Origin of the sequence: Aeromonas sp. MR7 (genome assembly GCF_963899385.1) — a bacterium.
In the GTDB taxonomy this organism is placed as follows: Bacteria; Pseudomonadota; Gammaproteobacteria; order Enterobacterales; family Aeromonadaceae; genus Aeromonas; species Aeromonas bestiarum.
Window position 1 is genome coordinate 1 of the sequence record NZ_CAWQXH010000004.1, and the last position, 114,656, is coordinate 114,656.

The following is a 114,656-nucleotide window of genomic DNA, read 5'->3' on the forward strand; positions in this document are numbered from 1 at the left end:
CTTGTTATTGCTAACAAGTCGTTTTGGTCACTTCACCAGACATTGAAAATCAACAAAATTGTTTGATGTTCGATGCTGTGAGTGCCCACACAGATTGCTTGATTCAAATTGTTAAAGAGCGTCACGCTTGTCGCGTTGAGGAGGCGCATATTACGCTCCTCACTTCGAAAGTCAAGCGATTGTTTTCGCTTTTCTTTCGGCGCCCACTTCGCTAGGAAGCTGGCTCATCAGGTTGGCGTGTTCCGCCGTGCTGGTAGGGGCGCATTATAGGGAGCCGCGCCGCGATGACAAGGCTTTTTTTGAAGAAAGTCACGGAAACTTCAAAATATCCAATTAGAAACAGCTTACTCAGTGTATATATACAGTGTTATCCACAAGCCGATGATTTCAGTCCTGTTTTATCATCATTTAAGTGGGTCTTCCCCCATTAAGGGATGCCATACTGGAACGGATAATGTGTCCCAAGTGGTCCATGGTAGCGCCCGGCTGGAAAGCTGGTTACCATGGAGGTGAATAGAGTGTTGCACCTTTTTTGCTTTCATTTACAAAAGGTCTTTAAAGATGAATTTATCCAAGTTTCCCGTTTATGTGCAGGCGGCCATCCTTGCCCTGGTATTGGCGCTGGTTGGTTATCTGGTTGCCCAGGCTCTGCAGTTTTCTTTGAAAGCCGAAGTGATTTTTGCTGTGGGTCTGGCCATTGGTGGTTTCATCGTGCCGCTGCTCCTTAAGCGGACACCTGCCGCCACGGCCGAGCTGGTCTCCGGCCAAGAGACTTGTACCTTATATGTAGGCAACCTGCCCTATCGCGCCAACGAGATTGCCGTACGCGAGCTGTTTGCAGAACAAGGCCAGGTGATCTCGGTCCGTTTGATGAAGGACAAGGCTACCGGCAAGCGCAGAGGATTTGGTTTTGTGGAGATGCCCGCCGCCGATGCAGCCAAGGCAATCACGGCGCTCAATGACAAGGAGTATCAGCAGCGCACCCTCAAGGTACGCGAAGCTAACGACAAGCGGGATAAAGATGAGAGGGAAGGAAGCGAGGTCGACGCCTGATCCCTTGGCGGTAACGAACTAGTACCGAACCTCTTCGAGTGATGACAGCCCCCAAGCTTGCAAGGGGGCTGTCAGTTTTTGGGCTTCTGCATCCAGTCGGGTGCAATAGGCCCTGGCCTGCACCATGGCCTGAGAAACCGGCTCAGCGATAGTCGTCAATAGATGTGCCACCCGTCTTGCCACCGCGTCCCCTGAATCCACCAGCTGACATCCTGGCATCAGTTGCCGGATCTCGTCATTGAACAACGGGAAATGGGTGCAGCCCAGCACCAGGGTATCCGGCCTTTCCTCTCCTTCCATCCAGTCCGCCAGTACCTCCTGCAGCAGCGCCATGTTTACCGGTCGTCCCGCCAGTTTGTGCTCGGCCTCGATGACCAGCTCGGTCGCGCCCTTGAGCAACACCCGCTTGCCCGGCGCAAACTGGGCAATGAGTTCGTGAGTATATTCACGACTGACGGTACCCGGGGTTGCCAGCAAGCCGATGCAACCATTGCGGGTCAGGGCGGCCGCGGGCTTGATGGCGGGAACCACGCCGACTACGGGTATGGTCAGGGCGTCACGCAAGGATGGCAGGGCTATGGTGCTGGCCGTGTTGCAGGCAATCACCACCAGATCGATGGCATGCTCGGCCACCATGTGGCTGACCAGTCGGGTACAGGCCGCGATGAGGGCCGCCTCACTCAGTTCACCATAGGGGAAATTGGCATTGTCGAAACAATAGAAGTAGTTGTGTGCCGGCAGCGCACGGCGGATCTCGCGATAGATGGTCAAGCCACCCATACCGGAGTCGAACACTAGAATATTGGCCACCTGACCTCCCCCTTTGGTGCAAGACGGCGATCATACTCCCGCCGACCGCCAATAGAAAAGGCCCTGCACATGGCAGGGCCTCGCTTTTTCTCTTCTATATAGTAGCGCTGGCGATCAGAGGCGGTAGTCCGCCGTCAGCTTGAACTCGGTACCCGCCGATGCGTAGCCATAGGCCGGGGCATAGTCGCGATCAAACAGATTGTCGATGCGGCCACCCAGCGTGAACTGAGGCGTCACCCCGTAGCTGGCCCCCAGATTGATCAGGGTGTAGGAACCCAGCTCTACCCGCTCAGCCGGGAAGCTGCTGAAGTTCTTGTCATCCCGCTTGCCCACATAGAGCAGTTCGGTTGAGAGATCGACCGGGCCCAGCTGTACCTGAGTCAGCCAGCTGGCCTTCTGCTTGGCACGACGCAGCAGTTGCTGGTCATCATCGTTCTTGTCTTCGGTCTTGGTGTAATCGAAGCTCAGATCATGATGGAGCGGTCCGGTTTCCAGACCCAACGCCACTTCCACGCCGCGGATCTCGGCATCCGTGTTGTCCGGCTTGCAGGTGGAGAAGGCACTCTGGCAGGCGATCAGGTTCTGGATCTGGTTGCGATACAGATTCAGCGACCAGTCCCAACCGGTATAACGGCCGGTGAAGCCCAGCTCCAGGTTCTTGCTCTCTTCCGGTTTCAGATCCGGATTCTCATAACCGGGATAGTAAAGGTCGAGGAAGGTCGGCGCCTTGAAGCCGGTGCCATAACTCAACCGCACATTGTGGTTGTCATCTATGTCCAGCCCGCTGGCGGCGGCCCAGGTGTTGTGACGGCCATACTGCTCGTTGTCATCGGTGCGACCCGAAAGCTCCCACAGCAGGGCCTGCCAGCGGTAGCTGCCCACCGCAAACAGACCCGTGTTGTCGCGATCGGGGGCATTGAACACCAAGCCAGAACTGCGCGAGTCGGATTTCAACTGCTCCTGCTGCCAGTCGGCGCCACCGGTCAGGTTGAGCCCCTCGACGCCACTCCAGCTGTTGATCCAGGAGAAACGGGTCAAGCCGGTGTGGATCGGCTGGGCGCTGGATTCTCCCTTGCTCTCCCACCAGCTCTTCAGCTTGTTCTCGCCATAACTGGCCTCCAGCCGGCTGGTCAGCGTCTCGCTCTGGAACTTGAGACCGCCATCATACTGGAAGGCCTGTACCCGACTCTGATCGGCCGACTGATAGGCATCATCCATCTCGGTCTGATTGTCATAACCCTGGGCGTTGAAGTCCGCACTCCAGGCATCATTGAAGGCATGGTTCAGCCCGATCTGGCCGTTCAGACTGTCGAAGCCATCCCGATCCGGCTGCTGGGCATTGGCCACCACATCGAAACCATCGGTGCGCTCGTAGCCGATCATCATATTCATGTCGGTCTGCTGACCCAGGGCCTGCACGGTACGCACCTGACCCTGGCCGTAACCATTGCTGCCCACGCCCCCCTTCAGGTGGGTCTCGCTGCCATTCTTGGCGGAGGTCTTGGTGATGAGGTTGATGACACCGCCGATGGCATCCGCGCCATAGACGGCCGCGCGTGGTCCCCGGATGTACTCGATGCGCTCGATATTGCCCAGCGGGATCTGGCTGAGGTCTGGCGTGCCGGCCACCATGGCGGCGATGGGGCGCCCGTTCATCAGCACCAGCGAATGGTTGGAGTTGGTACCGCGGATGAACAGGCTGCTCATGTGCCCTCGCCCACCCAGCGTGGTGATCTGCACACCCGGCAGCGTCTTCAACAGCGCTGGCAGGCTCTGTACCTGACGGGATTCGATCTCGGCGCGATCGATCACCACAACGGGAGCCAGAACTGTGCTGATGGGTTGTTCCACCCGGTTGGCGGTGATCACCAGGGTAGGATTGACGGGGATGGTCGTCTGGGCGAAGGCCGCCGTTGGCAACAGGGCAGCCACCAATAATTTCTTGGACATGAGAGATCCTTAAGTTCGCGTAAGCATCTACTTCGTGGCCGGTTTCTCTCGGCCCGAAATACGAACTTTGGCAGGTCTTCGGGCTGGGGGGCTGATGGCCTACGGCGACGGCTTCCCACCTGACGGCAGTGCCCTGATGTCGCTTCGTTCCCCCTTACCGCTGCGCGCCAGCTCCGGATTTTCACCGGATTCCCTATTAAGCATGATGCGCCAAAGCGGGGGGATTATAGGAAAGGGCGGCACAAGAGTATAGATATTTAGCCATCTATACGTCTTTTGATGAAAGAAAAACCTGAGCCCATCGGGCTCAGGTTTCATGTCGTCATCGAGCGAGGCGAACCCTCAATCGGTGCAGAGCGGCTTGGGAGCCGGCAGACGTATGGTGAGAGAGAGCACCAGGGCCACCACCATCAGCACCAGAATGAGGTTGAAGGTCGCCATGAAGCCGCCGAACAGGGAGGCCACTATGGAGCCTATGATGCTGCCCAGACCAAAGCCCAGATAGATGACGCCGTAGTTCTTGGTCAGGTTGTTGAGACCGAAGAAGTCGCTCACCAGCGAGGGATAGACTGTGATGGTGCCACCGAAGCTGAAGGCCACGCAGGCCACCGCCACGAAGAAGAGGTTGGCATTGAGCGGCACGAACAGCAGCAGTGCCATGCCACACAGGGTGATCAGCTGGGCTATGGTGATGACCCGGATGCGGGACATCTTGTCAGACAGTATGCCCAGCACCAGTCGACCACCCAGGTTGGCCATGGCGATGATGGCGACCGCATTGGCGGCAACCGCAGTCGACAGACCCACCATGTTCTCGCCTATGTCCTTGGCCACGCCGATGACGTAGAGGCCGCTCATGCAGGCGGTGAGGAACATCAGCGCCAGCATCCAGTACTGCGGCTTGCGCATCGCCTCGGCCAGGGTGAAGTCGCGGCTTTCGGTCTGCTGCACTGAGGCGGCCTGCTTGGGCGCATCCTTCATCAGCATGCCGCCCACCAGCACCATGGACATGGCGATCAGCCCCCACAGCTGGAAGGTCGCTTCCAGACCGTTGTTGGAGAGCAGCAGCAGGTTGATGTACTTGAAACCGAGACTGCCGAGGCCATAGGCACCGATGGAGCAGGCGGAGATGAGCCCCTTGCGCTCCGGGAACCACTTCACGCAGTTGGAGAGGGTCATCAGGTAACCGGTCCCGTCGGCGAAGCCCACCAGTATCCCCGCGCAGAGGTAGAGCATGGCCAGGTTGCTGGCGTGGGCGGTGAGGAAGAAGCCGATGCCGAGCAGCACGCCGGCCCCCAGAGTGACATTGCGCACCCCGAACCGCTCCTGCAGCTTGCCCGCCATGGAAGAGGCCACCGCCAGCGACAGGCTGAGCAGACCGAAGGCAAACGCCACCTGGCTGACCGGCTCGTCCAGCTTGTCGGAGAGCTGGGCGTTGAACAGGCTCCAGGTGTAGACGGAACCCAGCGCGAACTGGGTGATGATGGTACCTATCAGGGTCAGATAGCGGGTGCGATTCATCTCTTTGGTCATGATGCGTCTCGGTCGATGGCCTTAAGGAAATTGAGGCCACTATAGGCAAGACGCAGCTCGCGCCGACCGATTAAGGCATGAAATGCAGATCGGCGGGAATGAATGACAATCAGAGCCGCATCAGCTGACGGAACGCCTTGATGTTGCTGCGGCTGACCGGTACCTCGAACGGCAGGTCATGGAGCCGGATGAGATAGGTGCTGTTGAACCAAGGGACTATCTCGCGGATCTTGTTGATGTTGACGCAGTAGGAGCGATGGCAGCGGAAGAAGCCCTCCGCCGGCAGCCGGCTGACAAACTCGCTGATGGTCATGGTCATCACATAGCGATCGGTGCGGGTATAGACATAGGTCAGCTTCTCGTCCGCTTCCGCGTAGTAGATCTGCTCGCAGGGGGTGACTATGATGCGCTCCCCCTTCACCAGATTGACGGTGCGGTTCTGCGGGCTGATCACGTCGCCGCTCGCCTCCCCCGTGCCAGCTGGCTGCGACTTGCCCGCATGCTCGAGCTTTTGCAGCAGATTGATGATGCGCGGTTCGTTGTAGGGCTTCAGGATATAGTCGAACGCCTCCAGCTCGAACGCCTCCACCGCAAACTCCTTGTAGGCGGTGACGAAGACGATGTGAGGCGGATGGCTCGACTTGTGCAGGTTCTTGGCCAGCAGCAGGCCATCGATGGAGGGGATCTGGATATCCAGAAACACCACATCCACCTCGTGATCCTGCAGGTATTTGAAGGCCTCCAGCCCGTCCTCGAAGCTCGCCACTATCTCGATCTGGCTGTGCTGGCTCACCAGATAGATGAGTTCCTCACGGGCCAGGTATTCATCTTCGACAATAATGGCTTTCAGCATTGCGTTGCCCCTAGCTGGGAAGAAGAGCAGGCCAGCACCTCTCGCGTCAGAGGCTCGTCCTCAACAGTGATGTCTCTCAGCATGGCATGGCCTCCTGATCCGGCAGATAGAAACAGACTTCGGTACCCGGTTCCAGCCGCTTGAGCTGCAGGCCGTCACCGTACAACAGCTTGACCCGCTGATGAACGTTCATCAGGCCTATGCTGCGACTCTCCACCCGACCGGCGGCCACGCCATCGATCACCGCCTGACTGATGCCATAGCCGGTGTCGCGCACCGCCACCCGGATGCCACCTGCCAACTGCTTCACCTCGATGGTAACTCGGCCCGGCGCACTGCGGGGCTGGATGCCGTGCAGGATGGCGTTTTCCACCAGCGGCTGCAACAGCAGGCTCGGCACCTGGATGTGGACGTCGTCCACTTCGAACACCACCTCCAGCTTGTCACCGAAGCGGGCCTGCTCGATGGCCACGTAGTCGCGCACCTGCTGCAGCTCCTCCTGAATGTCGATCAACTCATCCCCCTTGTTGAGGTTGTAGCGCAGGTAGTCCGCCAGATTGGCAATGAGCTGGCGCGCCTGCTGGGGACGGATGCGGATCAGGGATGAGATGGCGTTGAGGGCATTGAACAGGAAGTGCGGGTTGATCTTGCTCTGCAGCGCGGTGAACTCCGCCTTGCGGGTCATCTCTTTCAACTGCTCGATGCGCGACACCTCCATCTGGGTGGAGATGAGCTGGGAGAGACCCACCGCCATCTCCCGCAGCGAGCTGGTAATGCTGTGGGTGCGGCGGTAATAAATCTTGAGAGTGCCGCTGACGGCGCCGTTTTCCCGCAGCGGAATGATGATGACAGAGTGAAAATCTGACAGGTGATACTGGCGCAGATCGTTGTTGATGATGATCTGGTCCAGCAGCACGGCCTGCTGGGTCATGCCACTGATGGCGTGGTGTTCGTCCAGCTCGTAGTAATCCTTGCCTACCCCCACATAGGCCAGCACGTCACGGGTATCTGTGATGGCCACCGCATCGGCATGGATCTCGTTGCAGATGACGCCGCACACCTGGCCGAGGGAGTGGCGATCGACCTTCTGGAAGAAGGGCAGCGTCTTGTTGGCGATATCCAGCGCCAGCTTGGCCTGCTTGGCGGCAATCAGCTCCTTCTCGTCATCCAGATCCTGCACCAGCTTGATGATGAGCCCGATGCAGAGCGCCCCGGCGATCATCGGATAGGCGATGTGGCTGACGATCTCCACCCCCACCTCATGAGGTTCGGTCAGCAGCCAGATCAGCAACATGGTCAGCCCCTCGCACAACATGCCCGCCAGTATGCCGTAGAGCCAGAGCCGCGACTTGCGACAACGCAGGTGCAACCAGGTGGCGAGCAGGCCGGCGATGATGCTGGCGATGAGACAGGGGATCGAGGTGTGGCCATCCATGTCGATGATATAGCGGTGCAGGCCCGAGATGACCCCGGCCGGGATGCCAACCCAGGGGCCGAACAGTATGCCGCCCGAGATGATGGCGATGATCCGCACGTTGATCAGCGCCCCTTCCACCGGAATGCCGGTGTAGGTACTGAAGACGGCGAACAGGCCGAAGATGGAGGCGACCAGCACCAGCTCGGCCGGGGTGTGATCCCGCTTCTGGAACAGCCGCTGGAACGGCCGGGTGCGGGTCAGGAAGAACAGGGTCATCAGCATCAACGCCGCCCGTTCGAATACCGCCAACAACATCATCTGATTTTCGAGCAAGACAGGGATCCCGTATCAATGAAGAAGATATGTACCAAGGCGCGGGATCATACCCCGTATTCCGTGTCAGCTCATTCCGAATCACGAGCGTCAAACTAAGCTTTCTGGCAGGTGAGTCGATAAACGGATGACCCCGACAACGGGGTAACCTCTAGATCCAGGAGATGACCATATGTCTCAGAAAGGAATGCTGGTGGCGTTACTGCTTGGGTGCTGTGGTGCAACCGCCCAGGCCGACACCCTGACCCGTCAACTCAATTGGCCAGCCACCGCCAGTAAAGATACCAGGATGGAAATAGCGCTCACCCATCCCGGCCTCCAACCCGTCAATTCAAACCAGACGCAGTATCCCATTCACACCCTGGCGGCCAATATCAGCAGCCCGGACTTCAATACCACCTATCAACTGCAAGCCCGCAAACTGTATGGCACCCTGACGCAACAGGCCGGCACCCCCATCAGTCTCACGCTCAATGGTCAACGGATCCCCTCCACACATCCTCTGACCTTGGCACAAGCCACCCGCTATTACCTCAGCTATCAAGCCCCTTCGAGCCGACCCCACCAGACAGGTGAGGCTGCCTATGAGTTGATGGTGTATTGGCACGGTTGAGCAGTCATGAAGGCATGTCACCATGCCTTCATTCTCATCCAGGTTCTGCGCTCTGCAACCGCACTATGGCCAGCCTGGCAATGTGATAGACACGTTGCAGGCGCTGCAACGCCATGGGCAGGGTTTGTGCGTTCAGTTCCCCGGACTCTATCTCGCTGCAGGTGGCAACCAGCTGCATGGCCCCCATGATCCTGGCTCCGCCTTTCAGACGATGAACATAATCCAGAAAGCGGGCCAGCTCCCCGGCAGTCGCCGCCTGTTGCAACGCCTGCAGGTCGTCGTCACTGGCACGAACAAATTCGGCCAGCAGGGGCAACATCAGGGCTGGCTGGTGGCCGGTCAGCGGCCCGAGACACTGCCTGATCTCCTGCATGCAAGCGGCGACATCGGCTTGCTCCTCACGCTGCATATGCCGACGCAGGCAATGATCGAGCGCCTCCAGCCCTACCGGCTTGAACAGACAATCATCCATGCCAGCCGCATGACCCTCGTTCACCTGCTCCTGACGCGCATCGGCCGTCAGGCCCAGGATCACACAACGGTGCCTGCCATTGAGGTGTTCCCGCGCACGGCACTGCCGGGTCAGCTCGAACCCGTTCATGCCGGGCATGTTGAAGTCGGTGATGACGACATCGAAGGAGTATTCGGCGAAGAGCGCCAGCGCCTGCTCACCCGACTCGGCCGCCATGGCCTCATGCCCCAGATAGGCCAGTTGCTGACTGATAAGCAGCCGATTGGTGGGGTGATCATCCACTATCATCACTCGCAGCCTATCCCCGCGCGCCATCACTGAGTCGAGTTCGCCTGACAGGGGTTTCTCCACGGCCGTGGCAAGGGGCAGTTTCATCTCGACACACACCCGGGTGCCACGACCCAACTCGCTCTCCAGCACCAGGGATCCCCCCATTGACTCGCAGAGGGAGCGAGAGATCATCAGCCCCAGGCCGGTACCAGATCGCTGAATATGCTTGGGTTGACTGGCCTGACTGAAGGGCTGGAACAACTTTTCCTGCTCCATCGGGTCTATTCCTATCCCGGTATCTCTGACCGCCAGCTGCAAGGTGCACCAGCCATCGCTAACCCGTGACAATAACTCCACCCGTACCGATCCCTTATCCGTGTACTTGATGGCATTGCTGATCAGGTTGGACAAGATCTGCTTGTAGCAGAGTCCATCTATTTGCACCCAATGGGTCGCTCCGATGACCAGATCCAGTTGCAGACCCTTCTGTCTGGCCAGGGCGTTGAACACGGTAACGACAGACTCGGTCAAGGCCGCTATGTCATGGGGTTCGGGTACCAGCTCGAGCCGCCCCGACTCTATCTTGGAGATATCCAGGATATCGCCGATCAGGGTCAGCAGATCCGTCGCCGAGCCATGGGCGATGGAGAGCGAGGCTTTATCCTCCTCATGCAGACGATCTCGCCGCAGAGTCAGCTCCAGCAGGCCAATGATGGCATTCATGGGGGTACGAATTTCGTGGCTCATGGTGGCCAGAAACGTCGATTTGGCGCGATTGGCCTCTTGTGCCTCCTGGCTGACCACCGCCAGATCATCCAGCAGGCGCAGGCGCTCGCTCACATCGATCCAGCCGCCAATGCCCCCCTGCACCTTGCCATCCAGATCGTAATAGGGCTGGACCCAGTGATAGACATCCACAGCCCCGTTCACCATGACCAAACGATGATCCCCCTCCTGCGCCTGTCGCTCCTCGCGGGCAGCGGCAAGATCGGCAAACAGGGGAGCGAGAAAGGGCCAACGCTCACCATCAGCGGCCAGGCCTGCGCCCAGCAAGCCGGCTTTCGGTTCACCAAAGAAGGCCGCATAGCTGCTGTTGCAGAGGATAAGCCGCCCATCCTGGTCTCTGGCATAGATGGGATGGGGCGTGCCGTCCACCAGATCTTCAATGAACTTGAGCTGGGCACTCAGCGCCACTTCGGCAACCCGACGTTCGCGCATCTGTTTGCGCAGAGATAGGCCCCATAGGCTGACCCAGATGATCAACAGCAGGATCAGTGAAATAAAGATGCCAAACTCGTCCATGAATTCACGCCAAGAAATAGCCTCTTGCCGAGCATTAACTCTCCAGCGGTTGGACAGCCCTTCCAGCTCATCTGGCGGTATGGTTGCGATCACCTTGTCCAGTATATTAAGCAGATCAGTTTGGCCCCGAGGCACTGCCAGTGCTGCAGAAATGGGTATTGAATTAAATAATTCACCTCTAATAGTCAAACGGTCAGGAAACTTGCTGTTGATTAGATATTTGGCAACTCTTAATGGAAGAACTGCAACACTGCAAGTCTCAATAGCAACGCATCTCAGAACATCCTCTGATTTATCAAATAACTTTATATTCAGCTTTCCATATACATTCGAGATCGCTTGCAGCAAGGCTGCATCCCTAACCACACCCACAGAGTCAGCCTTAAGTAAATCGCTCGGCGTTGCATCTTTCTGCTTCAAATGGACCACATACACTAGAGGGTCCATTATAAAGGCGCGGCTAAATCGGTAACGTTGGCGACCTTCCTCTGAGATGGCCATGATGGCAGCATCAACCCTTCCTTTTTCCAGCAACTGTGTCAAACGTTGAGGTGTTTCGACGGGAATAACCTCAATATCAACCCCCAGCTTCACCCTTACAACTTGTAAAAGGTCTGCTGTCACCCCATGCAAAGTACCATTTACATCAAGGAAACTAAGGGGAGGCAAACCACTGCTAACAGCTATCTTTAACTTTCGTCGCTCACTCAAAAAAGACCATTCACTACTGGTTAACCTGATTTTATCTGCACTAATTGAAAGCCCACCACCACTCCAACGCTTGGCTATCTCATCCCGTTTTTTCTCTAAAATCTCATGCAAAGCTATATCAATTATCTTTTTCAGCTGGCGATTGCTTTTATTTAATGAAAATGCAAACCCCTGAGTGTCTGAATACATTAATTTCGACAAGCGAATTGTATCTTGATAATAGTTATTTATTAAAAAGTTACCGGATACCAAGTCCATCATGACAGCATCAGCGTCACCATAAGAAACCGCTGATACAGCACTATATTTTGATGGGTACACTTTGATTTTCACATCAGGTAGATAGCGCATTATGTCAACGGCAGGTAGATAATACTCAGGAACCGCCACTACCTGTATGTTTTTATCTTTAATATTTATGTTTTTATATATTGCAGGTTCATCATCAATATACTTATCTGTCAGTAATAATCCCTGCTCCTTCTCATAAATATTTGATGTACTCAATAAGTCTATCTCTCCTCTTTTAAGTGCGTCGACTGCAGCAGATCGAGAAGGTAACTTCTTCACTAAAAAATCGACACCTAATATCCTGCTTAGAATACCAATAATATCAGCAGTTACCCCTTCATAATTACCAGACCTGATGGTTATATCCATAGGTGGATTATCTGGCTCTGGTACACCTAAAATCAATTGCTTCTTATTGTATAACCATACCAAGTCATCGTTATGTAATGGAAGTATTTGCTTACCAAAATACTCATTTTCATCCCGTGCATAGACATGCAGCAGGCTATCCTCCAGCTCATTGGCAGAAGCAAGAAACGAACTGAGGCCGACGAGCAAGATCAGAAGTAATCTCATCTTGCTCATATCAATTTTTGCCGCTTGGCCAGGTTAATCAAGTCAACCATGTTGGTTACATTGAGTTTTTGCATCAGGCGAGTCTTGTAGGTGCTGACCGTCTTCTCACTGAGCAGCATGCTTTCCGCTATCTGCTTATTTATTTGACCCTGACATATCTGAAGCAGCACACTCATTTCACGATCAGAGAGTGCGGACAATAGATCTTCCCTGTCTACCGAATGAGCATTTTTGGCACCTGCGATAATATCTCTTGGAAAATAGAGCTGATCTTTCTCTATTTTTACGATCGCACGTCTCAATAGCGACAGCTCGTCCAGCTTGGACATGAATCCATCAGCCCCGGCCTGCAGGCAGCGCACCATGACATGATGGGTTGATTGTGCTGATAAAATAACCACCTTGATGCTGGCATCCAGATCCTTCAGTCTTTTGATAACTTCAATACCATCCAGTCTGGGAATGCCAATATCGAGAATTACAATATCAGGCTGATGTATTCTAGCCGACGCGATAGCATCAACACCATTATCAACCTCTGCCAGGATATGATGCCCATCCTGTTTAAGCAGCATATTCACTGCCATTCTTATTGCAGGATGATCATCGACTATCAATACCCTTGCCATATGCCTACCTACCGTTGATTCATTTTATTAAGCGTATACTAACTGCAAAAGCAGTATCTGTACCATACGGCACCTCGACATTAATAATATGTTACATAATTAAAGTGTATCGCTGATAAAACAACCTAAACACCATTTGACATGGTTTGTTTTATATCTATTTATCAATCAGTTATATGTTCATATATTCTTTTGAATCTTATGGTTCATTTGTAGCGCATCGCCTACTCAAACATCATTCATGACAGCTCACCCGACGCCCGATTCATCTTGATGAAAAAGCACTAAAGTTCATAAAAATCAAAACTATAACTTTAAATCATTAATGATCTATCCGCCGGGATATACATGCATCTGAAGTTGCACATAACAACTGCCTTTTAGGACATTTCCTACACATCATTAGATCGATCCAAGCAGGTCTGGCGGTTATCTTGGTCGGCGAAAAGATGAGCAGGGTAACGGAACATTATGTTGCGGGGCCTGGCAATACCCCAGGTCGAATATGCCCCGGGGATGAAGAACGAATGCACCTCGGGTGCAGTGAATCAAACGGGTGACTCAATACCACCCATTAGGGAATTCGGTAGGAAACATCAATGAAATCAATTAAAAAATCGCTGATTGCGCTGACAGTTGTAGGTTTTGGCTTTACTGCTGCGGCTAATGCTGCCATGGACGCCTCCGCAACCGCCAAGTGGAAGGCGACCGCCAAGAAAGACACCACCTCTGATCTGGTTGTCACCCCGCTCTCCAGCCTCTCCTTCCAGTACGCCGAAGGGATCAAAGCTTTCAACACCGTCGACGGCCTGTTCGATGTCGCCATCAAGGGGGATGCAAGCGCGACTTCCTTCACCCTGAAAGCCAAGAAGCTGAACGGTACCCTGAACCATCTGGGTGGTAAATCCACCGTCGAGGTGGGCGTGTACTGGGGCGGCGCACCGGTCGGCACCTCGGCCTACACCACCCTGATCGATACGGCAGCCGGCATTAACGGCGGCAGTCTCTCCCCCGTAGCAAAGGGTTTCATGGTCGACACCCAACGCGCCACGGCACAGGGCTCCTTCAACTTTCACATCGAAAGCGCCACTGCCGACGGCAAAGCGGTCACTTTTGATGCCCTGCCAGACGGTCAGTGGAATGGCGAAGTCAACGTCGAGTTCGTGGCCAGCTGGGCCTGATTGCCTCAACGCATAGTATTCGGGGCCCTGCGGGGCCCTTTGTATTCACAGGAGATCACATGAACCTGAAAATACTGGGGATATGGATGCTGTTTATTCCCGGAATAAGCCAGGCGATCAACGTCGGCTCGGTGACCACCTTTATTGATGCGGGCAGCCAGGAAGTCGCCAAAGAGATCGAGAACGCCAGCGATCAGGCCAGACTGGTCACTGTCACAGTGACACGCATCTCCTCCCCGGAGGAGGGCGGACAGGAGATGCCGATGGAGGTAGACGGTGAACTCATGCTGTCGCCGAGCCGGCTGATGCTCCCTGCCAACGCCAAGAACAACGTGCGCTTCTTTTACAAGGGCCCGCAGGATGGCAAGGAGCGTTACTACCGCATCCGCTGGCTGGATACCGCCCTGTCGATGGACGACCAGCGCAACGAACGCCGTCAGGCGGTCGCCACCACCTCTGCCCAGATAGGCACCATCTTGGTGGTCACACCGCGCCAGCAGCAATTCGATTACCTTCTGCAAGGCGACACCCTGACCAATAAAGGGAACGCCTCATACAGAACCATTGCTTATGGTACTTGCCTGAAACAGAGCAAAGAGCAGTGCAAGGAAACCTATTACGACCTGCCGGGCAAGCAACGCCAATTCCGCCAGGTTGATCTCCGGGATCCGAAGAGCCATGTCGGCCTCTGGCTGGGTCAAGAATTCGTCGTCGTCAAATAATGCTGATGTTCTCTTACTGCCTCTACCACCCGGTCGAATGGCTGTGTTTTTTTGCCGAGATTTGGAACCATGGTGCGTGATATGTTGAAAAAAGCCTGCCTGTTGCCAGTCTCATTGCTGATCATGATGTCAGCCTCGGCCAGCGCCTCAGCGCCACTCAAAATCGCCAATATCATCATTCCTGCCAGCTTTGCCAGTGCACTGGCAGAGGGCATTGCCGTACCGGTCAGGCTGCAGTATCAAGATCAGGCGCTGGCACTCGACACCACCACCGAAGAGTCCGTTGGCAACGCCACGCTGATCCTGCGGGATGGCGCGCTGCACCTGCTCAACCTGGACTTCAACCAGGGCCAGAGCGATGTGGCCCTGCGCCAGGAGCTGGTGGACCTGCTGCAACAGGATCAGCTGCGCACCTTCTCCAGCGACGGACGGCTGGTCATCAACGGCAGCGCCACCCTGCAGCTGGATCTGATCGCCATGCTGCTGACCATACAGGTCACCAAGGCCGCCTTTGGCGAAAAGCGTGCCAGTGTGGCCAAGACCAGCCTGACGTCTTCCGTTGAGGCGTTGACCAGCGTCAATCGCTACAACCTGGGCTACTCCTTTGCCAACAGTCGTCAGGCGGGCAGCACCAGCACCAACTTCGCCCAGCTGAACAGTCTGGTGGGGTACAGTGAACACCATCTGGACCTTGATGGTTCTCTCTACAACCTGGGGGAAACGAACCAGAACGGCTCCCTCTATCGCGCCATGTATGAGCGGGATATCGAAGATCGCCGTTTTGCGACCGGCATGGTGTCGACCTGGGATCTCCAGACCCTGGGGGGCGTATCCGCCTTGAACGCAGGCCGGATCTACGGGCTCTCTTACGGCAATCAGGCACTCTCACGTACCGTCAACGAGAGTGAATCCACCACCCCGATCCAGGTCTTCATGCCCTCGGCGGGTGAGGTTCAGGTCTATCGGGATGGCAAGCTGATCGGCCTGCAGAATTTCTCGATCGGCAACCACCGCATCGATACCAGCCGCTTCCCCCACGGCTCCTACAGCGTCACGGTCGAGATCCATATCGATGGCCGCCTGACGGAATCCAGCAATCAGCGCGTCACCAAACTCAACAACAGCCTGGGCTTCGATCAGGAGTGGGGCTGGCAATCCTGGGGCGGCCTGATGGAGGCCAGTCAGGATGGTGCCCACTCCCCCCTGCTGGGATTGTCGCTGGCACGTACCTTCGAGACCACCAACCTGACCCTGACCGGCTATGGCTTCAAGGATGCCCTGGTCAGCGAGAGCCAGGCCAGCTGGCAGCTGACCGACAGAGTCAGTACCCAGCTGCAGGGCATGCTGGCCTCGGATGCCTCCTGGCGGATCTCGTCCGGCGTGACGGCACAGGTCCATGACAACGTCTCGCTCTGGCTCAGTCAGGAGAAACTCGACACGGGCAACAAGCTGACCACGGCCGCCCTGGATCTGTATACCGCCGGCATCAGCATCAACCTGGGCGGCTGGCATGACAAGCTTGGGGGTCTCTCGTTCAACACCACGCACGACCGTGAGCAGGGGAGCGATCGCAGCTATATCGACTATTACCAGAGCCTCTATTCCGGTCGCTATGGCCAGTTGTCGCTGCGTACCAGCCTGCAGAGCAGCAGCGCGACCCTGAGCGGGTTCAACAACAAGAGTCTGACCCTGGACTACTCGATCCCGTTCGACAACCTGTTCAGCCTGGGTATGAGCAGCAACGAAGAGGGCCAGACCACGGCCAACCTCAGCTATCAGAAACGCATGGAGGGTTTCATCAACACGGCGACACTCAACGGTTCTAAAGTCGTCAACGATGCCAAGAACAGAAACCCGACCCTCTCCGGCAGCCTGGGTTTTGAAAACAGCATGACGGGCGGCACCCTGACCCTGGGTCGCAGTCAGGGTGGCGATGTGAACGGCAACCTGATTGCACGCGGTGCTGTCATCACCACAGGAGATGAGATCCTGGCCTCCAGCCAGAACCGCTCCGGTTCCGGCTTGCTGATCGATACCGGCATCGGCAAGGAGGGCAAGATGCTCGCCAGGATCAATGGCCAGGAGTACTCGCTCGAAGGCAGCAAGACCTTTGTCGCCCTCTCCCCCTTTCAGGAGTACGAAGTGGAACTGCTCAACAGCAAGACGACCAAGGACAGCTATGACATCAACACCGGCAAGCAGCGCTACACCCTGTTCCCTGGCAACGTGGCCAAACTGGATGCCACCCGCTCGGTCAAGGAGATGGTCACCGTCTTTGGCATCATACGTGCCGAAGATGGCAGCGTGATCGCCAACGCCAGGATCGACAACCACATCGGCACCACTGTGACCAATGAGACAGGCGAATTTTCACTGGATGTGGACAAGGCCAATCCGGTATTGAGCTTTAAACACGGCAACGCATTCTGTGAGGCTGAGCTGGATCTCACCCCCCATAGCGGCGCGGTCTGGCTTGGCGACATCACATGTATCGGTTTAAAAACCTATTTAACTACGAGAATATGATGAATATGAAGATGTACCTGCCATTTTTAATGGTATCACTCCTGATAATACAGCATAAAAGCTGGGGGCTGGCTCCCCCTGCTATAGGAGCATTACCCAGCCTAGACTACATGTACATAGAGAATAATAAAAATGATCACGTGTACATACTTAACCTCACGTCTCGTCCAGAGAACCAACTCGGTGGCGCCAACGCTTGGACTGAACAAAAAGGCATCACTCAGTTTACACTGGCAAAGACAAGTGCCGATATGAGAATCCAAAACCCGACAGGGTTCAATCTTGATATGTGGGAGACAGGCCCTATCTCACACCCCTATATTACTCAGGCTTGCTCTATAAAAACCCCCAACTGCACCAATGACGGTAAATCACCTGAGCATCCACAAGTAGTCGATGAGCAAGGATTTTATGGCCTGATGAACTTGAGTGTTCAAGAAACGGCAGCAAGAGTCAGCCCCTCCTTTTTAAATTATCTGAAAACCATGCCGATTGGAGCACCACTCATCCGTGAGATGAACCTGTGTGTCACTTCAGAACCCTATGATGCGCGCCGGGGGCAACGCTGCAAAGACATGTCAACTGGCACTTGGATCATCCATCGTGCAAACAATATAAAATATGCACATTTAAAGATGATACCGGTCACTGGCTCAGATATTATTCTGGTTGATAGTGCAGGAAACCCTACCGTCATGCCAGGCTCAACGAATTGCAAGCCTTATTCACATGTCACACCGGGGCGTGATTCCAATGGGGTCTTATGCCACATGTTTGACTATCGACTGGAATACTTCGGTGATGCTTACCAGTTACAAAACAAAGGCGTAATAGGGGTCAGAAGCAAGTATCCCAACCCTGAACTTAAATCCTATGACTCTGCTTTATATATCAATGGCAGTAAATTTGTTGGCACTAACAATCCAGTAGGGCTTAACTTGGTTGCTCTAAAAGGAAACAGCAGCGTATCTGTTTTTTTCACCAAAAAATATTTCTCGGAATATATAAAGACAAATCTTGGCAGACCAGTCACAGAGACAATGGAGTTTTTCATTAAAAACTTAATACAGCCAGATTTAGGTGATTACATCATAGATAGCTCTTTACAAATTGATATAAAACCCAGGAGATATAGTGTATCCATATTATCATCTGACGGGGTTGCCACTCCTTATCGCAAGGGGGTGATAGGAAAGGATATTTTGTCATTCCCTTATAAAGTTGTAGAGAGCGGGCCAGAATCTGCAGATAGGTTGGAAATAACGCTGACTCAGGATAGGGGAACACCATCTCAAGGACGTTGTACTTTCTATCCAACCAATATAATTGGTAACAGGGGCGCAGTCCCTATCGAAGCTTATTTGAATTTTAATAATACATCACCAGCCAGAAACGCCAAAATTCCGATTGGATGTGACCAAACACCAGTGAATCTCAGGGAGCTCAACATCCGCGATAGCGAGCCGAAGATACACTGGACAGACCCAGACGGCAGCTCAGGGATCACTCGCTCCTACCTATTAAATTTGGAGTTTGATTTAACTGGTCGACAAGCACAGAAAACGGTGAGCGGGGAATCATGGGAGGGTGAGGTACACCAGAGCGGCACCCTGACCATCAAGGGCAGCTGGCGTTAGCAATCAACATGGATCTCAGGACAATGATGAAAAACCTGGCGCGCAGTTTGACTCTGCTGACGGCTCTGCTGCTTGCCGCCCCCCAGGCATGGGCCATCGACATAGGCCCCATGACCGCCATCATGGAGCACGATGAAGAGTTCATCTCCCGCACCGTCACCAACAACGCCAGCACACCCAAGCTCTACGAGCTGGCGGCGTATCGCATCACCAGTCCGACAGCGGACGAGGCCATTCTGCCCATGGCCCCTGGCGAACTGCTGTTTGCCCCCAAGCGGTTTGTGCTGCATCCGGACCAGCGGCAGCACGTCAAACTCTATTACAAGGGGCCCGGCGATCGGCAGGAGCGCTACTACAGGGTCGTTTTCACCGAGGTTCCGGTGGCGCAAGCCGACATACCCGATAACGCAGGCAAGCGCAGTTCGGTCGAGATGACCATAGCGCTACAATCCATTCTGGTGGTGAGACCCCGCCAGGAGCGGTTCGAATATCGTCTCGATCAGGCGGCAGGCAGCATCACCAATACCGGCAACAGCTTCTTTGAGTTCATGGTGAAACAGGGGTGTGACCAGCCGGACAGCATGGCAGACAGCAAATATCTGCTGCCCGGCGAGACCTATCGCAATCCCAAGATCAGCCAGTCTGGCAATCAGAAGCTGATCGTGCATCAATCCCGTTTTGTACGGGTTGGCAAGGATTGCTGGCCGGACTAGACGCCCGGCACCGGGCGTCCATAGCTTGGCAGGCCCGCAGGCCGGTCAGGATGACAGGGTCGCCAGACGGGCGGCGAAGCCCATAAAGAAGAGGCCGATGAGGCCGTTGCCGAGTTTGGCGAGGCGCACCTTGCGCGCGAAGAAGCGGGCCATCAGGGTGCCGCCGAAGATCAGCAGGGTGAGATAGACGAAGCTCATGGCCTCCAGCATGCTCGCCAGCACCAGGTAAGAGACCCAGGTGTGGGCATAGTTGAAGTCGACGAACTGCACGAAGAAGGAGACGTAGAACAGGATCGCCTTGGGATTGGTGAGGCTCAGGGTCAGCGCCTTGGAGAAGTAACGCTCGCCGTGCTCGACCACGGGCGCCTGTCCTTCCCGCCTGGCGATGAAGTTGGCGTGGAGGATCTTCACCCCCAGATAGAGCAAGTAGAGGGCACCCAGGTAGCGCACCAGGGTAAACAGCAGGGGGGTGGTGCGAATGAGGGAGGCGATGCCCAGATAGGCGCAGAAGATCAGGATGGCGTCGCCGACGAAGACCCCGAGGGCCGCCTGATAGCCGGGGCCGACGCCGCGGCTCGCCCCGGTGCGCAGCACATAAATCGAGTTGGGCCCCGGCGCTATGATGATGAAGAAGAGCCCGACCAGATAGGTCCAGACATTGATGACTCCCAGGCTCTCAAACATGGCGCGCCCCCCTGGACTTGGAAAAGAGCCCGCTCAGGCAGGTCCAGACGTTGATGACTCCCAGGCTCTCAAACATGGCGCGCCCCCCAGAACTTGGAAAAGAGCCCGCTCAGGCAGGTCCAGACATTGATAACTCCCAGGCTCTCAAACATGATCCCTCCATGGCGGGTAGCGACCCGCATAATGCGACGACGAGGTTTCTATACTAATCCGCCGCCCGCCGAGCACAAGTGCCGATCCGTGATCCGTTCGCCCCACCCTCTCACCGCCGTAACCGGCAACCCCGATCCCCCCACTTTGTGGTGTCCAGACGCGCCGGGATCAGGCATGTTAAGCCATACCCAGGATCACAGAACCCGCCCTAATGGAAAAGAGCCTCATTACCGATCAGCCACTCGCCGCCTCTGCCGCGCATGACGCCTTGAATCGCACCACCTATCCGGTGATCGCCGCCATCAGCTTCTCGCACCTGTTGAACGACATGATGCAGTCTGTGCTGCTGGCCATCTATCCGCTGCTCAAGCTCGGCCTCAACCTGTCGTTCGCCCAGATTGGCCTCATCACCCTCACCTACCAGTTCACGGGTTCCTTGTTGCAGCCGCTGATCGGCCTCTACACCGACCGCAGGCCCATGCCCTATTCATTGCCGTTCGGCATGGGCTTTACGATGATCGGGTTGCTGTCGTTGTCGCAGGCGGCCAGCTTCGGCGCCGTGCTGCTGTCGGCCATGCTGATCGGCATAGGCTCGTCTGTGTTCCACCCGGAATCTTCCCGGGTCGCCCGCATGGCGGCCGGCAACCAGCCTGGCTTGGCGCAGTCGCTGTTCCAGATCGGCGGCAACCTGGGGTCGGCCATAGGTCCGCTGCTCGCCGCGCTGATCATAGTGCCGCAGGGTCAGGGCAGCGCTGCCTGGTTCTCGCTGTTCGCACTGGTCGGCGTCATAGTGCTCAGCCTGGTCGGGCGCTGGTCCAGCCACCACGCCGCCAACTTCCATAAACGGATGAAGGCTCACCTCGGCCACGGTCTGAGTCGCCGCCAGATCGGCTGGTCGCTGGCCATCCTCGGCCTGCTGATGTTCTCCAAGTTCTTCTACATGGCCAGCCTGAGCAGCTATTACACCTTCTACCTGATGGACAAGTTCAGCCTGTCGCTGGACAGCGCCCAGCTCTATCTGTTCGCCTTCCTGTTTGCCGTCGCGGCGGGTACCGTGCTCGGCGGGCCGATCGGCGACCGCATCGGCCGCAAGCGGGTGATCTGGATCTCCATCCTCGGCGTCGCCCCCTTCACCCTGCTGCTGCCCCACGTCGACCTGTTCTGGACCTCGGTGCTCTCGGTCATCATAGGCCTGATCCTGGCCTCGGCCTTCTCCGCCATCCTGGTCTACGCCCAAGAACTGGTCCCCGGCAAGGTCGGCACCATCTCCGGCCTGTTCTTCGGCTTCGCCTTCGGCATGGGGGGCATAGGGGCCGCCCTGCTGGGGCAGCTGGCGGATGCCACCAGCATAGAGACCGTATACCAGGTCTGTGCCTACCTGCCGCTCATCGGCTTGCTGACCGCGTTCTTGCCGACCCTTAGAAAGGGATAGCGGGCCACCCCGCGAGGGATACAACCCATAAAAAACGCGGCCAGAGAGGCCGCGTCGGAAGTGGGTCAGCACAAGGGTTGGTCAGCAGTACTGACCGGCTACCCAGCCGGAAGACCAGGCCCACTGGAAGTTGTAGCCACCGAGCCAGCCGGTCACGTCCACCACCTCGCCGATGAAGTAGAGACCGGCCACCTTGCGCGCCTCCATGGTCTTGGAGGAGAGCTCGTTGGTATCCACCCCTCCCAGGGTCACCTCGGCGGTGCGATAGCCTTCGGTGCCGTTCGGCAGGATCTGCCAATCTCCCAGCAGGGTGGCGATGGCCTCCAGCTCGCGCTCGTTGTACTGACGCATGGGCTTGTTGACGAGCTGACCCAGCTCCACCAGCTTGTCGACGAAGCGCTTGGGCAGCTCGCGTCCCAACACAGTTTTCAGCTCCTGGGCGGGATGGGCCTGCGCCCATGCCTTGAGGGCCGCCGGAATATCCAGCTCGGGCAGCAGGTTGAGGTGGATCTTCTCCCCCGCCAGCCAAAACGAAGAGATCTGCAGTATGGCGGGGCCCGAGAGGCCACGGTGGGTGAACAGCATGGCCTCCTTGAAGCGGGTGCCATCCTCGGCGGTCACGGCCACCGGCAGGCTGACCCCCGCCAGATCGGCGAAGGCCTCCTTGTCGGCCTGATGCAGGGTGAAGGGCACCAGACCGGCGCGGGTGGGCAGCACAGCAAGGCCGAACTGTTCCGCCAGCTTGAAGCCGTAGGGGGTGGCGCCAAGCTTGGGCATAGAGAGACCACCGGTGGCCACCACCAGCGAGTGGCAGCTGATCTCCCCCTGGCTGGTCGCGAGCACGAAGCCGTCATCAGACTTGCTGACGGTGAGGATCTCGGTCTGGAACTGCAGTGTGACGCCGGCCCAGTCACACTCGGTCAGCAGCACGTCGACTATGTCTTTCGCACTCTCGTCACAGAACAGCTGGCCCAGGGTCTTCTCGTGGTAGTTGACCCCGTGCCTGTCCACCAGATCGATGAAGTCCTGCTGGGTGTAGCGCGCCAGCGCCGACTTGCAGAAGTGGGGATTGCCAGAGAGAAAGGCATGGGGCCCGGTCTGATGGTTGGTGAAGTTGCAACGACCGCCACCGCTGATGAGGATCTTGCGGCCCGGCTTCTTGGCGTTGTCGAGCAACAACACGGATCGGCCCCGATAGCCCGCCTGCTGGGCACACATCAAACCGGCCGCACCGGCCCCGATCACCACCACATCCACTTGCATCATCACTGTCTTACTCATCAAACGGCCAACGAAAACGGCCCATGGAACAGAGCCGCCATTATGTCCGGCCAAACCACTGCAATGATTTGGCTGCCAGACCCTATAAAAATGCGGCCCATAAAAAAGAGCCATTATTGTACCCAGCAGAAACCACCACAGCGATTTCATCGCAGCATCAATAGAAAACGGCCCCTATACGAGGGGCCGTTATTGTACTGGCTGAACACTAAGTGTCCACGACTATCAGGCGTTGCCATCCATGACGCTGGCAGGGGCGCCCTTGGCCAGCTCGGCCAGCTCCTTGTCGATGAAGTAGAGGCCCTTGCCATCCTCGCCCACCAGCGACAGACGGTCGACTATGCTCTTGAACAGCTTCTCCTCTTCATGCTGCTCGGCCACGTACCACTGCAGGAAGTTGAAGGTGGAGTAGTCCTGGGTGGTGAACGCCACATGGGCCAGACCGTTGATGCACTTGGTGATGTGGTACTCGTGCTCCAGGGTGGTGCGGAAGATGTCGCCCAGGGAGTTGAACTCGTGGGGAGGCGCATCTATGGCGCCCAGCATCGGCATGGCACCGGTCTCGCTCACATAGGTGAACAGGCGCTCCATGTGCTGGCGCTCCTCGACCGCGTGCTGGCGCAGGAAATTGGCCGCCCCTTCGAAGCCCTTGTCCTCGCACCAGGCGCTCATCTGCAGGTAGAGATTGGAGGAATAGAATTCAAGATTAATCTGCTCGTTCAACTTCTCGATCATGGCTTTGGCCAACATGCTGATTCTCCACTGTGATTTGGTCACGATTGTCGCCACTGTTTCATCACGAATCAACCAGATACGGTGGCCCGATCTCTCAGTTGTGACAGCTTTTCACCTCATCCTATCCCCCATACGGTTATAGAGAAGCAAAGAAACATGGTGTAGGTGGATTCAGCCATTATGATGGCGCCAGTGGTCGGGGAAAGGATTCAATGAGATTCATTATGGCACTGGCACTGCTCTGGATAACCCAGTTGCAGGCTGCTCCCTCCTTGCTGGAAGAGGCTGAATTGCAGGCGGCGCGCGATCCCGTCGGCTATCTGCGGCGCCTCGATGCCCACCCGCAGCAGGATATGGAGCTGTTTCATGCCAGAGCCCTGGCCCAGGCCGCGCTGGGGCGCTATCCACAAGCCCTGCTCGACAACGCCCGGGCGCGCGGGCTGGCCAGCGCCCAGCAGGAGACCCAGCGCCTGCTCGACTTCAGGTTACAGCAGATAGCCCTCACCCTGGATACGGAGGCGCCGGATCAGGCCCTCGCCCTGCTGGCCCAGCTCAGGCCAGCCGTCGCCAACCACCCTATGCAGGAATCCGAGTGGCACGCCCTGAACGGGCTCGCCCTCTATCGCACCCAGCAGTTGAAAGAGGCGATCGCCGAACTCAAGACCGCCTTCCAGCTCAAGCGATCCGCCCCGGACAACCCCATCTCCAGCCTGCAGTGCGCCCGCCTGCTGATGACACTCGGCAACCTCTATGCCGACCTGAGCCTGGCCAAGGAGGCTGAAACCTATTACCAGGAAGCCTTGCAGCTGATGGTGAAACTGGACGAGCCCAACAGCCAGACCATCATCCGGGCCAACATGGCGCGGCTCTACATAGATACGGATCGCCCCGTCCAGGCCCGGCAACTGCTCGACGGCCTGCTGGCCACCCCCGAACTGGCGCCGGATTACCGCGCCATCATGCTCGGCTATCAGGCCATGGCGTTCAATGCAGAGGGCAACTGGGCGGGCGCCCTGCGCAGTCTGGACGAGGCGCAGGCACTCTATCAGCAACTGGGTTACCCGGAGGCGGGGGTGCGTCTGCTCGAGACCCGGGCCCGGGCGCTGCAAGGCCGCGGCGAGAAGCAGCTGGCGTTGCAGCTGCTGACTTCCCAGGGGCAAGTCAGTGTCAGCAGCAAGGCGCTGCAAGCCAGCCTGCTGGCCGATCAGGGCCGCTATCCCGAGGCCTATCAGGCGCTGACCGACTACATGAGCGACTACAAGCAGCACTTCAACCAGACCCTGAGCCAGCATGCTACCGCCTTCCAGGCCGAGATGGATCTGGCCCGCAGCGAGGCCAGCAACCGGGCGCTGCAACAGGAGAACGAGCGCAAGCGTCAGCAGTTGCTGCATCAACAGAGTGCCCGCAACTACCAGCTGGTGCTGGTCGGCCTGCTGGCCGGTGCCCTGCTGCTGCTGGGGATCACCACCCACAGGCTGCACCGCAGTTCCCGCCACCTCTACAAGCTCGCCACCTTCGATCAGCTGACCGAGCTGCCAAACCGCCGCGCCCTGCTGGAACGGCTGGCCACCCAGTGGCAGCAGGAGGGCCCGCTCACCCTGCTCATCATCGACATAGATCACTTCAAGCAGATCAACGACCGCCATGGTCATCAGGCGGGGGACAGGGCGATCCAGCGGCTGGCGCGGGAGCTGAGATCCTGGGCGCCCGACCTGCAACGGGTCGGACGCTGGGGAGGCGAGGAGTTTCTGGTGGCGGTGCCGCTGCCGGCGGAGGATTGCTGGCATCTGGCCGAACGGCTGCGCCAGCGGATTGCCCAGCTGGACAACCCCCGCATGACCATCAGCATAGGGGTTGCCGGGCGCTCACCGGCCGACGAGGGGCTGGGCCAGCTCATTCACCGGGCCGACATGGCCATGTATCAAGCCAAGCGCCAGGGCCGCAACCAGACCATATTGGCGACGACCCCTGCGGCGCAGGATGAACTGGCCAGCAGCGTGGCCTGATGATCAGCCCAGCCACCGGCTCTGATTAAATGGGAGGGATGGATCAACAGCCCAATCTGGCTCAGGGCAGCAGCTCGGTCAGCGAGGCCAGATCCACAGGCGCCCCGTAATCCACGCCAGGCAGCTCGAAACCGTTGAGCTGCATGAAATCCTGCCGCAGCCCGGCGAAATCCCCCAGGGCATGGAAGTTGTCCGGCGTCACCTTGGACCAGAGGGTTGAGACGGCGGCCTGAACGGCCGGATCCAGCTCGTGGTCATCCATCCGGATCAGCCGGTTGCCGTCGGCCACCACCCCATGGGGCCCGTACATCTTGGCGGCAAACAACCGCTGCATCTGCTCGATGCACCCCTCATGCACGCCGCGCTCCTTCATCACCCCCATCAGCAAACCCAGATAGACCGGCAGCACGGGGATATAGGCGCTCGCCTTGGTCACCAGCGCCTTGCAGACCGACACCCAGGCGTGGCCGCCGATGTCGGCCAGCTGCAGGTTGATGGTCTCGGCGGTGGCGTGCAGATGCTCCTTGGCGTAGCCGATGGTGCCGTCCCGGTAGAGGGGATAGGTGGATTCTGGGCCTATGTAGGAGTAGGCCACGGTCCGGGCGCCGGGAGCCAGGCAATCCGCCTGCTGCAACGCCTGCAGCCAGAGCTGCCAATCCTCGCCGCCCATTACTGTGACGGTATCGCGGATCTCCTCCGGGGTGGCGGGCGCCAGCGATTGCTGCACCAGGGCGTCGTGCTCCAGATCCAGCCCCCAGCCACTGAACGGCTGGCCTGTGGTCTTGAGCACCGAGCGCACCTGAGTACCATCAGGCAGCACCCGAATGCCGCTCGCCAGCGAGTAGATAACCAGATCCACCTGACCCAGCTGCTGGCGTATGGTGTCGATGGCCTGCTGGCGCATGAGATCCGAGAAGGCATCGCCGATCAGGTTGACGGCGATGCGCCCCTCCTGCTCTGCCGCCTGCCGAAACCAGATGTTGTTGTACCAGCCTGCGCTGCCGAGCCCCTTGTCGGAGGGGCCTCGCTCGAACGAGACACCGACGGTATCGGCACCAGCCCCGAAGGTGAGCGCGATGCGCGATGCCAGCCCGAATCCGGAGGAGGCACCCAGTACCAGCACCCGCTTGGGCCCGTTGAAGGGGCCCGCAGCTTTGACGCTGGATATCTGCTGCAACACGGCGGCCCGGCAGCCGATGGGGTGACAGTTGCGGGCGACACAACCCTGGATCTGCGGGTGAATGATCATGAAGGGATCTCCAAAGGAACTGGCTACAGCATAACCAAGAAGTCGCGGATTACCTTGATGTCGGGCGGGATATCGGCAGTAAGGAGGTAGAAAAACAAGAGGGAGCGCGAGGCTCCCCAAAGCGGTATTCAGATGCTTTTTGTTGTTTTGTGTTCATTGCGAAGCACGGGCACATCCTATGCCCGTCACCCCTTGCGGGCAAGCCAGCGGGTGTGACCTGCTTCAAACTCCTGTTCGATTTATAGCCGATTTTTCACCTGCGGCCGAAAGAGAGCCCCATAAGAAACTCGTTTAAATCCCAAAACTGTGCCGGATACACCATTTTAGTTTCATCAGACATTGGTATAGTGGACTCAGGATCAGTGAGGAGAACTCCCATGAATGGAACTTATTACAAACACATACTGGCCGCGATCGACCTGTCGGAGGACAACCGCAAGGTGATCGAGAAGGCGGTCGACCGGGCCCGCTCCAACGGCGCCAAGCTGTCGGTGATCCATGTGGACGTGGACCTCAAGGATCTCTACACCGAGATGATCGATATCGACATCGACAACGTGCAGGATCAGGTGATCGCCGAAGCGAAAGAGAAGCTGGAGACCTTCCTGGCCTCGGTGGACTACCCCATCGAGAAGAAGCTGGTGATCTGCGGCGATCTGAGCGAACGGGTCAACCAGGCGGTCAAGGATTACCAGATCGATCTGCTGGTGTGCGGTCATCGCCAGAGCTTCTGGAGCCTGCTTACCTCCAGCGCCCGCCAGCTGATGAATACCGTACCCTGCGATCTGCTGGTGGTGCCCTTGCAGAAGTGATCAAACAGGCGTAGCTTGATTTGCCATGAATATGACCATCTTCAATCACAACTACTGGTGGTGCTGCTTATAAACAGGCGGCACTGCTTTTCTATGTAAAATTTTCCAAAGAAAACACCGTGACCGCCGAGAGGCGGTCATTGTTTTTATCCCTTTGTCGCCTCCCGGCCCACCCCAACTGGAGAGAGTGACATGCACAACCCCATCATACTGACCGGCGACCGTCCCACCGGCAAACTGCACATAGGCCACTACGTCGGTTCACTGCGCCAGCGCGTCGAGGCCCAGCACCATTACCGCCAATTCGTGATGATCGCCGATCTGCAGGCGCTGACCGATAACGGCCACAACCCGGCCAAGGTGACTGACAACGTGCTGGAGGTAATGGCCGACTATCTGGCGGTCGGTCTCGACCCGGCCAAGACCACCTTCTGCCTGCAGAGCGCCCTACCCGCCCTCGCCGAGCTCACCACCTATTACCTCAATCTGGTCAGCGTCGCCCGACTGGAGCGCAACCCTACCGTCAAGGCGGAGATCCAGCAGAAGGGGTTCGAGCGCAGCCTGCCGGCAGGTTTTTTGGTCTACCCGGTCAGCCAGGCCGCCGACATCACCGCCTTTCGCGCCACCCATGTGCCGGTAGGCGAGGATCAGCTGCCCATGCTGGAGCAGACCAACGAGATAGTGCGCCGCTTCAACGCCCTGGTGGGCAAGGAAGTGCTGACCGAGTGCCAGCCGATCCTGAGCGACACCGGCCGCCTGCCCGGCATAGACGGCAAGGCCAAGATGTCCAAGTCCCTCGGCAACACCATAGAACTCGGTATGTCAGCGGAAGAGGTAAAACAGGCGGTGTTCGCCATGTACACCGACCCCAATCACCTCAAGGTGAGCGATCCGGGTCAGGTGGAGGGCAATACTGTGTTCGCCTATCTGGATGCCTTCCACCCGGACAAGGCGCTGGTGGCCGAGATGAAGGCCCATTACCAACGCGGCGGGCTGGGCGACATGCGTTGCAAGCAGGTATTGAATGACTGTCTGCAGACCCTGCTCGCCCCCATGCGGGAGCGGCGCCAGGCGGCGATTGCCGACAAGCGTCAGCTGCTGCAGCTGTTGCAGCAAGGCACGCTGCAGGCCCGTGCGCTCACCGACGAGGTGCTGGCGGAGGTAAAAAGCGCCATGGGACTGGATTACTTCGCCGCACTGACCTGATCCGCCCCACGCTGCGCCGGGCTGCCGAGCGCATCCGCGCCGTAGCGCTCGAACGCCAGCCGGTGCAAGAGCCCCTTGAACCAGCCAATGGCCTCGTCATGGGCGGTGAGCGGGTGGCCCGCCATCAGGTAGACGATGGGGATGTCAGGATCCAGCTGATGCAGCCGCAGCGGGTAGTAGCGGCAGAAGTGGCGGCCGATCATCTCGGGCACCACCACCAGATAGCGGCCGGTCGCCATCAGGGGCGGCACCGCCATAAAGCTCGGCAACCGCACCCCCAGCTCACGCTCGACCCCGAAACGGGCCAGCCAGAGATCCACCATGGCCTGGCTGTGGCCCCAGCTGGAGGTATGGATATGGGGGCGGCTGACCAGCTCGGCCGGCCCCAGCACGTCCGGCAGCTCGCTGCCGAGGGGGGACAGGCAGACCAGCGGGTTGTTGAACCAGGGCTCGCGCCACAACCGGGGCGAGAGGTGGTTGGCATCGGCGAACCCGATCACCAGATCCAGCTCCCCCTTCTCCAGCTCCCGCTCATAGTCGCTGTCCGCCAGCTCGCACACCTCCAATCGGCAGTGAGGCGCCTGCCGGTGAAGCCGCTCCACCAGCACCGGCACCAGGCCATGTTCCACCGAGCCCGGGGTGGCGATGCGGAAGATCCGTCGTGCACTGGCGGGATCGAACCCCTTCGCCTGCCGCAGCCCCTGCTCCAGCATGGCCAGCGCCTGACGCACCGGCCCGGCCAGCGCCTTGGCCCGCTCGGTCGGCATCATCTCGCGCCGGCTCATGACGAACAAGGGATCATCCAGCGCCTGCCGCAACCGCCCCAGCGCATGACTGACGGTGGACTGGGAGAGGTGCAGACGCTCGGCGGCGCGGGTGACGTTACGCTCCTGCATCAGCATGTCGAACACGGTCAGCAGGTTGAGGTCGAGGCGGGAAAGAGGGAGTTCCATCGATAATGGCCATAGTTGAATGACGACAATTCATTTTTGGCATAGTAGCAGATTGCATAGAATGCGCTGGCGAATTACATCGGAGATTAAAATGCGTAGCTATCTGTTGTTGCTGGCGATTGGCCTGTTGTGGGGATCCCAGTTCATTTTCATGCATCAGGCAGTGACTGAATTGCCCCCCATCATGGTGGCAGCCGGTCGTGCCTTGTGTGGCAGCCTGACCCTGGGTCTGCTCTGCCTGTTCATGCGTCTCAAGAGCGAGCACACCCCCTGGCGTACCTACATGCTGATCGCCCTGCTCGATGCCACCCTGCCCTTCATCATGGTGGCCTGGGGTCAACAGTATGTGGATAGCGCCATCGCCGCCGTGGTAATGGGTTGTATCCCCTTTGTGACCATTCTGGCTGCGCCCCTGTTTATTTCTGGTGAAAGAATCACCAAGGGCGGGCTGATCTCGGTGATCATAGGCTTCGTCGGCGTGCTGGTGCTGTTCTGGCCGAAACTGGCCAGCGGCATGAACGCCGGTCTGCTCGGTGCCATGGCGATCCTGTTCGGCGCCAGCTGCTTTGCCATCGGTCTGCTGATGATCAAGCGCTTTGCCAAGGACCACCCTGTGGTGGTGGCGCGCAACATACTGATCTCGTCCGCCATCCAGCTGATGCTGGCCGCCCCCTTCGTCACCGATCTGAGTGCCCTCACCATGCCGAGCCAGCAGGTTATAGGCGCAGTGGCCGTGCTGGGCGTCTTCTGTACCGGTCTGGTCTACTTCCTCTACATGGCGCTGATCCAGAAGGCGGGTCCGACCTTTGCCTCCTTCAGCAACTACCTGGTGCCGCTGTTTGGCGTCATGCTGGGTGCCATGTTCCTCGGCGAACAGATCCAGTCCACCACGGGTGTGGCGCTGGCCCTGATCCTGGGCTCGGTCGCCCTGAACCAGTGGGCACAGCAACGCCGCGCCCAGCGGGAGGCCACCCTATGTCAGGCATCCTGACCACCCTCTGTGGCGGCCTGGTGCTGATTGCCGGCTGGCAATACCGCCAGCGGCTGGCCGGCGTGCTCGGCCTGCTGATGGTGCTGCTGCCCTGGTTCTTCGACAGCAAGCTGCAGGCCATGTTGAGCTATGCGTTGAGTGCCTGAAGTCCATCTCTGAATGTGTGACGAGAGTGTATCTCTCCTGTTTTTGGGACCGTTTTTTAAAAAACCTCCGATTTGTCCCCTCTACCGGCGCACTGCGCCGGTTTTTTTATGCCTGCCTTTTCCTGCCAGCACAAACGCCAAGCTCCCTTGCACATCACCCCCGGTAGCGATAGCTGAGCCGCTCGTTCTTGCGCGGCCCAGTGATCTGCCAGCAGAGCAGAAAGCCGCTCGTGGTCTGCGTCAGCTCGGCACTGTAGTGATCCTGGCCACACAGGTGGGGCTCTGCCGTCAACCAGCGGCCATCTCCTTGCGGCAGCAGCTCGAACAGTTCGACAGGCTGTTCATAACGCAGATGAGAGAGACGGATCCCCCGCGCACTGCGCTGCCACCAGAATCGGTTGTGCATGGTGAGCACCCGGCCATGGGGCGTGGTGTAACGGCCTGTCTCGGCGAACAGCCAGCCCCCCTGATGATCGGTCACCTGGACATCACCCTCACCACGCCCGCACCAGTCGGTCGCGGACCCTTCCCCATTGCTCGCCTCGAAGGCAAATGCTCCGATCTGTGGCAACTGCTCCCATAAACGCTGGATCGCGCTTTCCAACTCGGCCATCATAGCGCCCTCCAAATTGACAACTGACGACAATTCAATCACATGAACTACTTGATAGGGGTAACCCTGCTCTGGTCATTCTCCTTCAGCCTGATCGGGGTCTATCTCGCTGGCCAGGTGGATGCATACTTCTCCGTGCTGACCCGCATCGTCCTCGCCAGCCTGGTGTTCCTGCCCTTTCTCCGGCGCCGCTGGCTGCGGCCCGATCTGGTGCTCAAGCTGATGAGCCTGGGCGCCATCCAGCTCGGCATCATGTATCTGTTCTACTACCAGTCTTTCCTGCTGCTGACGGTGCCGGAAGTGCTGGTGTTCACCATCTTCACCCCCATCTACGTCACCCTGATCCACGATCTGCTGGAGCGGCGCTTCAAACCCGTTTATCTGTGGGGGGCCCTGCTGGCTGTGCTGGGAGCGGCCGTCATCCGCTTCGACGGGCTGACCGAGAGCTATGTGCTGGGATTCCTGGTGGTGCAGGGTGCCAACCTCTGCTTCGCCCTGGGCCAGGTCGGTTACAAGGTGTTGCTGGCACGGGAGGCGCAGCAGCCACCGCAACTGGCGGTGTTTGGCTGCTTCTATCTCGGGGCCCTGGCTGTCGCCCTGCCCGCCTGGTGGCTGCTGGGCAAGCCGCAATACCCGACCAGCAGTTTGCAATGGGGCATTCTGCTGTGGCTGGGGATAGGCGCTTCCGGGCTGGGTTACTTCCTGTGGAACAAGGGCGCCACCAAGGTCAGCAGCGGTGTGCTGGCCATCATGAACAACGCCCTGATCCCGGCGGGGTTGCTGGTCAACCTGCTGCTATGGGGACGGGAAACCGACCTGGTTCGCCTCGCGCTCGGCGGCTTGCTGATGCTGGCCTCCCTCTGGATTTGCCAGCGCGCCAACGTGAGCAAGCATTAACCAACGACGGTATTGTGCTCCCGTCTGGCCTGACCGTGACAGGTGGCCAGACGAGCCAGCAGGTGATCGATCTGCTCGCCGGCTTGGCTCTGCACCAGCCCTATGCTGACGGTTACCGGCCGCTGCGGCAGCAGGCTGGCATCGGCGATCTCCAGGCGCAACCGCTCGGCAATCTCCAGGCTGCTCAGCCGATCGGTCTGGGAGAGCATCAGGATGAAGCCATCCTGGTCCCAGCGGGCGAAGGGATCCTCCCGCCGCAGTTCGTGGCGCACTATGCGCGCCAGCTTGGCCAGCATGGCATCACAGGCCGCCTCGCCAAACAGCTGCAATATTTTGGCACTGTGGTCCACGGTGAACTGCAGCAGGCTGAAACTGCCGCTCTCGGTCGCCAGCCGCTCGTCGAGCAGCTGCTCGAAGTGGCCGCGGCTCTCCAGTCCGGTGAGGGGATCCATGCCGTGGCGCTCCTCCACGATCACGGCCAGCGGGTCGAGCTGGCGCACCACCCCCAGCACCTGGCCATGCACATCACGCCGGGCCCGCTCTTCCAGCCGCACGTAGTGACCATCGTGATGCAGGATGCGGTATTCGAGCCGGATCTGGGCCACTCGCCCGCTCTGGCAGGCACCGAGCGCATCCTGCAATGCGGCCACATCGTCGGGATGTACCCGCTCAAGCCAGCCGAGATCGTCCAGCCCAGTCTCATCCAATCCCAGCAGGCGCAGGCAGGAGAGATCCCGCTGCACCCCCTGCTGCGGGCTCCAGCTCCAGAGTCCCGCCGCCAGCAGAGCCATGGCATCCGCCATCAGCGCCAGATCAAACCGGGTGATTGCTTCCCTGAGGGGAGCCTTGAGCATGTCCATCAAGCGCCTCGAAACCGAATCTGAATACCTGCCCAATAAGTAACATTGGCTCTCGCGGCGAGCAACAGGGTCAGCCCGCTTTTCCTTGATAACCCTGCATCAAGGCCTGCCAGTTGTCCGGCACGAAGTGAAAACTGGTATGCAATTGGGACTCTTTGGTGAAGGAGCGCAGCAACCGCTCCAGGTTGGCCTGCTGCCAGCTGCCTGGGGAACGGATTGCCCCCTTGTCGAAGTCGATCACCCACACCTTGCCCTCCTTGTCGAGCAGCAGGTTGTGGCTGTTGAGATCCGCATGATAGACACCGGCATCGTGCAGCTGGCGCACCGTCTGGCCGACCTTGTGCCACACCTCGCCGGCGATCGGCCCCTGCTTGAGCAACGCCACCAGATCCTTGGCGCCGCGAATGCGCTCGATCAGGATGTCGGCCCGATAGAAGGGGCCCTGCTTGGCCATGCGGGCCGCAAACGGACGCGGCACCGGCAGGCCCTGCTCGCTCAGCTTGGCCAGCAGGCTGTATTCGGCCATGGCCCGGCTGCTCTCCACCCCCTCGAACCAGAAGCGATCCCGCACCACCTTGCCCACCATGCCCCCGCGATAGTAATGGCGCAGCACCAGATGGCGGGATTCATCCTTCACGAACCAGGTCACCCCGCGACCTATGGAGGAACCCACCACCTGGCGATGGGTCTGCCACCAGGCCGGATCAAACAGCTCGGGGGAAGGGTCATGAAAAATCCCTTCGGCGTACCAGCAGATCTGGTTGTGTTCGGTCTGAATTCGCATCTTGGTGATTCCGGTCGGTCAGTAATCGCAATGGTTCGATTCACGATAAGGCGGCTTGTCGGCACGGACCCGTGCTCCTTGTGAGGATCAGGGCCAGTACCGGCTGCCAGTTGCGCGCAATTTTACAATCCACAGGGGAGTTTGCATAATGCCATCCATCCATTTTGCCACCATTGCGCCACATCATGCCGCTGATCCAAACGCCGCCCTCTTCCATCTGCATCCTGCGGCTCTCCGCCATCGGGGATTGCTGCCACGCGCTGGCGCTGGTGCGCGTCATCCAGCGGGAGTGGCCAGAGACTCGCATCACCTGGATCACCGGCAAGATAGAGGCGACACTTTTCGCCGATCTGCCCGGGGTCGAGGTCATCGCCTTTGACAAGAGCCAGGGCTGGCGCGGCTACCGTGACCTCTGGCAGACCCTCAAGGGGCGCAGGTTCGATGCCCTGCTCCATCTGCAGGCGGCCATGCGCGCCAGCATTGCCACCCTCGGCATCCGGGCGAACATCAAACTCGGCTTCGACAAGGCGCGCGCCAACGACGGTCAGTGGCTGTTCACCAACCACAGGGTGCCGTCCCCCTCATCTCCTCATGTGCTGGATGGCTTTCTCGCCTTCGCCAAAGAGCTGGGCATCCAGGATCTGACCCCGGACTGGCAACTGCCCATCAGCGCCGAACATAAAACATGGGCCCGGGAGAAGATTGGCGGCAAGCCGACCCTGCTCATCTGCGCCGCCGCCAGCAAGGCGTTCAAAAACTGGACCGCCGCGGGTTATGCCGCGCTGGCGGATCACGCGGCCAACAAGGGCTTTCAGGTCTATCTGTGCGGCGGCCCGGCCAAGCTGGAACGGGATCTGGCCGCCGACATACAGCGGCTAAGCCAGAGCAAACCGGTGGATCTGGTGGGGCAGACCAACCTCAAGCAGCTGCTGGCCCTGATCGGTGAAGCGAGCCTGGTGCTGGCCCCGGATACGGGCCCTACCCACATGGCAACCCTGGTCGGCACACCGGTGATCGGCCTCTACGCCCATCACAATCCGGCCCGTACCGGTCCCTATCTGTGCCGCGACTACACGGTCAGCGTCTATCAGGAACTGATCGAACAGGAAACCGGCAAGCCGCTGGCCGAGCTGAGCTGGCGCACCCGCCTCAAGGACCCGGATGCCATGAGCAAGATCACGAGTGAACGTGTCATCGCCACCTTTGACCGGCTCTGCGCCGATCGCCATCTGCCAGGCTGAGAGGCAACTCGGAAATTCCGAGCCCTGAGGCAGGGATAACCTGCTGGCCTCTACCCGCCCCCCAAGGCACAATAGCGGCCGATGTGGGTTACGCTCCCGCAGCAAGCTACGAATACTTTGATCGGCTGGAATATGATTCCGGCCGTTTTTTTATCCGCCGCCTTCTGTTAAAATTCGCCGCCTTTACATCTCCCTGATCCAAGAATTTTCCGCGTTTTGCGTTTGGCTGTCTCCCTTTCGGGCACAAGACGGCGGCCTCTGCTACAACCAAAACACGGGTTTCGATTAAAGGTAATGACATGGCGCAACAAGGCACTCTCTATATCATCTCCTCCCCGAGCGGGGCGGGTAAATCCAGCCTGCTCAATGCCTTGCTGACCAAACACAACGCAGCAGGCAAGATGCAACTGTCGGTCTCCCACACGACTCGTGCCATGCGCCCGGGCGAAGAGCACGGGGTGCATTACCACTTCGTGCCGGTGGAGACATTCAAGGCGCTGATCGCCCGTGGTGATTTTCTGGAGTGGGCCGAAGTGTTCGGCAATTACTACGGCACCTCACGCGCCGCCATCGAAGCCTGCCTGGCCAAGGGGATCGACGTCTTCCTCGACATCGACTGGCAGGGCGCCCGCCAGATCCGCGAGCAGATGCCGACCAAGTCCATCTTCATCCTGCCTCCCAGCCGTGCCGAGCTGGAACAACGCCTGATCGGGCGCGGTCAGGACAGCAGCGAGGTGATCGCCGGCCGGATGGCGAAAGCCATTGCCGAAATGGTGCACTATGACGAGTATGACTATGTCATTATCAACGAAGACTTTGAGCTGGCGCTGTTCCAGCTCAGGGCCATTATTGAGTGCCAACGGCTGGAAATGCATCAGCAACAGCAGGCACAACAAAACTTGCTGCAACAGCTACTGGCAGAATAGGCCAAAAACAAGTAAACTTTTGCGTCATTTTTAAACACCGCTTTTCTAAACACAGAAAGCCCAAACACTGGAGTCCTGCATGGCACGCGTTACTGTAGAAGATGCTGTAAAACAGGTAGGTAACCGTTTTGACCTGGTGCTGGTCGCCGCCCGCCGCGCCCGCCAAATCGCGGTTCAAGGCAAAGATCCCCTGGTTGACGAAGAGAACGACAAGCCGACCGTGATCGCCCTGCGCGAGATCGAGCTGGGTCTGGTGAACAACCAGGTGATGGACACCCAGGACCGCTACGAGCAGCAAGAACAGGAAGCCGCCGAGCTGGCTGCCGTTGCTGCCATCGCCGAAGGCCGCGGTTAAGTCAGTTATTTCTCATAGTCGGCGCCCGCCCGGGTGCCGACTGTTCTTCCCATTTACAACCGCTCGAAAACCTCGCAAACTCAGGACTATACCCTCTATTCCACGGATTGCCGTTTCACCGCTGCGGGGACTGTCTTGTATTTATTTGAAAATCTTAAAGAAATAGCCAGTTCCTACCTGCCATCAGAGCAGGTTGAGAAGCTCAGGCAAGCCTATGTGGTGGCCCGTGATGCCCACCAGGGACAGATGCGTTCCAGTGGCGAGCCCTATATCACCCACCCGGTTGCCGTTGCCCGGATTCTCGGCGACATGCGACTCGATCACGAAACCCTGATGGCCGCCGTGCTGCACGACGTCATCGAAGATACCCCGGTCACCAAGGCCGATCTGGCCGAACTGTTTGGCGATGCCGTCGCCGAGCTGGTAGCGGGCGTCTCCAAGCTCGACAAACTGAAATTCCGCGATCGCAAAGAAGCCCAGGCCGAAAACTTCCGCAAGATGGTGATGGCCATGACCCAGGATATCCGGGTCATCCTGATCAAGCTGGCCGACCGCACCCACAACATGCGCACGCTCGGCTCATTGCGGCCGGACAAGCGCCGCCGCATCGCCCGTGAAACCCTCGAGATCTTCGCCCCCATCGCCAACCGCCTCGGTATTCATACCATGAAGAACGAGCTGGAAGAGCTGGGCTTCGAGGCGCTCTACCCCATGCGCTCCCGCGTGTTGCGAGAGTCGGTGCGCCGTGCCCGTGGCAACCGCCGCGAAATCATCGACTCCATCCAGAGCGAGATCGAGGGCCGATTGCGGGATGCCGGCATCGACTCCCAGGTCAGCGGCCGCGAGAAGAACCTCTTCTCCATCTACAACAAGATGGAGAAAAAAGAGCTGCAATTTCATGAGGTAATGGATATCTACGCCTTTCGCGTCAGGGTGAAGGACATAGATACCTGTTACCGGGTGCTGGGGCAGATGCACAGCCTCTACAAGCCGCGCCCCGGCCGCTTCAAGGATTACATCGCCATCCCCAAGACCAACGGCTACCAGTCGCTGCACACCTCGCTGGTGGGACCGCACGGGGTACCGGTCGAGGTGCAGATCCGCACCGAGTTCATGGATCAGATGGCCGACAAGGGGGTTGCCGCCCACTGGGCCTACAAGCAGGATGGCGACAGCTCGGGCACCACGGCCCAGATCCGCGCCCAGCGCTGGATGCAGAGCCTGCTGGAGCTGCAACAGAGCGCCGGCAGCTCGTTTGAATTCATCGAAGGGGTCAAGACCGACCTGTTCCCGGACGAGATCTACGTGTTCACCCCGGAAGGCCGCATCATGGAGCTGCCCACGGGCGCCACGCCGGTGGACTTTGCCTACACGGTGCACACCGACATAGGCCACGCCTGCGTCGGCTCCCGGGTCGATCGCCACCCCTATCCGCTGAGCAGCCCGCTGCATTCGGGTCAGACGGTGGAGATCATCACGGCACCGGGCGCCCGTCCCAACGCGGCTTGGCTCAATTTCGTGGTGACCACCAAGGCCCGCTCCAAGATCCGCCAGTTCCTCAAGAACCTGCGCACCGAAGAGTCTGTGGTGCTGGGTCGTCGCCTGCTCAACCATGCGCTCGGCGCCAAGAACATCGAAGACATTCCTGAGCCGCGCATCAAGCAGGTGCTGGCCGACACCAAGCACGAAAACCTGCAGGGCCTGCTGGCCGACGTGGGTCTGGGCAACGCCATGAGCGTCATGGTGGCGCGCCGCATGCTGGGGGATGAACTGCCGCCTGAAGAGCAGCCCAAGTCCAGCAGCAAGAAGATGCCGATCAAAGGTGCCGACGGCATGCTGGTCACCTTCGCCAACTGCTGCCGCCCGATCCCGGGGGATGCCATCATTGCCCACATCAGCCCGGGCAAGGGGCTGGTGATCCACCAGGAAGCCTGCCGCAACATCAAGGGCTACAGCCGCGAACCGGACAAATACCTGCCGGTACAGTGGGAGGTGGACAAGGATCAGGAGCAGGAATTCCGCACCGGCATCAGCATAGAGATAGTCAACCATCAGGGTGCGCTGGCCGAGCTGGCCAACGTGATTGCCGCCACCGGCGCCAACATTCACGCCATCAGCACCGAAGAGAAGGATGGCCGTGTCTATCTGGTCACTCTGCTCATCACCACCAAGAGCCGTATCCACCTGGCCAACATCATGCGCAAGATCCGCGTGATGCCGAACGTGCTCAAGGTGAGCCGACAAAAGAACTGAATACAGGCGGCGCAAGCCGCCTGCTGCTTTTATAGAGACACGCCATGAGCCCCGAACGCCTCGAGCAAATCCGCACCATACTGACCCAGCGTCAGCTCGACCCGCTTGCCTGGCACACCCGCCTCACCCGATAGAAACTGATATGACTCCTGAACGCTTTAAACGGATTTCTGACATGTTGACCCAGCGCCAGCTCGACTTGACCGTCTGTATGGAAGAGGTTCATAAGCCTCACAATCTGGCCGCCATAGTGCGTACCGCCGATGCCATCGGCATCCACAGGGTGCATGCCGTCTGGCCCAAGAGCTGGATCCACAAGCGCAAGGGCACAGCCCGCGGCAGCCAGAACTGGGTGGACGTGAAGCTGCACCCGGACATCGGCAGCGCAGTGGCCGAATTGAAAGCCGCCGGCATGCAGATCCTGGCTACCCACCTCTCCGACAGTTCGGTGGATTTTCGCGCCATAGACTACACCAAGCCCACCGCCATCCTGGTGGGCCAGGAGAAGCACGGCATAGGCGAAGAGGCGCTGGCCCTGGCCGATCACCATATCGTCATCCCCATGGTGGGCATGGTGCAGTCCCTCAACGTCTCTGTGGCCGCCGCCGCCATCCTGTATGAGGCCCAGCGCCAGCGCGAGCTGGCCGGCTGCTATCAGCGCGGCTGCCCACTCGACCTGGAGGAGCAGAACAGCATATTGTTCGAGGGGGGTTACCCCATCTATGCCCAGCTCTGCAAAGAAAAAGAGATGCCCTATCCCCAGCTCGGTCCGGCTGGCGAAATCCTGGCGGACGAGGCCTGGTGGCAACAGATGCAACTGACCCGCAAGGGCTGGGCCGCACAGCAGTCGGACGACACCTCGGAAGAGTACATTGATGAAGCCTAACTATTTGCCCCTGTTGGCCCTGACCCTGTTTTCTGCCGGAGCCCTTGCCGTGACCAATCCCTATCCGCTGACATCCGAAGCCGAGGTTGCCACCCTCCATCAGCAGACCCTGCCCGACTTCTGGCGCGAGCACGCCGTCGAGGGGGAATTCAAGGGCAAGGACGGCGTCACCATCCGCTATGCCGCCCTGCGCCAGGCCAGGGTGGATCGCGCCATTCTCATCGTCAACGGCCGGGTCGAGAGCTATCTCAAGTATCAGGAGCTGGCCTGGGATCTGTGGCGCCAGGGCTACAGCCTCTATCTCATCGATCACCGTGGTCAGGGCCTGTCCGAGCGTCTGCTGGACGACCAGGAGAAAGGATATGTCGACCAGTTCGACGATTATGTGCTGGATCTGAAGCAGTTTCACGACCAGGTCATAGTGGCGGACCAGCCCGCCAAGCTGTTCCTGCTGGCCCACTCCATGGGCGGCGCCATCTCGGCGCTTTACTTGGAACGCTGGCCGGATGACATCAAGGCCGCCGTGCTCTCCTCCCCCATGATGGGCATCAACCTCGGCGGCCTGCCCAAGTGGCTGGCACAGGGGCTGGCGGCCAGCATAGACACGGTCGGCAGCTGGCTGGGCGAACCACCCTATGGCCCGGGTCAGGGTAGCTACCAGTCCCACGAATTTGCCGAGAATGGCCTGAGCCACAGCGAGCCACGCTATCAGGCGTTTCGCGAGCTCTACGAACAGCGTCCGCAGATCAAGCTGGGCGGGGTGACAGCCCACTGGATCCGCGAGGGGATAGCCGCCGGAGACAGCGCCATCGCCGCCGCCGATCGCATCAAAACACCGCTGCTGCTGCTGCAGGCGGGGGAAGACAGCGTGGTGGACAATGCCGCGCAGGATGCCTTCTGCGCCCGGGCTCGGTGTGAAGGGGGCAAGCCGTTGCGGGTAGAGGGAGCCTGGCACGAGCTGTTCATGGAAGCCGATCCCCAGCGTCAGGTAGCGCTCAATGCCACCCTGGCCTTCTTCGATCGCTTCTGACACTGGTTATTTTTTGGATCCCTAAATAAATGGGGTGACGCAAAACGCTGGGGTACACTGCCCCGGCGTTCAATTGATGCCGAGGTAATGATGTTCAAGGTAGTTGTATCCGATCTCGATGGCACCCTGCTCAACAAGCAGCACCAGATCTCCCCCCGCACCCGTGACACCCTGCACCGTCTGGTGGAACAGGGGATCAAGTTCGTGGTGGCCACAGGCCGGCACCATGTGGACGTGCGCAGCATTCGCGACACGCTCGGGCTGGACATCTACCTCATCACCTCCAACGGTGCCGTGGTGCACGACAAGCAGGATCAACTCATCTTCAATCAGGCGCTGCCAGCCGCAGTGGCCGCCGAGCTGATCGCGCTGGAGCGCGACCCCTCCATTCACCTCAACGTCTACTATGGCGACGAGTGGCTGGTGGAAGAGGAACTGCCCTGGTTGCTGCAATTCCATGACGAATCCGGATTTACCTACCGCCTGACCGACCTCGCCACCCATCCGATGGACAAGGTCAACAAGGTGTTTTACATCGGTGACCACGAGAAGCTGCTGCAGATCGAGGCCCAGCTCAACCAGCATTATGGTGATCGACTCAACGTCACCTTCTCCCTGCCGGACTGTCTCGAGGTGATGCACGCCGGGGTGCACAAGGGCAATGCCGTGCGCGCCGTGCTGGAGCAGCACGGGCTGGAGATGTCCCAGGCCGTTGCCTTCGGGGATGGCATGAATGACTTCGAGATGCTGAACATGGTGGGTCGCGGCGTGGTGATGGGCAATGCCCACGATCGCCTCAAGCTGGCCCTGGCAGACCACGAACAGACTCTGAGCTCGGATGAAGATGGTGTCGCCGTCTATCTGGAACAGCTGTTCGCCATCAGTACCGCCGGCGCAGCCTGATCCCTGCCGTCATGGATACCGCCCGTGCGTGGTATCCATGACGCTCCGGCCGACATCTCAAACCGAGACACGGGCGACGTTACGCATTCCAACTGCGATCGCCACCCATCCCAAAAGCCTCACCAGATGAGGCTTTTCAGGTTCAGCTGGTCCAGCACGCTCGTTTCATTCTTCCACTCGAAGCTCTGGTTGGCACCGCCGTAGCAATCCGCCAGCCGCAGCGGGGTGCCAGGTTTGTGACGGCGCCCGGCGACGTCCAGGCATAGCTCGACCTTGCGGTTGAACAGGCGATCCGCCTGCCACTGCCATTGACGACTCTCATCCTGACACTCCGTCATGGCGAGCACACTCCCTCCCTTGGCCACCAGACAGCGCTGCTGGAGCTGCAAGGCACCGGCATCCCAGCTGAACTGCTGACGGGCTGTCTGGTCGCAAGGCTGGGTGATCAGCTGATCCTGGGCATTCAATGCCACGCAGAAACCACCACTGGTCACCAGGGTGGAGGGGGTATCAGCGGCCTGCCTGGGCGCGGCGCCCATCAGGATCTCATCCGGCTTGGGTTTGAACGAGCAGCCGCTGAGGGCCACGACAACAAGCGCCAGCGTGCTGACGCGAACGATATTAGGGTGCATATGACATGTTGGCCTGAAATGTGTTCAATGATGCCCACTTGCTGTGGGTCTGTGGTCCAGCATACCCGAAGCCGCGGCGAGAAAGTGCCAACAGAAGTGTAAACAGACGTGACAAGGTGTGACGACAGGAGAGATGGCAAACGCCAGAAAGCGAAAAACCCCGCCGAAGCGAGGTTTTTCTGAATATGGTCGGTGATAAAGGATTCGAACCTTTGACCCTCTGGTCCCAAACCAGATGCGCTACCGGGCTGCGCTAATCACCGAGACAATTTTCTTTACTAAGTACTCTAAAGCACAAAGACGACCACTTGTGATCATCCTCGTCATACAGCAAGTATGGTGCGAAGAGAGGGACTCGAACCCTCACACCCGGGGGGCACTAACACCTGAAGCTAGCGCGTCTACCAATTCCGCCACCTTCGCATACCTGACAAGCTGTAAAATGGGGTGGCTGATGGGGCTCGAACCCACGACAACCGGAATCACAATCCGGGACTCTACCAACTGAGCTACAGCCACCACAGCTGTTTTCGTTCCACAACAACGCCCGTTTAACTGGCGCACGTTTGATGGTGCGCCCGACAGGATTCGAACCTGTGACCTCTGCCTCCGGAGGGCAGCGCTCTATCCAGCTGAGCTACGGGCGCTACGCTGTCGAACGGGGCGCATTATTGATGATGGGAGCATGCTTGTCTACACTTTTTTGCCTGCACTGAATCAACCGCTTGTTTTTCCATCGTTTATGGCTGTTTTATGCCATTTTCCCTTCATTCAGGCTGGATCCAGTCCTCCCCCGTTACTTTGTACCCCCACTATGGTGGTCAAGCGCGCAGCAGAACTTGACTTGCCTCAAGGCCCCCCTAAAATGAATGAACGTTCATTCAGCCGTTGTGATAATCGAGTCATGAACAAGAAAGAACGCATTTTCAATGCGGCGCATGAAGTACTCGGCGAGCAGGGTTTCCACGGGCTATCCATTGCCGTGGTGGCGAAGAGAGCCAAGGTCGCGGCGGGCACCATCTATCGCTACTTCAGCGACAAAGATGATCTGATCCGCCAGCTCTATCAGCACACCATACTCCAGTGTCATCCCCTGGTCATGGAAGGGGTGCAGATAGAAGAGGTATCGTTTCAGCAATTTCGGCGCTTGTGGCTCAATATCCACGCCATTTTTGCCGACGAGCCCAACGCGCTCAAATGCAAGTTGCAGTATGAGAGCTCTCCGCTGGGAGCCGAGCTGGAGAAAGACCCGGTCATCATGGCCGCCTGGGCACCTCTGGATCGCTTCTTCGAACGGGGACGTGAACAAGGTCTGTTTATCGATCTACCCGTCCGGGCACTGCAGGTGCTGAGCCTGGATTGCGTGGGAAGTCTGGCGTTGCAACGCCAGGTTCACCACTTTGAACTGACGCAAGAACAGCTGGAAGCCGTGATCCGGGCCAGCTGGAATGCCATTTTAAACCCCAATTTTTCCACCTCAGGAGCCTGTTCATGAAAAAGTGGATGGCCATCATGTTGCTGATAGCGCTTGCCCTGTTTGGCAGCGTCATCGGCTTCAATATGTTCAAGCAGAAGAAGATTGCAGAGTTCATGGCCAACCGGCCTGAACCCGAGTTCCCGGTGACCGCCATGGTGACCAAGGCGCAGGACTGGGTACCGACCATAGAAGCGATCGGCTTCATCGAACCGAACCAGGGGGTGACGCTGTCCACCGAACTGGCGGGCACCATCGATGCCATCACCTTCGAATCCGGCAAGCCGGTCAAGGCGGAGCAGCTGCTGCTGAGCCTGGACTCCAGCGTGGAGAAGGCCAACCTGCAAGCCTCCCTGGCCAAGCTGCCGGCGGCGCGCGCCAAGTACGAGCGCTTCCAGAACCTCTTCAAGAAGAGCTCCATCTCCAAGGATCAGCTGGATGATGCCGAAGCCAGCTACCGCTCGCTGGAGGCCGACATCGAGAGCCTGAAGGCGACCATAGCCCGCCGTGAAGTCCGCGCCCCCTTCGGCGGTGTGGTCGGCCTGCGCAACGTCTTCCTCGGCCAGTACCTGCAACCGGGTACCGACATAGTGCGGCTGGAAGACACCAGCGTGATGCGCCTGCGCTTCACCGTGCCCCAGACCGACATCTCGAAAATCACTCTGGGCCAGATCATCAAGATCAACGTGGATGCCTATCCCCAGACCCAGTTTGATGGCCACATCACCGCCATCGAGCCGGCCGTCAACTACCAGAGCGGCCTGATCCAGGTACAGGCTGACATCCCGAACAACGACGGCCAGCTCCGTTCAGGCATGTTCGCCCGCGCCAGCATCATACTGCCCACGGTCAAAGAGCAGATGGTGATCCCGCAATCGGCCATCTCCTTCACCCTGTATGGCGAAAACGTCTATGTCATCCACGAGGTGGACGGCATGAAACGGGCCAAGCAGGTCGTGGTCAAGGCGGGCGAGCGTCGCGGCAATGACGTACATGTGCTGTCCGGTATCAAGGCCGGGGACGAGATAGTGTTGTCGGGCCAGGTTCGCCTGAGCAACGACACCAAGGTGCGCGTGGTCGAAAACGATGCCCTGGCCGTTCCGGCACAAACCCCGATGCTGTAAGCGCGGAGATCTGCAATGCGATTTACTGACATATTCATAAAACGGCCTGTGCTGGCGATCTCGCTCAGCTTCCTGATCGCCCTGCTGGGCTTTCAGGCCATCTTCAAGATGCAGGTGCGGGAATACCCCGAGGTGACCAATACGGTGATCACGGTCAGCACCAGCTACTACGGTGCCAGTGCCGACCTGATCCAGGGCTTCATCACCCAGCCGCTGGAGCAGGCGGTGGCGCAAGCCGACAACATCGATTTCATGACCTCCTCCAGCCAGCTGGGCAGCTCCACCGTCACGGCCTTCATGAAGCTCAACACCGACCCGAACGCCGCGCTGTCTGACATACTGGCCAAGGTCAACTCGGTGCGCTCCCAGTTGCCGAAAGAGGCGGAAGACCCCTCGGTCACCTCCTCCACCGGCTCCACCACGGCGGTGCTCTACCTCGGCTTCACCAGTCCGGAGCTGAACTCCAGCCAGATCACCGACTATCTGGAACGGGTCATCAAGCCGCAGCTGTTTACCGTGGGCGGCGTGTCCAAGGTTGATCTCTACGGCGGTGTCGAGTTTGCCCTGCGGGTATGGCTGGATCCGGCCAAGATGGCGGCCTTCAACCTGACCTCAAGCGACGTGATGACTGTGCTCAACAGCAACAACTATCAGTCGGCCACCGGCCAGGCGACGGGTTACTTCACCCTGTTCAACGGCAATGCCAAGACCCAGGTCAGCAATACCGAGGAGCTCAAGCGACTGGTGGTGGCCACCCGTGACGGCAAGGTGATCCGCCTCTCCGACATCGCCAAGGTGACGCTGGAGAAGAGCCACGACATCTACCGGGCCAGTGCCAACGGCCGCGAAGCCGTGGTCATGGCGGTCAACGCGGCGCCGACCGCCAACCCCATCAACATTGCCCACGACGTGCTGGAGTTGCTGCCGAGCCTGAAGAGCAACATGCCTAGCACCATGCAGGCCAACGTGCTGTATGACTCCACCATCGCCATCAACGAGTCCATCCACGAGGTCATCAAGACCATACTGGAGGCGGCCGCCATCGTACTGGTGGTGATCACCCTGTTCCTCGGCTCGTTCCGCGCCGTAATCATCCCCATCATCACGATTCCGCTCAGCCTGATCGGCGTGGTGATGATGATGGATCTGTTCGGCTTCTCGATAAACCTGATGACACTGCTGGCCATGGTGCTGGCGATCGGTCTGGTGGTGGATGACGCCATAGTGGTGCTGGAGAACGTCGACCGACACATCAAGCAGGGGGAGGAGCCCTTCCGGGCCGCCATCATAGGGACCCGGGAGATAGCCGTGCCGGTTATCGCCATGACGGTCACCCTGGCCGCCGTGTATGCGCCGATCGCTTTGATGGGAGGCATCACCGGCTCCCTGTTCAAGGAGTTCGCGCTGACCCTGGCGGGGGCGGTATTCGTCTCCGGCATCATAGCGCTGACCCTGTCACCCATGATGTGCGCCAAGATGCTCAAGGCCAACGAGCAGCCGGGCAAATTCGAGAGCACGGTACACCACCTGCTGGATCGGATGACTGAACGCTACGACAGCATGCTGCACGCCGTGATGCAGAAGCGCATCGTGGTCGTGGTGTTCGCCGTCATCGTATTCGGCAGCCTGCCGCTGCTGTTCAAGTTCATCCCGAGCGAGCTGGCGCCGTCGGAAGACAAGGGCGTCATGGCGGTGCTGGGCACGGCACCCTCCAACGCCAACCTGGACTACATCGAAAACACCATGGCGGACGTGAACAAGATCCTGGATGAGCAGCCGGAAATCGCCTACTCCCAGGTCTTCTCCGGGGTATTCAACGCCAATCAGGCGTTTGGTATCGCCTCCATGGTGCCCTGGAGCCAGCGTGAAGCGAGCCAGAAAGAGGTGCTGGACCGGGTCGCCGGACTGGTGAAGGACATCCCAGGGATGGCCATCACCACTTTCCAGTTCCCTGAACTGCCGGGTGCATCGAGCGGCTTGCCGATCCAGTTCGTCATCACCACCCCGAACAGCTTCGAGAGCCTGTTCCTGATCGCCAGCGAGATGCTGACGGCCACCCAGGCCAATGGCCAGTTCGTCTATTCGGATCTCGATCTGAACTACGACTCCGCCACCATGAAGATCAAGATCGACAAGGACAAGGCGGGTGCCTACGGCATCACCATGCAGGATATAGGCATCACCATGGGCACCATGATGGCGGACGGTTACGTCAACCGCATCGACCTGGATGGCCGCTCCTACGAGGTGATCCCCCAGGTCGAGCGCAAATACCGCATGAACCCGGAATCCATGAAGGGTTACTACGTGCGTGCGGCCGACGGCAAATCCATCCCGCTGGGCAGCCTGATCAACATCGAAGTCGTGGGCGAGCCCCGTGCCCTGCCCCACTTCAACCAGCTGAACTCCGCCACCATAGGCGCCGTACCGGCACCGGGTGTCGCCATGGGGGACGCGATCAACTGGTTCAAGACCACAGCCGAAGAGAAGCTGCCGCAAGGCTATCGCTACGACTTCATGGGTGAGGCTCGCCAGTTCGTGACCGAAGGCAACGCCCTCTATGCCACCTTCGCGCTGGCCCTGGCCATCATCTTCCTGGTGCTGGCCATCCAGTTCGAATCGGTACGTGACCCCCTGGTGATCATGGTGTCGGTCCCGCTCGCCATCAGTGGTGCCTTGATCGCGCTGGCGTGGGGCATGGCCACCATGAACATCTACTCCCAGGTGGGCCTGATCACGCTCGTCGGCTTGATTACCAAGCACGGGATCCTGATCTGCGAGGTGGCGAAGGAGGAGCAGCTGCTGCACGGTCTGAACCGGACCCAGGCGGTGATGCAGGCGGCCAAGGTGCGGCTGCGCCCCATCCTGATGACCACGGCGGCCATGATCGCGGGTCTGATCCCGCTGCTGTATGCGGCCGGCGCCGGTGCGGCCCAGCGCTTCAGCATCGGCATAGTGATAGTGGCCGGTCTGGCGATCGGTACCATCTTCACCCTGTTCGTGCTGCCGGTGATTTACACCTACCTGGCCTCCGAGCACAAACCCTTGCCCGTGTTTGATGAATCCATCCCGCCCAAGGCGAAAGGGAGTCATTGATCACCGATTTGAATGCAAAAGGCCCCGATTCGGGGCCTTTTTTTATCCCGCTAACGAAACACGACATAAGTGCATGAAGCAGTTAAACTAAATGGCAATATATCCAGACCGCAAGGACGCCATGTCAGGACTCTTCTCCAAGACCGCGAGGGCCGTCGGCCGTAACGGGCTCTCATACCGCCTGCTCTCCTACATTCTGGTGTGCAGTACCGTATTGGCGATGATCATTACGGTGTTGCAGCTTGCCTGGGATTACCGCAAGGATGTCGCCGTCATCGAGGACAGCATCGGCCAGATCGAGGCCTCCTTCCTGCAGCCCATCGCCGCCAGCCTGTGGAACCTGGATGAGGAGCAGGTCAAGGTACAGATAGAAGGCATCATGAACCTGCCCAACATGCAGTTCGTGATGGTCAAGGAGATGCTCGGCAACTCGGAAGTGCCGCTGCTGACCCAGGGGGTGGAGCGTGAAAGCTACGACATCTCCCGCGAGTTCAATCTCACCTATCAGGGTGAAGTGGTCGGCAAGCTGTTTGTCGCCGCCTCCCTCGAACAGATCTACCAGCGCCTGATTGAAAAATCCGTGCTCATCATGGTCAGCCAGACCATCAAGACCCTGGTGGTCTCGTTCTGCATCCTGATCATCATTTACTATCTGGTGGTCCGTCACCTCAACCGCATCGCCAACTATGCCCAGAAATTCAATCTGGATAGGCTGGCCATAGAGCTGACGCTGGAGGGGCGCCCCCTGCCCCGCAAGAAACCCGACGAGCTGGATACCCTGGTCGCCACCCTAAACCAGATGCGAACACGGCTGAACGACGAGTTTGCGGCACGCCATCAGGCGGCGGAACAGCTGCAACAGGAGCGGGACTTCTCCGCCACCCTGATCAACTCGGCCAACATGCTCATCTGCTGCATGGAACCCAACCTCACCATCGCCAGCATCAACCCGGCCGCCATACTGCTGACCGGCTACCACCAGCAGGAAATCTTGCAGCACAGCTGGCTGGATCTGTTCGTCAGCCAGGAACAGCGTGAAGAGCTGGCGCTGATCCTGGCCGATCACGGTTCCATCGAGGACAAAGAGGTCATCATGCACGACCAGCAGGGCCATGAGCTGGTGCTGCAGTGGACCTTTGCCCCCTTCTACGAGGGCCTCAACCTCAAGTATCTCATCGGGTTCGGCTACGACATCACCCGCCTCAAGAAGGTGGAGCGGGAGATCATCTCCCTCAACGAACAGCTGGAAGGCAAGGTGGTGGAGCGAACCCGCAGCCTGAGCGACGCCAACGATCAGCTGGGCAAGGCCTACGACGACCTGAAGCAGGCGCAGCAGACCCTGGTGGAATCGGAGAAGATGGCCTCCCTCGGCTCGCTGGTGGCCGGGGTGGCGCACGAGATCAACACCCCCATCGGCATCAGCGTGACCGCCTCCTCCTATCTGCAGGAACGGGTCGCCGACTTCAAGCTGCACATCGACTCCAAGCAGCTCTCCCGCTCCTATCTCAACGAGTTCACCGTCAACCTCGACGAGTCCATGCAACTGCTGCAAGGCAACCTGAGACGCGCCTCGGAGCTGATTGCCAGCTTCAAGCAGGTGGCGGTCGATCAGTCGTCCGAGGCGCGTTACAACTTCAGCCTCGCCGACAACCTGCATCAGGTGGTGGTCTCCCTCGGCCACAAGCTGAAGAAGGCCCAGTGCGAGGTGGACATACAGTGCGATCCCAAGCTGTCGATCTTCTCCTTCCCCGGCAGCTTCACCCAGATCTATTCCAACCTGATCCTCAACTCCATCAACCATGGCTTCGACAACTGGGACAAGCCGAAGAAGATCACCATCAAGGTAGAGCAGCAGGGCGAGGAGCTGATGATCGACTACAGCGACAACGGCCGCGGCATCCCGCCCGAGATACTGCCGCGCATCTTCGACCCCTTCGTCACCTCCAAGCGTGGCCAGGGCGGCAGCGGGCTCGGCACCCACATCATCTACAACCTGGTGGTGCAGCTGCTGCGTGGCCGCATCAACTGCGTCAGTGAACCGGGCAACGGCGCCCAGTTCCATATTCGCCTGCCGATCCAACATAACTGAGCGCTGGCTCTTGTGAGCCAGCCGCTTTATCCCCATCATGCTGTGATTGCATTCTTAATGAGCGGAGAACCTCGCAATGGCACAGCATTTTGACTATATCGCCATCGGTGGCGGCAGCGGCGGCATCGCCTCGGCCAACCGGGCTGCCATGTACGGCAAGAAAGTCGCCCTGATTGAAGCCAAAGAGTTGGGTGGAACCTGCGTTAACGTCGGCTGCGTGCCGAAGAAGGCCATGTGGTATGCGGGCCAGATCGCCGATGCCCTGAAATATGGCGCCGACTACGGCTTCGACACCACACTCAACCACTTCAGCTGGGCCAAGCTGGTCGAGTCCCGCCAGGCCTACATCGGCCGCATCCACAAGTCCTACGAGAACGTACTGGGCAAGAACCAGATCACTGTCGTCAAGGGCTTCGCCCGCTTCGTCAATAGCAACACGATCGAGGTCAACGGCGAGCAGTACAGCGCCGATCACATACTGATCGCCACAGGTGGCCGTCCCGAAGTACCCGCCATTCCCGGTGCAGAGCTGGGTATAGATTCCGATGGTTTCTTCGATCTGCAGAGCCAGCCCAAGCGGGTTGCCGTGGTCGGTGCCGGCTACATAGCCGTGGAGATAGCCGGCGTGATGCAGGCGCTCGGCTCAGAGACCCACCTGGTGGTGCGCAAGCACGCACCGCTGCGCAACTTCGACCCCATGATCCACGAGACGCTGGTTGAAATCATGGCGCAGGAAGGGCCCAAACTGCACACCCACGCCATTCCGAAGGCTGTGGTCAAGAACGCCGATGACAGCCTGACCCTGCAACTGGAAGATGGTCGCCACCTGACCGTCGATTGCCTGATCTGGGCCATAGGCCGCACTCCGGCCACCGACAACCTCAACCTGGCCGCCACCGGTGTCACGCTTGACGAGAAGGGCTTCATCCCGACCGACAAGTTCCAGAACACGACCGTCGCCAACCTCTATGCCGTCGGTGACAACACGGGCCGCATCCAGCTCACCCCGGTAGCCGTCGCGGCGGGCCGTCGTCTCTCCGAGCGGCTGTTCAACAACAAGCCGAACGAACACCTCAACTACGATTTGGTGCCGACCGTGGTGTTCAGCCACCCGCCCATCGGTACCATAGGGCTGACCGAACCGGAAGCCATCGCCGAATATGGCGAGAGCCAGGTCAAGGTCTACCGCAGCCAGTTCACCGCCATGTATTCGGCCCTGACCCAGCATCGTCAGCCCACCCGCATGAAGCTTGTCTGCGTCGGGCCGGAAGAAAAAGTGGTCGGCCTGCACGGCATCGGCTTTGCGATGGATGAGATCCTGCAAGGCTTCGGCGTCGCCATGAAGATGGGAGCCACCAAGGCCGACTTCGACAACTGCGTGGCCATTCATCCGACCAGCGCGGAAGAGTTTGTGACTATGCGCTGATGGCCGTGTGAGGAGGGAAACTCGAGGTCTGTCTCGACAACTGCGTTCCCCCTCCTCACCCCACCAGCGCGGAAGAGTTTGTGACCATGCGCTAACCGCATATGAAACTGGCCTCATCACCATCAGGCTAGCTTCAGCAACTTGCTACCAAACCCGGCCCAGGCCGGGTTTTTTCATATCTGCCCTTCGACAACCCCGACAGACCTGCGCTTTTTACGCCGATTTTACGCCCCCTCCATGCCGCTTTATGGCGCCTTTACGCCGGTTTTACATACCCTTTCAACGTCAATGACACCAACGGAGTCGATAGGGTTTTACATCGACTCTCGCAGCTAATTATCTCAATGGAGTCGATATGAATTGGCTATATCTGCTGCTGGTCCTCGCCCTGATGGGCTATCTGTTGCGTGCGTTAACGCGCAGCCACGAGTGAGGAACTGACTATGTGGCAAGAAGTGATCTATCCGGTGGCCTTTGTGCTGCTGATCCTGCTGCCGGCCCCCCTGCTTGGCGGCTACCTGTATCGGGTATTCGAGGGGCAGAGCCGCTGGCTGTCGCCCATAGAGCGCGCCACCCTGGCCTGCTGCGGCACGGACGGGCGAGAGCAGGACTGGAAGTCCTACGCCCTCAGCCTGCTGGCATTCAACGGCGCCGGTTTCGGCCTGCTGTTCCTGATCCTGATGGCGCAAGGCCTGCTGCCCCTCAACCCGCAGCAACTGCCCGGCCTGAGCTGGCAAATGGCCTTCAACACGGCGGTCAGCTTCATGACCAACACCAACTGGCAAGCCTATTCCGGTGAGGCCAGCCTCTCCTACTTCAGTCAGATGGTGGGGCTCACCACCCAGAACTTCGTCTCCGCCGGGACGGGCGCAGCCGTCGCCATCGCCCTGTTCCGCGGCATAGCCCGCCAGCAAACTACTCACATCGGCAACTTCTGGCAGGATCTGGTGCGTTTCTGCCTCTACGTGCTGCTGCCAATGGCGCTGATCATGGCGCTGCTGCTGGTATGGCAGGGCGTGCCCCAGACGCTGTCGGCCTATCTGCCGTTCCACAGCCTGGAAGGTCAGGAACAGCTGCTGCCGCTCGGCCCTGCCGCGTCCCAGATCGCCATCAAGCAGCTCGGCTCCAACGGCGGTGGCTTCTTCGGCATCAACTCGGCCCACCCGTTCGAGAACCCGACCGCCCTCTCCAACTGGCTGGAGATGGTCGCCCTGCTCACCATAGCCGCCGCCATGGTCTGCACCCTGGGCCGCTACGTGAAGGATCTGGCCCACAGTCGCGCCATCCTCATCGCCATGACCATCATGCTGGTGCTGGGGCTCTGCCTCTCCGTCTCCCAGGAGATGAAGCCGGATCCCAACCTCGCTCACCTCACCACTCAGATGGGCAACTGGGAAGGCAAGGAGAGCCGCTTCGGCCCAGTGCTCTCCAGCATCTGGGAAGTGGCGACCACGGCCGCCTCCAACGGCTCGGTCAACGCCATGCACGACAGCTTTGCCCCCCTCGCCGGCATGGTCGCCATGATCAACATGCTGCTGGGTGAAGTGGTGTTCGGCGGCGTGGGTGCCGGCATCTACGGCATGATGCTGTTCGTGCTGCTGACCGTGTTCCTGTGTGGCCTCATGGTGGGTCGCACCCCGACCTATCTGGGCAAACGCCTCGGTATCACAGAGATGAAGTGGGTGGTCGCCAGCATGCTGGTGATGCCGGTCGGGGTATTGGTGATCGGTGGCGTGACCCTGCTGATGCCGGATGCCGCCACCGTCATAGGTCATGAAGGCCCGCACGGCCTGTCACGGCTGATCTATGCCTACGCCTCGGCTGCCGGCAACAACGGTTCCGCCTTCGCGGGCTTTGCCGCCGCCGATAGCTGGCAGTGCATCGCCATCGCACTGGCCATGCTGCTCGGCCGCTTCGGTTACATCATCCCCGTGCTGGCCATCGCCGGCCAGCTCGCCCGCGCTCCGCGCCAGGAGACGGGTGAAGGTGACTTCCCGATCCGGGGGCCACTGTTTATTACCTTGCTGATCATCACAGTACTGCTGATTGGCGGCCTCTCCTTCCTGCCACTGCTGGCACTAGGACCCGTGGCCGAACATCTGAGCCTGATACAGGGAGCTTTCTAATGAGCAAGTCCATCTCAATGACGGCCAGCACCGAGAAGGTGAAGGCCAAGAAACAGAGCTCGCAAATTGTGCAAGCCATGGTCGAAGCCCTCTATCGCTTCAACCCCAAGGCACTGTTTGGCAGCCCCATACTGTTCACCCTCTGGCTGGCCGCCGTGATGGCGACCGTGGAATCCCTGCTGGGCCAACCCCTGTCGGGCGTGGCTCCCAGCCTGGCCTGGCAGCTGACAGCCTGGCTCTGGCTGACCCTCTGGTTTGCCAACTTCGCCGAGACCCTGGCCGAAGGACGCGGCAAGGCGAGAGCCGACAGCCTGAAGGCCGGCATGAGCCAGCTCAAGGCGCGCCGGGTCACGGATGCCAAGGATGGACAGGGTGAATGGGTGCCCGCCACCAGCCTGCTGAAAGGTGATCTGGTGCTGGTGCGCAGCGGCGAGATGATCCCGGCCGATGGTGAAGTGGTGGCCGGCATCGCCTCGGTCAACGAGGCCGCCATCACGGGTGAATCCGCCCCCGTCATTCGCGAATCCGGCACCGACCGCAGCGGCGTGACAGGCAACACCACTGTGGTTTCGGACGAGATCTGGGTACGAGTGAGCAACAATCCGGGTGAGAGCACGCTGGACCGGATGATCTCGCTGGTGGAAGGGGCCAAGCGCCAGAAGACCCCGAACGAGATGGCACTCGATGCCCTGCTGGTGGGTCTGACCCTGATCTTCCTGCTGGTGGTGGCTACCCTGCCCTGGTTCCTCAACTACAACGGCACCCAGGTGCCCAGGCTCTACCTGCTCGCCCTCTTCATCACCCTGATCCCGACCACCATAGGCGGCCTGCTCTCCGCCATCGGCATCGCCGGCATGGATCGGCTGGTGAAGCTGAACGTGATTGCCAAGTCGGGCCGCGCCGTGGAGGCCGCCGGTGACGTGCGTACCCTGCTGCTGGACAAGACGGGCACCATCACCTTCGGCAACCGCATGGCCGACGAGCTGATCCCGGCCCCCGGTGTGGATCCCTCCCTGCTGGCCCAGGCAGCCATGCTGGCCTCCCTCGGCGACAATACGCCGGAAGGCAAGTCCATCCTGACTCTGGCAGGCAAAAGCATGGCCAAGCCAAGCCAGCTGGAGAGTGACAAGCTGATCCCGTTCAGCGCCGAGACCCGGTTGAGCGGACTGGATCGCAACGGTCATCAATATCGCAAGGGGGCTGTGGATGCTGTGCTCAACTACCTCTCCCTCGAGCGCAAGGCGGTGCCCGAGCTGATCCTCAAGTCGGTCGACAACATAGCCCGCCAGGGCGGCACCCCGCTGCTGGTCTGTACCCACGAGAAGTTGCTGGGGGTAGTGTTCCTCAAGGACATCATCAAGCCCGGCATCAAGGCCCGCTTCCAGATCCTGCGTCACATGGGGATACGGACAGTGATGATCACCGGCGACAACCCGCTGACCGCCGCCGCCATCGCCGCCGAGGCCGGGGTGGATGACTTTATCGCCGAAGCCACTCCAGAGAAGAAGCTGGCCTATATCCGCCAGGAGCAGGCCGATGGCCGCCTGGTCGCCATGTGCGGTGACGGTGCCAACGACGCCCCGGCGCTGGCCCAGGCCGACGTGGGTCTGGCCATGAACGAAGGCACTCAGGCCGCCAAGGAGGCGGGCAACCTGGTGGATCTGGACTCCAACCCCACCAAGCTGCTGGACGTGGTGCTGGTCGGCAAACAGCTGCTGGTGACCCGCGGCGCCCTGACCACCTTCTCCATCGCCAATGACGTGGCCAAGTACTTCGCCATACTGCCGGCCCTGTTCATCGCCGCCTATCCGCAACTGGGGGCACTGAACCTGATGCAGCTGGGCAGCCCGCAGAGCGCCATTCTGTCGGCCATCATCTTCAACGCCCTCATCATAGTGGCGCTGGTGCCGCTGGCCCTGCGCGGGGTCAGCCTGAAGGGATCTGCCGCCAGCCTGCTGCGCCGCAACCTGCTGATCTACGGCGTCGGTGGCCTGATAGTGCCCTTCATTGGAATCAAGCTGATCGACCTGGTCATCACAGGCCTGGGTCTGGTGTAACGACATAGCGGGGTGCAAGCCTGGCCTGCACCCCATCAATCTGTTTGGAGCAAGAAAATCATGATAGCAATCAGAACCCTGCTGACCCTGACCCTGCTGCTGGGTGTCGGCTACCCGCTGGCGGTGACAGGGCTGGCCCAGCTGATGTTCCCCTGGCAGGCCAACGGCAGCCAGCTGACCAACGGCAAACAGCAGCTGATTGGCAGTGCCCTGCTGGCGCAGAAATTCGAGCGAGCCGAGTACTTCCACTCCCGCCCCTCCGCCAGCGACTTCGCCACCATAGGCGGTGGTGCATCCAATCTGGGCATGAGCTCACCGCTGCGGGCCCAGTTTGCCAACACCGAAGCCCAGGCGCCGACCGGTGACGCATCACCCGCCATGCTGACCCGATCCGCCTCCGGCCTGGACCCCCATCTGCCGGTGGATGCCGTGCTGGCTCAGGTGGAAAGAGTGGCCAAACAGCGGGGGCTGGATCCCGCCTTGCTGACGGAGCAGGTCAAGTCCAGTGCACAAGCTGGTATCCTTGGCCCGCAAGTGGTCAACATACTCCAGCTGAACCTGCAGCTCGACAAGGACGCTTGATAGAGAGGACCGGTATCCCACATTTTCGAACTGAGCCAGCGGTTGCTCGGTAAGGATAGTAATGCGTGATGAGGTAATGGCTGGCGCCTTGCTGGCAAGCCTGGAGCAGGAGTACGGGAATGCATGACGAGGTAAAGGCTGGCGCCTTGTTGGCAAGCCTGGAGCAGGAGTACGGGAATGCGTGACGAGGTAAAGGCTGGCGCCTTGTTGGCAAGCCTGAAGCAGGAGTACGGGAATGCGTGATGAGGTAACGGCTGGCGCCTTGCTGGCAAGCCTGGAGCAGGAGTACGGAAATGCGTGACGAGGTGCGGGCCGATGCCTTGTTGGCGAGCCTGGAGCAGGAACACAAGGGCAAGCTGAAGGTCTTTCTCGGCGCCGCCCCCGGCGTAGGCAAGACCTACGCCATGCTGCAAGCCGTGCGGGAACAGGCACGGGAAGGGGTCGACATCCTGATCGGCGTGGTGGAAACCCATGGCCGTCAAGAGACCCTGGCCCTGCTCGACAAGCTTGCCATCCAGCCGCGCCAGATCCATCTCCACCGCCAGCAACGGCTGGAGGAGATGGATCTGGATGCGCTGCTCGAACGCAAACCCGCCATAGTGGTGGTGGATGAGCTGGCCCACAGCAACGCGCCGGGCAGCCGTCACGAGAAACGCTGGCAGGATGTGGAGGAGCTGCTCGGTGCCGGCATCGACGTCTACTCCACCCTCAACGTGCAGCACCTGGAGAGCCTCAACGATCTGGTGTGGCAACTGACCGGGGTCAGGGTCAAGGAGACACTGCCGGATCAGGTGCTGCTGGAAGCGGACAGCATCATACTGATAGACCTGCCCCCCAAGGAGCTGCTCGGCCGGCTCAAGGAGGGCAAGGTCTATGTGCCCCATCAGGCCAAGGCCGCTCTGCAATCCTTCTTCTCCCTCAACAACCTGACCGCCCTGCGCGAGCTGGCGATGCAGACCGCCGCCAGCCACGTGGAGGGTGATCTGCAACTGCAGTGGCAAGCCGCGGGCAAGGCCACGCTGCCGCTGCGGGGCAAGCTGATGGTCTGCCTCGGCGATCAGCACGGCTCGGCGCTGGTGCGCTACGGCCACCGCTTCGCCCAGCGCCGCCAGCTACCCTGGCTGGTGGTGCACATCGACAGCAAGGGGCAACGCTCCGCCGAGCTGGAGCAGGCGCTGGCGCTGGCCTCTCACCTCGGTGCCAAGGTGCTGACCCTCTCCAGCCCGGCGGTGGCCAGCACCTTGCTGGAAACCGCCGAACAGCAACAGGTCTCGCAGCTGCTGCTCGGCAAACCCCACAAGGCCCCCTGGCGCCGCTCCCTGGTGCAACACCTGCTCAAGCAGGCACAGGGGCTCGAAATCACCCTGGTGGACACGGAGAAACGCAAACCCGGCCTGGGGCTGCAACCACTCCACCCCAAGGACATTCGCCAGAGCCTTCTGGCCATCACCATAATGGCGGTGACCTCGGCGACCGCCTGGGGACTCTCCCACTGGCTGCCACCCGCCTCCCTGCCGCTGCTGTTCGTGCTGGGGGTGCTGGCCACGGCACTCACCACCAGTCTGGTGCCCGCCATACTGGCGGCCGTGCTGGGCTTCGTCGCTCACAATCTGCTGTTCACCGCCCCCTACTTCTCCCTGAACGTGGCCAGCCACAGCGACCTGCTCACCCTGTTCGTGCTGCTCATCGTCGGCATGACGGCGGGACGACTCGCCTCCCGCCAGCGGCAACAGCTGATCGGCCTGCGCGAGACCCAGCAGCTCGGCAATGCCCTGCTGTCGCTGAGCCAGGGGCTGGCCACCGCCAGCAGCCCGGAAGAGGTGCTCAGGCAAGGCACCCAGGCCATCTCGCTGGCCCTGACCCAGCCCGTCTTTGCCCTCGATCAGGATTATCAGCACAGGGCGGGATCGGCTCAGCACAGACCCGGGCAGACCGACAAGGCGGCCATCGACTGGTGCCTGGCCCAGAAGCAGAGCGCCGGGGCCCACACGGCCACCCTCAATGCCGCCGAGGCGCAATATCACCATCTCACCGATGATCTCGTGCTCGGCATTCGATTGTCCAACCCGCTCGCCTCCTCGGCCGAACATCAGCTGCAGGCCCTGCTCACCGACATACGCGCCGCCCTGGCCCGGATCGATCTCAACGAGCGACTGGCCGACAGCCAGTTGCAGGCGGAGACGGATCGGATGCGCGCCGCCCTGCTCTCGTCGGTTTCCCACGATCTGAAGACGCCGCTGGCCACCATAATGGGGGCCGGCAGCACCTTGCTGGAATACGGTGATCGGATCAGTGCAGAGGATCGCAACGAACTGCTCCATTCGGTGCAGGACGAGGCGCGCCGCCTGCACAGCTATGTGCAGAACCTGCTGGACATGACCCGCATAGGCTCGCCGGATTTCCAGTTGAAGCGGGACTGGGTCGACCTGGCGGATCTGGTGGAGAGCGCCCGCAAGCGGCTGGAGTCCTCCTGGCGCCAGCACAAGCTGCTGGTGCACTTCGATCAGCAGATCCCCCAGCTCTACGTGCACGGCGCCCTGATCGAGCAGGTGCTGGTCAATATCCTCGACAACGCCTCCCGCTACTCGCCGGCCGGCACCCCCATAGAGTTCAAGGTGATGCTGGCGGATCCGGATCTCATCATCGACATCATCGACATCGGGGTCGGCATCGCCGAGTCGGATAGGGACAAGATCTTCAATCTGTTCTACACCCAGCCGGTCGGTGATTGCGGCAGTCGCGGCACCGGGCTTGGCCTCGCCATTTCCCGCGCTATGATAGAGGCTCATGGCGGCCGCATATGGGCATTTTCCGGCCCCAACGGCAACGGCACCTGCATGCGCATCTCACTGCCGCTCACCCTCAACTCACCGGAGGTATGATGGATCCCATCCTTTGTCATGGGGGCTGCAGAGAGTGCATGTTGCCATCGCCTGTTCCCTCCCCAACATTCGCCGCTGGAGGCTAAATGGCTCATATCCTGGTCATTGATGATGAAGCGGCGATCCGCCGCTTTCTGCGGATCAGCCTGATCGCCGAGGGCCATCAGGTCAGCGAGGCGGTGGGCGTCAATGAGGGATTGGAGCAGTATCGCCACCTCAATCCCGATCTGGTGATCCTGGATCTCGGCCTGCCGGACGGAGACGGCATCCAGATTCTGCAGACGATACGTGAGCACCATCAACACCCGGTACTGGTGCTGTCGGCGCGGGATTCGGAGCAGGAGAAGGTGCGGTTGCTGGACGCGGGCGCCAACGACTACATGAGCAAGCCGTTCGGCATTGGGGAGATGATGGCCCGCATCCGCGTCTTGCTGCGCCAGCGAGCCGGGGTCAGTAGCGGCGAATGCCGCCACTTCCCGCAATGCGGCCTGACCCTGGACGCCAGCAGCCACAAGGTGACCATGAAGGATGAAGAGATCCCCCTGTCTCGCAAGGAGTTCGCCCTGCTGCAGGCGCTGGTGTGCCACCCCGGCAAGCTGGTGATGCAGACCCAGCTGCTCAACGACATCTGGGGACCGAGCCACAAGGAAGATACCCACTACCTGCGCATCGTCATCGCCAGCCTGCGCAAGAAGCTGGGAGATAACCCCCAGCAACCCAGCCTGATCGAGACCGAATCCGGCATCGGCTACCGCTTTATCGGCAGCTGATGTTGCAGCAAGAAGCTGGGCGGCAACATTCCCAGCAACCCAGTCTTATCGAAACCGAATCCAGCATCGGCTACCGTTTTATCGGCAGCTGATGTTTCACGTGGAACGCCGGCCGCTGCACAGTACGGCCAACAGGCCGCAGCCAAGGAGCAGCAGACCCAGATCCTGCAAAGCGGCCGCCAGCGCCAATCCCAGGCTGAGCAGCAGGTAGTAGGCCAGTCCGAACAGGGCACCGGCACTGCCTGCTACCTCCCGATAAGACAGCAAGGCCTGACTCAACACATTGGGAATGGCGATGCCAAAGGCCACCACGACTCCCATCATGGGCAGCAGGAACCAGAGCGAATCCTGGCTCGCCCACACGGCAACCCCAGCCCCCAGCGCCAGCACAGAGGCCAGCCGGATCAGTGCTGATGGCAACCAGCCCGCCCCCAGCAAACGCCGGTTCAGCAGGCTGCCAATCAGGGTCGCCAGCGCCAACGCCAGGCCGGAATAGCCAAACTCGCTGGCATTCAATCCCAATCCGGCAAACAGAAACGGCGCCAGGCTGTAGTAGCCAAACAGCATGGTATTGAACAGGGCGACCAGCAGGGCACTGCGCCAGAGTCCGCCATCCCGCACCATGCGGCACGCCAATGGCCAGAGGGCAACCCGAGTGGTCATCACGGGACGGGTTTCCGGCAGCCGCCAGCCGGCGATCCCCCCCAGCATCAGGGCCAGCACCAGCAAGCCGCTGAAGACACCGAGATAGCCAAACTGCTCGGCCAGCAGGCCGCCGCTCACCAGCCCCAGCACGGGGCTGAGTGATAGCGCGACCCCCATGACCGAGAAGACGCGGGCCAGATCGCTGCCCTGGTAGCTGTCGCGCAGCATGGTCTGGGTCACCACGGATCCCACGGCGGCCCCAAAGGCCGAGATGACCCGGGCCAGCAGCAACACCTCGAACTGGTTGGCCAGCAATGCCAGCAAGGTGCCGAGCCCGTAAGTGAACAGACCCGCCAGCATGGCGGGGCGTCGCCCAATCAGATCACAGAGCCGCCCCCAACAGACCACGCCCACCGCAAACGCCAGAAAATAGACCGACAGGGTCTGGGATGCCTGTCCGTCGCTTACCCTGAACTGGCTCGCGATATGCGTCAGCACAGGGCTGTAGATGGTCTCCACTATCTGGGGAAACATCATCAATCCGACCACCAGCCAGAGCGGTGGCAACTTGTTGTTCATGACAAACCTCCTTCACAAGAGGTCGTCATTCTAGAGAGATGCCGACTGTCCGATTACAATAAGCAGGACTATAAACATCAATAATCGGACACATGGCCTTTATTCTCCCCGATCACCCTTTTGACCCGGACAGCCTGGCTGGCAGCGTGATCGGCATTGCCTCCGCGCTCGGCTGGCACGACTCGGGCCTGCATCAGCATCAGCGCCATCAGCTGCTGTTCGCCCAGGCGGGCTGCATGAGCATAGAGCTGGCGAACCAGGTCTGTCTGCTGCCACCCAGCCGGGCTGCCTGGCTGCCGGCGGGCACTCCCCACAGAGTGCTGATGCGCGGTGTGGTGGCCTATCGCTCCCTCTACTTCCGGCCACAACCCGAGCTGCCAGCCAGTGTGCAGGTGATGGCGGTCAACCCGTTGCTGCGGGAGATCATAGAACGAATGGCACTCTGGCCATGGGAGAAACCGGAGGTGGAGCAGAGCCGGACACTGGCGCTGTTCATCGAGGAGCTGGCGCAAGCGCCGCGGGAATCCTGGCAACTGCCGCTACCGGCAGACCCGCGCCTGACGGCCTGGTTGCAGGAGGTAAAACGGGGCGACACCCTGCCCGATCGGCTCAACCGGCTGGCCGGACGGGTGGGTGCCAGTGACAAGACCATAGGCCGCATCTTCATGCGAGACACAGGCATGAGCTATCAGGCCTGGCGCCAGCAGTGGCGTCTGTTGCGCGCCATGGAACTGCTGGCCGAGGACGAGCCCATCAGCCGGGTAGCCGCTTCGCTGGAGTTCTCCAGCGACAGCGCCTTCATCAGCTTCTTCAGGCAGCATACGGGGCAGACCCCCCTGCGCCATCTCAACTCCCGGGGTGAGTCGCATCGGCCGAACTCACCTCCACCACCAGGGTATCCAGCGCCAGTGGCTTGAGGTTGCTGATGGCATCCAGCACCACGGCATGGGATGCCTCCTGCTGCTGAGCCAGGATCACCTGATCCAGCTTGGCGGTATCCAGCTCGGGTCTGGGGTTTTCAGTTGCCATCACATTCAGGCTCAGTGTGCTCATTATCAGGGTGGCGATCAGGGTTTTCATCTGGTGTGCTCCGGTATGGTTGAGATGACCTGATAGCTATTCCAATACTTGTGCCATATTTATAACTAGATGATTTTGCTTAAATTAATCAGTTAAAAGCCCCCATTTTTTTCTTATCTGGGTAGCAAGGTGGTCATTTTTAAACCCATAAATGGTATTTTTTACCACGGCGTATTCCCGAGTCATGTTCCACGTGGAACGTCCCGTTATTTTGATCGACACCCGCTTTTAAACTGAGCTATGGTGCTACATCCCCGTAACTGACTCTGGATCCGTCACCGAATGGAATTTTCCTTGTTCGGCGAGAAGTTCACTCGCCACGCCGGCATTACCCAACTCATGGATGACCTTAATCAGGGGCTGACCAATCCGGACGCCATCATGCTGGGTGGCGGCAATCCGGCCCCCATCCCCGCCATGCTGGAGCGCTTTCAAACCGAAGCCAAAAACCTGCTCGACAATGGCGAACTGGTCAAAGCCATGGCCAACTACGACGGCCCCCAAGGCAAGGACAGGTTCACCAAGGCGCTGGCCGCCCTGCTCAGCAAGGAGCTCGGCTGGGATATCACCTCTCGCAATATCGCCCTGACCAACGGCAGCCAGAATGCCTTCTTCTACCTGTTCAACCTGCTGGCCGGCGAGTTCGCCGATGGCCGCAAGAAGAAGGTGCTGTTCCCGCTGGCCCCCGAATATATCGGCTACGCCGACTCAGCCCTCACCGATGACTACTTCGTGGCATACAAACCCACCATGGAAAAGCTGCCCGATGGCCAGTTCAAATACCACGTGGATTTCGAGAGCCTGCAGGTGGGCGACGATATAGGGGTGATCTGCGTCTCCCGTCCAACCAACCCGACTGGCAACGTGCTGACCGATGACGAGATAGAGCATCTGGATCAGATAGCCCGCGACAAGGGCATTCCGCTGCTGATCGACAACGCCTACGGCGTGCCCTTCCCTGGCATCATCTTCAGCGAGGCCAAGCCGTTCTGGAATGCCAACACCATCCTCTGCATGAGCCTCTCCAAGCTGGGACTGCCGGGCACCCGCTGCGGCATAGTCATCGCCGACGAGAAGATCATTCAGGCCATCACCAACCTGAGCGGCATCATCAACCTGGCGCCGGGCAGCCTGGGACCCGCCATCACCATCCCAATGATCGAAAGTGGCGAGATCATCGCCCTGAGCGAGCAGGTGGTGAAACCCTTCTACCGGCAGAAGGCCGAGCTGGCGGTACAGCTGCTGCGTGAGGCGATCCCGGATCCGCGCTTCCACATCCACAAGCCGGAAGGCGCCCTCTTCCTCTGGCTCTGGTTCGAAGACCTGCCCATTCACTGCCAGGAACTTTATGAGCGGTTGAAGGCGAAGAACCTGCTGATAGTGCCGGGGCACTACTTCTTCCCCGGCATCGACGACCCCAAGTGGCGCCACAGCCAGGAGTGTATCCGCCTCAACTACTCCCAGAGCGAGGAGCTGGTGCGCCGTGGCATCGCCATACTGGCGGACGAGATCAACGACCTCTACGGCAGCAACTGACCTGCGAACCAAAAACAAAAAGGCCTGCAATCGCAGGCCTTTTTCATTTCTCATGGCTTAGTTTGGCAGCGCCAGCGGCTCGGCTGTACCGATGGGGATGGTGCGAGGCTTGAGTGCCTCCGGCAGTTCGCGCGCCAGATCTATGGTCAGCAGACCATGCTCCAGCCTGGCGCCCTGCACCTCCACATGCTGGCTCAACTTGAAGGCCAGCTCGAAGTCACGCTCGGCAATGCCCTGATGGAGGAACTGGCGTTCATCAGAGGCTGCCTTGCGCCCCTTCACCTTGAGGGTGCCGTTTTCGGTCTCCAGTTCCAGCTCTTCGCGCTCGAAACCGGCCACCGCGACCGTGATGCGATAGCCATCGTGATCGCGCTTTTCGATGTTGTAAGGGGGATAGGCCACCGCCTTCTGGTCAAACAGGCCTTCCAGCTCACGGGCCATCCGCTCGAAGCCGACGGCATTGGAATGGAGATGAGAAAAATCGAGGTTACGCATAATCCTATCCTTCTAATAAGCAACAGGTTTCAATTTCCACGGGCCCGCCATCGGCACCCGGGAAGCTTGGTAAAATGTGTGGCGAGGCCTGGCGTCAGCCGTTGATCTCGATCTTGCGCGGCTTCATCGCCTCGGGCACTTCACGCACCAGCTCAACGTGCAGCAGGCCATTTTTCAGGTCGGCGCCCTTCACCCGCACATAGTCGGCCAGCTGGAAGCGACGCTCGAAACCCCGCTCGGCTATGCCCTGATACAGGTAGTTGCGGTCGGTCTCGGCCTGCTTGCTGCCCTTCACCGTCAGCAGGTTTTCCTGAAAGCTCAACTCCAGCTCTTCCTGGGTAAAGCCCGCCACCGCCATGCTGATACGGTAGTCGTTGTCACCCAGCTGCTCTATGTTGTAGGGGGGATATCCGGCATTGCCATTGCTGGCCGCAGATTCGATGAGATTGGCCAGACGATCGAAACCGATGGCAGAACGATAGAGCGGAGAAAAGTCGATAGAACGCATAGTATTACCCTCTTGTGAGCGATAACGGATGGTTTGCCCTCCTGTCGGACGGGCGTCTGGTCGAAACCTCTGTCGAGCGTTCCGGCCTTGTTACCTATATAGGGTCCGGCTTTTTGCTTTCAAGGGCGAGAATCAAAGAAATTTTTCGAGTTTGTCCGGCACACAAGCGTATCGTTCAGCTGGCCCGATAGGATCGATAATCGACCCGCGGGCCACTCATGGCTCCCCGCATCCCCCGTCATACTGGTTGCACACCTCGCCGCTATCACGGAGCTACACAATGCAGATTACCCAGGTTCGCAACGCCACCCTGCTGATCGACTACGCCGGCACCCGCTTTCTGATCGACCCCATGCTGGCAGCGAAGGGCACGCTGCCCGCCTTCGCCGGAACAGCCAACAGCCACCTGCGCAACCCGCTGGTCGAGCTGCCTCTGCCCCTGGCGGAGATACTCGATGTGGATGCGGTGATCGTCACCCACGATCACCTGGACCACTGGGACCCGGTCGCTCAGCAGCAGATCCCCAAGCATCTCCCGCTGTTTGTGCAACATCAGAAAGATGCCGACACCATCTGCGCCAGTGGCTTCAAAGATGTGCGCCTGCTGAGCGAGAAGGCCGAATTTGCCGGCATCCGCCTGCAGCAGACCGAGGGGCAACACGGCAACGATCAGGTCATGGCGGTGTTGGCCGAGCGGCTGGGTGAGGTGTGCGGTGTGGTCTTCTCCCACCCGCAAGAGAAAACCCTCTATTTGGCGGGTGATACCGTCTGGAACGAAATGGTCGCACAGAGCCTGCGACAACACGGGCCTGAGGTGATCATCCTCAACTGTGGCGATGCCCAGGTGCCGGGGCTGGGCTCCATCATCATGGGCAAGGAGGATGTGCGGGCCGTCTATCAGGCCGCGCCACAGGCCACCCTGATTGCCAGCCACATGGAGGCGGTCAATCATGCCGTGCTGTCACGCAAGGAGTTGCGCGACTATCTGGCCGAGCACGGCATGGCGGATCGGGTGCGGGTGCCGGAAGATGGCGACACGCTCTCGCTGTGATAACTGGGGCCGTGCATCCGCATGGCCCTTCGGCTTTAAGCTGCAAGCGCATATCATGGTTGCTCATCGCGCAAAGAGGAGGCCAGCGTCATGCCCATCCCGATAGTTGCCGTCGTGGCCTTCGACCACTTCAGCCCCTTTCACTGCTCAGTGCCCTGCCTCATCTTCGGCGACATACTGCCGGATCAGCCCCTGTTCGAACTCAGGCTCTGTGCCGGGGATGGCAAGGCCAGCTCGCATTCGTCACAGGGGTTCAGCATCCAGGCACCTCACGGGCTGGAGGCCCTGGCCGAGGCGGACATCATAGTCATTCCCTTCTGGCGCGACCCGGCCGAGCGCCCGGCCCAGCCACTGCTGGATGCCCTGATGGCGGCTCATGCCAGAGGGGCCCAGGTGGTGGGGCTCTGCCTCGGCACCTATGTGCTCGCCTATGCCGGCTTGCTCAATGGACGCAAGGCCTCGACCCATTGGGAGTACGAGCAGGATTTCCTCCGCCGCTTTCCCTGCGTGCGGCTCGATACCAACGCCCTCTATGTGGATGATGAGGGGCTGGTCACCTCGGCGGGCACAGCTGCCGGACTGGATTGTTGCCTCTATCTGGTACGCCAGCACCACGGTAGTGCCATCGCCAACCAGGTGGCACGACGGCTGGTGATCCCGCCCCACCGGGAAGGTGGCCAGGCCCAGTTCATCCAGCAGCCGGTCTCCGCCTCTACCCGGGATGCTAGGATGAACCAGCTGCTCGATCACCTGCGAGCCCACCTGCAGGAGCCGCATACCCTCGACAGTCTGGCGGCCCACAGCCTGATGAGTCGGCGCACCTTTACCCGTCGCTTTCATCAGGCCACCGGCCTCTCCGTCGGAGAGTGGCTGCTGATCGAGCGGCTCAGGCGCTGCCAGGAGCTGCTGGAAGCCAGCACCCACCCCATCGAACGCATCGCCGAACTGGTGGGTTTCAAGACAGCCACCTCACTGCGCCAGCATTTTCGGGCCCGCTTCGAGGTTTCGCCGAGCGAATGGCGGCGATCTTTTCGTGGCAGCAGGGAGTGAGCCTCTCACCTCACCCTGTTCCGGTTCGTCCAAACATGGCACCCTAACCGCAGATCCCAAGGAGCCATGCCATGTCCCGTTCCGAACGTCTGCTGGCCCTGCTCCAGCTGTTGCGCGGTCACCGTTACGCCATCACAGGCACAGAGCTGGCCAGCCGGCTCGGCATCAGCCTGCGCACCCTCTACCGGGACATAGCGACCCTGCAATCCCAGGGGGCGCATATCGAGGGTGAGCCCGGTATCGGCTATGTGCTGCGCCCCGGCTTCATGCTGCCACCGCTGATGTTCAGCGAAGAGGAGCTGGAAGCCCTGGTGCTGGGCTCCCGCTGGGTGGCCGAACATGCCGACAGCGCCCTAAGTGCCGGTGCCCGCAGTGCGCTGGCCAAGATAGAGGCAGTGCTGCCCGCCGAGTACCGCCAGCAGCTCCACGCCAACACCCTGCTGATCGGCTCATCCCGCAGCGACGCCTGCACCGATGAGGCTCCCCTGCGCAGTGCCATCCGTCAACAGCGCAAGGTAACCCTGAGCTATCGCGATCTGAGAGAAACGAGTTCCGAGCGCACCGTCTGGCCATTTGCCCTCGGCTATTTCGAGCAGGTGCGGGTCCTGATGGCCTGGTGCGAGCTGCGGCAGGACTTTCGCCACTTCCGGGTGGATCGCATCAGCCGGCTGACGCTGGAGGAGATAGGCTATCCCAGGAGCCGGACTATCCTGCTCAAGGAGTGGCGCGCCACCCAGCAGATCCCGCAGCCACAATTCATTGCTGACAGAAACTGACAGCGGCTGGCGCCATGCTGACGGGGTCGGCGCAGATGCGCCCCCCCGAAACAAGGAGTGTCACCATGCTTGTTCCCCAGTTCACCATCCTCTATGTCGCCAATCCGGCTCGCAGCGCCCGTTTCTATCGCGAGCTGTTTGGTCGCTCGCCGGTGGAAGAATCCCCCACCTTCGCCATGTTCGTGTTCGAGTCGGGCGCCAGGCTGGCGCTCTGGTCCAGCGCCACGGTTGAGCCCAAGGTCACGCAAGAAGCCGGAGCCATGGAGCTGGCCTTCCCTCTGCCAGATGATGCCAGCGTCGATGCCGAGTTTGCGAAATGGCAGGCTCGCGGCCTCACCATCACCCAGTCGCCGATCCGACTGGAATTTGGCTACACCGGCATGGCGCTCGATCCGGATGGCCATCGGCTGCGCCTCTACTGCCCGGCACCCGAACTGGGCCGATGATAAACGGCCACTGGTGCATGGTTGGCAATGGTCGGAGGGCGCGATGTTTCACGTGGAACATCTATGACGAGGCGAGACAATCCAGGGCAGGCCTTCATCCCGAGAGGGAACGGATAACGCGATTCCGCTGACGACAGATGTAAAAAAGCCGCTCACAAGGAGCGGCTTTTTGCTGTCTGACTGACTAGGTCGATTAGACGTCGAGGTTGGCGACCCGCAGGGCGTTGGTCTCGATAAAGTCACGACGAGGCTCGACCGCATCACCCATCAGGGTGGAGAAGAGCTGGTCGGCACCAACGGCGTCGTCTATGGTGACGCGCAGCATGCGACGTGCTTCCGGATCCATGGTGGTTTCCCACAGCTGGTCCGGGTTCATCTCGCCCAGCCCTTTATAGCGCTGGATGTAGATGCCGCGCTTGCCTTCGCTCATCAGCCAGTCGACCGCTTCCACGAAGTTGGCAATCGGCTTGACCTTCTCGCCACGCTTGATGAAACCACCTTCCTCGATCAGGTTGGCGATCTCCTTGCCGAGGGAAACCAGCTGACGGTACTCACCGGACTGCAGGAAGTCGTAGCTGATCGCGTATTCACGGTCGACCCCGTGCTGACGCACCACGGCGTGCGGCACGAACAGGCGGCGCTCTTCATCACGACGCACCTGGATCTGGTACTGGATACCGTGGTTGCTCTCGTTGAGCACGGCTTCCATTGCCTGACACCAGGCCAGCAGGTCGCTCTCGCTGGCCAGCAGGGTTTCGTTCAACTCAGGCTGATAGATCAGCTGGGTCAACACGGCATCCGGCGCCCGGCGGGACATGCGGGTGATCAGGTGAGACACGGCACGGTGCTGGTTGACCAGACGCTCCAGCGCCTCGCCACCTATGGCCGGAGCGGATTCGTTGACGTGCAGGGTAGCACCATCCAGCGCCATGGCGGTCTGGTACTGCAGCAGCGCATCTTCGTCTTTCAGATACTGCTCCTGCTTGCCCTTCTTGACCTTGTACAAGGGCGGCTGGGCTATGTAGATGTAGCCACGCTCGATGATCTCCGGCATCTGACGATAGAAGAAGGTCAGCAACAGGGTACGGATGTGCGCACCATCGACGTCCGCATCCGTCATGATGATGATGTTGTGGTAGCGCAGCTTGTCCGGGTTGTACTCGTCACGACCTATGCCGCAGCCCAGGGCCGTGATCAAGGTGCCCACCTCTTGCGAGGAGATCATCTTGTCGAAACGGGCCTTCTCCACGTTCAGGATCTTGCCCTTGAGCGGCAGTATGGCCTGGTTCTTGCGGTTGCGACCCTGCTTGGCGGAGCCGCCAGCAGAGTCCCCTTCCACTATGTAGAGTTCGGAGAGGGCCGGGTCTTTCTCCTGGCAGTCTGCCAGCTTGCCTGGCAGGCCGGCGATGTCCAGCGCACCCTTGCGACGGGTCAGTTCGCGCGCCTTGCGGGCCGCTTCACGGGCACGGGCCGCATCGATGATCTTGTTGACCACTATCTTGGCATCGCCCGGGTTTTCCAGCAGGAACTCGCCGAGCTTCTCGCCCATCGCCTGTTCAACGGCGGTCTTCACTTCGGACGAGACCAGCTTGTCCTTGGTCTGGGAAGAGAACTTGGGATCCGGCACCTTGACCGAGATGACCGCAATCAGACCTTCACGCACGTCGTCGCCACTGGCGGCCGACTTGGCCTTCTTGCTGTAATCCTCTTTGTCCATATAGGTGTTGAGGGTACGGGTCAGCGCGGTGCGGAAACCCACTAGGTGAGTACCACCATCCCGCTGCGGGATGTTGTTGGTGAAGCAGTAAACCCCTTCCTGATAGGCATCGTTCCACTGCATGGCGACTTCGACACCGATGCCGTCCTGCTCTGTGGAGAAGTGGAACACCTTGGGATGGATCGGGGTCTTGTTCTGGTTCAGGTATTCAACGAACGCCTTGATACCACCCTCGTAGCAGAAATGCACCTCACGGCCATCCCGCTCGTCCTGCAGACGGATGGAGACACCGGAGTTGAGGAAGGATAGCTCGCGCAGACGCTTGGCCAGGATCTCGTAGTGATACAGGGTATCGGTAAAGATGGTCGGGCTCGGCCAGAAGCGCACCTCGGTACCCGTGCCGCTGCTGCTGTCGCCAATCTGCTTGAGCGGCGCCTGCGGCTCACCCAGGTGATAGGTCTGCTCGTAGACATGGCCGTTGCGACGTATGGTCAGCAACAGCTTGTCAGAGAGGGCATTAACCACTGAGACGCCCACGCCGTGCAGGCCGCCGGACACCTTGTAGGAGTTGTCATCGAACTTACCGCCGGCGTGCAGTACGGTCATGATGACCTCTGCGGCGGAGCGGCCCTCCTCCTCGTGCATGTCTACCGGGATACCCCGGCCATTGTCACGCACGGAGACGGAACCGTCGGAATGGATCTTGACCAGAATATCGGAGCAGTAGCCAGCAAGAGCCTCGTCAATGGAGTTATCGACGACCTCAAACACCATGTGGTGCAGACCTGAGCCATCATCCGTATCGCCGATGTACATCCCCGGGCGCTTGCGGACCGCATCCAGGCCCTTCAGTACCTTGATATTCGAGGAGTCGTAAGTATTTTCACTCATAGCTTACTCTCTGCCTTCTCTAACGTTTCGGAGATCTTGCCTTGTTCCACGTGGAACAACTTGCAGTCATTCGCATCCATCATGTCTGCGAGCTGACCGGTATCGATGGCGGTGATAAACACCTGGGACGCACACTGCTTCAGCCTTGCGGCCAGCAAGCGGCGCTTGTCGACATCCAGTTCAGAGGCAAAATCGTCAATTAAAAAAATACAGCCACGGCTGCTATGTTGATTCAAATAGAGCCCTTGGGCCAGTCGCATGGCACAGACCAACAACTTCAGCTGACCCCTGGACAAAATATCCTGAGCGGGCACACCATTCGCCTTGAGTCGCACATCGGCCTTCTGTGGGCCTACCCCTGTGTAACCCAGCGAACGATCCCGCTCAAACCCCGCCTCCAGCAAGTCGCCGAGGGGAGTCTCTTTCTCCCAGCCCCGATAGAAACCGAGACTGATGTCGAATTCCGGCAGAAAATCTGCCGTCATCTCCTTGATCAGGGGCGTAATGGCCTGACAATAACTGGCGCGAAACTCGGCCAGTTCACCCCCGAGCCGCACCAGCTCCTGATCCCAGAACGCCAGCTGGCGATACTGGGTGCTCTGGCGCAGCAGCGCATTGCGCTGTTTCAGCAGACGCCGCACTCGTCCCCACAGGGAGAAGAAGGTCGGTTCCTGATGGAAGACGCCCCAATCCAGCCAGGCTCGGCGAGCCTGGGGCCCGCCCGTCAGCAGGTTGAAGCCATCGGGATGGATCAACTGCACCGGCAACAGCTCGGCCAGATCGGCCAGTCGCTGGGCCTGGGCCCCGGCGATCTTGAGCTGGGTCTCGCCACTCTTGTCCTTGGCTAGACCGATGGGCACCTGACGTCCCTCCAGTTCGCACTGGGCAAACAGGGTAAAGGCCCGCTCCCCCTGACGGATGACCCGCCCGGTCAGGTGAGTACGAAAGGAGCGACCGAGACCAAGGTAGTGAATGGCTTCCAGCACGCTGGTCTTGCCGCTGCCATTGCACCCGACCAGGATGTTGAGGCCGGGGGACAGCTTGAGACTGGCCTGCTGGATATTGCGAAAGTCGCTGAGCTGGAGTTTGACCAGGGCCACGACTAGATCCGCATCGGCATCACCACGTACTGAGCATCCTGATGATCAAAATCCTCAATAATGGCACTGCTGATGGAATCGCTCAGGCTAATCCGGATTTGGTCACATTTTAACGTATTCAGCACGTCCAGCACATAAGAGACGTTGAAACCTATCTCCATCTCGCTGGCCTCGTATTGTACGTCAAGCAGCTCTTCGGCTTCTTCCTGTTCCGGGTTGTTGGCGGTAATGCGCAGCAGGTTTTCCTGCAGATTGAGGCGCACCCCACGGAATTTCTCGTTGGAGAGGATGGCCGCGCGGGCAAACGCCTGACGCAGATCCTCACGACCGGCGATCAGGGCCTTGTCGCTGTTGCGCGGGATAACCCGACGCCAATCCGGGAAGCGGCCATCCACCAGCTTGGAGGTGAAGATGAAGCCGTCCAGCGCCGCGCGCAGGTTGCTGCGACCGATCTGCAACCGTACCGGCTTGTCTTCCGCTTCCAGCAGGCGCACCAGCTCAAGCACACCTTTACGGGGCAGGATAACCTGATGATCGGGCAGCGATTCTTCCACTACCTCACGACGGCAGGTCGCCAGACGGTGACCGTCGGTCGCCACGGTACGCAGGCCGTGGCCCTCGCTCTCGAACAGCATGCCGTTCAGGTAGTAACGCACGTCCTGGCTGGCCATGGAGAACTGGGTGGCATCGATCAGCTTCTTCAGCTCCAGCTGGCCTATGTCGAATTCGAGCACGGATTCCCAATCCTCGATATTCGGGTATTCACTGGCCGGCAGGGTCGACAGGTTGAAGCGGGAACGACCGGAACGGATGATCAGGCGCTCGCCTTCGGTGTTGAGGCGGATGTCCGCCCCTTCCGGCAGGCCGCGGCAGATATCCAGCAGCTTGCGCGCCGGCACTGTGGTGCGGCCATCCTGGCTCTCATTATTGAGATAGACCTGACCTATCATCTCAACTTCCAGGTCGGTGCCGGTCAGCGACAGCAGACCCTGGCTGACATCAAGCAGGACATTGCCGAGGATCGGCAGGGTCGGCCGGCCACCCAGGGCACCGGACACCAGTTGCAGAGGACGTAACAGGGCCTCACGGCTAATTTCGAGCTGCATCTGTGCTCTCCGTTGTTATCGGGACGAAAGGATTCGAATCAGGTTGGAATATTCGCGCTGCATCTGTCCACTCACCGTTGTTATCAGGAGGAAAGGGTTCGGATCAGGTTGGAATAATCTTCCTTGATGTCGTGGCTCTCCTCCTTCAGCTGCTCTATCTTGCGGCAGGCATGAAGAACGGTAGTGTGGTCACGGCCACCAAAGGCATCCCCGATTTCCGGCAAACTGTGGTTGGTCAGCTCCTTGGCCAGCGCCATCGCCAGCTGACGTGGACGGGCAACGGAGCGTGAGCGGCGTTTGGACAGCAGGTCCGCCAGCTTGATCTTGTAATACTCCGCCACCGTCTTCTGGATGTTGTCTATGGTGACCAGCTTCTCTTGCAGCGCCAGCAAGTCCCGCAGCGCTTCGCGCACGAAATCTATGTTGATGGCACGACCGGTGAAGTTGGCGTTGGCGATCACCCGGTTGAGGGCGCCTTCCAGTTCACGGACGTTGGATCGCAGACGCTTGGCGATGAAGAAGGCCACTTCGTCCGGCAGGTGGATCTGGTTCTCATCCGCCTTGCGCATCAGGATGGCGACGCGGGTCTCCAGCTCCGGCGGCTCGATCGCCACCGTCAGGCCCCAGCCGAAGCGGGACTTGAGGCGATCCTCGACACCATTGATCTCCTTCGGATAGCGATCCGAGGTCAGGATGATCTGCTGGTTGCCTTCGAGCAGCGCGTTGAAGGTATGGAAGAACTCCTCCTGGGAGCGCTCCTTGTTGGCGAAGAACTGGATGTCATCGATGAGCAGGGCATCGACGCTACGGTAATAACGCTTGAACTCTTCAATGGCGTTATTCTGCAGCGCCTTCACCATGTCCTGCACAAACCGCTCGGAGTGCATGTAGATGACTTTGGCGTCCTTCTTGCGCTCCTTGATGGCGTTGCCAACGGCGTGCAGCAGGTGGGTTTTGCCCAGGCCGGTGCCGCCATAGAGGAACAGCGGGTTGTAAGCGCCACCCGGGTTGTCGGCTACCTGACGGGCAGCCGCGCGGGCCAACTGGTTGGACTTACCCTCGACGAAGTTCTCGAAGGTATAGTTCACGTTGGTGTTGCTTTTGTGGTTCGGCTCAGGCTTGGCTTCAGCCTTGCTTTCCCAGCTCTTCTGCAAGTTATTCACAGGCGCAGCACCACGCGCCGGCGCTCTTGCGACCGCGACGGGATGAGGACGATTACCTATATCAAAACGCAGGGTGGGGCCATCGACCCCACAGAGTTCATTGATGATGCCGTTAACCCGGATGAGATACTTGTCTCGTACCCAGTCCAGAACAAAGCGATTCGGTGCATACAGGGTCAGAGTATTGTCACTCAACTCCGCTTGAAGCGGCCGGATCCACATGCTGAATTCTGCCGAGGGCAACTCATCTTGCAGCCGGTTAAGGCACTGCTGCCATAGCGAAGCAGTCACTCTAAACTCCCGTCAATTGATTAACTAAAGACCGGCTATTCTACGTTTTTAGCGGCTGGATCTCTAGCCGCCACCTTGCGGATCCGGCAAATAAGATCCTTGACTTTCAAGGATCCAGCACCGCTGGATCTGATTTCATCCCCAAAGTTACCCACAGCCTGATCCATCCAGGATGGCACCAAAGATCCAGACCTGAACCGGTTATTTTATATAACCAAATATCATTTATTCTTTGGCTTTTATTCCAATAACATCAGCGCAAATCCAGTGATTACAACTAAAAATACAGAACAACAGAGAGAGGAATCCCCATGACATCATCCATCAAGCTGGTCTCCGGTGCCGCCATTCTGCTGGCAGCCCTGTCCGGTCAAGCCATCGCCCAGGAAACCATCAAGGTCGGCATGTCCGGCAAGTATTTCCCGTTCACCTTCGTCAAGCAGGACAAGCTGCAGGGCTTCGAGGTGGATATGTGGAACCAGATCGGTGAGCGCACCGGCTACAAGGTCGAGTTCGTGACCGCCAGCTTCTCCGGCCTGTTCGGCATGCTGGAAACCGGCCGTGTCGATACCATCTCCAACCAGATCACCATCACCGACGAGCGCAAAGCCAAGTACGCCTTCTCCCAGCCCTATGTCTATGACGGCGCCCAGATAGTGGTCCGCAAGGGCAACAGCACCATCCACGGCATCAAGGATCTGGAAGGCAAGAAGGTCGCGGTCAACCTCGGCTCCAACTTCGAAGAGCTGCTGCGCAAGAACGACCCGAACAAGAAGATCGATATCCGCACCTACGACTCCAGCTTCGAGCAGGATGTCGCCCTGGGCCGCATCGACGCCTTCGTGATGGACCGCGTCTCCACCGCCCAGCTGATCAAGGAATCCAAGCTGCCGCTGCAACAGGCCGGCGCACCGTTCGAGACCATCGAGAACGCCCTGCCCTTCCTGAAGACGCCGGAGAAACAGGCCGTGCTGAAGAAGGTCGACGACGCCCTGACCGCCATGCGCAAGGATGGCTCCCTGCGTCAAATCTCCGAAAAATGGTTCGCTTCCGATATCACCGACAAATAAATGATGGAATTTGACCTCGAGTACACACTAGGGCTGTTCCCCATCCTGCTCAAATACCTGGGCACCACGATGGAAATGGCCCTGTGGGGATTCGTTCTGGCACTCGTACTGTCGCTGACCCTGGCGATAGTACGGGTGTTTCGCGTCCCCGTGATCCACTGGCTGGCGATGCTCTATATCTCGTTCTTTCGAGGTACTCCCCTGCTCGTCCAGCTGTTCCTGCTCTACTACGGACTGCCGCAACTGTTCCCCGTCTTCGTGGGGATGGATGCCTTTACCGCCGCCATCGTCGGCCTGACCCTGCACTTCGCCGCCTATATGGCCGAGTCGATCCGCGCCGCCATTCTGGGCATTCACAAGAGCCAGATGGAAGCGGCGCTCAGTATCGGCATGAGCCGTTACCAGGCGATGCAGCGGATCATACTGCCGCAGTCGGCCCGCATAGCGACCCCGTCGCTGATGAACTACTTCATCGACATGATCAAGAGCACCTCGCTGGCCTTCACCCTGGGGGTGGCCGAGATCATGGGCAAGGCGCAGATGGAAGCCTCCTCCTCCTTCAAGTTCTTCGAGAGCTTCATGGCGGTGGCCCTGGTCTACTGGGTGGTGGTCATCATCTTCACCCGCTTGCAGCACCTGCTGGAAATTCACCTGAACCGAGCCTATTAAGGGAGGTCTGCGATGATCAAATTAACCGGCCTCTCCAAGGCATTTCACGGCAACAAGGTGCTCAACAGCATAGATCTGGAGGTCAGAAAGGGGGAGATAGTGGTCATCATAGGCCCCTCCGGCACCGGCAAGTCGACCCTGCTGCGCTGCCTCAACCTGCTGGAGACCCCGGATGCAGGTACCCTTGCCATCGACGACCTGCAGCTGGACCTGGCCAACGCCAGCGAGCAGCAGGCGATCGAGCTGCGCAAGCGCGCCTCCTTCGTGTTCCAGAACTATGCCCTGTTCGCCAACAAGACGGCGCTGGACAACATAGCCGAGGGGCTGATCACCGTCTGGAAGCAGCCAAAAGCCGAGGCCCGCGCCACTGCCCTCGGTATCCTCAAGGACATAGGGCTTGCCGACAAGCAGGATGCCTACCCGGCGTCCCTCTCCGGCGGCCAGCAGCAGCGGGTCGGCATAGGCCGCGCCATGGCGGCTCACTCCAAGGTCATTCTGTTCGATGAGCCCACCTCGGCCCTGGATCCCGAGTGGGTCGACGAGGTACTTGGGCTGATGAAGGAGCTCGCTCGCCAGCACCAGACCATGGTGGTGGTGACCCATGAGATTGAATTTGCTCGTGATGTTGCTGATCGGGTGATCTTCATGGAGGGGGGCCGGATCGTGGAACAGGGCCCGCCGGATCAGATATTGGTCGATCCCAAGGATCCCCGTACCCGGGAGTTCTTGCGAAAAGTGCTTAAATAGCTCTCTCTTTGGCGGCCTTGCCGCCTTTTTTATTGGAGGATCCTTGTTTAACCCCGGGTTGCCAGTATAATCCGGAGCCCTTGATCCTCCGGATCCTGCCAGCTTCTCCTGCTTCTTTATGAGTCAGGGCAAGATGAGAGGGAACGGCGGATTGACTAAAAGCCGAACTCTGTTTAGAATTCGGCCTCTTTTGCTAGTCGTCACACGCTATAGCTGGCGCGTCGGCTAAGTGTGACAATCAAAACTGTACAGAAATACGGAATCGAATCATGAAACGTACTTTTCAACCGTCCAACCTGAAGCGCAAGCGCTCTCACGGTTTCCGCGCCCGCATGGCAACTGCCAACGGTCGTAAAGTTCTGGCCGCTCGTCGTGCCAAGGGTCGTGCCCGTCTGGTAGTTTAATGCCAACGCCGCACACCTTCTCTCGGGAGTTACGTCTGTTAACTCCCGAACACTTCAAACGCGTTTTCGCCGAGCCTGTCCGGGCCGCTTCTCCGCAAATTACTCTTCTCGCCTGTCCCAATACCCTCGAACATCCCCGTCTTGGCCTCGCTGTGCCCAAAAAAGCACTCAAGCGTGCCGTCTGGCGTAATCGTGTCAAACGAGTGGTCCGGGAAAGTTTCCGTCTCAATCAAGCCAACCTGCCCGCTATCGACATAGTCGTGATCGCCAAGGGCGGCGTCAAAGAGATGGATAACGAGGAGCTGTTCAAGTTACTGGAAAAGCTATGGCGCACTCTGTCACGCCGTTGCAATGGGTAGCTGTCAAACTGATACGCCTGTATCAGCTAATCATTAGCCCTCTGCTCGGGCCGCGCTGCCGTTTCACGCCAACTTGTTCCCAATTTGCGATAGAAGCAATCCGACTTCACGGTTTCATAAAAGGCGTTTGGTTAGCCAGCAAACGTCTATTAAAATGCCATCCCTTATCCGAGGGTGGTTATGACCCGGTTCCGCAACCAAAGCGAAGAAACTGAAGACTATGGAATCACAACGCAATCTCATCCTGATCGGTTTGCTGTTCGTGAGCTTTCTGCTCTGGCAACAGTGGGAGTCTGACAAGGCTCCGAAGCCGGCCCCGACTACCGTGGCCCAAACCGAACATTTCGTACCTGAAGCCGGTCAGACCGGTGATATTCCTCAGGTTTCCGAGCAAGCCAACGCGAACGCCGCACGCAAGCTGATCACAGTCTCCTCCGACGTGCTCAAGCTGACCCTGGACACCCAGGGCGGTGACATCGTTTCTGCCGAGCTGCTGGCCCACAAGCTGGAAGAAGGCAAGGATCAATCCTTCGTACTGCTGACCAGTCAACCTGACCGCCTCTATGTCGCCCAGAGCGGCCTGGTGGGTCGCGATGGTCCTGACAGCCAGGCCCAGGGTCGTCCCACCTATGACGCCACCCAGACCAGCTACCAGCTGGCCGATGGTCAGGATCAAGTCGTCGTACCGATGACCTGGACCGACAGCAAGGGTGTGGTCTTCACCAAAGAGTTCGTGCTCAAGCGCGGTGACTATGCGATTGGCGTCGATTACAAGATCGACAACAAATCCGCCGAGCCGGTCCAGGTGCAGTTCTACGGTCAGCTGAAGCAGACCGTGACCACGCCCAAGGATCAGGAAGGTCACGCCATGGTAGCCAGTGCTTACCGTGGTGGCGCCTTCTCCAGCGAAGAGAGCCGTTACAAGAAGTACACCTTCGACGAGATGAAGGATGCCGACCTGAACAAGACCACCAAGGGTGGTTGGGTCGCCATGCTGCAACACTACTTCGTCTCTGCCTGGGCACCGAATGCCGACGATACCAACAGCTTCTACAGCCGCGTGATCCCTGGTAAAGACCAGGCCATCATAGGCTACAAGGCGCCGCTGGTAGACGTGGCTGCCGGCCAGCAGGCCGAAGTGACCAGCAAGCTGTGGGTGGGTCCCAAGCTGCAAGACCAGATGGCCAAGGTGGCAAACCACCTCGACCTGACCGTCGACTACGGCTGGCTCTGGTTCATCGCCCAACCGCTGCACTGGTTGCTGACCGTGTTCCACGGTTTCGTCCAGAACTGGGGTCTGGCCATCATAATGCTGACCCTGCTGGTGCGCGGCATCATGTTCCCGCTGACCAAGGCCCAGTACACCTCCATGGCCAAGATGCGCATGCTGCAGCCCAAGCTGGCCGCACTGCGTGAGCGCTTCGGCGACGATCGCCAGAAGATGTCTCAGGGCATGATGGAGCTGTACAAGAAGGAGAAGGTCAACCCGCTGGGTGGCTGTCTGCCGATTCTGGTCCAGATGCCGATCTTCATCGCCCTGTACTGGGCCCTGATGGAATCCGTTGAGCTGCGTCACGCGCCGTTCACCCTGTGGATCACCGACCTGTCGGTGAAGGACCCCTTCTTCGTGCTGCCAATCCTCATGGGTGCTTCCATGTGGTATCTGCAGAAGATGAGCCCGACCACGGTGACAGACCCGATGCAGCAGAAGGTGATGCAGTTCATGCCGATCATCTTCACCTTCATGTTCCTCTGGTTCCCGGCTGGCCTGACGCTGTACTGGTTGGTGAGCAACGTCATCTCCATTACCCAGCAGACCATCATCTATCGTCAGCTGGAGAAGAAAGGCCTGCACACCCGCAGCTAATCTTCCCCCTGATGACAAAAGAGGCGGCCTTGGGGCCGCCTTTTTTATTACAATGTCCCCCAATTACCGAGCAAATGAGCCAAGCAAGATGACAACAGATACGATCGTGGCCCAGGCCACCGCGCCCGGCCGTGGCGGCGTTGGCATAGTCCGGGTCTCAGGCCCCGCCGCCGAACAGGTCGCCGAGATAGTGCTCGGCAAGCGCCCCCGGGTGCGCTACGCCGAATATCTGCCGTTCAAGGATGAGCAAGGCCAACCGCTGGATCAGGGCATAGCCCTGCTGTTCAAGGCCCCCAACAGCTTCACCGGCGAAGATGTGCTGGAGCTGCAGGGTCACGGCGGTCCCGTCATCATGGACATGCTGGTGCGCCGTATCCTGCAGATAAAGGGGCTGCGCCCTGCCCGTCCCGGCGAGTTCAGCGAGCGCGCCTTCATGAACGACAAGCTGGACCTGGCCCAGGCCGAGGCCATCGCCGATCTGATCGAAGCCTCCAGCGAGCAGGCCGCCCGCAGCGCCATGCACTCCCTGCAGGGGCAGTTCTCCAGCAAAATCCAGCAGCTGGTGGAGAGCCTGATCCGGCTGCGCATCTATGTGGAGGCCGCCATCGACTTCCCGGACGAGGAGATCGATTTTCTCTCCGACGGCAAGGTGGCGGGCGATCTGTACGCCATCATGGACGAGCTGGATGGCGTGCGCGGCGAAGCCAAGCAGGGCTCCCTGCTGCGGGAAGGGATGAAGGTGGTGATCGCCGGCCGTCCCAACGCCGGCAAGTCGAGCCTGCTCAACGCCCTGGCCGGGCGCGAGTCCGCCATCGTCACCGAGATAGCCGGCACCACCCGCGACGTGCTGCGCGAGCACATCCACCTGGATGGCATGCCGCTGCACATCATAGATACCGCCGGTCTGCGCGATACCCAGGATCAGGTGGAAAAGATCGGCATAGAGCGCGCCTGGGCCGAGATAGAACAGGCCGACCGTGTGCTCTTCATGGTGGATGGCACAACGACAGATGCGATCGACCCGCGGGAGATCTGGCCGGAATTTGTTGATCGGTTGCCAAAAAACATCGGCCTCACTGTCGTGCGCAACAAGGCTGACCTGACCGGCGAAGATCTGGCACCCAGCCAGGAGCTGGGCCACGCCGTCTACCGCATCTCCGCCAAGACAGAGCTGGGGCTGCCCGCCCTGCGCGAGCACCTGAAAGCCTGCATGGGCTTCCAGGGCAACACAGAGGGGGGCTTCATGGCTCGCCGCCGCCACCTGGATGCGCTGGAGCGCGCCGCCGAGCGGTTGCTGGTGGCCAGGGATCAGCTGGAAATCTATGTCGCCGGTGAACTGGTGGCCGAAGAGCTGCGCCTGGCGCAAGAGTCCTTGAGCGAGATCACCGGTGAATTCAGCTCGGACGATCTGCTGGGCCGCATCTTCTCCAGCTTCTGCATCGGCAAATAATGCCGCACGGCAGGCAATAAAAAGCCCGGGTTCATCCCGGGCTTTTTTGTGCGTTTTTTATTCTAAAACCTATAGCCGGCGCAGACACCACATGAAGTAAGCGCCCCCTAACAGAGTGGAGACCAGCCCGACCGGCACGTCCTGCGGGAACAGGATCTGCTGGCCGATCCAGTCCGCCGACACCATCAGCAGAGCGCCGGACGCGGCGGCACCGAGCAGATGCCAACGGGCCCGCACCAGTCCCATCAGCTTGGCCATGTGCGGGGCCAGCAGACCGACGAAGGAGAGCGGCCCCACCACCAGGGTGGCGCTGGCGGTGAGCACGGCCACCAGCAGCAGTATGGCGAGCTGGGCCCGGTTGAGGCGAATGCCCAATGCGGTCGCCAGCGCCGACCCCATCGGCAGCAGATCGAGCCAGCGGCTGATGAGCAGGCAGGCTGCCAGCATCAATACCGCCAGTGCCACCAGCCCATAAGCCACCGGCAGGGTGACGTAATAGGTGGAGCCGGACATCCAGGAGAGCAGCTGCTGCACCCGCATGTCGCCGTTGGCCAGCGCGATGGCCTGCAGCGGCTCGAACAGCGCCGTGATGGCGATGCCGGACAGCAGGATCCGCTCCGGCTGGAAGCCGTGCTTGCGGTTGACCAGCACCAGCAGCAAGAGACAAGCGAAGGCGCCAAGCAGGCCGCCCAGCAGCATAATGGGCAATGGCAAAGCCGGCAGCAGCAAAGCCGTCGCTATCACCCCCATGAAGGTACCGCCGCTCACCCCCAGCAGCTCAGGGCTCGCCATGGGGTTGTTGCTGACCCGCTGCAGCAGGGTGCCCGCCAGCGCCAGCAAGACGCCGGCGGCACCGGCCGCCAGGGTGCGCGGCAGCCGCCACTCCAGCTGGGCCTGCCACCTGAGCCAGCTCGACCAGCTCCAGCCAGCCATCCCCTGCCCGACCAGCAGGGAGCCTATGATGGCGAACCCCAGGCCGAGCAGCAGCAAGGTGAGCAGCCGAGTCGGGGCCAGATGCCGTGCGACCGACAGGCCGCTTGCCCCCTTAGGCGAGCCGGACTTCAGGGCCAGCCGCGGGATCAGCCAGAGCAGCAGCGGCGCCCCCAGCAAGGCCGTCATGGCACCGGTCGGGATCAGCACGGGCCAGACGTTGCTCAGGGTCTGCAGCAGCAGATCGGTGGCCGTCAGCAGCAGAGCCCCCAGGATTGGCCCCCACAACAGCCGTTGACCGAGTTGACGGATCCCCAGCAGCCGCACCATGGCTGGCGCCGCCAGCCCGATGAAACCTATCAGCCCCACCACGCTCACCACGCAGGCGGTGACGAACACCGCCAGCCCGAGTCCGGCCAGTCGCAGCTGCTGCAAGGAGACGCCCAGGCTGCGGGCGCTGGCATCATCCAGCTCCAGCACCGCCAACGGGCGCACCAGCACAGCCGCCAGCCCCCCCGCCACCAGCAGCCGTGGCAGCAGGTAGCTCACTCCGCTCCAGCTGTTCTGGGCCAGGGAGCCACTGCCCCACACCAGCAGTCCCTTCAGCTCCTCCTGAAAGAACAGCAGCAGCCCCATGCTGATGGCCGCCAGATAGAGGTTGATCACCAGTCCCGCGAATACGATGACCACAGGATTGAGCTGACGGCGCCAGGCCAGGGCGAACACCAGCGCCATGGCGAGGCTGCCACCGGCCATGGCGATCCACTCCCGCCCCAGCAGCAGCCAGGAGGGGGCAAACAGGGTCACCATCATCAGCGCCAGCTGGGCGCCGGAGGCCACCCCCAAGGTGGTCGGCGAGGCGAGCGGGTTGCGCAGCACCTGCTGCATCAGGGTGCCGGCCAGACCGAGGGCGGCTCCGGCCAGCAGAGTCACCGTCAGCCGGGGCAGCCAGCTGAAGTGCACCACGGCTTGGCGGACATCCTCCAGATTGGGCGAGAAGAGGGTCTGCCACCAGAGCGCACCCGGCACCTGGCGGGCCAGATCCCAGCCAGCGAGCGAAAGTGTCAGCCCCAACAGGATCAAGGCCGGCCGCAGCAACGGGGATGGGAATAAATGTTTCATTGGCTATCTCCCCTGACATCCTGCTGCAATGCCTCGTTGAGCAGGCTGGCGAAGCGGCGGGCGGCGAGCACGCCACCGAAGCTCCAGACTGCGGGCAGATGCAGCACAGGTGCCTGCTGCACCAGCGGCAGATGCTGCCACAGGCCGGGCTCCTGCAGCCGCTCGCTCACCCCGACGGGGATGGGATCCACCACCACCAGCCGCGCGGCTGGCAGCGCCATGAACTGCTCTATGCTGGCCACCGAGAAACCCCAGGCATTGGTCTCCCCCTGCCAGGCGTTGCGCAGGCCGAGTCGCTGCATCACGGCCTCGAACAGGCTGTGGCGGCCGAACACCCGCACGTGGCGCTCATCGATGAACTGCACCACCAGCAGGGGCGGCAGATCCACTGGCAACTCGGTCCGCATCTGCGCCAGATCCCGATCCAGCCCGGCCAGCAGCCTCTCGGCCTCGGCCGTTTTGTTCACCAGCGCCGCTATGGTCAGGGTCGCCTCATGGAGCCGCTGCCACAGATCGGTTTGCGGATCATAGAGGGCGATGGACTGCACGGGTGCGATGCGGGACAGGGTCGGTGCCAGCGGCGCCGCCAGCGGGGAGATGAGGATGCGATCGGGTTTCAACTCGGCCAGCAGCTCGCGGTTGGGCTGGGCCCGCAGGCCTATATCCACCACCTCGGCCGGCAGCAGCGGCTCGCCGACCCAGGCGCGGTAGGAGCTGACATCCCCCACCGCCAGCGGGGTCACCCCCAGCGCCAGCAGGGTTTCGGCTATGGTCCAGTCGACTGTGGCGATGCGGGGTTCCGGCGCGGAGGTGGCATGCACCGCAAGCGGCAGCAGCAGACCGACAAGGCAGAGCGCCATCTTCTTCAATAAACGGTTCAAGAGAGGCCCTCAGTCAGACAATGGCGATGGCGTGGTCATGGGCCGGGTGACGCATGACCTCCATCGGGAGCCCATGGTACATGGAGTGCAGGGTCTCGCCAGTCTGCAGTGATATGGGAACAAATAAACTCATCGGGATAACAAGCCTTATCTAAACGATGGCGATGGCGTGGTCATGGGCCGGGTGACGAATGACCTCCATCGGGATGCCATAGATGGCGTGCAGGGTCTCGCTGGTCATGATCAGATCTGGCTCGCCATGGGTGAGCAGGCGGCCCGAGTGCAGCGCCACCAGCCGATCGCAGAAGCGGGAGGCCATGTTGATGTCGTGAATGACTATGATGACCCCGAGGTTGAGCTGACGGCTGAGCTGCCTGACCAGGGTCAGCACCTCCACCTGATGGGCCACGTCCAGCGCGGCCAGCGGCTCGTCCAGCAGGATGAAGCGGCTCTCCTGCGCCAGCAGCATGGCCAGCCAGACCCGTCCTCGCTCACCGCCGGAGAGGGTATCCACCAGCCGGTCGGCGAAGCGTTCGGTATGAGTGAGGGCGATGGCCCGCTCGACCTGACGCTGATCTTCCTCCCCCATGCGGCCCAGCAGGCCGCGCCAGGGATAGCGACCCATCTCCACCAGCTCGCGCCCGAGCAGGTTCTCGGCGCTCGGCAGATGCTGGGGCAGATAGGCCACCTGACGGGCGAAGTCCCGGTTGCCCCACGCCTGCAGCGGCTTGTCATCGAACAGGATCTCGCCATCACTCAGGGGCTGCTGGCGCGCCAGCAGCTTGAGCAGGGTGGATTTGCCCGAGCCGTTGTGGCCTATGAGGCCATAGACCCGGCCCTGCTCGAAACGCAGGTCCGTTGGGTGCAGCAGCTGGCGGTCGTTTACCGCGAAGCTGGCGGCTTTCATCTCAAACATAAGCAATTCCTGTGCTGGCCTGATGCCAGTCTCATCGGTGCAGGCATCAAGCCGGCACCTCGCAATCCAGATGAGCGACGGCATCCCGGCTGACCTGCTCGCGTCGTTCGCCGGTCAGCTCGATAAGCTGACCCTGGCGCATCTCCAGCAGGCGATCGGCCAGCGCGAAGTAGTGATCGTCGTGGCTGATGGCGATCACCGTCTTGCCCATCGCCTTGAGGCGTGGCAGCAGCAGCTGATAGAAGATGCGGCGGAACTGGGGATCCTGATCCGCGGCCCACTCGTCAAACAGCATCACCTCGCGCTGCTCGGCCAGCGCCAGCAGCAGGGCGACCCGCTTGCGCTGCCCCTGGGAGAGGTCGATATCGGCGATGAAGCCATCTTCGATGGTGAGCTTGCTGCCCATCTGCAGCCGCTCCAGCCACTCGGCCACCAGCTCGGCCTTGGGCTCGGGCCCCAGCAGATGCTGGAACAGGTGGTAGTCGGTGAAGATGGCGGAGAAGAGCGCCAGATAGGCGTTGCGATCCGTGACGGGCTCACCATCCAGCAGGATCCGGCCCGACACCGGCTGATAGAGGCCGGTCAGCAGCATGGCCAGGGTCGACTTGCCGGAGCCGTTGCCGCCTATGATGAATACTTGCTCCCCCCGCTCGATCACCAGATTGATGGGGCCCACGGCGAAGCCGCCCTCCCCCTGATAGTGAAAGCTCACCTGCTCCAGCTCGATGCGTTGCCAGGCACGGGGCGCGGGCGGCAGCGGGAAGTCGGGATCCGGCTCGGCCAGCGCCAGTGCGGCAATCTTGTCGAATGCCACCTGGGCGGAGAGCAGGGTCGGCAGGGCGCCAATCCCCTGCAACAAGGGTGTGCGCAGGAACAGCAGGGTCAGCGCGAAGGTGGCGGCCACATTGGTGTTGGCCCAGCCGAGGCCATTGGCCAGGAAGAAAACCAGGCCGATGGCCCCCAGCATCATGATATTCGACCAGTTCACCGCGCTCAGGTGATAGGTGTCGGCGCGGATGATCTGCTGGCGATAGTCACGGGCGTTCTGCTCATAGAGCTGGTGGTAGACGAAGTGAGCCCGCTCGCGATTGAGCGCCAGCTCCTTGCTGCCGGCTATGATGGCCTGATAGTTCTGGTAGAGCCTGTCCTCGGCCTGACGCATGTGGGACAGGTGGTGATAGACGCGGTTCACCAGCAGCCAGCCCACCACCATGGTGACAGTGACCCAGAGGGCGGTGACGCCGAGCAGGGCCGGCGAGAGCCAGCCGAGATAGAGGGCCGAGCCCAGGGTGAGTACCAGCCCCTGCACCAGCTCGGGCAGGCGCACGAAGGCTATGGTGATCTGGCCTATGTCGCTGGAGAGGGATGCCAGCAGCGGCCCCTGGCCAAGCTGGCGAATGCGGGCGACATCGGTATCCAGCAGTTGCTTGAGCAGACGGCCCCGCAACCGGTAGACAAAATGATGACCGAGCGTGGTCAGGCCCAATTGAGAGCCGAGTGTGATCACCAGCAGCAACAGGATCAAGCCAAGCAGTTGGCCAAGTACCGGCAGCGGATCGCCGACGGATTCGACAAGAGAGTGATTGATAAAGGCAATGACGCCGATCCCGCTCACTGCGCTGAGCAGGCTGAGCAGGGTAATGGCGATGAAGGGCCAACGATATTGGCGGTAAACCAGAGACAAGAGTTCCATAACGGACCGGTATTCTAGAGATATGCCAGGAGCAATGTGCAGGGAAAAAGGAGGGCGGGAGCCTGGGCCCCCACCCTTCCTCTATTACCAGCGGTAGTTGATGCTGCCCACTACGCTGCGCGGCTCACCGTAGTAGCAGTAGTAGTCACAGCTCGCCACATAGGTATCACCCAGCAGGTTATTGACGTTGAGCTGGGCTCGCCAGTTCTTGGCAAAGTCATACCCGATCATCGCATCCCACACGGTATGGGCCGGCACCTGAGCCGAACCATAGATGGGGGTGTAGTCCGCATTCACGGCACCGATGCCGACACTGGAGCCGACATAACGCACGCCGGATCCCAGTTCCAGACCGGAAACCGGACCCTGCTGCACCTTGTAGTTGCCCCAGAAGGAGGCCTGGTGGCGCGGGATCAGGCTGGCACGGCGATCGCCCTTGCCGGTGTCGTTGGTCTTGGCATCGGTATAGGTGTAGGCGGCGGTGAGACGCAGTGCCTCGGTGGCCTGCACGCTCCCTTCCAGCTCGACGCCCTGGGAGGTCACTTCACCGGCCTGGGTTTGCTGACCGGACCCTGTAGAGACCAGCGAGTTGGTCTGCTCCAGATCGAACAGGGCCAGGTTGATGTAGCCGTCGAGGAAGCTCGGTGCGTACTTGACGCCTGTCTCATACAGGGTGCCCTTGAGCGGCTTGTAGGACTCGCTGGTGTTGGGGTCTATCCCCGGCAACACCTCGAACGACTCGGCGTAGGCAATATAAGGAGAGAGACCGTTGTCGGCCAGGTACATCAGGCTGCCGGAGAGGGAGAGCTCGTGATCATACTGCTTCTCGTTCTTGCCCTTGGCTTCACTGATGTTGTGGGTCTCCACGTAGTCGAAGCGACCGCCGCCAGTCAGCAACCAGCGATCGTCCCAGCGAACCTGGTGCTGGGCATAGAGGCCGCTCTGGCCCTTGGTGCTCTTCTGGTGGGTGGCGGTGGATTCATCAAAACCGGGGAAGCCGCTGTAATCCGGGTTCATGGTGTTGATGGAGCCCATGCCGTAGTTGTCGGCTTCCTGGCCTTCATTGACGTGACGCTGCAGATCCACCCCCAGCAGCAGGGTCTGTTCCGTGCTGTCGGTGTTCCAGTAGCCCACCATCTGGTTGTCCATGGTGGCACTCTTGGTGTTGCCATCCCGGTAGACCAGACCGCGGAAGGCGGTGGTGCCTTCATAGGTCGGGAAGATATAGGTCTGACGCAGCAGCAGATCGTTGTAGTTGAAGCGGACGTTCTGCTTGAACTCCCAGGTCTGGTTGAGCTGGTGGGCCAGCTCGTAACCGGTGGAGATCTGGGTGTTGCGGTTGCGATCGTAATCCGGCTGGCTCAGGTTGGTGGAGGGATCGATCTGGCCGCCGCTGGTATTGAGGGTGCCGTAGACGGGGAAGAAGCCGTTGGTCGGTACCCCTTCGTCGTGCAGCAAGCTGGCCAGCAGGGTCAGGCTGGTACGATCCGAGAGATCGAAGGTCACGCTCGGCGCCAGATAGACGCGATCGTTGTAGGTGCCATCCAGCACGCCATCACGCTCTTTATAGAGGGCAACCATGCGGTAGCGGCTGTTGTCGGTCAGCGCATCGGAGACATCCACCCCGATCTGGCGATGATCCCGGCTGCCCAGCTGCAGATCCAGCAGCCCCTGCGGGGTGGCGGTCGGCCGCTTGCTGATGGCATTGATCACGCCGCCGGGAGGCGCCTCGCCGTAGAGGATCGAGGCCGGCCCTTTCAGCACTTCCACGCTTTCCAGGCCGAACGGCTCGGGTGTCCAGACATAGTAACCTGTGCCGAACAGGCGGTTGCCGTCCAGATAGGAGGCGGCATCGAAGCCACGCACCTTGAACCAGTCGGTATTGTTGTCGGAGCCATAGAGGCCGCTGAGCACGCCGGAGCGATAGCGCAGGGACTCGTCAAGCTGCTGCACGGCGTGCTGATCCAGATCCTCGCGGTTGACCACGGAGACGGCGCGAGGCGTCTCGGCCATGGGCACTTCCACCTTCATGGCGGTGCCGGTGACCACCATGGTCTCGCTGGCCTTGGGCAGTTCTTTCGGTTGTTCAGCCAACACTGGCAGGCTTGCCAGCAGGCAGGAGAGCGGCAGCAGATGCTGTGCCCCTCTCTTTCGCATCGCTGCGATTGGGGTGTTTTTTTGCGCAATCATATAAGTGTCTCAAATATCAATGAGTTGTTTCTGGTTTCTTATTATTGGTGCCCGGTCATGCCGGTCTGCCCGGTTCCTCAGGCGAATAAAGCAGCGTCATGCTACTACAGGAGCCATGATCGAATCGATTCAATAATTGCTAATCATTTGCATCTGCATTGTTACTTAACGTATCAAGCAGCCGACTTTCGGGCAGAAGAGGAAGGGAGCAGACGGAGGCATCTCTGCTAAAAAGATCGGAGGAAAGAGGAAAGCGAGGGATCCTGCTTTATATAAGCAAAGAAAAGAGGATCCATTATCCCCAAGCTTTATCCATATTTATCCACACCCTTTGACGGTAGAATCCGGGTTCCGCATTTTTCAGGATCCATTCCATGGCCAAACTCAATCTCGTCGTCGGCTCCATGCTGGGCGCCGCCGAATATGTCGCAGACCACGTCGCCAACCTGCTGGAACAGGCAGGCCATCAGGCCGAGATCCACAATCCGGCCACGCTGGCCGGGGTGCTGGCCGAGCCGGACGCCATCCTGCTGGTGGTCACGTCCACCCACGGCGCTGGCGACGTGCCCGACAACCTGCAACCCTTCGCCAAGGATCTTGCCGAGCAGCATCCGGATCTTAATGCCTTGAAATATGGCGTGATCGCCCTCGGCGACAGCAGTTATGACACCTTTTGCCAGGGTGGCAAGACGCTGGATCGGCTGCTGGCCGAGTGCGGCGCCAGCCGGATCGGGGATCGTCTCGACATCGACGTGACCCAGCACGAGATCCCGGAAGATGCCGCAGAAGCCTGGATCCAGGGCTGGATGCCATTGATCGCCTGATCAGGGCTTGGGAGATCCGGCAGAAAAGTCTTGATCTCCCCGTTTATCCCCAGATCGCTATCCACCAGGTTATTAACAGATTGATCCTGACGACTTGTTCTACATGGTTACCCACAACGACCGGGGGTAATGTGTATAACTACAGTGTAAAGCTCTGCAAAACCTATAGTTACCCATGTATGAGATCCAGCCCGCTAGCCACCTGTGTATAAAAGCACTGGTTATCCCCCTGTTCACGGGGCCAGGATCCAAGCTTTTCCACAAGCTGAGATCGCCTTTAACCAGATGATCTTTATGATCAAAAAGCGCTTATCAACAGAAATGGTGGATCCTAATAAAAGATCCAATAAAAGATCGATCTAAAGATCCTTAAGATCTATTAAGTGGATCCTCCCTCCATACTGACCGTTAAGTAGACGTTCCCCTGAGGACGCGAAACAGATAGAATGTTCCGCCCCTCAGCCCAGGCAAACAACGATCTTCAGGCGTGCAGATCAAGGTGATCCCCAATGCAATACCATGAACAATTTGATGTGATCGTCGTCGGTGGCGGTCATGCAGGAACCGAAGCAGCAACAGCGGCAGCCCGTATGGGTCTGAATACCCTGTTGCTGACCCACAATATCGATACGTTGGGACACATGTCCTGTAATCCGGCGATCGGCGGGATCGGCAAGGGACACCTGGTCAAGGAAGTTGACGCCCTCGGCGGGATCATGGCGCGAGCCATAGATCTTGGCGGGATCCAGTTCCGTACCCTGAACTCCTCCAAGGGGCCAGCGGTACGAGCCACCCGTGCTCAGGCGGATCGACTGCTCTACAAAGCCGTCGTACGCCAGATGCTGGAGAACTACCCGAACCTGAAGATCTTCCAGCAGGCCTGTGACGATCTGATCATGGACGGGGATCGTGTTGCCGGTGTGGTGACCCAGAGCGGGATCCGCATCAGCGGCAAGACTGTGGTGCTGACCGTAGGCACCTTCCTGAATGGCTTGATCCACATAGGGATGGAAAACTACAAGGGCGGCCGCGCCGGGGATCCTCCCTCGATCGCCCTGGCTCAACGGCTGCGCGAGATGCCGCTGCGCATCGATCGCCTCAAGACGGGTACACCGCCGCGGATCGATGCCCGCAGCGTCGATCTCTCCGTGATGCAGGCCCAGTACGGCGATGATCCGCGCCCCGTCTTCTCGTTTATCGGCAACGCCAGCCAGCACCCCCGTCAGGTGCCCTGCTACGTCACTCACACCAACGAGCGTACCCACGACGTGATCCGCAACAATCTGGATCGCAGCCCCATGTACGCCGGGGTGATCGAAGGGATAGGCCCGCGCTACTGCCCGTCGATCGAAGACAAGATCACCCGCTTCGCGGACAAGACGGCACACCAGATTTTTGTCGAGCCGGAAGGCCTGACCACCCACGAACTCTATCCGAACGGGATCTCCACCAGCCTGCCATTCGACGTGCAGGTGCAGATAGTGCGTTCCATTCGTGGTTTCGAAAATGCCCACATCACCCGCCCCGGCTACGCCATCGAATATGATTTCTTCGATCCGCGGGATCTCAAGGCCAACATGGAGAGCAAGTGCATCGGCAACCTGTTCTTCGCCGGCCAGATCAACGGCACCACGGGTTACGAAGAGGCCGCGGCCCAGGGCCTGATGGCCGGTTTGAACGCAGGTCTGCGTGCCCAGGACAAGGACCCCTGGCATCCGCGCCGGGATCAGGCCTACATGGGCGTGATGATGGACGATCTCTCCACTTTGGGGACCCGCGAGCCCTACCGCATGTTCACCAGTCGTGCCGAATATCGCCTGCTGCTGCGGGAAGACAACGCCGACCTGCGTCTGACCGCCGTCGGCCGCGAGCTGGGTCTGGTGGATGATGAGCGCTGGGGCAAGTTCAACGCCAAGATGGAACAGGTGGAGCTGGAGCAGCAGCGCATGCGGTCGACCTGGATCCACCCGCAACATCCGTCGCTGGAGGCGGTCAACGCCCTGGTCAATGCCCCGCTGACCCGCGAGCAGAGTCTGGAAGAGCTGCTGCGTCGTCCCGAGGTGACCTACGATGCGCTGATGGCCATCGAAGGCGTGGGCCCGGCGCTGAGCGATCGCGCTGCCGCCGATCAGGTGGAGATCCAGATCAAGTACGCCGGTTACATCGAACGTCAGCACGACGAGGTGGAGAAGCAGTTGCGCAACGAGAACACCCTGTTGCCGCTGGACATGAACTACCGCGACGTCAACGGTCTCTCCAACGAGGTGATAGCCAAGCTGAGCGATGCCAGGCCGCAGACCATAGGTCAGGCTTCCCGCATCTCCGGCATCACCCCGGCAGCCATCTCCATCCTGCTGGTTCACCTGAAAAAACACGGCCTGCTGCGTAAAACCGCCTGAGGATCCCCATGCTGGAAAGATTGAACGGCCTGCTCATGCAGGCCGGTATTGTTATCACCGACACCCAAAAGACCCAGTTGGTTCAGCTTGTCGAGTTGCTGCACAAGTGGAACAAGGCTTACAATCTCACCTCGGTGCGTGATCCGGACGCCATGCTGGTCAAGCATATCCTCGACAGCCTGGTGGTGAGCCCTCACCTGCACGGTGAACGTTTCATCGATGTGGGCACTGGCCCTGGGCTGCCTGGCTTGCCGCTGGCCATCATCAATCCGGACAAGCAGTTCGTGCTGCTGGACAGTCTGGGCAAGCGGATCAACTTCATCCGCCAGGTGATCCAGGAGCTGGGCTTGACCAATGTGACGCCCGTCAAATCCCGGGTTGAAGAGTATCGACCCGAGGTGGGCTTCGATGGCGTACTCAGTCGGGCCTTTGCCTCGCTGGAGGACATGCTGACCTGGTGTCATCATCTGCCGTCGGCCCAGGGCAGCTTCCTGGCGCTCAAGGGGCAATACCCCGGGCCCGAGCTGGCTCAACTGCCTGCCAACATACGTCTGGTCGCCTCCCATCAACTGGTGGTGCCGGAACTGGAAGGCGAACGTCATCTGCTGGAATTCAAACATGTCCAGCCCGAATAGGGTCGCAGTTTCATTTAGGGGATAGTGTGGGAAAAGTCATCGCCATAGCCAACCAGAAGGGTGGAGTGGGTAAAACCACCACCTGTGTGAATCTGGCCGCCTCCCTGGCCGCCACCCGGCGCAAGGTGCTGGTGATCGATCTGGATCCGCAGGGCAATGCCACCATGGGCAGCGGCGTCGACAAGTACGAAGTCGAGCGCACCGCCTATGAGCTGCTGATCGAAGACGCCCCCATTGGCGAGGTGATCATCCCCGAAACCTCGGGGGGCTATCACCTCATCGCCGCCAACGCCGACGTGACCGCGGCCGAAATCCGCCTGATGGAATTCTTTGCCCGCGAGATCCGCCTGCGCAATGCGCTGGCCTCGGTACGGGACAAATACGATTACATCTTCATCGACTGCCCGCCTTCTCTCAACATGCTGACCGTGAACGCCATGGCCGCCGCCGATTCCGTGCTGGTGCCCATGCAGTGCGAATACTATGCGCTGGAAGGGCTTACCGCCCTGGTCGACACCATCAGCAAGCTGGCAGCCGTGGTCAATCCGGAGCTGAAGATCGAAGGGGTGCTGCGCACCATGTTCGATCACCGCAACCGGCTGGCCAATGATGTGTCCGATCAGCTGAAACAGCATTTCGGGGACAAGGTCTATCGCACCATAATCCCCCGCAACGTAAGACTGGCGGAGGCGCCGAGCTTCGGTGCCCCGGCCATGCACTATGACAAATCATCGGTGGGCGCCAAGGCCTATCTGGCGCTGGCGGGCGAGATGCTGCGCCGCCAGGAGCAGGAGCGTCAGGTGACCATCGCAGACCGAGAGAGCATATGACGCCGAAAAAACGTGGACTGGGCAAGGGGCTGGACGCCCTGCTCAGCACCAGCACGGCCGCGCGCCAGAAACAGGTGATGAGCGACCAGCGTACCGAGCAGGCCATGGCCCCCACCAATCAGGGTGAGCTGCGCAGGCTGCCGGTGGAGTGGTTGCAGTCCGGCAAGTACCAGCCACGCAAGGACATGTCGCAGGATGCACTGGAAGATCTGGCCAATTCCATCCGCGCCCAGGGCGTGATCCAGCCGATCGTGGTGCGCCCCCTCGGCGAGCAATCCTTCGAAATCATCGCCGGCGAGCGACGCTGGCGTGCCTCCCAGCTGGCCCGGCTCGATGTGGTGCCCTGCATCGTCAAGGATGTGCCCGACGAGGCGGCCGTCGCCATCGCGCTGATTGAGAACATCCAGCGTGAAGATCTCAATGCCATCGAAGAGGCGGTCGCCCTGCAGCGGCTGCTGACCGAATTCGAGCTGACCCACCAGCAGGTGGCCGAGGCGGTAGGCAAGTCCCGCACCACAGTCACCAACCTGTTGCGCCTCAACCAGCTCAACGACGACGTCAAGCGTTTCGTCGAACACGGCGATCTCGACATGGGTCATGCCCGCGCCTTGCTGGCGTTGAGCGGCCAGGCCCAGTCCGAACTGGCCAAGCTGGTCGCCCAGAAGGGGCTGACAGTGCGAGATACCGAGAAGCTGGTTCAAAAAGCGCTGGAACCGGCAAAAGCCAGGGTTGAACCCGTCCGTGATCCCCAGTTTGGTTACCTGGAGCGCCAGATTTCAGAAAAAATTGGCAATCAGGTACAACTTCAGCCGGGAAAACAGGATAGCGGCAAGTTAGTAATAAGTTACGAGAACTTGGCGGATTTGGACCGGGTATTGGGCTATTTTGGCCTGTCAGAAACGTGATTTTTACGCTTTTTGTAGTAATAAAACATCCATTCCTTTTGATATGGACATAACCTTGATTCTGTGCGGAAAGCCGCAAAAATTAAGGATTTTTGCCATGTTGCAATAGCTGTCTTCAAGGGTATAATTTGACCGGCTTTTAGGGCTGTAAACACGGGGTCTTCGGATCCCGATTTTTTACAGTTCTGTAATGTTCAGGGGTAGGTTGGTGAAGCAGAAAATAGCCTTGGAAGGTTTGACGCTGGCCTTGGCTATGCTCGTTTGTCAGCTCGTCCTGATCCTGGCGATCAGTACCGTCTGGTTTTACCAGACCGGTGCGTTTGCCGGACGTTCCTCCCTCTATGGGGGGAGCATGTACTGGGTTCCTCAAGCCCTGTTCACGCTCTGGGTTCTGCGCCGCAAGGTGACGAAGGAGAGTGTGGGCCTGGTTCTGCGGGACTTTTATGGTGGGGCAGGGATTAAGCTCATTACTACAACAGGACTTTTCGCCCTGATGTTTGGCGCCGGGATCGAGGTCGATACCGTCTCGTTCTTTGCCACTTATATCCTCGCCCTCGTTGTACAGTGGATAGTCTCATTCACGCTTAACAACCACTATTAGGAAAACTCATGTCTGCAACCGGAGAAGTCCTGACTCCTCAGGGATATATCTCCCACCATCTGACCCATCTGCAAGTCGGGTCTGGGTTCTGGACAGTCAATGTCGACTCAATGATATTTTCTGTTCTGTTGGGCACTCTGTTTATCTGGTCTTTCCGCCGTGTAGCCGTCAACGCTACCAGTGGTGTGCCCGGTAAGCTGCAGTGCTTTGTGGAGATGCTGGTCGAGTTTGTGAGTGGTAACGTCAAGGACATCTTCCATGGTCGTAACAAGGTCATCGCACCTTTGGGCCTGACGGTGTTTGTGTGGATCTTCCTGATGAACCTCATGGATCTGATCCCAGTTGACTTTATCCCCCACGCTGCACAGTTGATGGGTGTTCCCTATCTGCGTGTGGTTCCCTCTGCTGACGTTAACATCACCATGTCCATGGCTTTGGGCGTGTTCTTCTTGATCCTGTACTACAGCATCAAGGTCAAGGGTATCAGCGGGTTTGTGAAGGAGCTGACGCTTCAGCCTTTCAACCACCCGGCTGCCATCCCGGTTAACTTCATCCTTGAAACCGTCACGTTGATTTCCAAACCTGTTTCTCTGGGTCTACGGCTGTTCGGCAACATGTATGCTGGCGAACTGATCTTTATCCTGATTGCGGGTTTGTTACCCTGGTGGTCACAGTGGATCCTGTCCGTGCCTTGGGCAATTTTCCACATCCTGATCATCACTTTGCAGGCGTTTATCTTCATGGTTCTGACCATCGTATATCTGTCGATGGCACAAGAAGACCATGGTTGATGCAACTCAAATAATCCTTTTTATACAATCAATTACATCTAAATAAATGGAGATCCTCATGGAAAACTTGAACATGGACCTGCTGTACATCGCTGCTGCAATGATGATGGGTCTGGCGGCTATCGGCGCGTCCATCGGTATCGGTATCCTGGGTGGCAAGTTCCTGGAAGGTGCAGCTCGTCAGCCTGACCTGATCCCTGTTCTGCGTACCCAGTTCTTCATCGTGATGGGTCTGGTGGATGCGATCCCGATGATCGCCGTTGGTCTGGGTCTGTACGTGATGTTTGCGGTTGCTGGCTAAGTCTCAACGACTCCCAGGCATAACCCATTAACTAACTAAGAGGACATAGGCTGTGAATATCAACGCCACCCTCCTCGGCCAAGCAATTGCTTTTTTCTTCTTCGTAGTGTTTTGCATGAAGTACGTGTGGCCGCCGCTGATGGCAGCCATCGAAGCCCGTCAGAAAGAAATTGCTGATGGTCTCTCTTCCGCAGAGCGTGCCAAGAAAGATCTGGATTTGGCCAAGGCCAACGCCACCGATCAGCTGAAAGAAGCCAAGCTCCAGGCTGCAGAAATCATTGAACAGGCTAACAAACGTAAAGCCCAGATCATTGATGAGGCTGCTGTCGGAGCCCAGACTGAGCGGGAAAAAATCCTGGCTCAGGGCCGCGCCGAGCTCGAAGCTGAACGTCATCGTGCCAAAGAAGAACTGCGTAAGCAGGTTGCTGCTCTTGCCATTGCTGGTGCAGAGAAGATCCTGGCGCGTCACATCGACCAGGCTGCCAACAGCGACATCGTCGACAAACTGGTAGCAGAACTGTAACGGGAACGGGGCTATGTCTGAACTGACTACAATCGCTCGCCCCTACGCCAAGGCTGCTTTCGAGTTTGCCGTTGAGCACAAGGCGGTTGACCAGTGGCTGGGGATGCTCGGCTTCGCTGCACAAGTAGCGGAGAACGAGACCATTCACAACCTGGTGAACGGCTCTGTCGCTGCCGAAGAACTGGCAAATCTCTTTGTCGGTATCTGTGGTGAGCAACTCGACGAGCATGGCCAGAACCTGATCCGGGTAATGGCTGAGAATGGTCGCTTGGGTGTGCTGCCGGCGGTCGTTGCTGAATTTGTAGCGTTCAAGGCTGAACTGGATAAAGAAGTTCAGGCTGACGTGATTTCGGCGACCGAACTGACCGACCAGCAGAAAGCCGCTATTCAGGCTTCTCTGGAACAACGTCTCGCGCGCAAAGTGAAGCTGAATTGCAGCATGGATGCGTCCTTGATGGCCGGGGTGCTCATCAAGGCCGGTGATCTGGTAATCGACGGCTCTGTCCGCGGTAAGCTGGGTCGCATGGCTGACGCGCTGCAATCTTGATTGGGGTATTAGAGCATGCAACTGAATTCCACTGAAATCGCCGAGCTTATCAAGCAGCGCATCGCGCAGTTTGATGTCAAAAGCGAAGCGCGTAACGAAGGTACCATCGTCTCTGTGAGCGACGGTATCATTCGTATTCACGGCCTGGCCGATGCCATGCAAGGTGAGATGATCGAGCTGCCGGGCAACCGCTTCGCTCTGGCATTGAACCTGGAGCGTGACTCCGTCGGTGCTGTGATCATGGGTTCCTATGACGGTCTGTCAGAAGGAATGAAAGTAAAAGGCACTGGCCGTATTCTGGAAGTGCCGGTCGGTCGTGGTCTGTTGGGCCGGGTGCTGAACACCCTGGGTCAGCCGATCGACGGCAAAGGTCCGGTCGACAACGACGGCTTCTCGCCGATCGAAGTGATCGCCCCGGGCGTTATCGAGCGCAAATCCGTTGACCAGCCGGTTCAGACCGGTCTGAAAGCCATCGATGCCATGATCCCAATCGGTCGTGGCCAGCGTGAGCTGATCATCGGTGACCGTCAGGTGGGCAAGACCGCCATCGCGATCGACACCATCATCAACCAGAAAGACTCCGGCATTAAGTGTGTCTACGTTGCGATTGGCCAGAAGGCCTCCACCATCGCCAACGTGGTGCGCAAGCTGGAAGAGCACGGCGCGCTGGCCAACACCATAGTCGTTGTTGCTTCTGCCTCCGAAGCCGCTGCCCTGCAGTACCTGGCACCCTATGCCGGTTGCTCCATGGGTGAGTACTTCCGTGACCGCGGTGAAGACGCGCTGATCATCTATGATGACCTGTCCAAGCAGGCCGTAGCTTATCGCCAAATCTCCCTGCTGCTGCGCCGTCCGCCAGGACGTGAAGCCTATCCGGGTGACGTTTTCTATCTGCACTCCCGTCTGCTTGAGCGTGCTGCTCGCGTCAACGCCGAGTACGTAGAGAAGTTCACCAATGGTGCCGTGAAAGGCCAGACCGGTTCTCTGACCGCGCTGCCGATCATCGAAACCCAGGCCGGTGACGTATCTGCATTCGTACCGACCAACGTGATCTCCATCACAGATGGTCAGATCTTCCTGACGTCACAGCTGTTCAACTCCGGTATTCGTCCGGCGGTTGACCCGGGTATCTCCGTATCCCGTGTGGGCGGTGCCGCTCAGACCAAGATCGTCAAGAAGCTGTCCGGTGGTATCCGTACCGCACTGGCCCAGTATCGCGAACTGGCGGCATTCGCCCAGTTCTCTTCCGATCTGGACGATGCGACTCGCAAGCAGCTGGACCATGGTCAGAAAGTGACCGAGCTGATGAAGCAGAAACAGTACTCTCCGATGAGCGTGGCCCAGCAGTCGCTGGTGCTGTTCGCCGCCGAGAAAGGCTATCTCTCCGATGTCGAGCTGAACAAGATCGTCGACTTCGAAGCCGCTCTGCTCTCTTACGCCAATACCCAGCATGCTGAGCTGATGGCTGAAATCAATGCCAAAGCAGACTACAACGACGCGATCGTTGGCAAGCTGACTGCGTTGCTGGATGACTTCAAGGCAACCCAGACCTGGTAAGCGTGTGTGGCAGCGCGAGCTGCCACCTGATGGAGAGTAAGAGATGGCCGGCGCAAAAGAGATACGTAACAAGATCGGGAGTGTGAAAAACACTCAGAAGATCACCGGCGCTATGGAAATGGTGGCAGCAAGCAAGATGCGCCGTGCGCAGGAACGCATGTCTGCCAGCCGTCCGTACGCTGAAACCATGCGCAAGGTGATCGGCCATATCGCCCAGGGGAACTTGGAATACAAGCACCCCTACCTCATGGAACGTGAGGTCAAGCGAGTGGGTTACATAGTCGTCTCCACCGACCGTGGCCTGTGTGGCGGTTTGAACATCAACCTGTTCAAGGCTGCCCTCAATGATATGAAGCAATGGAGCGCGAAAGGTGCCAAGGTTGACCTGGCTCTGATCGGCAACAAGGCCTCCAACTTCTTTGAACGGCACGGCGCCAAGGTGAAAGCTCATGTCGCAGGACTGGGTGACAACCCGAGCGTCAATGACCTGATTGGTTCAGTCAAGGTCATGCTGAAGGCTTACGACAACGGTGAGATTGACAAGCTGTACCTGGTGTACAACAAGTTCGTCAACACCATGGTGCAGCAACCACGAGTCGATCAACTGCTGCCTTTGCCCGTAACTGAAGACAGCAAGCTCGCCAAGAAGCAACACTGGGATTACCTCTATGAGCCGGATCCCAAGCAGCTGCTGGATACCCTGTTGATTCGCTACGTCGAATCCCAGGTGTACCAGGGGGTGGTAGAAAACTTGGCAAGTGAACAGGCAGCCCGAATGGTTGCCATGCAAGCCGCGACTGACAACGCCGGTAACCTGATTAACGATCTGCAACTGGTATACAACAAGGCCCGTCAGGCCAGTATTACCCAGGAGCTGACAGAGATCGTATCCGGTGCTGCTGCGGTGTAAGGCAAGGGTTATCAAAGGTTTAGAGGATTTGACATGAGTAACGGTTTCATCGTCCAAATCATCGGCGCTGTGGTGGACATCGAGTTCCCGCAGAATGCCGTGCCCCAGGTGTACGATGCACTGAAGGTCGTCAGCGAAGGTCAAGGCCTGGGTCTGGTGCTGGAAGTGCAGCAACAGATCGGCGGCGGCGTCGTTCGTTGCATCACCATGGGCTCCTCCGACGGTTTGCGTCGTGGGTTGGAAGTAATGAATAGCGGTAAATCCATCCAGGTGCCGGTCGGTGTATCGACTCTGGGTCGGATCATGAACGTACTGGGCGATCCGATCGACGAAAAAGGTCCGATCGGTGAAGAAGAGCGTTGGTCCATCCACCGCGCAGCTCCCAGCTACGAAGATCAGTCCAACAGCAACGACCTGCTGGAGACCGGCATCAAGGTTATCGACCTGGTATGCCCGTTCGCCAAGGGTGGTAAAGTCGGTCTGTTCGGTGGTGCCGGTGTAGGCAAGACCGTCAACATGATGGAGCTGATCCGTAACATCGCCATCGAGCACAGCGGTTATTCCGTGTTCGCCGGTGTAGGTGAGCGTACCCGTGAGGGTAACGACTTCTACCACGAGATGATGGAGTCCAACGTACTGGACAAAGTATCTCTGGTTTACGGTCAGATGAACGAGCCGCCCGGAAACCGTCTGCGCGTGGCGCTGACCGGCCTGACCATGGCCGAGAAGTTCCGTGACGAAGGTCGTGACGTGCTGTTCTTCGTGGACAACATCTACCGTTACACCCTGGCCGGTACTGAAGTATCCGCACTGCTGGGCCGTATGCCGTCCGCAGTAGGTTATCAGCCGACTCTGGCCGAGGAGATGGGTGTTCTGCAAGAGCGCATCACCTCCACCCGGACCGGTTCTATCACTTCAGTCCAGGCCGTTTACGTGCCTGCGGATGACTTGACCGACCCGTCTCCGGCGACCACCTTCGCCCACCTGGACGCCACCGTCGTTCTGTCCCGTCAGATCGCGGCTCTGGGTATCTACCCGGCCGTTGACCCGCTGGACTCCACCTCCCGTCAGCTGGATCCGCTGGTGGTAGGCAAGGAGCACTACGAGACCGCTCGTGGTGTACAGACAGTACTGCAGCGCTACAAAGAGCTGAAGGACATCATCGCCATCCTGGGTATGGATGAACTGTCAGAAGAAGACAAACTGACCGTAGCCCGTGCCCGTAAGATCGAGCGTTTCCTGTCCCAGCCGTTCTTCGTGGCAGAAGTGTTTACCGGTTCTCCGGGCAAATACGTGCCGCTGAAAGAGACCATCCGTGGTTTCCAGGGCATCCTGAAAGGCGAGTATGACGATCTGCCTGAGCAGGCGTTTTACATGGTTGGCAGCATCGACGAAGTCGTCGAGAAATCCAAGAAACTGTAAGCCTCGATAGGAGGGCCCATGGCTGAGATGATCTCCTTTCACCTGGATGTGGTGAGCGCCGAAGGGAAACTTTTTTCCGGTCGGGTGCAATCTGCTCAGGTATCAGGCTCCGAAGGTGAGCTGGGTCTCCGTCACGGTCATGCTCCGTTGCTGACTGCCATCAAGCCGGGCCTGGTCCGCTTGATCAAGCAAAATGGTAGCGAAGAGGTGCTGTATATTTCCGGCGGCATGCTGGAAGTGCAACCCGAAGCCGTGACCGTGCTGGCGGATACTGCGATTCGTGCCAACGATTTGGATGAGGCGAAAGCCCAGGAAGCCAAACGTGCGGCCGAAGAGCGGATCCACAGCTCCCATGGTGATATCGACTATGCCCAGGCCGCTACCGAGCTGGCCAAGGCGATGGCCCAACTGCGGGTTATCGATATCGTCAAAAAGAATTACCGTTAAGTTCGGTGATGCAAAAAGCGACCTTCGGGTCGCTTTTTTTTTACTCGTTGGATAGACTCCGCCGAGTATTTATTCATGTTCCAAAGGTCGAGTTATGTCCCTCAATGTCGTGATCCTGGCGGCGGGTAAAGGTACCCGCATGCGCTCAGCCCTGCCCAAAGTGCTGCACCCGGTAGCCAATAAACCCATGGTTTCCCATGTGATCGACACCGCCCGCAAGGTCGGTGCCGAGCAACTGCATCTGGTCTATGGCCACGGTGCCGAGCTGCTGAAGGAGCGGATCCAGGCCGCCGATCTGAACTGGGTACTGCAGGCCCAGCAACTGGGTACCGGTCATGCCGTCGCCCAGGCCATCCCGTTCTGGAAAGATGAGGATGACGTGCTGGTGCTGTACGGCGACACCCCGCTGATCCAGCCGGAAACCCTGCAGCGGCTGCTGGCTGCCAAGGCAAGCGATGGCATGGCGCTGCTGACAGTGGTGCTGGACAACCCGACCGGTTATGGCCGCATAGTGCGCGCCAACGGCCAGGTGGTCGGCATCGTCGAGCAGAAGGATGCCAACGCCGAGCAGCTCGCCATTCGCGAGGTCAACACAGGCGTGCTGGTGGCCAACGGTGGCCAGTTGCGTCAATGGCTGTCACGTCTGGACAACAAGAATGCCCAGGGCGAGTTCTATCTGACGGATGTGATTGCCATGGCGCACGGGGATAATTGCCCCATAGCCGCCGTGCATCCGGACCATGCCATGGAAGTGGAAGGGGCCAATAATCGGGTTCAACTGGCTCAGTTGGAGCGCAGTTATCAGCAAATGCAGGCCGAGCAGCTGATGATCGCCGGCGTCACCATGATCGACCCCGCACGCTTTGATTTACGGGGAGTTTTGGAAATTGGCGAGGAAGTGGTTATTGATGTAAATGTCATCATTGAGGGCAAGGTGACGCTCGGTAACCACGTGCGCATCGGGGCCGGCTGCGTGCTGAAGGATTGCGTGATCGGCGACCACACCGAGGTGAAGCCCTACTCAGTCATCGAGGGCGCCCAGGTCGCGGATCAGTGTTCGGTCGGTCCATTTGCCCGCTTGCGTCCCGGCTCCGTTCTGGAGCAGGATGCGCACGTTGGCAACTTCGTCGAGATGAAAAAATCCCGTCTCGGGGTCGGTTCCAAGTGTGGTCATCTCACCTATCTGGGGGATGCAGAGATCGGCGCCAAGGTGAACATCGGGGCCGGTACCATCACTTGCAACTACGACGGGGTCAACAAGTTCCAGACCATCATCGAGGACGATGTGTTCGTCGGTTCCGATACTCAATTAGTAGCGCCAGTTCGCATCGGCAAGGGAGCAACCCTGGGGGCGGGCTCTACTATTACCAAGGATGTGGGTGAGCATGAACTCGTGATTACCCGGGTACCCCAGCGCCACATCCGCAATTGGGCTCGTCCGGTCAAGAAGAAGTGATGCCCGATCAATGAAATGCAAACCGGCGCCTGATGGCGCCGGTTTTGTTTTTAGCTATCCTGCTCGATGGCGGGGAGTGTCGGGACACTTCCCATCACCCGATACCAGTCCAGCTTGCGGGTCAGCACCATGACAAGCGTCAGTATGGCGAACAGCAGCAGGGCGCCGAGCAGCAGGGCTGTCTCCTGTGCTTGCAGCAGGCCGAACAGGATGGCGTAGACCAGCCCGAGCAGGGCCGCGAAGCCGAGCCCCTGTCTGGGGCCGCCCAGCACATGGCTGAGATAAAAGCCGTTGAGGGCAACGCTGGCCAGGCTGGCAATCAGGTAGGCCCAGCCAAAGCCGAGGTGCTCGGTCAGCGCCAGCAGCACCAGATAGAAGATGGCCAGCCCCATGCCCACCAGGGCGTACTGGATAGGGTGTACCCGCAATCCCCTGAGCAGCTCGAACATGAAGAAGCTGAGGAAGGTGAGGCCGATGAACAGCAGGGCATACTTGGCCGCCCGCTCGTTCAGCTGATAGTGATCCACCGGCTGTACCAGGCTGACGCTGAAGGCGGGCAGATCGCCGCCGGCGCCCTTCATCATGCGGTTGAAACTGGTCTCCATGTCGGTGGCGAACCAGCTGCTCTGCCAGCTGGCGTCGAACCCCCGGGCTGTGAGGGTGCGGCTGCCCGGCAGAAAGTCACCGATGAAGTTGGGATGAGGCCAGTTGCCGCTCAGCTGCAGCTTGCTGTCCTGGCCGAGGGGCACCACTTCCAGCTCATTCATTCCCTGCAGATCCAGCTCGATATGAAAGGCGTCTCCCTCATCCGGCAGGGCATTGAGCGGCGCATGGATACCGGCCAGACCGTCACCCAGCAGGGCGCCGGGGGTGAAGGCGATGCGCTGCTCACCCAGCTGCAGTTCCGGCACGCTGTTGATGCCGCGGGCATCGGACAGCACCAGGCTCAGATAGGGAGTACCCGCCACCAGCGCCGGATCGGCGCCATCGACGGTCAGGTCTGGTTCGCCGCTTATCAGGGCCTTGCCGTTCAGCCCGGTGGGCAGGCGCCCCGAGAGGGAGAGCCGGGTGTGATAGACCTGAGCCTGATAGATGCCGAGCTTGCGGGGGGTGACCTCCATGCTGGCCCGCACATCCAGCTGCTCCGGCAGCAGGTAGCGGTAGAGCTGCAGCTTGCGCTCGAAGCGCTTGCCATCCTGCTCCACAGTGACTGTGCGGGTGTAAGGCTGCACCACGACAGGCCCCAGCAGTCGCTGCGGACCGCTGCTGCTGGCCATGATGCTGTGGATGGCCTGACTGCGATAGGCCTGACGCTCCCGGTTCAGCTCCATGATGGATTGCACCGGCACCATCAGCAGCAGGCTGAGCAACAGCAGCAGAAAGATTTTGTGGCTGAATATCTGTTTGACCATGACACGTCTCCTTGTTGACGGGAACAAGTGTGTCTGGCTCGGGTGAAGAGGCGATGAGGCCGTGTGAAGTTGGGGTGAAGGGCGATAAAAAAACCGGCGCCTTGCGCCGGTCTTGGCATCACAGCTTCTTCAGCTGTTCGGGCAGGGCGGCAAACACCTCTTCCTTCGCCTTGATCGAGGCGAATTGCTTGCCGGGCTTTTGCACGACTGTGTGGACGAAGATGAGCTGCTTGCCCGGTTTGCTGGCCCAGCCGACGAACCAGCCGATCTGCTGATCCCGGTTGAGGCTGCCATCCAGCAGCTTGGGGTAGCCCATGCCGGTCTTGCCGTGGATCTGCCAGCCGTCGATGTCGGGCTGACGCAGGATATTGGCCGTGTGCTGCAGGGTCTGGGCGGAGACAGGCAGCTTGCCGCTCACCAGTTTGCCGAGGAAGCGGGCCTGTTCCTGCGGGCTGATGGCGAGGCTGGAGCTGAGCCAGGCCTGGGTCAGACCGTCGTGCTTGCCGGGGTTGCCAGAGAGATCCCGGTTGCCGTAGTCGAAGCGATCGACGTACTGCTGGAAGCGCTCCATCCCCAGCCACTCGGTGAGGCGCTGGGAGTACCAGACCACAGAGTAGGTGAGCCAGCGGCTCGGGGTTGTGGTCTCGCGCCAGGCGGGCAGCCAGTCATCATCGCCGGGTTTGAATGGCAGGGCCGGCAGCTTTTCATCCACCAGGAAACCGCTGTCATACCCCATCAGTGCCAGCGGGATCTTGAAGGTGGAGGCGGGAGGCAGCTGGCTTGAGCAATCCCCCTGGCTGCTGATGGGCTTGCCGCTGCCATCGGCAAACAGCATGCAGCCGGAGGCGGCGCTGGCCGGCAGCGAGAATAGCAGGCCTGCGGCGAGCAGGCCGGGTAACAGAATGCGGGACATGGGGTCTCCTTGGACAAATGGGGCTGAGGGCCGGGAGGCGGCAGCATAACGCCGCTTTATGTGGCCAGTGTGAAGTGTCAGCCGGTGGGTAGCCAGAGCTCGGCCAGCACTCCGCCATCGGGCTGATTGCCGAGGCTCAGGTGGCCGCCGTGCTGGCGGGCCACCTCGGTGGCAAAGCTGAGCCCCAGGCCGCTGCTCTTGCCCTTGTCGGGCCTGGGCAGGGAGTAGAAACGCTCGAAGATGCGTGGCAGGGCATAGTCCGGAATGCCGGGCCCCTGATCCTGCACCCGGAAACAGTAACCGTCGGCGCTCATCTCGCCGGTCAATCTGACCGTGCTGCCGGTGGGCGAGAAGTCGAGGGCGTTGTCCAGCAGGTTGCCGAGGGCCTGCTCCACCAGCAGCGAGTCCCACTTCTGTTTCTGGGCCTCGCCGAGTTCGGCCACCAGCGTCACCTGGCGGCGCTGGGCCAGGATCTGGCGGGCGTCGAGCGCCCGCCTGCCCAGCCTGGCGGGGGCTATGGACTGTCTGTCCAGCCCCTGCCCCGATTCGAGGCGCGCGAGCTGCAGCATGCGTTCTATCAGCTGCTGCATGCGGGCCGTCTCCAGATTGATGTTGCCGATGAAGCGCCGAGCCACCTCGGGTGGCGGTGCTTCCGCCAGCAGCTCCCCTGCCCCGCGAATGGCGGCCAGCGGGCTCTTCAGCTCGTGGGTCAGGCTGTGCACATAGGCTTCGATATAGGCCTTGCCGTCCAGCTGGCGACGCATGGTCTCCAGAGATCGGCCGAGCCGATCCAGTTCGGGGCTGTAGAGGCGCGGCAGGCTGGCCGGCTGGTTGTGGCTGACCGCATCGGCGTAGTGCACCAGCTTGCCGATGGCGCGGTTAAGCCACCACACCAGCAGGGCGCCGATCAGCAGCGAGATGAACAGCAGCAGGGCCGCCCCCTGCAACAGCTGGTGTTCGCTGCGCTCTATCATGGGCAGCAAAGTGCGGTTGGGCTTGGCGACCGTGAGGGAGCCCAGGATATCGTCCCCCTCCCGCAACGGCGCGGCCACGTGCATCACAGAACTGGCGGGATCGTCGGGGTCGCTGCGGGTGCTGCGGGCACCGTATTCGCCGCGCAGGGTGCGATAGACGTCGTTCCAGCGCGAGTAGTCCTTGCCCAGATCCACCCCGTCCGAGTCGTAGACCACCTTGCCCCAGCGGTCGACCACATAGATGCGGTACTCCGCCTGCTGCTTGAGGTGGCCGTCGATCAGGGCGTTGATGGGGCTCTGGTTGAGGCGGGAGAAGGCGCTGGCCAGCCTGCCATCCGCCATCTTTCCTTCCTGCAGATCGTCCAGTGCCAGCGGCGCCAGCATCTGGGCCATGTCGACCAGGGTATCTTCGGTGGCGCTGCGCACCCCGGGTTTTATCTCCTCGACGAAGATCTCCAGCACGAACCAGGCGGCCAGTGCGAAGATCAGCACCAGCCCGCACAGCAGTTGCAGTCCAATTCTCATGTCGGCTCCCGGCCGCTGCACGGCAGCAGCATGTTCATGCCAGCTCCAGGCTGTAGCCCAGCCCGCGATGGGTCAGGATCAGGTTGGCGTCCGGGTCGCGCTCCCGCAGCTTGGCGCGGATGGTCTTGATGTGGGTGTCGACGGTGCGATCCAGGCTCTCCTCCGCCCCGCTCCACACCAAATCCATCAGCTGCTGGCGGGAGTAGACCCGGCCCGGCGCCTGCATCAGGGTCTTGAGCAGCAGGTATTCGTAACGGGTGAGCGCCAACGGCTGACCGTGGAAGCTGATGCGGGCCCGCTCCTCATCCAGTGCCAGCAATTGGCTCTGTGGGGGGGCTGTGGGCTGGCTGCGGCGCAGAATGACCCGCACCCTGGCGCACACCTCCCGCGGCGAGAAGGGCTTGGCCACATAGTCGTCGGCCCCTATCTCCAGCCCGATCAGCCTGTCTATCTCCTCGCTGCGGGCGGTGAGAAACATCAGCGGAGTGTCGCAGCAGGCCCGCACCTGCTTGCACAGCTCGAAACCGCTGATGTCCGGCAGCCCCACATCCAGGATCAGAAAATCCGGTCGCGTCTGTTCCAGTCGTGCCAGCAGCGGCTGGCCGAGGGGAAACCACTCCACCTCGAAGCCGTCGGTTTGCAGCGCATAGATCAGGGTGTCGGCTATGCTGGCCTCATCTTCCACCAGCCAGATGACTCGTTTTTGCATGGCGTCCTCGTCGTAAATCCGTTGTCCCATTCTGGCATCGAACCAAATCGGATCCTATTTGCTGTTTTATTTTTCCAAAAAAGGCGCTAACATTTCGGCATTCTTTCGAATCGAAACTTAAAGATGACCAAACGTAATACCCAGCAGCGCCGCCACACCATAGTGAGCCTGGTGCAGGAGCAGGGGGAAGTGAGCGTCGATACCCTGGCCAAGCACTTCTCCACCTCCGAAGTGACCATCCGCAAAGATCTGGCCGTGCTGGAAACCGGAGGCCTGCTGTTGCGTCGTTACGGTGGTGCCGTGCCCCTGCCCAGCGAGATGGTGGTGGACAGCAATCCCGAGCAAGTTTCGAAACGAAAGCTAGCCATAGCCCGTGCCGCCGCCGAACGGATCCGCGATCACAATCGCGTCATCATCGACAGCGGCAGCACCACCAGCGCCATGATCCCCATGCTGGGCAACAAGCGCGGTCTGATCGTCATGACCAACTCCCTCAACGTGGCCGGTGCCCTGCGCGAGCTGGAGAACGAACCCACCCTGCTGATGACCGGCGGCACCTGGGATCCCCACTCCGAATCCTTCCAGGGTCAGGTGGCGGAGCAGGTGCTGCGCTCCTATGACTTCGACCAGCTGTTCATCGGCGCCGATGGCATAGACCCTGAGCGGGGCACCACCACCTTCAACGAGCTGGTGGGCCTGTCACGGGTGATGGCCGAGGTGTCGCGGGAGGTCATCGTCATGGTCGAGTCGGAGAAGATAGGCCGCAAGATCCCCAACCTCGAGCTGCCCTGGGCAAACATCCAGACCCTGGTGACCGACGAAGGGCTGGCCAGCTCGGCCAGAGAACAGATTCAAGCCCGGGGGATCACGCTGATCTGCGCCCCCGTGGCCGGCTGATATCGCCAATCAAATATCCCGTTATCCAAACCTATTTCTGAATTCAATCGAGGAGAAGTGTATGTGTGGCATCGTCGGGGCCGTCGCCCAACGTGATGTGGCTGAAATCCTGGTAGAAGGCCTGCGCCGTCTGGAATACCGTGGCTATGACTCCGCCGGTGTGGCCGTGTTCAGCGCCAGCCAGCCGCTGCAGCGGGTTCGCCGTCTGGGCAAGGTGGCCGAGCTGGCCAAGGCGCTGGAGGAGCAGTCCGTCCACGGTGGAACCGGTATCGCCCATACCCGCTGGGCTACCCATGGCGAGCCGTCCGAGCGCAATGCCCACCCCCACGTCTCCGAGCACATAGTCGTAGTGCACAATGGCATCATAGAGAACCATGAAGAGCTGCGGGCCGAGCTGCAAGGGCTGGGCTATGTGTTCAGTTCAGACACAGACACAGAGGTGATCGCTCACCTGGTGCACCACGAGCTGAAATCCGCCCCCAGTCTGCTGGTAGCCATGCAGGTGGCGGTGAAGCAGCTGCGCGGCGCCTACGGTACCGTGGTGATGGACAGCCGTGACGACAGCCGTGTAGTCGTGGCCCGCTCAGGTTCCCCGCTGGTGATCGGCCGCGGCATAGGCGAGAACTTCATTGCCTCCGACCAGATGGCGCTGCTGCCGGTGACCCGTCGCTTCATCTTCCTGGAAGAGGGTGACGTGGCCGAGGTGACCCGCCGCGACGTGCACATCTTCGATACCCATGGCGACGCCGTGGTGCGCGAAGAGCTGGAATCCGAGCTCTCCCACGATGCCGGTGACAAGGGCGAATACCGCCACTACATGCTCAAAGAGATCTACGAGCAGCCCAAGGCCATCACCAACACCCTGGAAGGCCGTCTGGGCACGGATCACGTTGTGGTCGAGTCGTTCGGCAACGGCGCCCGTGCCATCTTCGACAAGGTCGAGCACGTCCAGATAGTCGCCTGCGGCACCTCCTACAACTCGGGCATGGTGGCTCGCTACTGGTTCGAAGAGATAGCCGGCGTCTCCTGCGACGTGGAGATCGCCTCCGAGTTCCGCTATCGCAAGTCGGTCGTGCGCCCCAACAGCCTGCTGGTGACTCTGTCCCAGAGCGGCGAAACCGCCGATACCCTGGCCGCCCTGCGGCTGGCCAAGCAGTCCGGCTACATGAGCTCGCTGGCCATCTGCAACGTACCAGGCTCCTCCCTGGTGCGCGAATCGGATCTGGCCTTTATGACCCGCGCGGGGGCAGAAATTGGGGTGGCCTCCACCAAGGCGTTCACCACCCAGCTGGCCGGTCTGCTGATGCTGGTGGCCTCGGTCGGTCACTGCCGTGGCAACCTGAGCGCCGCCGCCGAGGCCGAGCTGGTCAAGGCGCTGCAAGCCCTGCCGCTGCGCATCAAGGAGAGCCTGGCGCTGGCCAAGGATATCGAAGCCCTGGCCGAAGAGTTCGCCGACAAGCACCACAGCCTGTTCCTCGGCCGTGGCAGCCAGTACCCCATCGCCATGGAGGGGGCGCTCAAGCTCAAAGAGATCTCCTACATCCACGCCGAGGCCTATGCCGCCGGTGAGCTGAAGCACGGCCCGCTGGCGCTGATCGATGCCGAGATGCCCATCATAGTGGTGGCGCCGAACAACGATCTGCTGGAGAAGCTCAAGTCCAACGTGGAAGAGGTGCGTGCCCGTGGCGGTATCCTCTACGTGTTCGCCGATGCGGATGCCGGTTTCAAGAGCGACGAGACCATGCGGGTGATGAGCCTGAACCATGTGGAAGAGATGATAGCCCCCATCGTTTACACTGTGCCGTTGCAGCTGCTCTCCTACCACGTCGCCCTCATCAAGGGCACGGACGTGGATCAGCCACGCAACCTGGCGAAATCCGTGACCGTGGAATAAGCCGTTGTCAGAAATGAAAAAAGAGCCGCATTGCGGCTCTTTTTGTTTGTCTGGTGGGGGCGCTATGACAGCCGCAGGTTGGTGATGGTCACGTCGTCCAGCGAGGGCACTATGATGCCGCTGGAGATGCTCTTGGCGATCGCCTGGTTGCGGTTCTTCGAGTCGGTCTTGTTGGTGACCTGATTGAGGTGGAAGTTAACGGTCCGCTCGCTGATGCCGAGTATGGTGGCTATCTCCCAGGAGGTTTTGCCCTCGCTGGCCCAGAACAGACACTCTTTCTCCCGGTCCGACAGCTCGGTCAGGTACTTCATCAGATCCGGCCTGCTCTTTATCAGCTGCAGCGCCGAGTTGAAGATGTAGCTGGCGCAGAACGACAGCAGGGGAACGTTTTCAAACATCAGATCGGAGTTGGATTTTTCCTTGCTGATGAAGGAGAGGATGCCGTGTTCCCCCTGCGGGGTGTGCAGCGGGAAGGAGACACCGTTCCTCACCCCGAAGTCGGCGGCCAGATTCATCACCTCCCGGCTGGCGCTGGGCAGCCAGGGAGAGTCGCAGTCGAGCTTGTTCCAGAAGATGGGCTGGGTCTGCTTCAGGCCCAGGAAGACCACAGGATCCTGGGTCAGGTAGTGCCGCTCCGTGTAGGCATCGAACCAGCTGGTGGGGCAGTTGTTGAACAACGCCACGTGGGATTTCTGCATGCTGATGGGGAAAATAATCAGCAAACGGAAGTAATCAAAGCCCATCTGATGACTGAAGCGCTCCAGTTGCTGCTGGATATCGCTGGTCTTCTTGGCCTTGGTGAACCGATCGATGTGTTCCCAGATCGCATCGTTAAACATGTACATCTCCTTTTTCGATCTCTATCACATTGATCGAAAAGATATTTTTTATTTATTAATTTGGTGTTGTGACTACCAACGCCAGTGACTCCCGTGCTTGCTTAAAAATTATCCTGTTTTTTCGGCCGAAGGCCAAGAAAATCATCTGATTGCCACTGACCCCACTCTTTGAGACAATGAGAATAGTTATCATTGTTAAGATTTATATCATGAATAAGTTTTGGGGTTTGGCCTTGTTGCCATTGTCAGTCCACTTCGCTGCCGGCGCCGACGAGCTGGTCGCACCGGCACTGAAGAGCAGCATAGCTGCCGGAAAAGTCTCCCAGCAGCGAGTGGAAAAAGCCGCCGATGCGGCCGTTGCCGCCCGGCTGGAGCTGCAAAATGCCCAGCTGCAACTGCGCGATCTGGAAGCCTACAACCGCTACATGCAGTCTCTGGTGGCCGATCAGCAAAATGAGCTGGGCAAGCTGAGCCAACAGCTGGAAGCGGTACAGGAGACCCGGCAGGGCTTGATCCCGCTGATGCTGCAGATGCAGGCCGACCTGGAGCAACTGGTACAAAATGACATCCCGCTGCGCAGGGAAGATCGGCTGGCGCGGGTTGAACAGCTGAAAGCGACCCTGGCCAGAGCGGATGTGAGCGAGGCGGAGAAGTTCCGTCAGCTGCTGCAGGCCTATCAAATCGAAGCCGAATATGGCAGCCGGATGGATAGTTACTCCGCCGAGCTGGCGCTGGACGGCGCACCGCGCCGGGTCGATGTGCTGGCAGTGGGCCGGGTCTCCCTGCTGGCGATGACCGCCGATCGCTCCCAGGCGTGGCGCTGGTCTGCGCAGAGCAAGCAGTGGCAGGCCCTCGACAGCCAGTGGCTTTCTCCCATCGCTGAGGCGCTGGAGATGGCTGCCGACAAGAAGGTCCCCCAGTTGTTGAATGTCCCCCTTTCCGTCAGCCGTGGTCAGGAGGCCCAGTCATGAGCGTCACCATGAAGTGGTTCCCCCTCGCTATTGCCCTCTCTCTGGGCACCACTGCCGCCGTTGCCGATGAAGCCTGGCAGCAGCAGGAGCAAGCCCGTGAACAGCAGGCGCAGCAGGATCTGGCATCCGTTTCCAAGGAGCTGAACGGTGCTCGTGCCAAACTGGCCGCGGCCCAGAGCCTCAGCAAGCAGCTGGCGGCCGAGTTTGCCGGCAACGAGAAGCAGCTGGTGGAGCTCAACGCCCAGTGGGAGCAGGCCTCCGGCGACATGAACGAGATCTTCGCGGTCACCCGTCAGGGGGCAAGCGATGCGGTCAAGCTGCTGGCCGAGTCCGCGGTCGAGGGCCAGTATCCCGAGCGCCTCGCCCCGCTCAAGGCTATGGCGCAGGAGAAGCAGGTGCCGGATCGCGCCGCCCTCGCCCTGTTGCCCGCGACTCTGCTGCAAGAGATCAACGAGTCTGGCCGGATCGCCCGGTTCGACGGCAAGGTGCTCGATGCCCAGGGGGCTGCCAGCGAGCAGGCGCTGACCCGGGTCGGCAGCTTTGCCCTGCTGGGTGGTGAAGGCTTCCTGCAGCCCACAGCCGAGGGTCTGAGCCCTGTGCTGGGTCTGCCAAGTGGCGTGCTCTCCGACGTTGCGGCCTATCAGGGTCAGGAAGGGGAAGCGCTGCCGCTGGATCCCTCCCACGGTACCCTGCTGGAGATGCTGGCGCAGGCCCCCACCTTCTGGCAGCAAGTCCAGCAGGGTGGTCAGGTTGGCGCCATCATAGTGCTGCTGGCCGCCATAGGTCTGGGCATTACCGCCGCGCGGCTGTGGAGCCTCTCCCGTGAACTGGGCCGGGTGCGTCGTCAGCTCAAGAGCGGCGAATATCACGCCGACAACGCCCTCGGTCGGGTGCTGACGGTGGCGGAGCAGCATCCCGAGCTGAGCATGGAGACCCTCGAACTGAGGCTGGACGAGGCGATCCTGCAGGAGACGCCCCGCATGGAGCGCGGCATCGGCATGGTCAAGGTGATCGCGGCCATAGCTCCCATGCTGGGTCTGCTCGGTACCGTGACCGGCATGATAGGCACCTTCCAGGCCATCACCCAGTTCGGTACCGGTGATCCCAAGATCATGGCCGGCGGCATCTCGATGGCGCTGATTACCACGGTACAGGGTCTGGTGGCGGCCATTCCGCTGATCCTGGCTCACAGCCTGCTGCAGTCCCGCTTCACCGAGCTCTCCAATGTGCTAGAGCAGCAAGTCGCCGGCATCCTGGCCGAGCGCGCCGAGAGCAATAACGGCGGGATGGAGCGAGCAGCATGATGCTCGACATCTGGCAACAGTTGCAGAGCTTCATGGGCCGTGGCGGCCCCGTGCTCTGGGTCATTCTGGCCCTGCTGGTGCTGATGTGGATTTTGATGATCGAGCGGCTGCTCTACCTCAATCTGGGCTTTGGTCCCTTGCAGCAACAGCTGCTGAGCCGCTGGCAGGGGCGCAGCGAGCGCCACAGCTGGCATGCCAGGGCCATTCGCGGTCGCTGGCTGGCCCAGGCCGAGCTGGAGCTGAACCGTCATCTGATCTTCATCCGCACCCTGGTGGTGCTCTGCCCCATGCTGGGGCTGCTGGGCACAGTGACCGGCATGATAGGCGTATTCGATGCGTTGGCCGCGGCCAACCGCTTTAACCCGGAGAGCATGGCAGGCGGTATCTCCCGTGCCACCATACCCACCATGGCAGGCATGGTGGTGGCCCTCTCCGGCGTCTTGTTACTCAGCCGGCTCGAGAGCCAGGCCAGGCGTGCGCTGGCCAAGACCCGGGACGGCCTGCGAGAAGAGAAGGTAATGCAATGAGACGGCAATCCAAACGCCAGCGTGACGAAGTACAGATCGACATGACCCCCATGCTGGATATCGTGTTCATCATGCTGATCTTCTTTATTGTCACCACCTCCTTCGTGCGCGAAGCCGGGCTCGAGGTGCACAGACCCCAGGCCAGTCAGGCCAAGGCGCAGAAATCCTCCAGCATCATGCTGGCGATCGGTGCCCAGGGTCAGATCTTCCTCGACCGCAAGCAGATAGACGTGGAGCGGGTTCAGGCCAGTATCGCCCGCCTGCTGACGGAGCAGCCCGATGCCAGCCTGGTGATCCAGGCCGACGAGCGGGTGCCCCACGGCAAGGTGGTACGGGTGATGGATGAAGCCAAGGCGGCGGGCATTGCCAACATCGCCGTGGCGGTGGCGCCGAAATGAAGTTCAAGTTGATGAGCCTGGGACTGGGGATCGCCCTCAGTCTGGCAATCCTGCTGTTCATGGCCACTCTGGTGGAGCCCCCCAAGGGCAAGAAGGTGGCGAGTGAGCAAAAATCCATCGTCATCAACATGCAGAATGAAGTGACCGAGGTGCAGGTGCGTGAACGC

The 114,656-nt window shown here is 59.8% G+C and carries 101 protein-coding genes, 4 tRNA genes and 1 riboswitch (1 of these 106 running past the window's edge); of the genes, 67 read left to right on the forward strand and 38 right to left on the reverse strand.

The features are described 5' to 3' along the window. The first annotated feature begins 561 nt into the window (after positions 1 to 561). Positions 562 to 1,053: an RNA recognition motif domain-containing protein gene (locus AACW87_RS02175; protein WP_042036224.1), complete on the forward strand. Its 492-nt coding sequence runs from the start codon at positions 562 to 564 to the stop codon at positions 1,051 to 1,053. 18 nt (positions 1,054 to 1,071) lie between these two features. Here the strand turns inward: AACW87_RS02175 and murI are convergent, their stop codons facing one another. The 5 genes from murI to AACW87_RS02200 all read right to left on the reverse strand — a co-directional run bounded on the left by murI (position 1,072) and on the right by AACW87_RS02200 (position 7,949). Continuing rightward, complete coding sequence (gene murI / locus AACW87_RS02180) at positions 1,072 to 1,863, reverse strand: glutamate racemase (protein ID WP_241326437.1); 792 nt, start codon at positions 1,861 to 1,863, stop codon at positions 1,072 to 1,074. 114 nt (positions 1,864 to 1,977) lie between these two features. Beyond that, a complete protein-coding gene (locus AACW87_RS02185) occupies positions 1,978 to 3,813 on the reverse strand; it encodes a TonB-dependent receptor domain-containing protein (protein ID WP_241326438.1) in 1,836 nt (611 codons plus the stop codon). Between the two features lie 52 nt (positions 3,814 to 3,865). Next, positions 3,866 to 4,043: riboswitch (cobalamin riboswitch) on the reverse strand. Between the two features lie 112 nt (positions 4,044 to 4,155). Further along, on the reverse strand, positions 4,156 to 5,346 hold the full coding sequence (locus AACW87_RS02190; protein ID WP_043557384.1) for an L-lactate MFS transporter: 1,191 nt from the start codon (positions 5,344 to 5,346) through the stop codon (positions 4,156 to 4,158). Positions 5,347 to 5,455: 109 nt separating this feature from the next. Next, a complete protein-coding gene (locus AACW87_RS02195) occupies positions 5,456 to 6,199 on the reverse strand; it encodes a LytR/AlgR family response regulator transcription factor (RefSeq protein ID WP_043557383.1) in 744 nt (247 codons plus the stop codon). A 76-nt stretch (positions 6,200 to 6,275) separates the two neighbouring features. Further along, positions 6,276 to 7,949, reverse strand: coding sequence for a sensor histidine kinase (locus AACW87_RS02200; protein ID WP_241326439.1), 1,674 nt, complete (start codon positions 7,947 to 7,949; stop codon positions 6,276 to 6,278). 172 nt (positions 7,950 to 8,121) lie between these two features. Between AACW87_RS02200 and AACW87_RS02205 the strand changes: the two genes are divergently transcribed. After that, positions 8,122 to 8,562: a hypothetical protein gene (locus AACW87_RS02205; protein WP_241280457.1), complete on the forward strand. Its 441-nt coding sequence runs from the start codon at positions 8,122 to 8,124 to the stop codon at positions 8,560 to 8,562. A gap of 34 nt (positions 8,563 to 8,596) precedes the next feature. Here the strand turns inward: AACW87_RS02205 and AACW87_RS02210 are convergent, their stop codons facing one another. Both AACW87_RS02210 and AACW87_RS02215 read right to left on the reverse strand, forming a co-directional pair. Continuing rightward, positions 8,597 to 12,184, reverse strand: coding sequence for a transporter substrate-binding domain-containing protein (locus AACW87_RS02210; RefSeq protein ID WP_339385724.1), 3,588 nt, complete (start codon positions 12,182 to 12,184; stop codon positions 8,597 to 8,599). Between the two features lie 5 nt (positions 12,185 to 12,189). After that, positions 12,190 to 12,813: a response regulator transcription factor gene (locus AACW87_RS02215; RefSeq protein ID WP_241326441.1), complete on the reverse strand. Its 624-nt coding sequence runs from the start codon at positions 12,811 to 12,813 to the stop codon at positions 12,190 to 12,192. A 629-nt stretch (positions 12,814 to 13,442) separates the two neighbouring features. Here AACW87_RS02215 and ecpA point away from each other — a divergent pair. The 5 genes from ecpA to AACW87_RS02240 all read left to right on the forward strand — a co-directional run bounded on the left by ecpA (position 13,443) and on the right by AACW87_RS02240 (position 19,592). Beyond that, positions 13,443 to 13,994: a common pilus major fimbrillin subunit EcpA gene (ecpA, locus tag AACW87_RS02220; protein WP_241326479.1), complete on the forward strand. Its 552-nt coding sequence runs from the start codon at positions 13,443 to 13,445 to the stop codon at positions 13,992 to 13,994. Positions 13,995 to 14,053: 59 nt separating this feature from the next. Next, a complete protein-coding gene (locus AACW87_RS02225; protein WP_241326442.1) occupies positions 14,054 to 14,716 on the forward strand; it encodes an EcpB family pilus assembly chaperone in 663 nt (220 codons plus the stop codon). A gap of 81 nt (positions 14,717 to 14,797) precedes the next feature. Beyond that, positions 14,798 to 17,242 (forward strand): fimbrial biogenesis outer membrane usher protein, encoded by a 2,445-nt coding sequence (locus AACW87_RS02230; RefSeq protein ID WP_241326443.1) that lies wholly within the window; start codon positions 14,798 to 14,800, stop codon positions 17,240 to 17,242. Further along, positions 17,242 to 18,879 carry a hypothetical protein gene (locus AACW87_RS02235; protein WP_241326444.1) on the forward strand — a complete coding sequence of 546 codons (1,638 nt, stop codon included), beginning with the start codon at positions 17,242 to 17,244 and terminating at the stop codon, positions 18,877 to 18,879. The genes AACW87_RS02230 and AACW87_RS02235 overlap by 1 nt, the downstream gene beginning before the upstream one ends. Positions 18,880 to 18,905: 26 nt before the next feature. Then, a complete protein-coding gene (locus tag AACW87_RS02240) occupies positions 18,906 to 19,592 on the forward strand; it encodes a fimbria/pilus periplasmic chaperone (RefSeq protein ID WP_241326480.1) in 687 nt (228 codons plus the stop codon). A 45-nt stretch (positions 19,593 to 19,637) separates the two neighbouring features. Here the strand turns inward: AACW87_RS02240 and leuE are convergent, their stop codons facing one another. Beyond that, entirely contained in the window at positions 19,638 to 20,276 is a 639-nt protein-coding gene (gene leuE / locus AACW87_RS02245; RefSeq protein WP_241326445.1) for a leucine efflux protein LeuE, read from the reverse strand. A 364-nt stretch (positions 20,277 to 20,640) separates the two neighbouring features. Between leuE and AACW87_RS02250 the strand changes: the two genes are divergently transcribed. After that, on the forward strand, positions 20,641 to 21,861 hold the full coding sequence (locus AACW87_RS02250) for an MFS transporter (RefSeq protein ID WP_241326446.1): 1,221 nt from the start codon (positions 20,641 to 20,643) through the stop codon (positions 21,859 to 21,861). A gap of 81 nt (positions 21,862 to 21,942) precedes the next feature. Here the strand turns inward: AACW87_RS02250 and AACW87_RS02255 are convergent, their stop codons facing one another. Then, positions 21,943 to 23,127, reverse strand: coding sequence for an NAD(P)/FAD-dependent oxidoreductase (locus AACW87_RS02255; protein WP_241326481.1), 1,185 nt, complete (start codon positions 23,125 to 23,127; stop codon positions 21,943 to 21,945). 240 nt (positions 23,128 to 23,367) lie between these two features. Continuing rightward, positions 23,368 to 23,892 (reverse strand): non-heme ferritin, encoded by a 525-nt coding sequence (gene ftnA / locus AACW87_RS02260; protein ID WP_043140307.1) that lies wholly within the window; start codon positions 23,890 to 23,892, stop codon positions 23,368 to 23,370. 209 nt (positions 23,893 to 24,101) lie between these two features. Here ftnA and AACW87_RS02265 point away from each other — a divergent pair, with 209 nt between their 5' ends. Then, entirely contained in the window at positions 24,102 to 25,883 is a 1,782-nt protein-coding gene (locus AACW87_RS02265) for a diguanylate cyclase domain-containing protein (RefSeq protein ID WP_339385725.1), read from the forward strand. A 61-nt stretch (positions 25,884 to 25,944) separates the two neighbouring features. Here AACW87_RS02265 and fabV read toward each other — a convergent pair whose 3' ends face one another. Continuing rightward, positions 25,945 to 27,132, reverse strand: coding sequence for an enoyl-ACP reductase FabV (gene fabV / locus AACW87_RS02270; RefSeq protein ID WP_241326448.1), 1,188 nt, complete (start codon positions 27,130 to 27,132; stop codon positions 25,945 to 25,947). Positions 27,133 to 27,509: 377 nt separating this feature from the next. Here fabV and AACW87_RS02275 point away from each other — a divergent pair, with 377 nt between their 5' ends. Both AACW87_RS02275 and trpS read left to right on the forward strand, forming a co-directional pair. Next, entirely contained in the window at positions 27,510 to 27,944 is a 435-nt protein-coding gene (locus tag AACW87_RS02275; protein ID WP_042873586.1) for a universal stress protein, read from the forward strand. Between the two features lie 192 nt (positions 27,945 to 28,136). After that, positions 28,137 to 29,150: a tryptophan--tRNA ligase gene (gene trpS, locus AACW87_RS02280; protein WP_042873583.1), complete on the forward strand. Its 1,014-nt coding sequence runs from the start codon at positions 28,137 to 28,139 to the stop codon at positions 29,148 to 29,150. Here trpS and AACW87_RS02285 read toward each other — a convergent pair. After that, positions 29,129 to 30,103 (reverse strand): LysR family transcriptional regulator, encoded by a 975-nt coding sequence (locus AACW87_RS02285; protein WP_042873581.1) that lies wholly within the window; start codon positions 30,101 to 30,103, stop codon positions 29,129 to 29,131. The two genes, trpS and AACW87_RS02285, sit on opposite strands and share 22 nt — an antisense overlap. 91 nt (positions 30,104 to 30,194) lie before the next feature. Between AACW87_RS02285 and AACW87_RS02290 the strand changes: the two genes are divergently transcribed. Together AACW87_RS02290 and AACW87_RS02295 are read left to right on the forward strand one after the other, a co-directional pair. Next, positions 30,195 to 31,094 (forward strand): DMT family transporter, encoded by a 900-nt coding sequence (locus AACW87_RS02290; protein WP_065402555.1) that lies wholly within the window; start codon positions 30,195 to 30,197, stop codon positions 31,092 to 31,094. Next, entirely contained in the window at positions 31,079 to 31,240 is a 162-nt protein-coding gene (locus tag AACW87_RS02295) for a hypothetical protein (RefSeq protein ID WP_098981153.1), read from the forward strand. Before AACW87_RS02290 ends, AACW87_RS02295 begins: the two co-directional genes overlap by 16 nt. Before the next feature lie 154 nt (positions 31,241 to 31,394). Here the strand turns inward: AACW87_RS02295 and AACW87_RS02300 are convergent, their stop codons facing one another. Next, positions 31,395 to 31,853: a DUF6314 family protein gene (locus AACW87_RS02300; protein ID WP_241326449.1), complete on the reverse strand. Its 459-nt coding sequence runs from the start codon at positions 31,851 to 31,853 to the stop codon at positions 31,395 to 31,397. Between the two features lie 42 nt (positions 31,854 to 31,895). On the opposite strand from AACW87_RS02300, the gene AACW87_RS02305 reads away from it, so the two are divergent. Further along, a complete protein-coding gene (locus AACW87_RS02305; RefSeq protein WP_241326450.1) occupies positions 31,896 to 32,750 on the forward strand; it encodes a carboxylate/amino acid/amine transporter in 855 nt (284 codons plus the stop codon). Here the strand turns inward: AACW87_RS02305 and AACW87_RS02310 are convergent. Both AACW87_RS02310 and AACW87_RS02315 read right to left on the reverse strand, forming a co-directional pair. Next, the gene (locus tag AACW87_RS02310; protein WP_241326451.1) at positions 32,747 to 33,610 is read right to left on the reverse strand and encodes a GGDEF domain-containing protein; all 864 of its coding nucleotides are present in this window, start codon (positions 33,608 to 33,610) and stop codon (positions 32,747 to 32,749) included. The two genes, AACW87_RS02305 and AACW87_RS02310, sit on opposite strands and share 4 nt — an antisense overlap. A 70-nt stretch (positions 33,611 to 33,680) precedes the next feature. Further along, positions 33,681 to 34,394, reverse strand: coding sequence for a 3-deoxy-D-manno-octulosonic acid kinase (locus AACW87_RS02315; protein ID WP_043557361.1), 714 nt, complete (start codon positions 34,392 to 34,394; stop codon positions 33,681 to 33,683). 173 nt (positions 34,395 to 34,567) lie between these two features. On the opposite strand from AACW87_RS02315, the gene AACW87_RS02320 reads away from it, so the two are divergent. The 7 genes from AACW87_RS02320 (at position 34,568) to AACW87_RS02350 (ending at position 41,988) form a co-directional block, all read left to right on the forward strand. Next, positions 34,568 to 35,635 carry a glycosyltransferase family 9 protein gene (locus AACW87_RS02320; RefSeq protein WP_241326482.1) on the forward strand — a complete coding sequence of 356 codons (1,068 nt, stop codon included), beginning with the start codon at positions 34,568 to 34,570 and terminating at the stop codon, positions 35,633 to 35,635. Positions 35,636 to 35,934: 299 nt separating this feature from the next. Continuing rightward, the gene (gmk, locus tag AACW87_RS02325; protein WP_043557360.1) at positions 35,935 to 36,561 is read left to right on the forward strand and encodes a guanylate kinase; all 627 of its coding nucleotides are present in this window, start codon (positions 35,935 to 35,937) and stop codon (positions 36,559 to 36,561) included. Between the two features lie 79 nt (positions 36,562 to 36,640). Next, positions 36,641 to 36,916: a DNA-directed RNA polymerase subunit omega gene (gene rpoZ / locus AACW87_RS02330; protein ID WP_005307060.1), complete on the forward strand. Its 276-nt coding sequence runs from the start codon at positions 36,641 to 36,643 to the stop codon at positions 36,914 to 36,916. Positions 36,917 to 37,051: 135 nt separating this feature from the next. Beyond that, complete coding sequence (gene spoT / locus AACW87_RS02335; RefSeq protein WP_043140283.1) at positions 37,052 to 39,169, forward strand: bifunctional GTP diphosphokinase/guanosine-3',5'-bis pyrophosphate 3'-pyrophosphohydrolase; 2,118 nt, start codon at positions 37,052 to 37,054, stop codon at positions 39,167 to 39,169. A gap of 142 nt (positions 39,170 to 39,311) precedes the next feature. Further along, positions 39,312 to 40,055 carry a tRNA (guanosine(18)-2'-O)-methyltransferase TrmH gene (gene trmH, locus AACW87_RS02340; protein ID WP_241326452.1) on the forward strand — a complete coding sequence of 248 codons (744 nt, stop codon included), beginning with the start codon at positions 39,312 to 39,314 and terminating at the stop codon, positions 40,053 to 40,055. Further along, positions 40,045 to 41,085, forward strand: coding sequence for an alpha/beta fold hydrolase (locus AACW87_RS02345; RefSeq protein ID WP_241326453.1), 1,041 nt, complete (start codon positions 40,045 to 40,047; stop codon positions 41,083 to 41,085). Before trmH ends, AACW87_RS02345 begins: the two co-directional genes overlap by 11 nt. A 90-nt stretch (positions 41,086 to 41,175) precedes the next feature. Next, on the forward strand, positions 41,176 to 41,988 hold the full coding sequence (locus tag AACW87_RS02350) for a Cof-type HAD-IIB family hydrolase (RefSeq protein ID WP_043140359.1): 813 nt from the start codon (positions 41,176 to 41,178) through the stop codon (positions 41,986 to 41,988). Positions 41,989 to 42,107: 119 nt separating this feature from the next. On the opposite strand, the gene AACW87_RS02355 is transcribed toward AACW87_RS02350, so the two are convergent. The 5 genes from AACW87_RS02355 to AACW87_RS02375 all read right to left on the reverse strand — a co-directional run bounded on the left by AACW87_RS02355 (position 42,108) and on the right by AACW87_RS02375 (position 43,267). Then, positions 42,108 to 42,620: an RICIN domain-containing protein gene (locus AACW87_RS02355; RefSeq protein WP_241326454.1), complete on the reverse strand. Its 513-nt coding sequence runs from the start codon at positions 42,618 to 42,620 to the stop codon at positions 42,108 to 42,110. A 186-nt stretch (positions 42,621 to 42,806) separates the two neighbouring features. Beyond that, positions 42,807 to 42,883: transfer RNA gene (locus AACW87_RS02360), tRNA-Pro, on the reverse strand. 74 nt (positions 42,884 to 42,957) lie between these two features. After that, positions 42,958 to 43,043, reverse strand: a tRNA-Leu gene (locus tag AACW87_RS02365). 20 nt (positions 43,044 to 43,063) lie between these two features. Next, a tRNA-His gene (locus AACW87_RS02370) sits at positions 43,064 to 43,139 on the reverse strand. Between the two features lie 51 nt (positions 43,140 to 43,190). Further along, positions 43,191 to 43,267: transfer RNA gene (locus AACW87_RS02375), tRNA-Arg, on the reverse strand. 257 nt (positions 43,268 to 43,524) lie between these two features. On the opposite strand from AACW87_RS02375, the gene AACW87_RS02380 reads away from it, so the two are divergent. From AACW87_RS02380 to AACW87_RS02425, 10 genes are all read left to right on the forward strand, one after another. Continuing rightward, the gene (locus AACW87_RS02380; RefSeq protein ID WP_043141674.1) at positions 43,525 to 44,115 is read left to right on the forward strand and encodes a TetR/AcrR family transcriptional regulator; all 591 of its coding nucleotides are present in this window, start codon (positions 43,525 to 43,527) and stop codon (positions 44,113 to 44,115) included. After that, a complete protein-coding gene (locus AACW87_RS02385; protein ID WP_098981179.1) occupies positions 44,112 to 45,218 on the forward strand; it encodes an efflux RND transporter periplasmic adaptor subunit in 1,107 nt (368 codons plus the stop codon). Before AACW87_RS02380 ends, AACW87_RS02385 begins: the two co-directional genes overlap by 4 nt. 15 nt (positions 45,219 to 45,233) lie before the next feature. Next, on the forward strand, positions 45,234 to 48,314 hold the full coding sequence (locus AACW87_RS02390; RefSeq protein WP_098981181.1) for a multidrug efflux RND transporter permease subunit: 3,081 nt from the start codon (positions 45,234 to 45,236) through the stop codon (positions 48,312 to 48,314). Between the two features lie 121 nt (positions 48,315 to 48,435). Next, positions 48,436 to 50,403, forward strand: coding sequence for an ATP-binding protein (locus tag AACW87_RS02395; RefSeq protein WP_205619636.1), 1,968 nt, complete (start codon positions 48,436 to 48,438; stop codon positions 50,401 to 50,403). A gap of 76 nt (positions 50,404 to 50,479) precedes the next feature. Continuing rightward, positions 50,480 to 51,829 (forward strand): glutathione-disulfide reductase, encoded by a 1,350-nt coding sequence (gene gorA / locus AACW87_RS02400; RefSeq protein ID WP_241326455.1) that lies wholly within the window; start codon positions 50,480 to 50,482, stop codon positions 51,827 to 51,829. Positions 51,830 to 52,272: 443 nt separating this feature from the next. Next, positions 52,273 to 53,955 (forward strand): potassium-transporting ATPase subunit KdpA, encoded by a 1,683-nt coding sequence (kdpA, locus tag AACW87_RS02405; protein ID WP_241326456.1) that lies wholly within the window; start codon positions 52,273 to 52,275, stop codon positions 53,953 to 53,955. Then, complete coding sequence (kdpB, locus tag AACW87_RS02410) at positions 53,955 to 56,012, forward strand: potassium-transporting ATPase subunit KdpB (protein WP_241280434.1); 2,058 nt, start codon at positions 53,955 to 53,957, stop codon at positions 56,010 to 56,012. The genes kdpA and kdpB overlap by 1 nt, the downstream gene beginning before the upstream one ends. A gap of 60 nt (positions 56,013 to 56,072) precedes the next feature. Continuing rightward, complete coding sequence (locus tag AACW87_RS02415; RefSeq protein ID WP_043141658.1) at positions 56,073 to 56,594, forward strand: potassium-transporting ATPase subunit C; 522 nt, start codon at positions 56,073 to 56,075, stop codon at positions 56,592 to 56,594. A 293-nt stretch (positions 56,595 to 56,887) separates the two neighbouring features. Next, complete coding sequence (locus AACW87_RS02420) at positions 56,888 to 59,476, forward strand: sensor histidine kinase (protein ID WP_103472789.1); 2,589 nt, start codon at positions 56,888 to 56,890, stop codon at positions 59,474 to 59,476. A gap of 86 nt (positions 59,477 to 59,562) precedes the next feature. Next, positions 59,563 to 60,246 carry a response regulator gene (locus tag AACW87_RS02425; protein WP_043135272.1) on the forward strand — a complete coding sequence of 228 codons (684 nt, stop codon included), beginning with the start codon at positions 59,563 to 59,565 and terminating at the stop codon, positions 60,244 to 60,246. Positions 60,247 to 60,342: 96 nt separating this feature from the next. Here AACW87_RS02425 and AACW87_RS02430 read toward each other — a convergent pair whose 3' ends face one another. Continuing rightward, a complete protein-coding gene (locus AACW87_RS02430; protein ID WP_241326457.1) occupies positions 60,343 to 61,470 on the reverse strand; it encodes a multidrug effflux MFS transporter in 1,128 nt (375 codons plus the stop codon). 92 nt (positions 61,471 to 61,562) lie between these two features. Between AACW87_RS02430 and AACW87_RS02435 the strand changes: the two genes are divergently transcribed. Beyond that, entirely contained in the window at positions 61,563 to 62,387 is an 825-nt protein-coding gene (locus tag AACW87_RS02435) for an AraC family transcriptional regulator (protein WP_241326458.1), read from the forward strand. On the opposite strand, the gene AACW87_RS02440 is transcribed toward AACW87_RS02435, so the two are convergent. Further along, positions 62,317 to 62,550, reverse strand: coding sequence for a hypothetical protein (locus AACW87_RS02440; protein WP_241326459.1), 234 nt, complete (start codon positions 62,548 to 62,550; stop codon positions 62,317 to 62,319). The two genes, AACW87_RS02435 and AACW87_RS02440, sit on opposite strands and share 71 nt — an antisense overlap. A 282-nt stretch (positions 62,551 to 62,832) precedes the next feature. On the opposite strand from AACW87_RS02440, the gene AACW87_RS02445 reads away from it, so the two are divergent. Continuing rightward, positions 62,833 to 64,086 (forward strand): valine--pyruvate transaminase, encoded by a 1,254-nt coding sequence (locus AACW87_RS02445; protein ID WP_241326460.1) that lies wholly within the window; start codon positions 62,833 to 62,835, stop codon positions 64,084 to 64,086. Positions 64,087 to 64,143: 57 nt separating this feature from the next. Here AACW87_RS02445 and AACW87_RS02450 read toward each other — a convergent pair whose 3' ends face one another. Next, on the reverse strand, positions 64,144 to 64,581 hold the full coding sequence (locus AACW87_RS02450) for an Hsp20 family protein (protein WP_241326461.1): 438 nt from the start codon (positions 64,579 to 64,581) through the stop codon (positions 64,144 to 64,146). A gap of 94 nt (positions 64,582 to 64,675) precedes the next feature. Next, positions 64,676 to 65,089, reverse strand: a complete 414-nt coding sequence (locus AACW87_RS02455) for an Hsp20 family protein (protein WP_042873533.1) — start codon at positions 65,087 to 65,089, stop codon at positions 64,676 to 64,678. Positions 65,090 to 65,369: 280 nt separating this feature from the next. Between AACW87_RS02455 and AACW87_RS02460 the strand changes: the two genes are divergently transcribed. From AACW87_RS02460 to AACW87_RS02475, 4 genes are all read left to right on the forward strand, one after another. Continuing rightward, positions 65,370 to 66,140 (forward strand): MBL fold metallo-hydrolase, encoded by a 771-nt coding sequence (locus AACW87_RS02460; RefSeq protein WP_241326462.1) that lies wholly within the window; start codon positions 65,370 to 65,372, stop codon positions 66,138 to 66,140. A gap of 90 nt (positions 66,141 to 66,230) precedes the next feature. Then, positions 66,231 to 67,190, forward strand: a complete 960-nt coding sequence (locus tag AACW87_RS02465; protein WP_241326463.1) for a GlxA family transcriptional regulator — start codon at positions 66,231 to 66,233, stop codon at positions 67,188 to 67,190. Between the two features lie 71 nt (positions 67,191 to 67,261). Further along, positions 67,262 to 67,966 (forward strand): helix-turn-helix transcriptional regulator, encoded by a 705-nt coding sequence (locus tag AACW87_RS02470; protein ID WP_241326464.1) that lies wholly within the window; start codon positions 67,262 to 67,264, stop codon positions 67,964 to 67,966. A gap of 65 nt (positions 67,967 to 68,031) precedes the next feature. Beyond that, positions 68,032 to 68,412 carry a VOC family protein gene (locus tag AACW87_RS02475; protein WP_241326465.1) on the forward strand — a complete coding sequence of 127 codons (381 nt, stop codon included), beginning with the start codon at positions 68,032 to 68,034 and terminating at the stop codon, positions 68,410 to 68,412. Positions 68,413 to 68,605: 193 nt separating this feature from the next. Here AACW87_RS02475 and gyrB read toward each other — a convergent pair whose 3' ends face one another. The 4 genes from gyrB to dnaA all read right to left on the reverse strand — a co-directional run bounded on the left by gyrB (position 68,606) and on the right by dnaA (position 74,680). Then, positions 68,606 to 71,020 carry a DNA topoisomerase (ATP-hydrolyzing) subunit B gene (gyrB, locus tag AACW87_RS02480; RefSeq protein ID WP_043135282.1) on the reverse strand — a complete coding sequence of 805 codons (2,415 nt, stop codon included), beginning with the start codon at positions 71,018 to 71,020 and terminating at the stop codon, positions 68,606 to 68,608. Then, positions 71,017 to 72,120: a DNA replication/repair protein RecF gene (gene recF, locus AACW87_RS02485; protein ID WP_103472781.1), complete on the reverse strand. Its 1,104-nt coding sequence runs from the start codon at positions 72,118 to 72,120 to the stop codon at positions 71,017 to 71,019. The genes gyrB and recF overlap by 4 nt, the downstream gene beginning before the upstream one ends. A 2-nt stretch (positions 72,121 to 72,122) precedes the next feature. Continuing rightward, entirely contained in the window at positions 72,123 to 73,226 is a 1,104-nt protein-coding gene (dnaN, locus tag AACW87_RS02490) for a DNA polymerase III subunit beta (RefSeq protein ID WP_005319542.1), read from the reverse strand. 83 nt (positions 73,227 to 73,309) lie between these two features. Further along, on the reverse strand, positions 73,310 to 74,680 hold the full coding sequence (gene dnaA, locus AACW87_RS02495) for a chromosomal replication initiator protein DnaA (RefSeq protein ID WP_043135284.1): 1,371 nt from the start codon (positions 74,678 to 74,680) through the stop codon (positions 73,310 to 73,312). Between the two features lie 311 nt (positions 74,681 to 74,991). Here dnaA and AACW87_RS02500 point away from each other — a divergent pair, with 311 nt between their 5' ends. From AACW87_RS02500 to mnmE, 8 genes are all read left to right on the forward strand, one after another. Next, entirely contained in the window at positions 74,992 to 75,750 is a 759-nt protein-coding gene (locus AACW87_RS02500; RefSeq protein ID WP_043557335.1) for an amino acid ABC transporter substrate-binding protein, read from the forward strand. Then, on the forward strand, positions 75,751 to 76,419 hold the full coding sequence (locus AACW87_RS02505; RefSeq protein ID WP_241326466.1) for an amino acid ABC transporter permease: 669 nt from the start codon (positions 75,751 to 75,753) through the stop codon (positions 76,417 to 76,419). A 12-nt stretch (positions 76,420 to 76,431) separates the two neighbouring features. Then, positions 76,432 to 77,166, forward strand: coding sequence for an amino acid ABC transporter ATP-binding protein (locus tag AACW87_RS02510; protein ID WP_005319551.1), 735 nt, complete (start codon positions 76,432 to 76,434; stop codon positions 77,164 to 77,166). 269 nt (positions 77,167 to 77,435) lie between these two features. Further along, positions 77,436 to 77,570 carry a 50S ribosomal protein L34 gene (gene rpmH, locus AACW87_RS02515; protein WP_005307156.1) on the forward strand — a complete coding sequence of 45 codons (135 nt, stop codon included), beginning with the start codon at positions 77,436 to 77,438 and terminating at the stop codon, positions 77,568 to 77,570. Continuing rightward, the gene (rnpA, locus tag AACW87_RS02520; RefSeq protein ID WP_042037151.1) at positions 77,570 to 77,929 is read left to right on the forward strand and encodes a ribonuclease P protein component; all 360 of its coding nucleotides are present in this window, start codon (positions 77,570 to 77,572) and stop codon (positions 77,927 to 77,929) included. Before rpmH ends, rnpA begins: the two co-directional genes overlap by 1 nt. Then, complete coding sequence (yidD, locus tag AACW87_RS02525) at positions 77,896 to 78,144, forward strand: membrane protein insertion efficiency factor YidD (protein WP_010635605.1); 249 nt, start codon at positions 77,896 to 77,898, stop codon at positions 78,142 to 78,144. The genes rnpA and yidD overlap by 34 nt, the downstream gene beginning before the upstream one ends. A 5-nt stretch (positions 78,145 to 78,149) precedes the next feature. Next, positions 78,150 to 79,796 carry a membrane protein insertase YidC gene (gene yidC, locus AACW87_RS02530; protein WP_043557329.1) on the forward strand — a complete coding sequence of 549 codons (1,647 nt, stop codon included), beginning with the start codon at positions 78,150 to 78,152 and terminating at the stop codon, positions 79,794 to 79,796. Between the two features lie 88 nt (positions 79,797 to 79,884). Continuing rightward, the gene (gene mnmE, locus AACW87_RS02535) at positions 79,885 to 81,246 is read left to right on the forward strand and encodes a tRNA uridine-5-carboxymethylaminomethyl(34) synthesis GTPase MnmE (protein ID WP_241326467.1); all 1,362 of its coding nucleotides are present in this window, start codon (positions 79,885 to 79,887) and stop codon (positions 81,244 to 81,246) included. Positions 81,247 to 81,315: 69 nt separating this feature from the next. Here mnmE and fhuB read toward each other — a convergent pair whose 3' ends face one another. From fhuB to AACW87_RS02565, 5 genes are all read right to left on the reverse strand, one after another. Next, the gene (gene fhuB / locus AACW87_RS02540; RefSeq protein ID WP_241280415.1) at positions 81,316 to 83,298 is read right to left on the reverse strand and encodes a Fe(3+)-hydroxamate ABC transporter permease FhuB; all 1,983 of its coding nucleotides are present in this window, start codon (positions 83,296 to 83,298) and stop codon (positions 81,316 to 81,318) included. Then, positions 83,295 to 84,158, reverse strand: a complete 864-nt coding sequence (locus tag AACW87_RS02545; protein WP_241280460.1) for an ABC transporter substrate-binding protein — start codon at positions 84,156 to 84,158, stop codon at positions 83,295 to 83,297. The genes fhuB and AACW87_RS02545 overlap by 4 nt, the downstream gene beginning before the upstream one ends. A gap of 172 nt (positions 84,159 to 84,330) precedes the next feature. Continuing rightward, entirely contained in the window at positions 84,331 to 85,095 is a 765-nt protein-coding gene (locus AACW87_RS02555) for an ATP-binding cassette domain-containing protein (RefSeq protein ID WP_241326468.1), read from the reverse strand. 46 nt (positions 85,096 to 85,141) lie between these two features. Then, the gene (locus AACW87_RS02560; protein ID WP_241326469.1) at positions 85,142 to 86,788 is read right to left on the reverse strand and encodes a multidrug ABC transporter permease/ATP-binding protein; all 1,647 of its coding nucleotides are present in this window, start codon (positions 86,786 to 86,788) and stop codon (positions 85,142 to 85,144) included. Positions 86,789 to 86,872: 84 nt separating this feature from the next. Next, complete coding sequence (locus tag AACW87_RS02565; protein WP_241326470.1) at positions 86,873 to 88,978, reverse strand: TonB-dependent siderophore receptor; 2,106 nt, start codon at positions 88,976 to 88,978, stop codon at positions 86,873 to 86,875. A 374-nt stretch (positions 88,979 to 89,352) separates the two neighbouring features. Between AACW87_RS02565 and mioC the strand changes: the two genes are divergently transcribed. From mioC to glmU, 15 genes are all read left to right on the forward strand, one after another. Then, positions 89,353 to 89,802, forward strand: coding sequence for an FMN-binding protein MioC (mioC, locus tag AACW87_RS02570; protein WP_043557323.1), 450 nt, complete (start codon positions 89,353 to 89,355; stop codon positions 89,800 to 89,802). 509 nt (positions 89,803 to 90,311) lie between these two features. Next, entirely contained in the window at positions 90,312 to 92,201 is a 1,890-nt protein-coding gene (gene mnmG / locus AACW87_RS02575; RefSeq protein WP_241326471.1) for a tRNA uridine-5-carboxymethylaminomethyl(34) synthesis enzyme MnmG, read from the forward strand. An 8-nt stretch (positions 92,202 to 92,209) separates the two neighbouring features. After that, positions 92,210 to 92,836: a 16S rRNA (guanine(527)-N(7))-methyltransferase RsmG gene (rsmG, locus tag AACW87_RS02580; RefSeq protein WP_043557321.1), complete on the forward strand. Its 627-nt coding sequence runs from the start codon at positions 92,210 to 92,212 to the stop codon at positions 92,834 to 92,836. Positions 92,837 to 92,862: 26 nt separating this feature from the next. Then, a complete protein-coding gene (locus AACW87_RS02585; RefSeq protein ID WP_042037160.1) occupies positions 92,863 to 93,666 on the forward strand; it encodes a ParA family protein in 804 nt (267 codons plus the stop codon). Next, a complete protein-coding gene (locus AACW87_RS02590) occupies positions 93,663 to 94,571 on the forward strand; it encodes a ParB/RepB/Spo0J family partition protein (protein ID WP_043557320.1) in 909 nt (302 codons plus the stop codon). Before AACW87_RS02585 ends, AACW87_RS02590 begins: the two co-directional genes overlap by 4 nt. A 190-nt stretch (positions 94,572 to 94,761) precedes the next feature. Next, a complete protein-coding gene (locus AACW87_RS02595; RefSeq protein ID WP_043557319.1) occupies positions 94,762 to 95,172 on the forward strand; it encodes an ATP synthase subunit I in 411 nt (136 codons plus the stop codon). An 8-nt stretch (positions 95,173 to 95,180) separates the two neighbouring features. Next, the gene (gene atpB, locus AACW87_RS02600) at positions 95,181 to 95,963 is read left to right on the forward strand and encodes a F0F1 ATP synthase subunit A (RefSeq protein WP_042873491.1); all 783 of its coding nucleotides are present in this window, start codon (positions 95,181 to 95,183) and stop codon (positions 95,961 to 95,963) included. Between the two features lie 58 nt (positions 95,964 to 96,021). Further along, positions 96,022 to 96,264, forward strand: coding sequence for a F0F1 ATP synthase subunit C (atpE, locus tag AACW87_RS02605; RefSeq protein WP_005307205.1), 243 nt, complete (start codon positions 96,022 to 96,024; stop codon positions 96,262 to 96,264). Positions 96,265 to 96,316: 52 nt separating this feature from the next. Next, positions 96,317 to 96,787, forward strand: a complete 471-nt coding sequence (gene atpF, locus AACW87_RS02610; RefSeq protein ID WP_042873489.1) for a F0F1 ATP synthase subunit B — start codon at positions 96,317 to 96,319, stop codon at positions 96,785 to 96,787. Positions 96,788 to 96,800: 13 nt separating this feature from the next. After that, a complete protein-coding gene (gene atpH / locus AACW87_RS02615; protein WP_043557318.1) occupies positions 96,801 to 97,334 on the forward strand; it encodes a F0F1 ATP synthase subunit delta in 534 nt (177 codons plus the stop codon). Positions 97,335 to 97,349: 15 nt separating this feature from the next. Next, positions 97,350 to 98,891, forward strand: coding sequence for a F0F1 ATP synthase subunit alpha (atpA, locus tag AACW87_RS02620; protein ID WP_043557317.1), 1,542 nt, complete (start codon positions 97,350 to 97,352; stop codon positions 98,889 to 98,891). Between the two features lie 43 nt (positions 98,892 to 98,934). Then, the gene (atpG, locus tag AACW87_RS02625) at positions 98,935 to 99,801 is read left to right on the forward strand and encodes a F0F1 ATP synthase subunit gamma (RefSeq protein ID WP_043135297.1); all 867 of its coding nucleotides are present in this window, start codon (positions 98,935 to 98,937) and stop codon (positions 99,799 to 99,801) included. A gap of 33 nt (positions 99,802 to 99,834) precedes the next feature. Continuing rightward, positions 99,835 to 101,223: a F0F1 ATP synthase subunit beta gene (gene atpD / locus AACW87_RS02630; RefSeq protein WP_042037168.1), complete on the forward strand. Its 1,389-nt coding sequence runs from the start codon at positions 99,835 to 99,837 to the stop codon at positions 101,221 to 101,223. A gap of 18 nt (positions 101,224 to 101,241) precedes the next feature. Then, positions 101,242 to 101,670 carry a F0F1 ATP synthase subunit epsilon gene (locus tag AACW87_RS02635; protein WP_043135298.1) on the forward strand — a complete coding sequence of 143 codons (429 nt, stop codon included), beginning with the start codon at positions 101,242 to 101,244 and terminating at the stop codon, positions 101,668 to 101,670. A 94-nt stretch (positions 101,671 to 101,764) separates the two neighbouring features. Further along, positions 101,765 to 103,126 carry a bifunctional UDP-N-acetylglucosamine diphosphorylase/glucosamine-1-phosphate N-acetyltransferase GlmU gene (gene glmU, locus AACW87_RS02640; protein ID WP_241326472.1) on the forward strand — a complete coding sequence of 454 codons (1,362 nt, stop codon included), beginning with the start codon at positions 101,765 to 101,767 and terminating at the stop codon, positions 103,124 to 103,126. A 50-nt stretch (positions 103,127 to 103,176) separates the two neighbouring features. Here the strand turns inward: glmU and creD are convergent, their stop codons facing one another. The 4 genes from creD to blrA all read right to left on the reverse strand — a co-directional run bounded on the left by creD (position 103,177) and on the right by blrA (position 107,659). Beyond that, positions 103,177 to 104,538, reverse strand: coding sequence for a cell envelope integrity protein CreD (gene creD, locus AACW87_RS02645; protein WP_241326473.1), 1,362 nt, complete (start codon positions 104,536 to 104,538; stop codon positions 103,177 to 103,179). 118 nt (positions 104,539 to 104,656) lie between these two features. Further along, positions 104,657 to 105,451, reverse strand: coding sequence for a class D beta-lactamase (gene blaOXA, locus AACW87_RS02650; RefSeq protein ID WP_043557314.1), 795 nt, complete (start codon positions 105,449 to 105,451; stop codon positions 104,657 to 104,659). A 77-nt stretch (positions 105,452 to 105,528) separates the two neighbouring features. After that, positions 105,529 to 106,950, reverse strand: coding sequence for a beta-lactam sensor histidine kinase BlrB (gene blrB / locus AACW87_RS02655; protein WP_241326474.1), 1,422 nt, complete (start codon positions 106,948 to 106,950; stop codon positions 105,529 to 105,531). 34 nt (positions 106,951 to 106,984) lie between these two features. Further along, a complete protein-coding gene (blrA, locus tag AACW87_RS02660; protein ID WP_241326475.1) occupies positions 106,985 to 107,659 on the reverse strand; it encodes a beta-lactam response regulator transcription factor BlrA in 675 nt (224 codons plus the stop codon). Between the two features lie 123 nt (positions 107,660 to 107,782). Between blrA and AACW87_RS02665 the strand changes: the two genes are divergently transcribed. Beyond that, complete coding sequence (locus AACW87_RS02665; protein WP_041218325.1) at positions 107,783 to 108,556, forward strand: DeoR/GlpR family DNA-binding transcription regulator; 774 nt, start codon at positions 107,783 to 107,785, stop codon at positions 108,554 to 108,556. A gap of 61 nt (positions 108,557 to 108,617) precedes the next feature. Continuing rightward, on the forward strand, positions 108,618 to 110,450 hold the full coding sequence (glmS, locus tag AACW87_RS02670; RefSeq protein ID WP_043557310.1) for a glutamine--fructose-6-phosphate transaminase (isomerizing): 1,833 nt from the start codon (positions 108,618 to 108,620) through the stop codon (positions 110,448 to 110,450). Positions 110,451 to 110,512: 62 nt separating this feature from the next. Here glmS and AACW87_RS02675 read toward each other — a convergent pair whose 3' ends face one another. Beyond that, positions 110,513 to 111,289 (reverse strand): helix-turn-helix transcriptional regulator, encoded by a 777-nt coding sequence (locus AACW87_RS02675; protein WP_042873460.1) that lies wholly within the window; start codon positions 111,287 to 111,289, stop codon positions 110,513 to 110,515. A 209-nt stretch (positions 111,290 to 111,498) separates the two neighbouring features. Between AACW87_RS02675 and AACW87_RS02680 the strand changes: the two genes are divergently transcribed. The 5 genes in view from AACW87_RS02680 to AACW87_RS02700 are tightly spaced (each overlapping or abutting the next) and all read left to right on the forward strand, a layout consistent with a single transcriptional unit that may run on beyond the window. Beyond that, positions 111,499 to 112,260 (forward strand): DUF3450 domain-containing protein, encoded by a 762-nt coding sequence (locus tag AACW87_RS02680; protein ID WP_241326476.1) that lies wholly within the window; start codon positions 111,499 to 111,501, stop codon positions 112,258 to 112,260. Continuing rightward, positions 112,257 to 113,564 (forward strand): MotA/TolQ/ExbB proton channel family protein, encoded by a 1,308-nt coding sequence (locus tag AACW87_RS02685; RefSeq protein ID WP_241326477.1) that lies wholly within the window; start codon positions 112,257 to 112,259, stop codon positions 113,562 to 113,564. The genes AACW87_RS02680 and AACW87_RS02685 overlap by 4 nt, the downstream gene beginning before the upstream one ends. Beyond that, positions 113,561 to 114,091, forward strand: a complete 531-nt coding sequence (locus tag AACW87_RS02690) for a MotA/TolQ/ExbB proton channel family protein (protein WP_098981259.1) — start codon at positions 113,561 to 113,563, stop codon at positions 114,089 to 114,091. The genes AACW87_RS02685 and AACW87_RS02690 overlap by 4 nt, the downstream gene beginning before the upstream one ends. Next, a complete protein-coding gene (locus AACW87_RS02695) occupies positions 114,088 to 114,489 on the forward strand; it encodes an ExbD/TolR family protein (protein ID WP_241280381.1) in 402 nt (133 codons plus the stop codon). Before AACW87_RS02690 ends, AACW87_RS02695 begins: the two co-directional genes overlap by 4 nt. Then, a protein-coding gene (locus tag AACW87_RS02700) for an energy transducer TonB (RefSeq protein ID WP_241280380.1) crosses the window boundary here: on the forward strand, positions 114,486 to 114,656 show its 5' portion. It continues 492 nt past the right edge of the window; only the first 171 of its 663 coding nucleotides appear in the window; it begins with the start codon at positions 114,486 to 114,488; the stop codon falls past the right edge of the window. The genes AACW87_RS02695 and AACW87_RS02700 overlap by 4 nt, the downstream gene beginning before the upstream one ends.

Excerpts from the sequence above, each read along its gene's own strand:
- glmU (WP_241326472.1), top strand. The coding sequence starts at position 101,765 with ATGTCCCTCAATGTCGTGATCCTGGCGGCGGGTAAAGGTACCCGCATG.
- AACW87_RS02310 (WP_241326451.1), bottom strand. The coding sequence starts at position 33,610 with ATGGACATGCTCAAGGCTCCCCTCAGGGAAGCAATCACCCGGTTTGAT.
- AACW87_RS02215 (WP_241326441.1), bottom strand. The coding sequence starts at position 12,813 with ATGGCAAGGGTATTGATAGTCGATGATCATCCTGCAATAAGAATGGCA.
- AACW87_RS02565 (WP_241326470.1), bottom strand. The coding sequence starts at position 88,978 with ATGATTGCGCAAAAAAACACCCCAATCGCAGCGATGCGAAAGAGAGGG.
- atpD (WP_042037168.1), top strand. The coding sequence starts at position 99,835 with ATGAGTAACGGTTTCATCGTCCAAATCATCGGCGCTGTGGTGGACATC.
- AACW87_RS02420 (WP_103472789.1), top strand. The coding sequence starts at position 56,888 with ATGCGTGACGAGGTGCGGGCCGATGCCTTGTTGGCGAGCCTGGAGCAG.
- AACW87_RS02395 (WP_205619636.1), top strand. The coding sequence starts at position 48,436 with ATGTCAGGACTCTTCTCCAAGACCGCGAGGGCCGTCGGCCGTAACGGG.
- trmH (WP_241326452.1), top strand. The coding sequence starts at position 39,312 with ATGACTCCTGAACGCTTTAAACGGATTTCTGACATGTTGACCCAGCGC.
- AACW87_RS02435 (WP_241326458.1), top strand. The coding sequence starts at position 61,563 with ATGGCCTTTATTCTCCCCGATCACCCTTTTGACCCGGACAGCCTGGCT.
- atpA (WP_043557317.1), top strand. The coding sequence starts at position 97,350 with ATGCAACTGAATTCCACTGAAATCGCCGAGCTTATCAAGCAGCGCATC.
- AACW87_RS02275 (WP_042873586.1), top strand. The coding sequence starts at position 27,510 with ATGAATGGAACTTATTACAAACACATACTGGCCGCGATCGACCTGTCG.
- AACW87_RS02450 (WP_241326461.1), bottom strand. The coding sequence starts at position 64,581 with ATGCGTAACCTCGATTTTTCTCATCTCCATTCCAATGCCGTCGGCTTC.
- AACW87_RS02175 (WP_042036224.1), top strand. The coding sequence starts at position 562 with ATGAATTTATCCAAGTTTCCCGTTTATGTGCAGGCGGCCATCCTTGCC.
- AACW87_RS02225 (WP_241326442.1), top strand. The coding sequence starts at position 14,054 with ATGAACCTGAAAATACTGGGGATATGGATGCTGTTTATTCCCGGAATA.
- fabV (WP_241326448.1), bottom strand. The coding sequence starts at position 27,132 with ATGATCATTCACCCGCAGATCCAGGGTTGTGTCGCCCGCAACTGTCAC.
- AACW87_RS02475 (WP_241326465.1), top strand. The coding sequence starts at position 68,032 with ATGCTTGTTCCCCAGTTCACCATCCTCTATGTCGCCAATCCGGCTCGC.
- AACW87_RS02265 (WP_339385725.1), top strand. The coding sequence starts at position 24,102 with ATGGCACTGGCACTGCTCTGGATAACCCAGTTGCAGGCTGCTCCCTCC.
- AACW87_RS02505 (WP_241326466.1), top strand. The coding sequence starts at position 75,751 with ATGATGGAATTTGACCTCGAGTACACACTAGGGCTGTTCCCCATCCTG.
- AACW87_RS02315 (WP_043557361.1), bottom strand. The coding sequence starts at position 34,394 with ATGCGAATTCAGACCGAACACAACCAGATCTGCTGGTACGCCGAAGGG.
- AACW87_RS02460 (WP_241326462.1), top strand. The coding sequence starts at position 65,370 with ATGCAGATTACCCAGGTTCGCAACGCCACCCTGCTGATCGACTACGCC.
- atpB (WP_042873491.1), top strand. The coding sequence starts at position 95,181 with ATGTCTGCAACCGGAGAAGTCCTGACTCCTCAGGGATATATCTCCCAC.
- AACW87_RS02300 (WP_241326449.1), bottom strand. The coding sequence starts at position 31,853 with ATGGCCGAGTTGGAAAGCGCGATCCAGCGTTTATGGGAGCAGTTGCCA.
- yidD (WP_010635605.1), top strand. The coding sequence starts at position 77,896 with ATGGCGCACTCTGTCACGCCGTTGCAATGGGTAGCTGTCAAACTGATA.
- AACW87_RS02355 (WP_241326454.1), bottom strand. The coding sequence starts at position 42,620 with ATGCACCCTAATATCGTTCGCGTCAGCACGCTGGCGCTTGTTGTCGTG.
- AACW87_RS02295 (WP_098981153.1), top strand. The coding sequence starts at position 31,079 with ATGTCAGGCATCCTGACCACCCTCTGTGGCGGCCTGGTGCTGATTGCC.
- AACW87_RS02595 (WP_043557319.1), top strand. The coding sequence starts at position 94,762 with ATGTTCAGGGGTAGGTTGGTGAAGCAGAAAATAGCCTTGGAAGGTTTG.
- AACW87_RS02465 (WP_241326463.1), top strand. The coding sequence starts at position 66,231 with ATGCCCATCCCGATAGTTGCCGTCGTGGCCTTCGACCACTTCAGCCCC.
- yidC (WP_043557329.1), top strand. The coding sequence starts at position 78,150 with ATGGAATCACAACGCAATCTCATCCTGATCGGTTTGCTGTTCGTGAGC.
- AACW87_RS02185 (WP_241326438.1), bottom strand. The coding sequence starts at position 3,813 with ATGTCCAAGAAATTATTGGTGGCTGCCCTGTTGCCAACGGCGGCCTTC.
- AACW87_RS02685 (WP_241326477.1), top strand. The coding sequence starts at position 112,257 with ATGAGCGTCACCATGAAGTGGTTCCCCCTCGCTATTGCCCTCTCTCTG.
- leuE (WP_241326445.1), bottom strand. The coding sequence starts at position 20,276 with ATGTTTGAGAGCCTGGGAGTCATCAATGTCTGGACCTATCTGGTCGGG.
- AACW87_RS02345 (WP_241326453.1), top strand. The coding sequence starts at position 40,045 with ATGAAGCCTAACTATTTGCCCCTGTTGGCCCTGACCCTGTTTTCTGCC.
- AACW87_RS02560 (WP_241326469.1), bottom strand. The coding sequence starts at position 86,788 with ATGGAACTCTTGTCTCTGGTTTACCGCCAATATCGTTGGCCCTTCATC.
- dnaN (WP_005319542.1), bottom strand. The coding sequence starts at position 73,226 with ATGCAGCTCGAAATTAGCCGTGAGGCCCTGTTACGTCCTCTGCAACTG.
- AACW87_RS02390 (WP_098981181.1), top strand. The coding sequence starts at position 45,234 with ATGCGATTTACTGACATATTCATAAAACGGCCTGTGCTGGCGATCTCG.
- AACW87_RS02695 (WP_241280381.1), top strand. The coding sequence starts at position 114,088 with ATGAGACGGCAATCCAAACGCCAGCGTGACGAAGTACAGATCGACATG.
- AACW87_RS02285 (WP_042873581.1), bottom strand. The coding sequence starts at position 30,103 with ATGGAACTCCCTCTTTCCCGCCTCGACCTCAACCTGCTGACCGTGTTC.
- fhuB (WP_241280415.1), bottom strand. The coding sequence starts at position 83,298 with ATGAAACATTTATTCCCATCCCCGTTGCTGCGGCCGGCCTTGATCCTG.
- kdpB (WP_241280434.1), top strand. The coding sequence starts at position 53,955 with ATGAGCAAGTCCATCTCAATGACGGCCAGCACCGAGAAGGTGAAGGCC.
- mnmG (WP_241326471.1), top strand. The coding sequence starts at position 90,312 with ATGCAATACCATGAACAATTTGATGTGATCGTCGTCGGTGGCGGTCAT.
- atpG (WP_043135297.1), top strand. The coding sequence starts at position 98,935 with ATGGCCGGCGCAAAAGAGATACGTAACAAGATCGGGAGTGTGAAAAAC.
- AACW87_RS02690 (WP_098981259.1), top strand. The coding sequence starts at position 113,561 with ATGATGCTCGACATCTGGCAACAGTTGCAGAGCTTCATGGGCCGTGGC.
- AACW87_RS02430 (WP_241326457.1), bottom strand. The coding sequence starts at position 61,470 with ATGAACAACAAGTTGCCACCGCTCTGGCTGGTGGTCGGATTGATGATG.
- AACW87_RS02590 (WP_043557320.1), top strand. The coding sequence starts at position 93,663 with ATGACGCCGAAAAAACGTGGACTGGGCAAGGGGCTGGACGCCCTGCTC.
- AACW87_RS02385 (WP_098981179.1), top strand. The coding sequence starts at position 44,112 with ATGAAAAAGTGGATGGCCATCATGTTGCTGATAGCGCTTGCCCTGTTT.
- gmk (WP_043557360.1), top strand. The coding sequence starts at position 35,935 with ATGGCGCAACAAGGCACTCTCTATATCATCTCCTCCCCGAGCGGGGCG.
- atpH (WP_043557318.1), top strand. The coding sequence starts at position 96,801 with ATGTCTGAACTGACTACAATCGCTCGCCCCTACGCCAAGGCTGCTTTC.
- blrA (WP_241326475.1), bottom strand. The coding sequence starts at position 107,659 with ATGCAAAAACGAGTCATCTGGCTGGTGGAAGATGAGGCCAGCATAGCC.
- AACW87_RS02235 (WP_241326444.1), top strand. The coding sequence starts at position 17,242 with ATGAATATGAAGATGTACCTGCCATTTTTAATGGTATCACTCCTGATA.
- AACW87_RS02190 (WP_043557384.1), bottom strand. The coding sequence starts at position 5,346 with ATGACCAAAGAGATGAATCGCACCCGCTATCTGACCCTGATAGGTACC.
- AACW87_RS02240 (WP_241326480.1), top strand. The coding sequence starts at position 18,906 with ATGAAAAACCTGGCGCGCAGTTTGACTCTGCTGACGGCTCTGCTGCTT.
- AACW87_RS02210 (WP_339385724.1), bottom strand. The coding sequence starts at position 12,184 with ATGAGATTACTTCTGATCTTGCTCGTCGGCCTCAGTTCGTTTCTTGCT.
- AACW87_RS02230 (WP_241326443.1), top strand. The coding sequence starts at position 14,798 with ATGTTGAAAAAAGCCTGCCTGTTGCCAGTCTCATTGCTGATCATGATG.
- AACW87_RS02205 (WP_241280457.1), top strand. The coding sequence starts at position 8,122 with ATGTCTCAGAAAGGAATGCTGGTGGCGTTACTGCTTGGGTGCTGTGGT.
- AACW87_RS02255 (WP_241326481.1), bottom strand. The coding sequence starts at position 23,127 with ATGATGCAAGTGGATGTGGTGGTGATCGGGGCCGGTGCGGCCGGTTTG.
- gorA (WP_241326455.1), top strand. The coding sequence starts at position 50,480 with ATGGCACAGCATTTTGACTATATCGCCATCGGTGGCGGCAGCGGCGGC.
- AACW87_RS02500 (WP_043557335.1), top strand. The coding sequence starts at position 74,992 with ATGACATCATCCATCAAGCTGGTCTCCGGTGCCGCCATTCTGCTGGCA.
- AACW87_RS02675 (WP_042873460.1), bottom strand. The coding sequence starts at position 111,289 with ATGTTTAACGATGCGATCTGGGAACACATCGATCGGTTCACCAAGGCC.
- rpmH (WP_005307156.1), top strand. The coding sequence starts at position 77,436 with ATGAAACGTACTTTTCAACCGTCCAACCTGAAGCGCAAGCGCTCTCAC.
- kdpA (WP_241326456.1), top strand. The coding sequence starts at position 52,273 with ATGTGGCAAGAAGTGATCTATCCGGTGGCCTTTGTGCTGCTGATCCTG.
- trpS (WP_042873583.1), top strand. The coding sequence starts at position 28,137 with ATGCACAACCCCATCATACTGACCGGCGACCGTCCCACCGGCAAACTG.
- mioC (WP_043557323.1), top strand. The coding sequence starts at position 89,353 with ATGGCCAAACTCAATCTCGTCGTCGGCTCCATGCTGGGCGCCGCCGAA.
- rpoZ (WP_005307060.1), top strand. The coding sequence starts at position 36,641 with ATGGCACGCGTTACTGTAGAAGATGCTGTAAAACAGGTAGGTAACCGT.
- AACW87_RS02250 (WP_241326446.1), top strand. The coding sequence starts at position 20,641 with ATGGAAAAGAGCCTCATTACCGATCAGCCACTCGCCGCCTCTGCCGCG.
- AACW87_RS02350 (WP_043140359.1), top strand. The coding sequence starts at position 41,176 with ATGTTCAAGGTAGTTGTATCCGATCTCGATGGCACCCTGCTCAACAAG.
- atpE (WP_005307205.1), top strand. The coding sequence starts at position 96,022 with ATGGAAAACTTGAACATGGACCTGCTGTACATCGCTGCTGCAATGATG.
- AACW87_RS02290 (WP_065402555.1), top strand. The coding sequence starts at position 30,195 with ATGCGTAGCTATCTGTTGTTGCTGGCGATTGGCCTGTTGTGGGGATCC.
- AACW87_RS02195 (WP_043557383.1), bottom strand. The coding sequence starts at position 6,199 with ATGCTGAAAGCCATTATTGTCGAAGATGAATACCTGGCCCGTGAGGAA.
- AACW87_RS02510 (WP_005319551.1), top strand. The coding sequence starts at position 76,432 with ATGATCAAATTAACCGGCCTCTCCAAGGCATTTCACGGCAACAAGGTG.
- AACW87_RS02380 (WP_043141674.1), top strand. The coding sequence starts at position 43,525 with ATGAACAAGAAAGAACGCATTTTCAATGCGGCGCATGAAGTACTCGGC.
- rsmG (WP_043557321.1), top strand. The coding sequence starts at position 92,210 with ATGCTGGAAAGATTGAACGGCCTGCTCATGCAGGCCGGTATTGTTATC.
- mnmE (WP_241326467.1), top strand. The coding sequence starts at position 79,885 with ATGACAACAGATACGATCGTGGCCCAGGCCACCGCGCCCGGCCGTGGC.
- creD (WP_241326473.1), bottom strand. The coding sequence starts at position 104,538 with ATGGTCAAACAGATATTCAGCCACAAAATCTTTCTGCTGCTGTTGCTC.
- AACW87_RS02680 (WP_241326476.1), top strand. The coding sequence starts at position 111,499 with ATGAATAAGTTTTGGGGTTTGGCCTTGTTGCCATTGTCAGTCCACTTC.
- AACW87_RS02470 (WP_241326464.1), top strand. The coding sequence starts at position 67,262 with ATGTCCCGTTCCGAACGTCTGCTGGCCCTGCTCCAGCTGTTGCGCGGT.
- AACW87_RS02425 (WP_043135272.1), top strand. The coding sequence starts at position 59,563 with ATGGCTCATATCCTGGTCATTGATGATGAAGCGGCGATCCGCCGCTTT.
- AACW87_RS02555 (WP_241326468.1), bottom strand. The coding sequence starts at position 85,095 with ATGTTTGAGATGAAAGCCGCCAGCTTCGCGGTAAACGACCGCCAGCTG.
- AACW87_RS02455 (WP_042873533.1), bottom strand. The coding sequence starts at position 65,089 with ATGCGTTCTATCGACTTTTCTCCGCTCTATCGTTCTGCCATCGGTTTC.
- blrB (WP_241326474.1), bottom strand. The coding sequence starts at position 106,950 with ATGAGAATTGGACTGCAACTGCTGTGCGGGCTGGTGCTGATCTTCGCA.
- AACW87_RS02665 (WP_041218325.1), top strand. The coding sequence starts at position 107,783 with ATGACCAAACGTAATACCCAGCAGCGCCGCCACACCATAGTGAGCCTG.
- blaOXA (WP_043557314.1), bottom strand. The coding sequence starts at position 105,451 with ATGTCCCGCATTCTGTTACCCGGCCTGCTCGCCGCAGGCCTGCTATTC.
- AACW87_RS02635 (WP_043135298.1), top strand. The coding sequence starts at position 101,242 with ATGGCTGAGATGATCTCCTTTCACCTGGATGTGGTGAGCGCCGAAGGG.
- AACW87_RS02415 (WP_043141658.1), top strand. The coding sequence starts at position 56,073 with ATGATAGCAATCAGAACCCTGCTGACCCTGACCCTGCTGCTGGGTGTC.
- AACW87_RS02445 (WP_241326460.1), top strand. The coding sequence starts at position 62,833 with ATGGAATTTTCCTTGTTCGGCGAGAAGTTCACTCGCCACGCCGGCATT.
- AACW87_RS02440 (WP_241326459.1), bottom strand. The coding sequence starts at position 62,550 with ATGAAAACCCTGATCGCCACCCTGATAATGAGCACACTGAGCCTGAAT.
- glmS (WP_043557310.1), top strand. The coding sequence starts at position 108,618 with ATGTGTGGCATCGTCGGGGCCGTCGCCCAACGTGATGTGGCTGAAATC.
- AACW87_RS02305 (WP_241326450.1), top strand. The coding sequence starts at position 31,896 with ATGAACTACTTGATAGGGGTAACCCTGCTCTGGTCATTCTCCTTCAGC.
- ftnA (WP_043140307.1), bottom strand. The coding sequence starts at position 23,892 with ATGTTGGCCAAAGCCATGATCGAGAAGTTGAACGAGCAGATTAATCTT.
- gyrB (WP_043135282.1), bottom strand. The coding sequence starts at position 71,020 with ATGAGTGAAAATACTTACGACTCCTCGAATATCAAGGTACTGAAGGGC.
- rnpA (WP_042037151.1), top strand. The coding sequence starts at position 77,570 with ATGCCAACGCCGCACACCTTCTCTCGGGAGTTACGTCTGTTAACTCCC.
- AACW87_RS02545 (WP_241280460.1), bottom strand. The coding sequence starts at position 84,158 with ATGGCGCTCTGCCTTGTCGGTCTGCTGCTGCCGCTTGCGGTGCATGCC.